At 70.8% G+C, this 115,343-nt stretch carries 99 protein-coding genes (1 of these 99 running past the window's edge); 53 read left to right on the top strand and 46 right to left on the bottom strand.

What is annotated here, in order from left to right:
* Together treY and glgX are read right to left on the bottom strand one after the other, a co-directional pair.
* Nucleotides 1-484, bottom strand: the start of a protein-coding gene (treY, locus tag QSK32_RS32060) for a malto-oligosyltrehalose synthase (RefSeq protein WP_285473972.1). Its footprint begins 1,787 nt before the window's first position; the window shows 484 of its 2,271 coding nt (coding positions 1-484); it begins with the start codon at nt 482-484; its stop codon lies off the left edge, out of view.
* Entirely contained in the window at nt 484-2,595 is a 2,112-nt protein-coding gene (glgX, locus tag QSK32_RS32055; RefSeq protein ID WP_045742073.1) for a glycogen debranching protein GlgX, read from the bottom strand. The genes treY and glgX overlap by 1 nt, the downstream gene beginning before the upstream one ends.
* Before the next feature lie 202 nt (nt 2,596-2,797).
* Here glgX and QSK32_RS32050 point away from each other — a divergent pair, with 202 nt between their 5' ends.
* On the top strand, nt 2,798-4,561 hold the full coding sequence (locus QSK32_RS32050) for a glycogen debranching enzyme N-terminal domain-containing protein (protein ID WP_285473971.1): 1,764 nt from the start codon (nt 2,798-2,800) through the stop codon (nt 4,559-4,561).
* On the top strand, nt 4,561-5,802 hold the full coding sequence (locus tag QSK32_RS32045; protein WP_285473970.1) for a glycosyltransferase family 4 protein: 1,242 nt from the start codon (nt 4,561-4,563) through the stop codon (nt 5,800-5,802). Before QSK32_RS32050 ends, QSK32_RS32045 begins: the two co-directional genes overlap by 1 nt.
* Before the next feature lie 24 nt (nt 5,803-5,826).
* Here QSK32_RS32045 and QSK32_RS32040 read toward each other — a convergent pair whose 3' ends face one another.
* The 4 genes from QSK32_RS32040 to QSK32_RS32025 are packed head-to-tail and all read right to left on the bottom strand — an operon-like array spanning nt 5,827 to nt 9,014.
* Nucleotides 5,827-6,090 carry a UBP-type zinc finger domain-containing protein gene (locus tag QSK32_RS32040; RefSeq protein WP_045742071.1) on the bottom strand — a complete coding sequence of 88 codons (264 nt, stop codon included), beginning with the start codon at nt 6,088-6,090 and terminating at the stop codon, nt 5,827-5,829.
* Entirely contained in the window at nt 6,087-7,661 is a 1,575-nt protein-coding gene (locus QSK32_RS32035; protein ID WP_045742070.1) for a Na+/H+ antiporter, read from the bottom strand. The genes QSK32_RS32040 and QSK32_RS32035 overlap by 4 nt, the downstream gene beginning before the upstream one ends.
* Nucleotides 7,662-7,691: 30 nt before the next feature.
* A complete protein-coding gene (locus QSK32_RS32030; protein WP_285473969.1) occupies nt 7,692-8,297 on the bottom strand; it encodes a fibronectin type III domain-containing protein in 606 nt (201 codons plus the stop codon).
* Between the two features lie 27 nt (nt 8,298-8,324).
* Nucleotides 8,325-9,014: an EcsC family protein gene (locus QSK32_RS32025; protein ID WP_045742068.1), complete on the bottom strand. Its 690-nt coding sequence runs from the start codon at nt 9,012-9,014 to the stop codon at nt 8,325-8,327.
* Nucleotides 9,015-9,265: 251 nt separating this feature from the next.
* Between QSK32_RS32025 and QSK32_RS32020 the strand changes: the two genes are divergently transcribed.
* Nucleotides 9,266-10,168, top strand: a complete 903-nt coding sequence (locus QSK32_RS32020) for a proteasome assembly chaperone family protein (RefSeq protein ID WP_045742067.1) — start codon at nt 9,266-9,268, stop codon at nt 10,166-10,168.
* 87 nt (nt 10,169-10,255) lie between these two features.
* On the opposite strand, the gene QSK32_RS32015 is transcribed toward QSK32_RS32020, so the two are convergent.
* A complete protein-coding gene (locus tag QSK32_RS32015; RefSeq protein ID WP_045742066.1) occupies nt 10,256-11,014 on the bottom strand; it encodes an alpha/beta hydrolase in 759 nt (252 codons plus the stop codon).
* Between the two features lie 530 nt (nt 11,015-11,544).
* On the opposite strand from QSK32_RS32015, the gene QSK32_RS32010 reads away from it, so the two are divergent.
* On the top strand, nt 11,545-12,384 hold the full coding sequence (locus tag QSK32_RS32010; RefSeq protein WP_285473968.1) for a DUF4259 domain-containing protein: 840 nt from the start codon (nt 11,545-11,547) through the stop codon (nt 12,382-12,384).
* Between the two features lie 283 nt (nt 12,385-12,667).
* Here the strand turns inward: QSK32_RS32010 and QSK32_RS32005 are convergent, their stop codons facing one another.
* On the bottom strand, nt 12,668-12,826 hold the full coding sequence (locus QSK32_RS32005; RefSeq protein WP_285473967.1) for a hypothetical protein: 159 nt from the start codon (nt 12,824-12,826) through the stop codon (nt 12,668-12,670).
* Nucleotides 12,827-13,089: 263 nt separating this feature from the next.
* On the opposite strand from QSK32_RS32005, the gene QSK32_RS32000 reads away from it, so the two are divergent.
* From QSK32_RS32000 to QSK32_RS31980, 5 genes are all read left to right on the top strand, one after another.
* A complete protein-coding gene (locus tag QSK32_RS32000) occupies nt 13,090-13,704 on the top strand; it encodes a hypothetical protein (RefSeq protein ID WP_211275356.1) in 615 nt (204 codons plus the stop codon).
* 1,708 nt (nt 13,705-15,412) lie between these two features.
* Nucleotides 15,413-16,384, top strand: coding sequence for a DMT family transporter (locus QSK32_RS31995; protein ID WP_285473966.1), 972 nt, complete (start codon nt 15,413-15,415; stop codon nt 16,382-16,384).
* A gap of 360 nt (nt 16,385-16,744) precedes the next feature.
* Complete coding sequence (locus QSK32_RS31990) at nt 16,745-17,713, top strand: TolB family protein (protein ID WP_245673918.1); 969 nt, start codon at nt 16,745-16,747, stop codon at nt 17,711-17,713.
* A gap of 92 nt (nt 17,714-17,805) precedes the next feature.
* Nucleotides 17,806-18,483, top strand: coding sequence for a tRNA (guanosine(46)-N7)-methyltransferase TrmB (trmB, locus tag QSK32_RS31985; RefSeq protein WP_285473965.1), 678 nt, complete (start codon nt 17,806-17,808; stop codon nt 18,481-18,483).
* Nucleotides 18,484-18,663: 180 nt separating this feature from the next.
* Nucleotides 18,664-20,718 carry a sensor histidine kinase gene (locus QSK32_RS31980; RefSeq protein WP_285473964.1) on the top strand — a complete coding sequence of 685 codons (2,055 nt, stop codon included), beginning with the start codon at nt 18,664-18,666 and terminating at the stop codon, nt 20,716-20,718.
* Here the strand turns inward: QSK32_RS31980 and ggt are convergent.
* Together ggt and QSK32_RS31970 are read right to left on the bottom strand one after the other, a co-directional pair.
* On the bottom strand, nt 20,709-22,508 hold the full coding sequence (gene ggt, locus QSK32_RS31975; RefSeq protein ID WP_285473963.1) for a gamma-glutamyltransferase: 1,800 nt from the start codon (nt 22,506-22,508) through the stop codon (nt 20,709-20,711). The genes QSK32_RS31980 and ggt overlap by 10 nt on opposite strands.
* 80 nt (nt 22,509-22,588) lie before the next feature.
* Nucleotides 22,589-24,091 (bottom strand): alpha/beta hydrolase, encoded by a 1,503-nt coding sequence (locus QSK32_RS31970; protein WP_045742059.1) that lies wholly within the window; start codon nt 24,089-24,091, stop codon nt 22,589-22,591.
* Nucleotides 24,092-24,209: 118 nt separating this feature from the next.
* On the opposite strand from QSK32_RS31970, the gene QSK32_RS31965 reads away from it, so the two are divergent.
* The gene (locus tag QSK32_RS31965; protein WP_285473962.1) at nt 24,210-25,331 is read left to right on the top strand and encodes a PQQ-dependent sugar dehydrogenase; all 1,122 of its coding nucleotides are present in this window, start codon (nt 24,210-24,212) and stop codon (nt 25,329-25,331) included.
* Nucleotide 25,332: 1 nt separating this feature from the next.
* On the opposite strand, the gene QSK32_RS31960 is transcribed toward QSK32_RS31965, so the two are convergent.
* The 4 genes from QSK32_RS31960 to QSK32_RS31945 all read right to left on the bottom strand — a co-directional run bounded on the left by QSK32_RS31960 (nt 25,333) and on the right by QSK32_RS31945 (nt 28,249).
* Nucleotides 25,333-25,593, bottom strand: coding sequence for a hypothetical protein (locus QSK32_RS31960; RefSeq protein WP_045742057.1), 261 nt, complete (start codon nt 25,591-25,593; stop codon nt 25,333-25,335).
* A 40-nt stretch (nt 25,594-25,633) separates the two neighbouring features.
* The gene (locus QSK32_RS31955; RefSeq protein ID WP_045742056.1) at nt 25,634-25,864 is read right to left on the bottom strand and encodes a hypothetical protein; all 231 of its coding nucleotides are present in this window, start codon (nt 25,862-25,864) and stop codon (nt 25,634-25,636) included.
* Between the two features lie 10 nt (nt 25,865-25,874).
* Nucleotides 25,875-27,518 (bottom strand): sodium:solute symporter family protein, encoded by a 1,644-nt coding sequence (locus QSK32_RS31950; RefSeq protein WP_045742055.1) that lies wholly within the window; start codon nt 27,516-27,518, stop codon nt 25,875-25,877.
* A gap of 74 nt (nt 27,519-27,592) precedes the next feature.
* Nucleotides 27,593-28,249: an HAD family hydrolase gene (locus QSK32_RS31945; RefSeq protein WP_045742054.1), complete on the bottom strand. Its 657-nt coding sequence runs from the start codon at nt 28,247-28,249 to the stop codon at nt 27,593-27,595.
* A gap of 252 nt (nt 28,250-28,501) precedes the next feature.
* On the opposite strand from QSK32_RS31945, the gene QSK32_RS31940 reads away from it, so the two are divergent.
* A complete protein-coding gene (locus tag QSK32_RS31940) occupies nt 28,502-29,611 on the top strand; it encodes a glycosyltransferase (protein WP_052720393.1) in 1,110 nt (369 codons plus the stop codon).
* 106 nt (nt 29,612-29,717) lie between these two features.
* On the opposite strand, the gene fgd is transcribed toward QSK32_RS31940, so the two are convergent.
* Nucleotides 29,718-30,713, bottom strand: a complete 996-nt coding sequence (gene fgd, locus QSK32_RS31935) for a glucose-6-phosphate dehydrogenase (coenzyme-F420) (RefSeq protein ID WP_045742053.1) — start codon at nt 30,711-30,713, stop codon at nt 29,718-29,720.
* Between the two features lie 10 nt (nt 30,714-30,723).
* Complete coding sequence (locus tag QSK32_RS31930) at nt 30,724-32,565, bottom strand: sigma-70 family RNA polymerase sigma factor (protein WP_285473961.1); 1,842 nt, start codon at nt 32,563-32,565, stop codon at nt 30,724-30,726.
* A gap of 138 nt (nt 32,566-32,703) precedes the next feature.
* Here QSK32_RS31930 and QSK32_RS31925 point away from each other — a divergent pair, with 138 nt between their 5' ends.
* The 4 genes from QSK32_RS31925 (at nt 32,704) to QSK32_RS31910 (ending at nt 35,802) form a co-directional block, all read left to right on the top strand.
* A complete protein-coding gene (locus QSK32_RS31925; protein ID WP_045742051.1) occupies nt 32,704-33,096 on the top strand; it encodes an ATP-binding protein in 393 nt (130 codons plus the stop codon).
* Nucleotides 33,097-33,188: 92 nt separating this feature from the next.
* Entirely contained in the window at nt 33,189-34,331 is a 1,143-nt protein-coding gene (locus tag QSK32_RS31920) for a PP2C family protein-serine/threonine phosphatase (RefSeq protein ID WP_083448963.1), read from the top strand.
* An 84-nt stretch (nt 34,332-34,415) separates the two neighbouring features.
* On the top strand, nt 34,416-34,880 hold the full coding sequence (locus QSK32_RS31915) for a MarR family transcriptional regulator (protein WP_045742050.1): 465 nt from the start codon (nt 34,416-34,418) through the stop codon (nt 34,878-34,880).
* A gap of 43 nt (nt 34,881-34,923) precedes the next feature.
* Nucleotides 34,924-35,802, top strand: a complete 879-nt coding sequence (locus QSK32_RS31910; RefSeq protein ID WP_045742049.1) for an LLM class flavin-dependent oxidoreductase — start codon at nt 34,924-34,926, stop codon at nt 35,800-35,802.
* A 164-nt stretch (nt 35,803-35,966) separates the two neighbouring features.
* Here QSK32_RS31910 and QSK32_RS31905 read toward each other — a convergent pair whose 3' ends face one another.
* Nucleotides 35,967-36,317: a histone-like nucleoid-structuring protein Lsr2 gene (locus tag QSK32_RS31905; RefSeq protein ID WP_045742048.1), complete on the bottom strand. Its 351-nt coding sequence runs from the start codon at nt 36,315-36,317 to the stop codon at nt 35,967-35,969.
* A 194-nt stretch (nt 36,318-36,511) separates the two neighbouring features.
* Between QSK32_RS31905 and QSK32_RS31900 the strand changes: the two genes are divergently transcribed.
* Both QSK32_RS31900 and QSK32_RS31895 read left to right on the top strand, forming a co-directional pair.
* On the top strand, nt 36,512-36,943 hold the full coding sequence (locus QSK32_RS31900) for a hypothetical protein (protein ID WP_045742047.1): 432 nt from the start codon (nt 36,512-36,514) through the stop codon (nt 36,941-36,943).
* Nucleotides 36,940-38,274, top strand: a complete 1,335-nt coding sequence (locus tag QSK32_RS31895) for a D-alanyl-D-alanine carboxypeptidase family protein (RefSeq protein WP_285473960.1) — start codon at nt 36,940-36,942, stop codon at nt 38,272-38,274. The genes QSK32_RS31900 and QSK32_RS31895 overlap by 4 nt, the downstream gene beginning before the upstream one ends.
* A gap of 6 nt (nt 38,275-38,280) precedes the next feature.
* Here QSK32_RS31895 and QSK32_RS31890 read toward each other — a convergent pair whose 3' ends face one another.
* Nucleotides 38,281-38,781, bottom strand: coding sequence for a DUF456 domain-containing protein (locus QSK32_RS31890; protein WP_045742046.1), 501 nt, complete (start codon nt 38,779-38,781; stop codon nt 38,281-38,283).
* A 201-nt stretch (nt 38,782-38,982) separates the two neighbouring features.
* Between QSK32_RS31890 and QSK32_RS31885 the strand changes: the two genes are divergently transcribed.
* Nucleotides 38,983-39,912 (top strand): sigma-70 family RNA polymerase sigma factor, encoded by a 930-nt coding sequence (locus QSK32_RS31885; RefSeq protein ID WP_045742045.1) that lies wholly within the window; start codon nt 38,983-38,985, stop codon nt 39,910-39,912.
* 82 nt (nt 39,913-39,994) lie between these two features.
* Here QSK32_RS31885 and QSK32_RS31880 read toward each other — a convergent pair whose 3' ends face one another.
* Nucleotides 39,995-42,313, bottom strand: coding sequence for a HelD family protein (locus QSK32_RS31880; protein WP_502872574.1), 2,319 nt, complete (start codon nt 42,311-42,313; stop codon nt 39,995-39,997).
* A 172-nt stretch (nt 42,314-42,485) separates the two neighbouring features.
* Between QSK32_RS31880 and QSK32_RS31875 the strand changes: the two genes are divergently transcribed.
* Nucleotides 42,486-42,992, top strand: coding sequence for a hypothetical protein (locus QSK32_RS31875; RefSeq protein WP_285473958.1), 507 nt, complete (start codon nt 42,486-42,488; stop codon nt 42,990-42,992).
* Nucleotides 42,993-43,055: 63 nt separating this feature from the next.
* On the opposite strand, the gene QSK32_RS31870 is transcribed toward QSK32_RS31875, so the two are convergent.
* A complete protein-coding gene (locus QSK32_RS31870; protein ID WP_045742042.1) occupies nt 43,056-43,907 on the bottom strand; it encodes a sigma-70 family RNA polymerase sigma factor in 852 nt (283 codons plus the stop codon).
* 249 nt (nt 43,908-44,156) lie between these two features.
* Between QSK32_RS31870 and QSK32_RS31865 the strand changes: the two genes are divergently transcribed.
* Nucleotides 44,157-45,749, top strand: coding sequence for a DEAD/DEAH box helicase (locus tag QSK32_RS31865; RefSeq protein WP_285473957.1), 1,593 nt, complete (start codon nt 44,157-44,159; stop codon nt 45,747-45,749).
* 285 nt (nt 45,750-46,034) lie between these two features.
* Here QSK32_RS31865 and QSK32_RS31860 read toward each other — a convergent pair whose 3' ends face one another.
* Nucleotides 46,035-46,685: a hypothetical protein gene (locus tag QSK32_RS31860; protein WP_045742040.1), complete on the bottom strand. Its 651-nt coding sequence runs from the start codon at nt 46,683-46,685 to the stop codon at nt 46,035-46,037.
* A gap of 17 nt (nt 46,686-46,702) precedes the next feature.
* Here QSK32_RS31860 and QSK32_RS31855 point away from each other — a divergent pair, with 17 nt between their 5' ends.
* Nucleotides 46,703-46,882: a hypothetical protein gene (locus QSK32_RS31855; protein ID WP_045742039.1), complete on the top strand. Its 180-nt coding sequence runs from the start codon at nt 46,703-46,705 to the stop codon at nt 46,880-46,882.
* 118 nt (nt 46,883-47,000) lie between these two features.
* Here the strand turns inward: QSK32_RS31855 and QSK32_RS31850 are convergent, their stop codons facing one another.
* The 3 genes from QSK32_RS31850 to QSK32_RS31840 all read right to left on the bottom strand — a co-directional run bounded on the left by QSK32_RS31850 (nt 47,001) and on the right by QSK32_RS31840 (nt 49,316).
* Entirely contained in the window at nt 47,001-48,047 is a 1,047-nt protein-coding gene (locus QSK32_RS31850; RefSeq protein WP_052720407.1) for an App1 family protein phosphatidate phosphatase, read from the bottom strand.
* 165 nt (nt 48,048-48,212) lie between these two features.
* Nucleotides 48,213-48,908, bottom strand: coding sequence for a hypothetical protein (locus QSK32_RS31845; RefSeq protein ID WP_285473956.1), 696 nt, complete (start codon nt 48,906-48,908; stop codon nt 48,213-48,215).
* A 66-nt stretch (nt 48,909-48,974) separates the two neighbouring features.
* The gene (locus tag QSK32_RS31840; RefSeq protein ID WP_285473955.1) at nt 48,975-49,316 is read right to left on the bottom strand and encodes a hypothetical protein; all 342 of its coding nucleotides are present in this window, start codon (nt 49,314-49,316) and stop codon (nt 48,975-48,977) included.
* A 103-nt stretch (nt 49,317-49,419) separates the two neighbouring features.
* On the opposite strand from QSK32_RS31840, the gene QSK32_RS31835 reads away from it, so the two are divergent.
* From QSK32_RS31835 to QSK32_RS31795, 9 genes are all read left to right on the top strand, one after another.
* The gene (locus QSK32_RS31835) at nt 49,420-50,274 is read left to right on the top strand and encodes an NAD-dependent protein deacetylase (RefSeq protein WP_045742036.1); all 855 of its coding nucleotides are present in this window, start codon (nt 49,420-49,422) and stop codon (nt 50,272-50,274) included.
* A gap of 143 nt (nt 50,275-50,417) precedes the next feature.
* A complete protein-coding gene (locus tag QSK32_RS31830; RefSeq protein WP_045742035.1) occupies nt 50,418-51,419 on the top strand; it encodes a LacI family DNA-binding transcriptional regulator in 1,002 nt (333 codons plus the stop codon).
* Nucleotides 51,420-51,537: 118 nt separating this feature from the next.
* On the top strand, nt 51,538-53,223 hold the full coding sequence (locus QSK32_RS31825) for an ABC transporter substrate-binding protein (protein WP_285473954.1): 1,686 nt from the start codon (nt 51,538-51,540) through the stop codon (nt 53,221-53,223).
* A gap of 66 nt (nt 53,224-53,289) precedes the next feature.
* Complete coding sequence (locus tag QSK32_RS31820) at nt 53,290-54,336, top strand: ABC transporter ATP-binding protein (RefSeq protein ID WP_285473953.1); 1,047 nt, start codon at nt 53,290-53,292, stop codon at nt 54,334-54,336.
* Entirely contained in the window at nt 54,333-55,313 is a 981-nt protein-coding gene (locus QSK32_RS31815; RefSeq protein WP_045742032.1) for an ABC transporter permease, read from the top strand. Before QSK32_RS31820 ends, QSK32_RS31815 begins: the two co-directional genes overlap by 4 nt.
* 3 nt (nt 55,314-55,316) lie before the next feature.
* Nucleotides 55,317-56,294, top strand: a complete 978-nt coding sequence (locus QSK32_RS31810; RefSeq protein WP_285473952.1) for an ABC transporter permease — start codon at nt 55,317-55,319, stop codon at nt 56,292-56,294.
* Complete coding sequence (locus QSK32_RS31805; protein WP_045742030.1) at nt 56,291-57,280, top strand: ABC transporter ATP-binding protein; 990 nt, start codon at nt 56,291-56,293, stop codon at nt 57,278-57,280. The genes QSK32_RS31810 and QSK32_RS31805 overlap by 4 nt, the downstream gene beginning before the upstream one ends.
* 112 nt (nt 57,281-57,392) lie before the next feature.
* Nucleotides 57,393-58,214 carry a class I SAM-dependent methyltransferase gene (locus QSK32_RS31800; RefSeq protein ID WP_045742029.1) on the top strand — a complete coding sequence of 274 codons (822 nt, stop codon included), beginning with the start codon at nt 57,393-57,395 and terminating at the stop codon, nt 58,212-58,214.
* A gap of 55 nt (nt 58,215-58,269) precedes the next feature.
* Complete coding sequence (locus QSK32_RS31795; RefSeq protein ID WP_045742028.1) at nt 58,270-58,470, top strand: hypothetical protein; 201 nt, start codon at nt 58,270-58,272, stop codon at nt 58,468-58,470.
* A gap of 88 nt (nt 58,471-58,558) precedes the next feature.
* Here QSK32_RS31795 and QSK32_RS31790 read toward each other — a convergent pair whose 3' ends face one another.
* Nucleotides 58,559-58,921, bottom strand: a complete 363-nt coding sequence (locus QSK32_RS31790; RefSeq protein ID WP_045742027.1) for a cupin domain-containing protein — start codon at nt 58,919-58,921, stop codon at nt 58,559-58,561.
* 72 nt (nt 58,922-58,993) lie between these two features.
* Between QSK32_RS31790 and QSK32_RS31785 the strand changes: the two genes are divergently transcribed.
* Together QSK32_RS31785 and murJ are read left to right on the top strand one after the other, a co-directional pair.
* The gene (locus QSK32_RS31785) at nt 58,994-59,437 is read left to right on the top strand and encodes a MarR family winged helix-turn-helix transcriptional regulator (protein ID WP_285473951.1); all 444 of its coding nucleotides are present in this window, start codon (nt 58,994-58,996) and stop codon (nt 59,435-59,437) included.
* 161 nt (nt 59,438-59,598) lie between these two features.
* Nucleotides 59,599-61,164, top strand: coding sequence for a murein biosynthesis integral membrane protein MurJ (gene murJ, locus QSK32_RS31780; protein WP_285474022.1), 1,566 nt, complete (start codon nt 59,599-59,601; stop codon nt 61,162-61,164).
* A gap of 60 nt (nt 61,165-61,224) precedes the next feature.
* Here murJ and lepB read toward each other — a convergent pair whose 3' ends face one another.
* From lepB to QSK32_RS31755, 5 genes are all read right to left on the bottom strand, one after another.
* A complete protein-coding gene (lepB, locus tag QSK32_RS31775) occupies nt 61,225-62,031 on the bottom strand; it encodes a signal peptidase I (protein ID WP_285473950.1) in 807 nt (268 codons plus the stop codon).
* A complete protein-coding gene (locus QSK32_RS31770) occupies nt 62,028-62,366 on the bottom strand; it encodes a PadR family transcriptional regulator (RefSeq protein ID WP_285473949.1) in 339 nt (112 codons plus the stop codon). Before QSK32_RS31770 ends, lepB begins: the two co-directional genes overlap by 4 nt.
* Before the next feature lie 195 nt (nt 62,367-62,561).
* Entirely contained in the window at nt 62,562-65,081 is a 2,520-nt protein-coding gene (locus tag QSK32_RS31765) for a DNA gyrase/topoisomerase IV subunit A (protein WP_045742023.1), read from the bottom strand.
* A gap of 13 nt (nt 65,082-65,094) precedes the next feature.
* Nucleotides 65,095-67,176, bottom strand: coding sequence for a DNA gyrase/topoisomerase IV subunit B (locus QSK32_RS31760; protein ID WP_211275355.1), 2,082 nt, complete (start codon nt 67,174-67,176; stop codon nt 65,095-65,097).
* A gap of 112 nt (nt 67,177-67,288) precedes the next feature.
* The gene (locus QSK32_RS31755) at nt 67,289-67,897 is read right to left on the bottom strand and encodes an adenylate/guanylate cyclase domain-containing protein (RefSeq protein WP_045742021.1); all 609 of its coding nucleotides are present in this window, start codon (nt 67,895-67,897) and stop codon (nt 67,289-67,291) included.
* A 175-nt stretch (nt 67,898-68,072) separates the two neighbouring features.
* On the opposite strand from QSK32_RS31755, the gene QSK32_RS31750 reads away from it, so the two are divergent.
* The gene (locus tag QSK32_RS31750) at nt 68,073-70,874 is read left to right on the top strand and encodes an ATP-binding protein (RefSeq protein ID WP_045742020.1); all 2,802 of its coding nucleotides are present in this window, start codon (nt 68,073-68,075) and stop codon (nt 70,872-70,874) included.
* 173 nt (nt 70,875-71,047) lie between these two features.
* Nucleotides 71,048-71,818 (top strand): DUF5995 family protein, encoded by a 771-nt coding sequence (locus QSK32_RS31745; RefSeq protein ID WP_045742019.1) that lies wholly within the window; start codon nt 71,048-71,050, stop codon nt 71,816-71,818.
* 5 nt (nt 71,819-71,823) lie between these two features.
* Here the strand turns inward: QSK32_RS31745 and QSK32_RS31740 are convergent, their stop codons facing one another.
* Entirely contained in the window at nt 71,824-73,275 is a 1,452-nt protein-coding gene (locus QSK32_RS31740) for a sensor histidine kinase (protein ID WP_045742018.1), read from the bottom strand.
* Nucleotides 73,268-73,966, bottom strand: coding sequence for a response regulator transcription factor (locus QSK32_RS31735; protein WP_285474021.1), 699 nt, complete (start codon nt 73,964-73,966; stop codon nt 73,268-73,270). Before QSK32_RS31735 ends, QSK32_RS31740 begins: the two co-directional genes overlap by 8 nt.
* Before the next feature lie 76 nt (nt 73,967-74,042).
* Here QSK32_RS31735 and QSK32_RS31730 point away from each other — a divergent pair, with 76 nt between their 5' ends.
* Together QSK32_RS31730 and QSK32_RS31725 are read left to right on the top strand one after the other, a co-directional pair.
* Nucleotides 74,043-74,843 (top strand): endonuclease/exonuclease/phosphatase family protein, encoded by an 801-nt coding sequence (locus tag QSK32_RS31730; protein ID WP_045742016.1) that lies wholly within the window; start codon nt 74,043-74,045, stop codon nt 74,841-74,843.
* Nucleotides 74,844-75,112: 269 nt separating this feature from the next.
* Nucleotides 75,113-76,135: a glutathione S-transferase family protein gene (locus QSK32_RS31725; protein ID WP_285473948.1), complete on the top strand. Its 1,023-nt coding sequence runs from the start codon at nt 75,113-75,115 to the stop codon at nt 76,133-76,135.
* 1,157 nt (nt 76,136-77,292) lie between these two features.
* Here QSK32_RS31725 and QSK32_RS31720 read toward each other — a convergent pair.
* A complete protein-coding gene (locus tag QSK32_RS31720; protein WP_285473947.1) occupies nt 77,293-77,805 on the bottom strand; it encodes a MarR family winged helix-turn-helix transcriptional regulator in 513 nt (170 codons plus the stop codon).
* Nucleotides 77,806-77,894: 89 nt separating this feature from the next.
* Between QSK32_RS31720 and QSK32_RS31715 the strand changes: the two genes are divergently transcribed.
* From QSK32_RS31715 to QSK32_RS31695, 5 genes are all read left to right on the top strand, one after another.
* Nucleotides 77,895-79,199: a DMT family transporter gene (locus tag QSK32_RS31715; RefSeq protein WP_285473946.1), complete on the top strand. Its 1,305-nt coding sequence runs from the start codon at nt 77,895-77,897 to the stop codon at nt 79,197-79,199.
* A 216-nt stretch (nt 79,200-79,415) separates the two neighbouring features.
* Nucleotides 79,416-82,121 (top strand): DUF5691 domain-containing protein, encoded by a 2,706-nt coding sequence (locus tag QSK32_RS31710; RefSeq protein ID WP_285473945.1) that lies wholly within the window; start codon nt 79,416-79,418, stop codon nt 82,119-82,121.
* A 147-nt stretch (nt 82,122-82,268) separates the two neighbouring features.
* Nucleotides 82,269-83,330 (top strand): ATP-binding protein, encoded by a 1,062-nt coding sequence (locus QSK32_RS31705; RefSeq protein WP_285473944.1) that lies wholly within the window; start codon nt 82,269-82,271, stop codon nt 83,328-83,330.
* Nucleotides 83,323-85,716: a DUF5682 family protein gene (locus QSK32_RS31700; RefSeq protein ID WP_285473943.1), complete on the top strand. Its 2,394-nt coding sequence runs from the start codon at nt 83,323-83,325 to the stop codon at nt 85,714-85,716. The genes QSK32_RS31705 and QSK32_RS31700 overlap by 8 nt, the downstream gene beginning before the upstream one ends.
* Nucleotides 85,713-86,864: a VWA domain-containing protein gene (locus tag QSK32_RS31695; protein ID WP_285473942.1), complete on the top strand. Its 1,152-nt coding sequence runs from the start codon at nt 85,713-85,715 to the stop codon at nt 86,862-86,864. The genes QSK32_RS31700 and QSK32_RS31695 overlap by 4 nt, the downstream gene beginning before the upstream one ends.
* On the opposite strand, the gene QSK32_RS31690 is transcribed toward QSK32_RS31695, so the two are convergent.
* From QSK32_RS31690 to QSK32_RS31680, 3 genes are all read right to left on the bottom strand, one after another.
* Nucleotides 86,861-87,169, bottom strand: a complete 309-nt coding sequence (locus tag QSK32_RS31690) for a hypothetical protein (protein WP_045742009.1) — start codon at nt 87,167-87,169, stop codon at nt 86,861-86,863. The two genes, QSK32_RS31695 and QSK32_RS31690, sit on opposite strands and share 4 nt — an antisense overlap.
* Nucleotides 87,166-87,591, bottom strand: coding sequence for an AbrB/MazE/SpoVT family DNA-binding domain-containing protein (locus QSK32_RS31685; RefSeq protein WP_211275354.1), 426 nt, complete (start codon nt 87,589-87,591; stop codon nt 87,166-87,168). The genes QSK32_RS31690 and QSK32_RS31685 overlap by 4 nt, the downstream gene beginning before the upstream one ends.
* 96 nt (nt 87,592-87,687) lie before the next feature.
* Complete coding sequence (locus tag QSK32_RS31680) at nt 87,688-87,930, bottom strand: hypothetical protein (protein WP_045742008.1); 243 nt, start codon at nt 87,928-87,930, stop codon at nt 87,688-87,690.
* A gap of 329 nt (nt 87,931-88,259) precedes the next feature.
* On the opposite strand from QSK32_RS31680, the gene QSK32_RS31675 reads away from it, so the two are divergent.
* A complete protein-coding gene (locus QSK32_RS31675) occupies nt 88,260-88,991 on the top strand; it encodes a hypothetical protein (RefSeq protein WP_285473941.1) in 732 nt (243 codons plus the stop codon).
* A gap of 59 nt (nt 88,992-89,050) precedes the next feature.
* On the opposite strand, the gene QSK32_RS31670 is transcribed toward QSK32_RS31675, so the two are convergent.
* Entirely contained in the window at nt 89,051-91,048 is a 1,998-nt protein-coding gene (locus QSK32_RS31670; RefSeq protein ID WP_285473940.1) for a S8 family peptidase, read from the bottom strand.
* A gap of 229 nt (nt 91,049-91,277) precedes the next feature.
* Between QSK32_RS31670 and QSK32_RS31665 the strand changes: the two genes are divergently transcribed.
* Nucleotides 91,278-91,949, top strand: a complete 672-nt coding sequence (locus QSK32_RS31665) for a hypothetical protein (protein WP_285473939.1) — start codon at nt 91,278-91,280, stop codon at nt 91,947-91,949.
* A 67-nt stretch (nt 91,950-92,016) separates the two neighbouring features.
* On the opposite strand, the gene QSK32_RS31660 is transcribed toward QSK32_RS31665, so the two are convergent.
* Entirely contained in the window at nt 92,017-93,882 is a 1,866-nt protein-coding gene (locus QSK32_RS31660) for a hypothetical protein (RefSeq protein WP_285473938.1), read from the bottom strand.
* Nucleotides 93,883-94,168: 286 nt separating this feature from the next.
* Here QSK32_RS31660 and QSK32_RS31655 point away from each other — a divergent pair, with 286 nt between their 5' ends.
* From QSK32_RS31655 to QSK32_RS31635, 5 genes are all read left to right on the top strand, one after another.
* Nucleotides 94,169-94,918, top strand: coding sequence for an NUDIX hydrolase (locus QSK32_RS31655; protein ID WP_285473937.1), 750 nt, complete (start codon nt 94,169-94,171; stop codon nt 94,916-94,918).
* Complete coding sequence (locus QSK32_RS31650) at nt 94,915-95,868, top strand: hypothetical protein (protein WP_045742002.1); 954 nt, start codon at nt 94,915-94,917, stop codon at nt 95,866-95,868. Before QSK32_RS31655 ends, QSK32_RS31650 begins: the two co-directional genes overlap by 4 nt.
* Before the next feature lie 10 nt (nt 95,869-95,878).
* The gene (locus QSK32_RS31645) at nt 95,879-96,838 is read left to right on the top strand and encodes a hypothetical protein (RefSeq protein ID WP_045742001.1); all 960 of its coding nucleotides are present in this window, start codon (nt 95,879-95,881) and stop codon (nt 96,836-96,838) included.
* Entirely contained in the window at nt 96,835-98,058 is a 1,224-nt protein-coding gene (locus QSK32_RS31640; protein ID WP_285473936.1) for an adenylosuccinate synthetase, read from the top strand. The genes QSK32_RS31645 and QSK32_RS31640 overlap by 4 nt, the downstream gene beginning before the upstream one ends.
* A 121-nt stretch (nt 98,059-98,179) precedes the next feature.
* Nucleotides 98,180-98,560: a DUF1540 domain-containing protein gene (locus QSK32_RS31635; protein ID WP_425394643.1), complete on the top strand. Its 381-nt coding sequence runs from the start codon at nt 98,180-98,182 to the stop codon at nt 98,558-98,560.
* A 49-nt stretch (nt 98,561-98,609) separates the two neighbouring features.
* Here the strand turns inward: QSK32_RS31635 and QSK32_RS31630 are convergent, their stop codons facing one another.
* Nucleotides 98,610-99,044 (bottom strand): nitroreductase family deazaflavin-dependent oxidoreductase, encoded by a 435-nt coding sequence (locus QSK32_RS31630; protein ID WP_045741998.1) that lies wholly within the window; start codon nt 99,042-99,044, stop codon nt 98,610-98,612.
* Between the two features lie 126 nt (nt 99,045-99,170).
* Between QSK32_RS31630 and QSK32_RS31625 the strand changes: the two genes are divergently transcribed.
* The 3 genes from QSK32_RS31625 to QSK32_RS31615 are packed head-to-tail and all read left to right on the top strand — an operon-like array spanning nt 99,171 to nt 102,277.
* On the top strand, nt 99,171-100,799 hold the full coding sequence (locus tag QSK32_RS31625) for a S8 family serine peptidase (RefSeq protein ID WP_045741997.1): 1,629 nt from the start codon (nt 99,171-99,173) through the stop codon (nt 100,797-100,799).
* A 27-nt stretch (nt 100,800-100,826) separates the two neighbouring features.
* Nucleotides 100,827-101,426, top strand: a complete 600-nt coding sequence (locus QSK32_RS31620; RefSeq protein WP_285473935.1) for a sulfite oxidase-like oxidoreductase — start codon at nt 100,827-100,829, stop codon at nt 101,424-101,426.
* Nucleotides 101,396-102,277 (top strand): FAD-binding oxidoreductase, encoded by an 882-nt coding sequence (locus QSK32_RS31615; protein WP_285473934.1) that lies wholly within the window; start codon nt 101,396-101,398, stop codon nt 102,275-102,277. Before QSK32_RS31620 ends, QSK32_RS31615 begins: the two co-directional genes overlap by 31 nt.
* Nucleotides 102,278-102,571: 294 nt before the next feature.
* Here the strand turns inward: QSK32_RS31615 and QSK32_RS31610 are convergent, their stop codons facing one another.
* A complete protein-coding gene (locus QSK32_RS31610; RefSeq protein WP_285473933.1) occupies nt 102,572-103,351 on the bottom strand; it encodes an SGNH/GDSL hydrolase family protein in 780 nt (259 codons plus the stop codon).
* 241 nt (nt 103,352-103,592) lie between these two features.
* Here QSK32_RS31610 and QSK32_RS31605 point away from each other — a divergent pair, with 241 nt between their 5' ends.
* Entirely contained in the window at nt 103,593-103,970 is a 378-nt protein-coding gene (locus QSK32_RS31605) for a hypothetical protein (RefSeq protein ID WP_045748230.1), read from the top strand.
* Nucleotides 103,971-104,063: 93 nt separating this feature from the next.
* Here QSK32_RS31605 and QSK32_RS31600 read toward each other — a convergent pair whose 3' ends face one another.
* From QSK32_RS31600 to QSK32_RS31575, 6 genes are all read right to left on the bottom strand, one after another.
* Entirely contained in the window at nt 104,064-106,136 is a 2,073-nt protein-coding gene (locus QSK32_RS31600; RefSeq protein WP_285473932.1) for a trypsin-like serine protease, read from the bottom strand.
* Nucleotides 106,137-106,442: 306 nt separating this feature from the next.
* Nucleotides 106,443-108,521 (bottom strand): alpha-galactosidase, encoded by a 2,079-nt coding sequence (locus QSK32_RS31595; RefSeq protein ID WP_285473931.1) that lies wholly within the window; start codon nt 108,519-108,521, stop codon nt 106,443-106,445.
* The gene (locus tag QSK32_RS31590) at nt 108,521-109,849 is read right to left on the bottom strand and encodes an ABC transporter substrate-binding protein (RefSeq protein ID WP_245674361.1); all 1,329 of its coding nucleotides are present in this window, start codon (nt 109,847-109,849) and stop codon (nt 108,521-108,523) included. Before QSK32_RS31590 ends, QSK32_RS31595 begins: the two co-directional genes overlap by 1 nt.
* Before the next feature lie 38 nt (nt 109,850-109,887).
* Nucleotides 109,888-110,736, bottom strand: a complete 849-nt coding sequence (locus QSK32_RS31585; RefSeq protein ID WP_342669835.1) for a carbohydrate ABC transporter permease — start codon at nt 110,734-110,736, stop codon at nt 109,888-109,890.
* Entirely contained in the window at nt 110,733-111,602 is an 870-nt protein-coding gene (locus QSK32_RS31580; protein WP_211275637.1) for a carbohydrate ABC transporter permease, read from the bottom strand. The genes QSK32_RS31585 and QSK32_RS31580 overlap by 4 nt, the downstream gene beginning before the upstream one ends.
* On the bottom strand, nt 111,599-113,563 hold the full coding sequence (locus QSK32_RS31575; RefSeq protein WP_285474020.1) for a beta-galactosidase: 1,965 nt from the start codon (nt 113,561-113,563) through the stop codon (nt 111,599-111,601). Before QSK32_RS31575 ends, QSK32_RS31580 begins: the two co-directional genes overlap by 4 nt.
* Before the next feature lie 149 nt (nt 113,564-113,712).
* On the opposite strand from QSK32_RS31575, the gene QSK32_RS31570 reads away from it, so the two are divergent.
* A complete protein-coding gene (locus tag QSK32_RS31570; RefSeq protein WP_045748234.1) occupies nt 113,713-114,732 on the top strand; it encodes a LacI family DNA-binding transcriptional regulator in 1,020 nt (339 codons plus the stop codon).
* Nucleotides 114,733-115,343 lie beyond the last annotated feature (611 nt).

Below are 115,343 nucleotides of genomic sequence, written 5' to 3'. Positions count from 1 at the left end.
CGGCGATCGGGAACCGCTTGTCGTAGTAGCGGAGCTCGCCGTCCTCGATCCTCAGGTGGTCGAGCGCGTCCGGGTCGTCGGCGAGGACCGGGATGAGGATCCGGCCACGTGACCAGTCGATATCGTAAAAATTGGAGAATTCGGATTTGCGGCCGTGGCGAAGGACGTCCCACCACGTGGGGTTGGCGGCCGGAACCGCCACCCCGGCATGGTTGGGCACGATGTCGACCACCAGGCCCAGATCAGCCGCCTTCAGGGCCTGACTGAGCTTCGTGAGCCCCTCGGCGCCGCCCAGCGCCGGATTGACCTGGGAGTGGTCCACCACGTCGTACCCGTGCTCGGAGCCGGGCGTCGCGACGAGCAGGGGCGCGGTGTAGAGGTGGCTCGCTCCGAGGTCGGCCAGGTACTCGGCGAGCTCGGCGGTGGCCTTCAGCGGGAAGTCGGGACGGACCTGGACTCGATAGGTACTGCTGGGGTGGTGCATCAAACCGTCCTGTCCAGCACGATGAGGGAGCGGTCCGGCACCCAGATCGTGTGGCCGGCCTCCACGACCGACGGACGATCCGGGGACGGGTCGGCGGTTTCGATCACTGTCTCCCACTTCTCCCCGTACTCCGCGGGAGGCGTGGCGAACTCGAGCGGCGCGTCGTGCGCGTTGAAGAAGAGCAGGAACGAGCTGTCCACGTGCCGCTGGCCGTACTGACCGCGTTCCCTGATGCCCTCACCGTTGACGAAGAGGGCGACCGCCCGGCCGAAGTCGTTGCCCCAGTCCTCGCCGGCCATCTGCCGCCCGTCCGGGGTGAACCAGGCCAGGTCCGGCAGCGGGTCACCGCCGCCGCGCGCGGTCACCGGCAGGCCGGTGAAGAACCGCCGGCGCTGGAACACCTGGTGCCGGTGGCGGAAGGCGGTCAGCTTGCGGGCGAAGTCGAGCAGGCGCTCGTCGGCGTTCTCCCAGTCGATCCAACTGATCTCGTCGTCCTGGCAGTACGCGTTGTTGTTGCCCTGCTGGGTGCGGCCCAGCTCGTCGCCGTGCGAGATCATCGGCACGCCCTGGCTGAGCATCAGCGTGGCCAGGAAGTTGCGCCGCTGCCGGGCCCGCAGTTCGAGCACCCCGGCGTCCTCGGTCGGCCCCTCGATGCCGCAGTTCCAGGACCGGTTGTGGCTCTCGCCGTCCCGGTTCTCCTCGCCGTTGGCGTCGTTGTGCTTGTCGTTGTACGACACCAGGTCGTTGAGCGTGAACCCGTCGTGCGCCGTCACGAAGTTGATCGAGTGGAACGGCTTGCGGCCGTCGTCCTGGTAGAGGTCGGCCGACCCGGTGATCCGGGACGCGAACTCCGCCAGGGTGGCCGGCTCGCCGCGCCAGAAGTCGCGGACCGTGTCGCGGTATTTTCCGTTCCACTCGGTCCAGTTCGGCGGGAAGTTGCCCACCTGGTAACCGCCGGGGCCGACGTCCCACGGCTCGGCGATCAGCTTGACCTGGCCGACCACCGGGTCCTGCTGGACCACCTCGAAGAACGTGGAGAGCCGGTCGACGTCGTAGAACTCGCGGGCCAGGGTGGACGCCAGGTCGAAGCGGAAGCCGTCGACGTGCATCTCGGTCACCCAGTACCGCAGCGAGTCCATGATCAGCTGCAGGCTCTGCGGGCTGCGGACGTTGAGGCTGTTGCCGGTGCCGGTGTAGTCCATGTAGAACTGCGGCTGGTCGTCGACGAGCCGGTAGTACGTCCGGTTGTCGATGCCCTTGAGCGACAGCGTCGGTCCCAGGTGGTTGCCCTCGGCCGTGTGGTTGTAGACCACGTCGAGGATGACCTCCATGCCGGCCGCGTGCAGGGCCTTGACCATCCCGCGGAACTCCTGGGTCTGCTGTCCCAGCGAGCCCATCGCCGAATACCCGTGGTACGGCGCGAAGAAGCCCAGCGTGTTGTAGCCCCAGTAGTTGCGCAGGCCCAGGTCGTGCAGCCGGTTGTCGTGCACGAACTGGTGCACCGGCATCAGCTCGACAGCGGTCACACCCAGGCTCTTCAGGTGCTCGATGGTCGCCGGGTGGCCGATCGCGGAGTACGTCCCGCGCATGTCCTTCGGGATCTCCGGGTGCCGCTGGGTCAGCCCCTTGACGTGCGTCTCGTAGATCACCGAGTGGTGGTACGGGATGTCCGGACGGCGGTCGTTCCCCCAGTCGAAGTACGGGTTCACCACCACGCCCTTGGCCATGTAGGGCGCCGAGTCCAGATCCGACATCTGATCCGGGTTGGCGAAGTCGTACGCGTACAGCGAAGGATGCCAGTCGATGTCCGCGTCGATCGCCCGGGCGTACGGGTCGAGCAGCAGCTTGTGCGGGTTGCAGCGCAGCCCGCGGTGCGGCTCGTAGGGACCGTAGACGCGATATCCGTACCGCTGGCCCGGCTCCACTCCCGGAAGGTAAGCGTGCCAGACGAACGCGTCCTGCTCGTGCAGCTGGACCTTGCGTTCGTTGCCGGAGGGGTCGAAGAGACAGAGCTCCACCGCCTCGGCCACCTCGGAGAAGATCGCGAAGTTAGTGCCCGTCCCGTCGTACGTGGCCCCCAACGGGTACCGGTGACCAGGCCAGACCTGCATGTCGTGCTCCTACCCCTCAGCCGTCGCTGTGCGCACGCGGCGGGTGAGGCTTTGCCCATCCGGTGGATCGGCAAACCCGGCGTGCCGCGTCTGCGGCCATTCTCTCGGAATTGACTGATAACGTCGGCCCGACTGTCCGGTTAGCCGCCGATATCTCCCCGTCCGGGGGTTTGGCGCGCTCGATATCGAGCATTGAGGCATCGTGGTGCCATGTGATCACTTCAGCTTCGGTCCGCAGGTCTGCGGATCTCTCGACGCCACCGGCGGGGCCGGGCGGGAGTGGCTGGTCACCGACGGTCTGGGCGGGTTCGCCACGGGCACGGCCGGCGGCCTGCGCACCCGTCGACAACACACGCTCCTGACCGTTTCTGATCAGCTGGCGCTGACCGCGCTCGACCTGACTGTGACACTCGCCTCGGGCACCCGGATCCCGCTCTACAGTCACCAGTGGGCCTCCGGCACCGTCGATCCGTGCGGGCACCACCTCCTCGAGTCGTTCACGCTGGACGGCGGCCTGCCGCGCTGGCGCTGGCGGATCGGCGACGTGGTCGTCGAGCGGGAACTGGCGCTGCACCACGGACACCCGTCACTCGCCGTGGTGCACCGGGTGGTCAGCGCACCCGCACCCGTCGGACTGTCGGTCGCGGTGATGCTCGACCGGCCCGCCGAGGCCACCCCCGTCGCCGGCGGCACCGTCCTCGGCGGCGTGTGCCGGCTCCTCGGACCGGGCTGGCAGACGGCCGGGGTGGCGCACCTGAGCGCGTACACCCGCGAGGACGCCGCCGGCGCCGACCTCTGGCTGGCCGGGTCCTTCACCCGCCAGGTCGCGGCCGGCGACACGCTGGAGATCTCCGCCTGGTCCGGCCTCCTCGGTCAACGGCCGCCGGCCGCGTCGGTGGTCACCGCCGCGGAGCGCGAGCGCGCTCATCGTCTGATCACGACCGCCAAATCCGAGGGGTACGCGGCGCAGCTCACGATCGCCGCAGACCGGTTCGTCGTCTGCACCCCGGAGGGCCCCGGCGTCCTCCCCGGCTACCCGTGGGACGACGGATCCCGGCACGAGGTGCTGCCCGCGTACGAGGGCCTGTTCCTGGCGACCGGCCGCGCCGACGAGGGCCGGGAGCTGCTGATCGCCGCGGCGGCCGCGCCGGACGACCCGCTGTGGCTGGTGCACGCGGTCGACCGGCACGTGACCCGGACCGGCGACACCGACCTGGCGGCCCGCCTGGTCGCACCCCTCGGCCGGCACCTGCGACAGCTCCTGGACGGCTCCGGACCGGTCACCCTGGACCCGGCAGACGGCCTGCTCCGGCACGACCCACCGGCCGGCGGGCTCCTCCCGGCCCGGGTCGGCAAACCGGTCGAGCTCAACGCGCTGTGGGTGAACGCGCTGGCCGCCATGGCCGACCTGCTCACCGAGGCCGGACGCGACGACCGCGAACCCCGCGGACTGCACGCCCGGGCCCGTACCGCGTTCCTGGCCCGCTTCCCGGCCCCCGAAGGCTGGCTGTACGACGTGGTCGAAGGTCCCGCCACGACCTACCCGCTCGGGGCCGGCGCCCACCACGACGACCCGTCGCTGCGGCCGCACCAACTGCTCGCCTGGTCGCTGCCGCACGCCCCGATGCGCGGACAGCCCGGCCACCGGCTGCGCGGCCCCGGCGAGGCCCTGCTCACCCCGCTCGGGCTGCGTACCCTGGCGCCCACCGAGTACGGCTACCAGAGCGGGCACCCCGAGCAGGGCGCGGTCCGGCCGTGGTGGATCGGCCCGTACGCGGACGCCTGCGCCGCCACCGGCCACCCGGTCGAGGGTCTCCTCACCGGTTTGCGTGCGCACCTGGCCGAATCCGGTGTCGGATCGGTGGGTGAGGCCGCGGACGGCGAACCGCCGCACCGGGCCACCGGCCGCCCGTTCTCCGCGCTCGCGGTCGCCGAGATGCTGCGGACCGAACGAGGCCACGGGTGATGACCAGAATTCTCATGCTGTCCTGGGAGTACCCGCCGCTGCTGGTCGGCGGCCTCGGACGGCACGTGCACGCACTGTCCGCGGCGCTGGCCGCCGCCGGCCACGACGTCACCGTGGTCACCCGGCACGCGCCCGGCGCCCCGCTCGAGGAGTACACCGAGGGCGTCCGGGTGATCCGCGCGCCGGACGACCCACCGGTGTTCACCGTCGCCGGCGGCGACATGCTGCCCTGGGCGCTGTCCTTCCAGCACACGCTCACCCGGGCCGCGCTGCGGGCCGCCCGCACCGGCCGGTACGACGTGGTGCACGCGCACGACTGGCTGGTCGCCCACACCGCGGTCACCCTGCGCGACCACCTGGACGTGCCGCTGGTCGCCACGGTGCACGCCACCGAGTCCGGCCGGCACCAGGGCTGGCTGCCGCACCCGCACAACCGCACGATCGACGACATCGAACGGTGGCTCACCACCGAGGCGGTCCGGGTGATCGTCTGTTCGGAGTACATGCGCACCGAGGCCGGGAGGCTCTTCGGAGCGGCCCCGGACCGGGTGGACGTGGTCGCCAACGGGGTCGACACGCTGCGCTGGCGGGCCCGGCCCCGGGCGGTCGCCGCCGCCCGGGAACGGTACGCCGGGGACGGCCCACTGATCAGTTTCGCCGGCCGCCTGGTCTACGAGAAGGGCGTCCAGCTGCTCCTGGCGGCACTCCCGGCCCTCACCGGGCGGTTCCCCGGCCTCCGCGTGGTGATCGCGGGCGACGGCCCGTACCGGAAGGAGCTCGAAGATCTCGCCGACGCGCGGGTGACCTTCAGCGGGTTTCTCAGCGGCCACGAGCTGACCGCGCTGATGGGCGCCTCGGACTGCTACGTGGTGCCGAGCATCTACGAGCCGTTCGGGATGGTCGCGCTGGAGGCCGCGGCGGCCGGCACGCCGGTGGCGGTGGCCGACACCGGCGGCCTCGCGGCGATCGTCGAGCACGGGGTGACCGGCGTGAAGTTCACCCCCGGCGACCCGGACGCGCTGGCCGCGGCGGTCGGTGCCGTGCTGGCCGACCGCGGGTACGCCCGCGCCCTGGCCCAGCACGCCCTGCGGCGGGTGCGGGACGCCTTCACCTGGCCGTCGATCGCCGCCGCCACCGCCGCCGTGTACGCCACGACCCTGTCCGACGACGCCGGCCGGGTCGCCCGCGAGGCCGAACACGTCCTCACGCACGTCCCGGCGACCCGCTCCGCCACACTCTGATCAGCCGATCCGGAGGCCGCCTCCTCAGCCGATCTGGTGGTCCTCGAAACACCAGCGCCACGCCTCACCCGGTTCGAACGAGCGCATCACCGGGTGGCGCTCCGCGGCGAAGTGCGCGGACATGTGCTGCCGTGGCGACGAGTCGCAGCAGGCCACCAGGCCGCAGCTCAGGCACAGCCGCAGGTGCACCCAGTCGTCGAAACCGGCGGCCACGCAGGGCGGGCAGCCACCCTCGTAGGCGCTCAGCGGCGCGTGGTCGGTCGCCTCTTTGAGATGCTGACAGCTCAATCGTCACTCCGTTGCAGCTGGGATTCTTCGAGGTCCAGTTCACGTTGAGCCCGGACCAGCACCTCCTCCGGGATCCGCCCCTCATTACGGGCGATCTTGAAGACGTGCCGTTCGGCTCTGATCATCTCGCGGCGCAACCGGCCGTACGCCGCCGACGGGGTTTCCCGCTCCTGGCTGCCCAGACGTTCCCAGGCGTTGTTGGAACGGCTCTCCACCAGACCGCGCAGCCGGTCGACGACCGAGGGTGGGGCGCCGTCCGCGTGCTCCTCCAGGGCCTTCACCGCGGCCTGACCGGCGGCGTGCTGCACCCCGGCCTCGGCCAGCGCGTCCTCGGCACTGGTGTCCTCGCGGACCTTCAGCCGGCGGGCCAGCCCCGGCAGCGTGGTGCCCTGCACCAGCAGGGTCAGCACGATGATCGCGAAGGCGACGAAGACGAACAGCTCCCGCGGGTAGTCCGGCACCCCGTCCACCCCCGGCTCCGGCAGGGTCTGCGCGGCCGCCAGGGTCACCACACCGCGCATGCCCGCCCAGGCGATCACGGTCGGCACCGCGGCCGGTGGGCGCTGCTCGCGGTTACGGATCCGCGGGATGAGCCGGGCCAGGTAGGTCGCCGGGTACATCCAGGCGAACCGGACCACCACCAGGACCAGGAACACCAGTCCGGTGACCAGCACGGTGGTGCCCATCGGCGTCTCGATCTCGGCGACCACCGTCCGCAGCTGCAGGCCGACCAGCAGGAAGACGACACCCTCCAGCAGGAAGATGACCAGTCGCCAGAACGCGTCGGTCTGCAGCCGGGAGGTGGCCGAGAGCAGGTACGGGATCCGGTGCCCGAGGTAGAGCCCGGCGATCACCACGGCCACCACGCTGGACGTGTGCAGCTCCTCCGCGACGATCACCACCACGAACGGGGTGAGCAGCGACACCGCGTCGTCGAGCAGCGGATCCTCGATCCTGCGGTGCAGCCACGCCGCGGCGACCGCGAACACCAGGCCGATCAGCAGACCGCCGCCCGCCTTGAGCGCCACCTCCTGGCCGATCTCGGCGAACCCGACCGTCGCGCCGCCCAGCGCACCGGCCGCCACCCGGACCATGACCAGCGCGGTCGCGTCGTTGAGCAGGCTCTCGCCCTCGAGGATGGTGACCACCCGTCGCGGCAGGCCGACCCGGCGGGCGATGGCGGTCGCGGAGACCGCGTCCGGCGGGGCGACGATCGCCCCCAGCGCCACACACGCGGCCAGCGGCACGTCCGGCAGCAGCAGGTGTACGAGATACCCGACGATCACCGCGGTCAGCGTGACGAGACCCACCGCGAGCAGCAGGATGGGACGCAACGCGAGGCGGAACGCGGGCACCGACGTCTGCAGGGCCGCCACGTACAGCAGCGGCGGCAGGATCCCGATCAGCACCAGCTCCGGTTCCAGGTGGGCTTCCGGGAACCCCGGCACGTACGACAACCCCAGACCCGCGACGAGCAGCACCAACGGGGCCACGAAGCCGAGTCGCCGGGCCAGTGCGGCGCCGACGACCGAGATCGCCACGAGGACGACCGTGTCGATGATGCTCTCCATGCCGGAGAGCTTAGATACTCCCCCCGCTGGTCACGCAGTGGTGGATATGACTCCCGAGCGGGCCACGGTGTGGGCGTAGACACCATCGAGCCCGGTACGCGTGCGGACCACGTCCACCGAGAACTGGTACGGCGTGTCCGGCTGCAGTCCGGTCAGCGTGGCGCTCGTCTCACCGCAGCCCACCGGCGTGGAGGTGACCCAGCCCACCTCGGCCTGCTCGCCGGCGACCAGGTCCTGGCTGATCGCGGTCAGGCGGTACTCCACGATGTCGCTGCCGCCCTGGTTGTACCAGGTCACGACGGCACTGGTCCGGGACGGCACCACGGTCAGCCCGTTGATGCCGTTGCCGACCGCGGGCACCGGCGGACAGGTCACCGAGGTGGACGACCCGCTCGACGCCCGCGACGACGGCAGGGTCGGCAGCAGCAGCGACGGGTCCGCCACGAGCGCACCGGCCTTCGTCGACGGGGACGCGACCACCCTGCCCTGCTGCAGCCGGATCCAGTTGCCGCCGGGACGCGGCGTCGGGCTGGTCTCCGGCTGCGAGGTCCCGGAATCGCAGGCGGCGACCAGCATCACCGGTACGGCGGCAGCCGCCAGCACCGCGACGGCAGCCCGCCTGCGAAATCCCCGCATACCAGGAAGATCGGACTTCCCGGCATATTACTGAGGCGGCCCCGGCCGGTAGTGCTCGCGGGCCCGGCGGGACAGATCCTTGGTGGCCGCCGAATTGGCCCAGGTGCCGAGGATCACGCCGGCGCCCGGCACCACCTTGGCGAACATCCGCTTCGCGGCGCGGACCCCGGCCATCTGCGCCAGCTTGACGCCGAGCTTGAGAAGCACACCGCCGAGCGGACGACTCCCGGAACCGGTGAAGATGCGACTGGCGCGTTCCCGGCCGGCCGCCACACCCAGCGCGATCCGGGCCGACTCGGCGACCTTGTGCACCCGCTGCAGCACCAGCAGGTCGGTGGCCCGCTCCTGCGCGGTGGGATCGACGCCGTACGCCGCCGCGACGTGCAGCACCAGCCGCGCCTGGGTCCAGGCCAGCACGCCGACGTCGAGCACCGCACCGGGCAGGCCGGCCACACCCGAGACCGCGCCGGACACCCGGGCCAGCGTGAGGAAATGTTTGACCGCCTGGTCGGCGAGCTCGTCCGGGCTCGCATCCGGCTGCTCGTCACGCATCCGGTCGTGCCAGCGGGACGCCTCCGGGCCGAGACGGCGGACCGCCTCCAGCGCCAGATGCTCGGGCGCGTACTGCGGATCGGCTCGCATCCGGGCCCACAGGGAACCCGGTGGCGTCGCGGTGTCGGCGGCGGACGAGTCGAGAGGTGCGGAGGCTTGGCTCATAGATCACTCCGTGGGGGCCGAAGGAAGTGGATCTGCCCTCATTGTGGCGGATGCGCGCACGTCCATCGACACGCTCGGTGGTCGCCGTCACAGAGTCGGATTCCCGGCACATGCCCGGGTGACCGTCGGCGTGCTCCGGTGCGTACGCGATGATTTCGAACATGCCCGCGCCGTACCCGGAATGAACCGGGCCGCCGGGCTGTTGGCAGGAGGACCCGCGTCAGCGGGTCTGTGAGAGGGAGGTCCGCAGCGTGCTCGACCCACACGGGCTCTATGAGGTCACCGGTGACCTGCCGGACCTGGACGGCCCGGTGCTCATCCAGGCGCTCACCGGGTTCGTCGACGCCGGCAGCGCCGTCCAGCTCGCCCAGGATCACCTCCTGGAACATCTGGAGAGCGAGGTCGTCGTCACCTTCGACCTGGACCAGATGCTCGACTACCGTTCCCGGCGCCCCCCGATGATCTTCGTGTCCGACCGGTTCGAGAGCTACGAGGAGCCGGTCCTCGCCCTGCACCTGGTGCGCGACCAGCTGGGCACCCCGTTCCTGCTGCTCACCGGCCCCGAACCGGACCTGCAGTGGGAACGTTTCATCGCCGCGATCACCGCGTTGATCGAACGTCTCGGGGTCCGCCTGACCGTCGGACTCAACGCCATCCCGATGGCCGTGCCGCACACCCGCCCGGTCGGCGTCACCGCGCACGCCACCGACAAGGGCCTGCTCGGCGAACACGAGTCCTGGCTGCAACGGGTGCAGGTGCCGGCCAGCGTGGGCAACCTGCTGGAGTTCCGGCTCGGCAACTCCGGCCACGACGCGATCGGTTTCGCCGCGCACGTGCCGCACTACCTCGCCCAGACCGGCTACCCGCAGGCCGCCGAGCTGCTGCTCGACTCGGTCTCCAAGAACACCGGCCTGGCCCTGCCCACCGGCGGCCTGCGCGACTCGGCCAAGCTGGTCCGCGAAGAGGTCGACAAGCAGATCGCCGACGACGAGCAGGCCGGCCGCCTGGTCACCTCACTCGAGGCGCAGTACGACGCGTTCATCCGCGGCCGGCAGGGCAACCTGCTCGCCGACACCGACGCGCCGCTGCCGACCGCCGAGGAGCTCGGCGCGGAACTCGAGCGGTTCCTCGCCGAACAGTCCCGCGACGAATAGGTGTCACCTCGGCGGCCCGCCGTCGTCAGCTCCTGGTGCTGACCCGGGGCCGTACCAGGTACGGGCCCGGGGCCGCCCTGACCGCCGTCAGCTCCTGGTGCGGGCCCGCGCCAGGAGCCGGTCGAGCACACCGGGGATCTGACTGTCCCAGTAGTCCCAGGTGTGCCCGCCCGGGCTGAGTTCGGCGTCCAGCGGCACCCCGGCCGTCGCGCACGCCGCGGTGAACCGCCGGTTCTGCGCCAGCAGGTGATCCTCGCTGCCGCACCGCAGGATCAGCCGCGGCAGCCGGTCCGGATCGGCGACCCGGACCAGGTGCATCAGGTCCTCGTCCCCGCCCGCGACGATCCGGTCGGCGAAGACCCGCGAGGCCAGGGCGCGAATGTGCGGCCTGCGATCATGTTCTTGGATGTACGCGAGATCAAGCGCGCCGGACAGCGTCGCGGCGGCCGCGAACCGCTCCGGCTCGCGCAGCGCCCACTTGATCGCCCCGTAGCCGCCCATCGACAGCCCGGCGACGAAGGTGTCCTCCCGGCGGGCCGACACCCGGAAGAACCGGGCGACGGTGGCCGGCACCTCGACCGACAGGTAGTCCCAGAACCGCATGCCGTACGCCTCGTTGGCGTAGAAGCTGCGATGCACCTGCGGCATGATCACTGCCAGTCCGCGGTCGGCGGCGTACCGCTCGATCGAGGTGAAACGCGTCCACGCGGTGTGGTCGTCGGTCAGCCCGTGCAGCAGGTAGAGGACGGGCGGCGGGTCGGCGGCCGGCCGCTCCGGCAGGAGCACGGTCATCGACGTGCTCAGTTCCAACGCCTCGGACTCGACATCCACCCGGATCAGTGCCATTCGGAGATTGTGGGGCACGCCAGGCGCCGATGTCGATCATCATCCCAGACTTATTCTCCAGCTTCCCGATCCTGTGGTTCCACGGCGACGATCGCCCTGTCCGAGCAGGTGGCGAGGCATCATGTCGGCACGCTGGACGACCTCCACCTGATTCTTGAATGACGCCTGTGACCACGGGGTGGACGGGGGAAGACACGACGGCGCTCCCCGGGCATCCAGCACCTCGCCCGTCCGCTGTGCATCCACGGCTCCGTGCCGGGTGGAGGGCCGGGATTCGCCCCGGAGGTCGACGAACCCCTCCGCGTCCGGCGCGCGGCCGAAGCTCTGCGGCACCTCGCCGGCCTCCCGGGGTGTCCGTTCCCGTTGAAGATCGCGGACGGCAAGCCGCTGACCAGCGATCCGAAAGCAGGTCTGGACGATCGTGGTGTCGATCGTCCAGACCTGCTTTTCGGATTCGGCGGCATGGGCGGACCCGAGCCGAATCCCGGGAGACCGCCAGTCGGTCGTCCTGATCTTGTAGGTTCACGTCGGTGACTGTCTTGCATCAGGAGGTAGCAAGCATGGCCGCGTCCGGAGCTGACGTCTTCTCCAGCGAGGAGGCCATGGAGTTCCTGAAAGAACTCGCCGAGGTGGCTCCTGAGTTGCGCGCCGCAGCGCTGGAACAGCGGTTCCGCTTTGTGGAAGACCAGCCCGAACTGGTCGGACGCGACGTCCACCCGGATCAGGTGGTCGCTGCCGCCGGGATCGTCGCTGCGGCTTCGGTCGGTGGAGAGCAGTTCGGCGAGCGTCTCCGAAGGTTGGCCGCGGATGATCCCGCCCTCGATGCTCGACTGCCCAAGCTCATGAAGGGCCTGACCAGCGCAGCACTCGACGCGCTCACCCCTGTCGTCGACCTGTGGCGTCAGGAACGGCCGAAAGACACTGACACCGTTGAAGTAAGCGAGACGATCGCTGCACTGTCGCAGGTACTTGCGCTTGGCGGCGGCGTGTTGGACGACCTCGACCTGATCTGGAATGAAGCCAATGATTACGGGATCGACGGAGACGCGCCCGAAGGCACGCCTCCGGGCATCGATCAGCTCGCGGGCCTACTGCGTGTTCACAACTCCGTGATGGGCGGCGGCCTGTCCTTCGCCTTGGAGGTCAACGAGCCCTTTCGGATCAGGCGCGCAGTCGAAGCCCTGCACTACTTCGGGTTGACCGCGGCCGCCGATCTTCTGGATGACACCCTGAGGCGCAGCCTGAAGAGCGAGGACTCCGATTCCTGGCCGACCGATGACGACTTCGACGGCCTGATCGACGGCGACGTGCTGGCGAGTGCATTCAGAGCGAAGGCGATCGAGGCTCCGGCCGACTTCGGCCGTGCATGAAAGTCAGTCCGATCAGCGTCGCGGTATGGCCGCGCATGTTCTCTGCGCTCGTGTCCCAGAAATGGCCGGCCGCCGCGATGCTCAGCTGCTGAGCCCTCCCGGATAGGCCATGCTGCCGGGCCGGCGGCGGTGTCACAGTAGGCGGATCCGCCGGTTGTCGGCCGAACATAGTCGAAGGTGTCGCCGGTGGGCGAAAACGGTGGCCGCAGATCAGGAAGCCGGTGAGCACGGCGCCGTAGGCCGCGGCCGGGCCGAGTCGGCGCAGAAGCCGCAGGTGGGCGCGTTACGCGGCGACGACCTCGGGCAGGACATCGAGGGCCGGGTAGAGCTGATCGATGACGTCGGGTGGCCCGATCCAGATGCGGTGGCGGGTGCAGACGTAGCAGTGGCGGGTGCAGACGTACCGGCTGTGGGTGCAGACGTGGCGGCGGTGCGGGAACAATTGCCGGACGCGGCCGCCGGGATGGATGCCGGGCAGTGCAGCGAGGACAGCCGTGTCGCGGCTCGTGACGGAACGCGAGCCAGTCGGGCTCCGGCCCCCGTATCGCGTTGGGAATGTCGTACCCGTCGATTAGAATGTATGTACGAATGAGGGGCCCTGAGCTGCTGATCTTCGGGGGTTCACGCCTTCGCGCAGCGGCGAGTGAGGAGACCGACGTGACCACGTCCACCCTGTCCACCCCCGTCATCCCTCCCTATGCGACGATGCTCGGCTTCACGCGCTACGTCTCCCGGACCGGCCCGGCCAAGGCCACCTTCGTCGGGGGCCTGCGCCGTCAGCGGGAGCGCCGGTCCGGCTTCAACCCGCACGGCCAGATGGTCAAGGCGCTGAAGGCCGACATCGCGTTCCGCACCGGCGGCAGCTACCTCACCGGCGTCGTCGACCTGGTCAAGGACCGGTGGAAGCCGCTCTACGAGTCGGTGACCGCCGGCGCGCAGACCTACCTGGCCTCCCTCGGTGATCCGGCCCAGGTCAGCCTCGCCCAGACCCGCGAGGCGATAGCCACCGTCGGCCCCCTGGCCGTAAAGATCAACCCACACTTCGGACTCCGCTACGAGGACGGCCGCCGCGAAGCCGTCCGCCTGCACTTCGACGAGGAGCCGCCGACCCCGGAGGCGGCGACCGCGATGCTGCACCTGATGTCCCGCCACATGGACCAGATCCTCCCCAACGCCGAGCCGGTCCTGGTCGACGTCCGCCGGGGCGTCACCCTTCGCGCCAACCCGGGCGTCCGCCCCGGCGACGTGGAGAGTTGGCTGGCGGGCGAGGCGGCCGCCTTCACCGCGATGTGGGCCGCGACCGCCACGCCGGCCGCCTGACAGCTTTCCCCTCTCCGGCACTGTTACCGCTCCTCACCGCCAACCTCACTCGGTTGCGACTCACGGCCGCCGCGCGGTCGTGAGTCGCTCCACCCCATCCGCGGCGGCGCCCACGGGCCGGAACCTACGGGCCGGAACCTACGGTCTTGGGTCGCCGCCGCGGTCCGCGGTCGTGAGTCATCTCATAGGACGCGGTCGTGGAACGCGGTCGCAGCCCGCCGGCGTGAGTCATCTCGCGGGCCGTAGTCGCGGACCGGCGGCCGCAGCCTGCCGGCGTAAGTCATCTCGCGGGCCGTAGTCGCGGAACGCGGTCGCAGCCCGCCGGCGTGAGTCATCTCGCGGGCCGCGACTGCGCCCGCCTGCCGACCGCTCGGCCACCGACGCCGCCTACCGGCCCCGACGCCGCCTACCGGCCCCGACGCCGCCTACCGGCCCCGATGCTGCCTACGTGGCCATAGAGCCGCACTCGACCGCCGCTCACGTATGTGCGCTACGCCCAGGCACCTTCCAAAGATCGCCTTCGCCGGTGTGTGCTCCGTCCAGCCGTTACTCACGGCTGACCTCGCAGGTGTGCCGACACCCAGCCCGCTGGACGACGTCCGTTCCCGGTGTTTGCCGTATGCCATGCAGTCGGTCGCCCGCGACTCCACCAGACCGTCGCCGAGATCACGGCACGGCAGGTGATACCCCGTCCAGAAGAGGTCGGGTGATACCCCGCCCAGAAGACGTCGGGTGACACCCCCGTCCAGAAGACGTCGTTGGTCATGCCCCACCGACGATCCGGGGTGAGCAGAGGACAACGACCGGGCTAACCAACCCAGCCGTGACCGCTGCCTCGGGCTACCGCGTACCACCGAGCCGTTGCCGATGGCACTCCCGCCACCGGGGGCGAGCCGTGACCGCCGGCTCGAATCACCCGGCCGTCGCCAGCGGCGGATTCTCCGGTCAGGACCAGCCGTCAGTAACGGCCCGATCCGCTCAGCCGTCACCAACGGCAGATTCGCCGACCTGAACGAGCCATGGGCAACGGCTCGACACGCTCGGCCGTCGTTGGTGGTCACTTCGTCGACCAGAACCAGCCGCAAACGACGGCTCGAAAGGTCCGGCCGTCGCTGACGGTGCTGTCACCGACCATCTCGCAGCCATGAACTACGGCCGGAACTCCCAGCCGTCACCAGGGGTCGCTTCGTTGACTGGGGGCTGACCGCGTACGACGGCTGAGTGGCCACGCAGCGGAGCAACGGAGCAACGGAGCAACGGAGCAACGGAGCAAACCGTATCCGGACCCGTCAGCCGTCAGCCGTCAGCCGTCAGCCGTCAGCCGTCAGCCGTCAGCCGTCAGCCGTCAGCCGTCAGCCGTCAGCCGTCAGCCGTCAGCCGTCAGCCGTCATTGCAACATTCTGGGCAGATCGGGCTGTCGGGGCTGGGCGAATCGGATCGGGCGATCGGACTGAGTGCAACGGGCCGGGCGGATCGGGCCGGGCGGATCGGGGCGGGCGGATCGGGGCGGGCGGATCGGGCCGGGCGGGGTGGCGGGGTAAGGTCGGGGGGTGAGTACGTATTCGGGTCTGCTTTCGCCGCCGCGCTCCTGAGCGGAGCGCTAGGTGCGCCGACCGGGTGAGTCCCGTGCGGCTTCGCAGTGGTGCGCTTCGCAGCCGGCCCTGACCGACTCACTTCTCACGGAGCGCACTCTCTCATGTCATCTTCGTTGTCTCCGGCTGCTGTCGCGCGGCTGAGTCTGCTTCAACTTTCCGTTACCGGGGTGCTCTGGGGCACTACCGGTGTTGTTGTTCAGGTCGTTGCGGAACGGACCGGGCTGGGTGCTCTGGCCATCGGGTTCTACCGGCTTGTGGTGGCCGCCGGGGTTCTGCTCGTCATCGGGTTTCCGGCTCGGCGACGGATCTGGGCGGCGTTCCTCGCCGCACCGGTTGCGACCGCCGCCACCGGGGTGGGGTTGGCCGCCTATCAGGCGTTGTATTTTCTGGCTGTGCGGCTCGGTGGGGTCAGTGTCGCCACGGTGGTGAGTCTGGGGCTGGCACCGGTGCTGCTGAGTGTCTGGGAGACGCTGCGCACCCGGCAGCGGCCCAGCGCCGCGGCGCTCGGGGCGTTGGCGGCGGCGATCCTCGGGCTGGTGTTGATCGGTGGGGACACGGCCGGGTCGCCGGTTGCCACTGCGGGGCTCGGGCTGCTGGCCGCTGTGGGGTCGGGCATCGTCTATGCCGCGTCGACGGCGCTGAGCCGGCACACCGCGCAGGGGGTTCGGCCGCTGCATTTGACCACGTTGTCCTGTGTCATCGGTTCGATGGCGCTGGCCCCGCTGGCCGCCGTGGAGGGGCTGGTGTTCACGCCGGCGGCTACTCCGCTGGCGTTGTTGTTCTATGCGGGGGCGTTCGCGACGGCTCTGGCGTACGCGTTGTTCTATTCCGGTCTGCGGCACACGTCGAGCAGTGTGGCGGCCGTGGTGACGCTGCTGGAGCCGCTCGCCGCGGCCCTGCTGGCGGTGTTGTTGATCGGCGAGCGGTTGTCCGTCCCGGCGGTCGTCGGGGGGATTCTGCTGCTCGGCGCGGTGGTGAGTCTCTACGTCGGGACCGGCGGCACCACAAAAACGACGAAGACAAAAGCCGATAAAGCTGAGCAACCCGTGACACCTGCCGAAACAGTGGGCATCGCGGACCGCTGAATCACACGCGGCCCCGCCATCCGGCGGGGCCGCCTCCGCAACCGGAAAGCAGCAGCCCGGCGGACCGCGCCCGCAATCGGAAAGGCCGGCGACCGGACGGAACCGTGCCCGCACCCGGAAAGCAACGGAGACGTGTGTGGCCGGGTCACACCACTGAGGACGGTGAGGCGCGCCCGGACCCGACGTCCGGGTGGATACCACCGAACAGGGGATATCCCTCAACCGAACCGTCACGGTTTCCACGGATATCGGCGATTCAACCGCTCAGGGACCGCTCCGGCGCGACGATTTCACCAGGCGAAAGGCGAAAGCACAGTCAGGACGAACATCGGGGGGCGTTCGGCCATGAAACTCGGACATGTGGCAGAGACGGTGACGCTGGCGGCGGCGGTGGGCTTCTCGGGCTCCGTCGTGCAGGCCGGTTCGGTGGAGGCGGCGACGCCCGCCCTGCCCAGCATGGTCGCCTACGTGCGGGGTGGTGACATCTTCGCCAGTATGGGCGAGAAAGAGCAGCGTCTCACCACCGGCGGCAACCAGGCCCGTCCGCGCTGGTCGCCGAACGGCAAGCAGCTGGCGTACCTGAAGGACGGCCAGTTGTGGACGATGAACGCGGACGGCAGCGGGCAGCGCCGGCTGACCACCCGTGCGGCGGCGGGTCCGTCCTGGTCGCCGGACGGCAAGTGGATCGCGTTCGCGTCGCTGTCCTGCACCGGGGCGCCGGGGGTGTTCCGGATCTCCACGGCGCAGGAGCGTGCGGCCCCGGAGGTGGTGTTCCCCCAGGACTGCCGCGGTGAGCCGCTACCGTCGGAGGCCGCTGCCAAGGTGTCCGGCAAGGTGTCCGGCAATTCGCTGAACGACCGGCTCCGGGCCGACGACGCGGTGGCCTGGTCGCCGGACGGCAAGCAGGTGGCGTTCCGGGGCGGTGAGTGCGAGTCGACGTACGACGCCTGTCTCAGCATCGGCGACGTGAAGACCGGCAGCGAGAAGACCGTTGCGGCGTACGGCGGCGGTGGTCTCCAGAACAGTGGTTTCGCCGTGGTGCCGAGTTGGCGTGCGGACGGTGCGAAGCTGTCCTGGACGGCGTACGAGGAGGGCGAGACCGACGCCGACAGCAAGCCGGTGCATCTGGTCGAGTACGACACCATGAACGGCGCCAAGCGGACGGTCGGCAGTGAACTGGACCGTGAGCTGGCCTACGTCGACGGTTTCCGCGCCGTGGTGACCAGCCAGAACGCGAACGACTCCTGGGTGACGCTGGTGAACCTGACCAACGGGTCGCGGACCCCGTTCCGTGTGGGTTCGCAGCCGAGTGTCCAGCCCGTGGGCTGACGTCGGCGAGACGGAACGGAACAGGAAGGGCCGGCCCGTGGACGGGCCGGCTTTTCGCGTCGGATGGGTGTCGGCCGTATCGTGGGGCGGCCATGACTGCTGAAGCCGCCGCCGATCGCCCGATCCGCACCTTTCATCCACGCCGGGGCCGGATGAGTGCCCGGCACGCCGACGCGCACGCCGCGCTCTGGCCGCTGTTCGGCCTGACCGTGACCGACGGCGACCGGAGTCCGCTGCGTCTCGCCACGCTCTTCGGGCGCGATGCTCCGCGCGTACTGGAGATCGGTTTCGGCATGGGCGACGCGACCGCGGTGATGGCGGCAGCGGAGCCGGGCCGGGATTTCCTGGGTGTCGAGGTGCACACGCCGGGCATCGGCAACCTGCTGGCGCTGGTCCGGGAGCAGGGCCTGACCAATGTACGGGTGGCGCACGGCGACGCGATGGAGTTGGTGCAGCGGATCGCGCCGGGCGACCTGGACGCGGTGCACGTCTTCTTCCCGGATCCGTGGCCGAAGGCGCGGCACCACAAGCGACGGCTGATCCAGCCGTCGAACGTGGCGGTGCTGCGGGAGCGCCTGCGGCCGGGTGGCGTGCTGCACTGTGCGACCGACTGGCCGGAGTACGCGGAGGCGATGGCGGAGACGCTCGACGCCGATCCGGGCCTGCGCCGGTTGCCGGAGGGCCCGCACGGTCGCCCACTGACCAAGTTCGAGCGACGGGGTGCCGAAGCCGGCCGCCCGATCAGCGATTTTCGGTACACACGGGCGTGAGCCTGCCGACAAGGCAGACGTACGCCCAGTGCACCGGCGCGACCCGAACGCGGCACGAACCGGCAAGATGCCGCTTTTGACACCTTCGCGCCTTTAGGCTTGGAGTGGAGGTCGGCCATGCGGCGAGACGACCCCGGCGGCAACGCCGGACGGTCCCCCAGGACACGTGCGGTGAAAGCCGTGGCACTCGCGCGCACGACCGAGCCTTACGGGGGGACGGCCGCCGGTTCGCACTCGGGCACACCGGCGGCCGTCACCACCAGCGCGGCCACGCCGGAACCGGCCGTCGTCTCGAACACCACCCTGAGCAGCGGATCCGCCGACCAGCTGGCCGCGCTGACCGCCCGCGCCGCCGGGGCGCCGGCGGCCTGCCTGCAACTCGTCGACGGCAACCGGCTCCGCGCGTACGGCGCCTGGGGCTCCCCCGCCTGCGACGACGCCACCGCCGAGATCGGCGGGATCGTCGCCCGCACCGGTGAGGCGCTGGCCGTCCCGGACGCCCGCACCGACGACCGGGTCCCGGACGGGCTGCTCCGCTCCCAGGGCGGCGCCTACCTCGGGCACCCGGTACACGACCGCGACGGCACCGTCCTCGGCGTGTGCTGCGTGCACGACCCGCTCCCCCGGGAGTGGACCCGCGAACAGAGCGCCGCGGTCGCCGAGGCCGCCGGGGTGGCCACCCTGCTGATCGGCGAACAGCTGGCCCGGCACGAGCTGGAACAACAGCACCGCTTCCTGGACGCGGTCCTGGACAGCCTGCACGACGGGGTGACCGCGTGTGACGCGGACGGCAGGATCGTCTTCGTCAACGAGCGGATGCGCCGGATGTGGGGCGACCGGGTCCCGGTCGCCGACGACAACGACGACCCCGGCCTGCTGCGGGCGCTGCGCGGCGAACGGATCCGGGACGAGCCGCTGTCGTTGCAGGGTGCCGGCCGCCGCACCCGGCACTACCTGATGGACGCGCAGCCGATCCACGGGGCGAACGGCCGGGTGGTCGGCGCGGTCCAGGCCGTCCAGGACGTCACCCGCCAGCGGCGGGCCGAACGGTTCCGCAGCTGCGAACTCGCGGTCACCACCGCGCTCGCCGAAGCGCCGAGTATCGAGGCCGCCGGTCCCCGGGTGCTGGAGGCGGTGGTCGCCACCCTGGACTGGGTGCACGCCGAGCTGTGGCTGGTCGAGGACGGCACGATCCGGGCCGCCGCCCGCTGGAGCACGCCGGGCTGGCCGGCCGGGATTCCGGTGCCCGCCCGGCTCGAGTTCGGCCAGGGCCTCGCCGGGCGGGCCTGGCAGGTGGACAAACCGCTGTGGATCCGGGACGTGGGACGCCCGCAGAGCCTGATCTCCCCGGACACCGCCCAGGAACGCCTGCACACCGCGCTGGCCATCCCGGTGCACGACGGCGGTGGGCCGATCGGGGTGCTGACCGTCTTCGCCGACGCGATCGAGGACCCGGAGGACGAACTGGTCGCGCTGATGTCCGGGATCGCCGCGCACCTGGGCCAGTTCGTGGAACGCCGCCGGGTCGAGGATCTGCAACGCCAGCTGGTCCGCAGCAAGAACGAGTACCTGGCGCTGGTCGGCCACGAGCTGCGGACGCCGCTCACGTCGATCAGCGCGTACACCGAACTGCTCGGCGGGGCGGACGAGGCGACCCTGGTCCGCGACGGTCCGCGGCTGATCCGGGTGATCGAACGCAACACCACCCAGCTGCGGGACATCATCAACGAGCTGCTGGAGTTGTCCGCCCTGGACGCCGGGCACGCCGACGTACGCCGGGCGCCGATGGACCTGGCCGAGGTGGTCCGCGACGTGGTGGACCGGACCCGGACCGCGATCGACGGGGCGCCGGTGGAGATCGACGCCGACCTGCCCCGCAAGCTGATCCTGCCGGGTGACAAGGAACGTCTGCGGCACATCGTGGAGAACCTGCTCGGCACCGCGGTCCGGTACAGCCCGGACGGTGGGCGGGTGGGCGTCTCGTTGCGCAGCAGCGGGCGGACGGCCGTGCTGAAGGTCTCCGACGCGGCGACCGACGTGCCCCGGGCCGAGCGGGAGCAGATCTTCACCGGGCACTACCGGACCAGCCGCGGCCACGACCGGGTGCTGCCGGGCAGCGGGCTGGGCCTGATCCTGAGTCGCACGGTGGTCGAGAAGCACCAGGGCAGCGTGGAGCTGACCGGAGGTGACACCGGGACCACCGTGCTCATCAGGTTGCCGATGGATCAGTTCTGAGCGGGCCGGACCACCGCGGCGGTGCCGCCTCCTCGGCGGACCGGTTCGGCGGAGGCGATGAAGCCGCCGCCCCGGGTGAATTCGATGGCGGTGGCCGCACCGAGTTCGGCCACGTCGGCGCCGAACTCGTGGCCGAGGGCGGTCAGCCCCGGGCCGTACTGCGTGCGGAAGGCCGGTTCGGCCTGGATGCCCGCGGTGTTGCGCTGCGAGCCGCGCGGCGCGGCCATCGCCTCCGGCAGGGTCATCCCCCGCACCAGGCGGTTGACCAGGATCTGCAGCACGGTGGTGATGATCGACGCGCCGCCGGGCGTGCCGACCGCGAGGTAGGGCTTACCGTCGCGGAACACGATCGTCGGTGAGATCGAGCTGCGCGGGCGCTTGCCCGCGGCGGGCAGGTTGGGGTCGGGCGCGTCGCCCTGGGTGCCGGTGAAGTTGAAGTCGGTCAGCTCGTTGTTGAGCACGAATCCCCGGCCGGGCACGACCATGGCGTTGCCGCCGGTCTGTTCGAGGGTGAAGGTGTACTCGACGACGTTGCCCCACCGGTCGGCGACGGTCAGGTTGGTGGTGCTCTGGCCCTGCTCGCTGGGGCCGCCGACGGTCGCCGCGGCGCATCCGGACCCGTTCAGGGCGCCCGGCGGGACCGGCTTGGTGAGCGCCTTGCCCGGGTCCACCCGGCAGGCCCGGGTCTTCGCCCAGCGGTCCGAGATCAGTTGCTTCACCAGGGCCGGGTCGGTGTTCGCGCCGACGTAACGGTTGCGGTCGGCGAACGCCAGCGCGGACGCCTCCAGGTAGTAGTGCAGTTTCTCGGTGTCGGTGGCGCCGGACGGCAGCCCCGCCTCGATGATGTTGAGCGCCTCCTCGACGGCGATGCCGCCGCTGGACGGCGTGTTCGCGCTGTACACGGTCAGGCCCCGGAAATCCGACTTCGTCGGCTCGGGGGTGCGCACGCGATAACCGGCCAGGTCACTGCGGGTGAGACCGCCGGGCCGGATCGGGTACGCCCACGGCACAGCCGGATCGTCGGCGACCGGCGGATGCTGCACCGTCGCGATCAGATCGGCCCCGATGTCCCCCCGGTAGAACGCGCCCGTCCCCTTCGCGGCGATCAGCCGGTAGGTGGCCGCCAGGTCCGGGTTGCGTTGCGTGGAGCCGACCGCCGGGGGCGCCCCGCCGGGCAGGTACAGCTCGCGGGTGGCGTCGAACTGGGAGAACGCCGCCACGTTGTCGGTCACGTGCTGGCGGAACGTCGCGTCGACCGGGAAACCCCGTTCGGCGACCCGGGCGGCCGGCTGCAGCAGGCTGCCCAGCGAACGGGTGCCCCAGTTGCGGACCGCGGACTCCCAGGTGGCCAGGGTGCCGGGCGCGCCCACCGAGAGGCCGCTGACCCGGGCCTCCTGGAAGTCGTACGGCAACCCGTCCGCCGGGTCGATGAAGAGGGACTCGGTCGCGCTCGCCGGGGCGGTCTCCCGCCCGTCGATGGTGGAGACCTTCTTGCGTTTCGCGTCGTAGTACACGAAGAATCCGCCGCCGCCGATGCCGGCCGAGAACGGCTCGACGACGCCGAGCGTGGCGGCCGCGGCGACCGCGGCGTCGACCGCGTTGCCGCCGTTCCTCAGCACCTCCAGGCCGACTGCGGTCGCGGTGGCGTCAACGGTGGCGATGGCGCCGCCGGATCCGGTCGCGGTGGGTCCGGAGACCGTGGTGCCGCCGCCGGCGACGGCGGGTGGTGCGACGGCCACGATCCCCAAGGTGGTCAACGATAGAGCTGTCAGCGCGGGCAGGAACCGCATCGGCCCTCCAGGTCGGACAGTTTCGGTTGTCAATCCCTGCCTACCGGTGTTCGGGTCCGGGCACAACCGTCGGTCGACGATCAACCCACGCCGTACGGCGCCGGCTCGACGCCGGGACAACTCGCGCCGATGGCGGGCAGGGCCAGTGTGGTGAGGTAGCGGTCGGCGGCCGCCCGGACACAGGGGCTGTGGCTGTACGCGACGTGCCCCCAGCCGTCGTAGGTCAGCAGCCGGGCCCGCGCCCCGAGCCGGCGGGTCAGCTGGCGGGCCCAGGCGTACGGGGTGGCCGGGTCGTGCCGGGAGTTGACCACCAGCACCGGCCCGGCGGCCGGCGGGACCGGCCGTTGCGGGTTGGCCGGCGTCCCGGTCCAGCCGAGGCAGCCGGTCGCGGCGGTCAGCGCCAGCGGCGAGGCCAGCACCTGCGGCGCTTTGACGGCCAGGGTGTCCAGGCGTTTGCGGTACTCCTCGAACGTCCCGACCGGCAGCGCCCAGTCCTGGCAGATCACCGCCGGGAAGCTGTACGGGGTGAGGTCGAGCAGCCCCGGTCCGCGGCGCGCCACCGCGGCCGGCTCGGGGTTGCTCGCCTCCTTGATGTAGTGCGCGAACGAGTACCACTGCGGGTCGTAGAACGCGCTGAACGCCGCGCCCATCAGCTCCCACACCCCGAGCCTGCTCGGCGGGTCGTACGGGTTGACCAGTTCACCGGCCCGGGCCTGCTGCATCAGCCGGCTCCAGATCGCCCGGATGTCCTGCCCGCGCAGCACGCACCGGGTGTCCCGGGCGCACCAGGCGACGAACTCGTCGAACGCGTCCTGCGCCGCCTCCGCGGTGCGGCCGAGGAAGTCGTCCACGCCCGCGGTGTGGTCCATGACGCTGTCCAGCACCAGGGCCCGCAGCCGGTCCGGGTAGAGCTCGCCGTACTGCTGGCCGATCAGGCTGCCGTAGGAGGCGCCGTAGTAGCTGATCTGCTGTTCGCCGAGGGCGATCCGCGCCTCCTCGGTGTCGCGGACCACGCTGAGCGTGTCGGCGTGCCGGAACACCGCGCCGCTGCGGCTCTCGCAGTCCGCCGCCAGCCTCTGGTTGTACGCGGCCAGCGCGGCGAAGCCGTCCGGGGTCACGACGAGCGGGGACGGTTTGGCGTCGACCACGTTCTGGTCGCAGAGGATCGGGGAGCTCCGGCCGACGCCCCGCGGATCGAGTCCGACGATGTCGAAGCGGGCGCGGACCTCGGCGCTGAAGAACTCGGTGTCCAGGGCCATGGTGACGGCGGAGGCGCCGGGGCCGCCCGGGTTGACCATCAGGACCCCGATGCGGCGGGCCGGGTCGGTGGCCGGGCGGCGGGCCAGGGCGAGGTCGATCGGGGCGCCGAGCGGGGCCGACCAGTCGACCGGGACCCGCATCGTCCCGCACTGGACCTCGTCGTCCTCGGGGCACGGCGTCCAGCGGATCACCGGCGGGACGGGGGCGCGCGGACCGGGCGGGACCGCACTGCCACGGGCTGCCGCGGCCGGCGTCAGGGCGTACCCGATGATGGCAGTGAGGGTGAGGAACGCGGCCGTGACCGACTGTCCTGTAACGCGCAAAACCTCTCTCCGCCCTGCCCGGCCGCCGCACCGCGCCGCATCATCGTCGCCCGGACGGCGCGATCAATCCGGCAAACCGCCGTTTTTACCATAAAAAGGTCATGGGTACCGTGGAGGTATGACCGTCCTCGCCCGGACCTCGCGACTGGCCCTGACCGCGGCCGGGGTCGCCGCCCTGACCGCCTGCTCCGCCACCTCGACCCCGGACTCGTCACCCGGCACGCCGACCGCGGAGGCCACCTCACCGCGGGCGACCACCCCCGCCTCGAACCCGGACGGCACACCCGACCTGAACAGTCCGGAGACCGTGGCGACCGGCATCGACGTGCCGTGGGGCCTGGCATTCCGGTCCGACGGCAGCGCACTGGTCGCCGAACGCGACACCGGACGGGTGCTGAGGGTCCGCGCCGGCGGCGGCGAGCCGGAGGAGATCTACGAGGTGCCCGGCGTCGCCGAGGGCGGCGAGGGCGGACTGCTCGGCCTGGCCGTCGCGGCCGACCACGCGGAGACCGGCTGGGTGTACGCCTACTACACGGCCGACGACGACAACCGCATCGTCCGCTTCCGGCCGGACCGCACCGACGACCCCGAGGTGATCTTCAAGGGCATCGCGAAGGGCCCGCGGCACAACGGCGGGCGGATCGCCTTCGGACCGGACGGCATGCTCTACGCCGGCACCGGCGACGCGAGCGACGAATCCCGGTCACAGGACCGCGACGACCCGAGCGGAAAGATCCTGCGGCTCACCCCCGAGGGTGAGCCCGCGCCGGGGAACCCCTGGAAGAACTCGCCGGTCTGGTCGATGGGACACCGCAACGTCCAGGGCCTGGCCTGGGACTCCCAAGACCGGATGTACGGGATCGAATTCGGTCAGAACGAGTGGGACGAGGTCAACCTGATCGAGGCCGGCAAGAACTACGGCTGGCCGGAGGTCGAGGGCGAGGCCGGCGACGACCGGTACGCGGACCCGCTCGTGCAGTGGACCACCGACGAGGCCTCACCCAGCGGGGCGGCGGTCGCCGGCGACACCCTCTACGTCGCCGGGCTCAAGGGCGAACGGCTCTGGACCGTGCCCCTGAGCGGCGGCGACGCGAAGGCGGAACTGGCCGGGGAGTACGGGCGCCTGCGCACGGTCGCCGTGGCGCCGGACGGTTCGCTGTGGCTCACCACCTCGAACGCCGACGGCCGCGGCGACCCCCGTGACGGCGACGACCGCATCGTCCGCTTCCCCGCGGGCTGACTCAGCCGTTGCTCGGCGGCAGCTGCGGCATCGACGAGATCGCGGCCGCGTACTGGTCCACCTGGCGTTTGTTGGGCACCACACCGAAGCCGCGGAGCCCTTCCTGGATGGCCTGCTTGACCTGGTCCTCGGCCATGCCGCGATGAGTCTCCATCACCCGGTTGACGACATAGTCGACGCGAAGCTGAATCTGCATGCCGACGCCGGAGACACCACTGCCGCCCGACGTGGCGAGGCTGCTGACTGAGGCGAGACGTTCCATGCCAGGGATATCGGCTGAGAAACCCGCCACATGATGCTTTTCACCGCGCCGTCTCGTCGTCCGGCTCCGGTTCCGGCGGCGGGTTCAAGCGCAGCCACAACAGCATCAGCAGCCCCAGGGCCAGCATCCCCAGGCCCATCCACAGGTTGATCCGGATGCCCTCGGCCTTGTCGAGCTCGGACGGGCTGTCGAAGAGACCGATGCCGGTGACGATCAGGCCGTACACGACGAACAGGCCGCCGATGACCCCGCGTACATCGAAGATTCTCATGGTTGTCCCCTCACCACACCGGGATGTAAAGCAGGACGGCCAGCACCACCGCGATCACACCCAGCAGCACCGGGTTGCGCCACCAGACGGCCGGTTCGGAGACCGCACCGCCCTCGCCGGCCATGCCGTAGACCAGGCCCCTCAGTTCGTCCTCCGGCTTGCGCGGGGTGAACTGGGTGACGATCACCGCGACCACCACCGCCGTCACGAACGCCAGCCCCGCACCCCAGAAGCTCTCCTCCAGGTCCGAGTTGAACGGGATCACCTCGGTCAGGTGGCCGATGTACAGCGTCAGCGAGGCCAGGAAGCCGAGCAGCAGCGACCAGAAGCCGGCCCACGGCGTCATCCGCTTCCAGAACATGCCCACGATGAACGTCGCGAACAGCGGTGCGTTGAACAGCGAGAACAGCGCCTGGATGTAGTTCATGATGTTGTCGAAGCCGGCCGCGATGAACGCCGTACCGATGCCGACCAGAATGCCGGCGACCGTCGCGATCCGGCCCACCCGGATGTAGTACTCGTCGCTGCGGTCCTTCCGGACGTACGCCTGCCAGATGTCATAGGTGAAGACCGTGTTGAAACCGCTCACGTTCGCCGCCATGCCGGCCATGAACGACGCCACCAGACCGGTCACCGCCACACCCAGCACACCGTTCGGCAGCAGATCGCGCATCAGCAGCGGGATCGCGTTGTTGTAGACCAGGTCGCCCTCCTCGGCACCCAGGCCCTGCACGGTCACCAGCGCGATCAGCCCCGGGATCACGGTCACCACCGGGATCAGCAACTTCGGGAAGGCACCGATGATCGGGGTACGCCGTGCCGCACTCATGTCCTTGGCACTGAGCGCCCGCTGCACCTCCGCGAAGTTCGTCGTCCAGTACCCGAACGACAGCACGAACCCGAGACCGAAGACGATCCCGATCCAGTTCGCACCCAGCGGGTTCCCGGTGCCGGCGGTGTCCTGGAAGGTGTGCAGGGCGGCGTCGCCCAGCTGCGTCGCCCGCACCTTCTCGAACAGGCCGTCGACGCCGCCGACCTTCACCAGCCCGATGATCGTGATCGGCAGCAGACCGGCCAGGATCACGAAGAACTGCAGCACCTCGTTGTAGATCGCCGACGACAGTCCGCCGAGGGTGATGTACGCGAGCACGATCGCCGCGCCGATCACGATCGACAGCCAGAGCGGCCAGCCGAGCAGCGCCTGCAGGATCAGCGCCAGGGCGTACAGGTTGACGCCGGCGATCAGCACCTGCGCCACCGCGAAACTGACCGCGTTGAACAGGTGGGTCGGCCGGTTGAACCGCAGCCGCAGGAACTCGGGGACGCTGCGGACCTTCGACCCGTAGTAGAACGGCATCATCACGATGCCGAGGAACACCATGGCCGGGACCGCGCCGATCCAGTAGTAGTGGAGTGTCATCAGGCCGTACTCGGCGCCGTTGGCCGCCATGCCGATGATCTCCAGGGCGCCCAGGTTGGCCGAGATGAAGGCCAGACCGGTCACCCAGGCCGGCATCGACCGGCCGGAGAGGAAGAAGTCGGCGCTGGTGCGGATCGCACGCCGGGCGGCGAATCCGACCCCCAGCACCGTGACGAAATAGATCGCCAGAATCAGATAGTCGACCAACCCGACATCAAGTCTCAACCCGGACACGGGCCACCCCCTTCGAGGACGGCCCGCTGACTACCCGAATCGAAGATCTTTCACACGAGAATGTCCGGCATGTTTCAGACCAGCGCGGCGACCGCTTCCGGGGTGACCTCGGTGATGGCCTTGACCACCAGTTTCGCCTGGGCCAACGCGTCCGGAGCCGCCGGGTAGACGCCGTGCGGGACGGCGATCACGGTCAGGCCGGCCGCGCCCGCCGACCGCAGGCCGTTGCTCGAGTCCTCGATCGCCACGCAGTCGGCCGGGGTCAGGCCCAGCTTGGCGACCGCGGCCAGGTAGACGTCCGGCGCCGGCTTGCCGCGCGGCACCTCCTCGGTGGAGAGAGTCACCTCGAACTCGCCGGTCAGCCCGGCGGTCGCCAGCACCTGGTCGATCAGGATCCGCGCCGACGAGCTGGCCAGCGCCAGGCGGTAGTGCCCGCCGAGGGCCCGGACCACGTCGGCCGCGCCGGGGATGAGCGGCAGGGCGGCCCGGTAACGCTCGGCCATCCGGCCCAGCACGTCGGCGGCGACCTGCTCCGCGGTGCGCGGCACGCCCACCTCGTCGGCCAGGTGCGCCGACCACTCGCCGGTGCTCATGCCCATCATCCGGTCCTGGCTGTCCGGCAGGAATTCACGGCCGTGCTCGGCGACGTAGTCGCGACGGACCTCCTCCCAGACCTCCTCGGTGTCGATGATGACGCCGTCCAGGTCGAAAACCACCGCCGCGATACTCACCCGGTCACCCTACCCTCAACACCCCATCGTGTACGCACGGTGACGCGTCCCCGTGCCCGGCGGGCGGTTTGGACCGGCCAGTCGATGATCATCAGCCGTTAGGTCGGGGTGCGGTCCGGTTGCAGGCCGGTAGCGTCGTGGGAGTACCGCAGCCGCAGCAGGGTCGTGGTAAGCACCGCAACCGAAGCCGGGGAGCCACCGCACATGCCAGTCCCGCCGAGTCGCCCCGGACACCGCCCGGCGTCACCCACCGTGAGCGTGGTCATCCCGACGCAGAGTCCTGAGCGGCTGCCGCTGCTTCTCGCCGCGCTGCCCCCGGTGCACGAGCTGATCATCGTGGTGGGCACCGCCGAGGACACCGCGCTCGCGCTCCCCCGGGCCGCCCGGGTGATCCGCCAGACCCGCTCCGGCTCCGGCAACGCCGTCGCCTGCGGGGTCGCCACGGCCACCGGCGACATCATCGTGACCCTGCCCGGCGACGGCTCCTGCGACCCGGCCGAGGTGCCGGCGTTCGTCGCGGCGCTGCGCGGCGGGGCGGACATGGCGTACGGGTCGCGCCGCCGGATCACCCGGCCCACCGACCTGATCCTGCTCTGGTTCATGGGCGTGCTGCTCGGCTGCCGGCCGGCCGACCCCGGTTTCGGATACCGCGCCTTCTGGCGCGACACCACCGACCGGCTGGGGCTGCCCCCGGTCGCCGGGACCGAACCGCTGACCGGTGACGGCGGTGAGGTGGAGCCGCTGATCGCGGTCAGGGCCGCCCGGGCCGGGCTGAAGGTCGCCGACGTCGAGGTCACCGTCTATCCGCACACCGACCGGTCCGGGATGCCCGCCCTGGGCCCGGCGCTGCGCGCGCTGATCGCCGAACGGCGGCCGGCCGCAACCCGGACGGCCACCGGCGAGAGCATCGTCGTGATGACCGGCACCGGGCGGGTCAATCCGCCGTACCCGGACCGCTATCCGCCGAACAGTGTCCGGCAGTGGCCGGCACCGAACCCGCGGCGCGGCGGCACGAGCGGTGACCGGCCGAACAGCGGCCTGCTGCCGGGCGATGCCGGGTTTGTGGACCGCCGGCGCGGCGACCGCCGGGCCACCGACCGCCGGCGTGGCGCGGCCCGCCTGGCCGGGCCGGCGCCGGTGACACCGGGCCGGCAGGACGGCACGGCCGGGATCACCCCGCCGGGACGTGGTGACGGCGACAACCTGATGCGGCGCCGGTGGCGGGACAACCGGCCGGACGCCGAGGCGGTCGTCCGGGAAGCCGGCGCGGGCCGCCGCCGGGTGCAGGGCCGCCCCAACCTCCGCGTGATCAACGGCGAGGGCGCCGGCGGCTCGGGCCGCGGCGACCTCCGCTCTGTCTGACCCCGCAGTGTGTTGACTTCGGGCGCGCAGCGCGCCCCAAATCAACACACCCCAAGCAGCGTGTTGACTTCGGGCGCCATGAGCGCCCCAAATCAACACGCGGGGGTCAGCGGTTGCGCAGCCGCGGCAGGATCTCCTGCGAGTAGAGCCGCAGGAAACGCTCCTGGTCGGGACCCGGCGCGTGGAACACCAGGTGCTTGAAGCCCATGTCGAGGTACTCGGTGACCTTCGCCGCGTGCTCCTCCGGGTCGGACGACACGATCCACCGGGTCGCGGTCCGCTCCACCGACAGCGCGTCGGCCAGCCGCTGCATCTCGATCGGGTCCTCGACGCCGGTCTTCTCCTCCGGCGACAGGGCCAGCGCACCCCAGTAGTGGGTGTCGTTGCGAGCCCGGTCGATGTCGTCGTCGAACGACACCTTGACCTCGATCATCAGGTCCAGGTCGTCGCTCTTGCGGCCGGCCTTCTCCGCGCCCTCGTTCACCGCCGGGAGCAGGGTGTCGGTGTACAGACCGTGGCCCTTGCCGCTGGTGGTGATGAATCCGTCGGCGATCCGCCCGGCCAGCCGGGTCGCCGCCGGGCCGGACGCGCCGATGTAGATCGGGACGGGCGTCGACGGCTTGTCGTAGATGGTGGCGTTCTCGGTGGAGTAGAACTGCCCCTCGTGGGTCACCCGGTCCTCGGTCCAGAGCTGCTGGATCAGGAGGACGGCCTCCTTGAGGCGGGCGAACCGCTCCTTGCCGTCCGGCCACTGCGTGCCGAGCAGCACCTCGTTGAGCGACTCGCCGGAGCCGACGCCGAGGACGACGCGTCCCGGCGCGAGGCAGCCGAGGGTGGCGAAGGCCTGCGCGACGACGGCCGGGTGGTACCGGAACGTCGGCGTGAGCACGCTCGTGCCGATCAGGACCCTTTCGGTACGCGCCGCGAGCGCCCCCAGCCACGGCAGTGCGGCCGGGGCGTGCCCGCCGTCGTGCCGCCACGGCTGGAGGTGGTCGCTGGTGAAGACCGAGTCGAAGCCGAGCTCCTCCGCGAGGATGCCGTACTTGAGCAGTTCCGCCGGCGCGAACTGCTCCGCCGAAGCTTTGTACCCGAACCGAATCATGAATCTCAGCCTAGCCCGCGGATCGGTACGCCTTGCCCGCCTCGGTCGGCGTCTTCCCGTCTTTGTAGAGCCCGAAATCCACGCTGTCGTCGACGGCCGGCAGCCCGAACCAGGCATACCGGGACACGTAGGAGCGCTTCTCCATTCCGGCGGTGGCGCCCTTGATGAAGGTCACCTTCTGCGCGTCGCTCGGGTACCTGGGCGATCCCCCGAAGTTCATCAGGCCGAACTCGGTGATCCAGATCGGTTTGCCGTACCGCTCGTGGACGGCGTCGACGTAGCCGAGGAACTGGTTCACCGCGGCTTTGCTGAAGTCGGAGCCGTACCAGTGCAGGGCGATCGCGTCCACCTGGAGGCCGCGGGCCGCGGCGCCGGTCATGAACCGGTCGAGCCACCCGTTCTCGGTGTCCCCGCCGTAGGCGACGGCCGGGCTGACCAGCCTCATCCCGGTCGCCTCCAGTTTCGGCCAGGCGTCGAGCGCGGCCTCCACGGTCATGTTCGACTGCTCGGCCAGGTCCGGTTCGTTGAAGCCGAGCAGCCACCCGTCGCCCTCGGACTTCGCCTGTTTCAGGGTGGCGTCGGTGACGTTCGCCGCACCCCAGATCATCGGCACGAAGTCGACGCCGGACGGTCCGGGCACCTCGTCGTCGCTGGGCGCCCAGTCGTAGTACCAGGACGCGCCGACGTCCTTGAGCGCGCCCTTCGCGCCGCTGAACTTCCAGACGCCGACGCCCTTCTTGGCCGAGGCGGTCACCACGGCCGCCTTCGAGGTCACCGACGGCGAGGCCGCGGGCGACGACGAGGCCGGGGCCGGGGCGGACGGCGAGGCGCTGCGGGACACCGCCGGGGAGGGCGCGATCGAGGCGGGCGGGGCCGAGGGTGCGGCGACGACGGCCGCGGTCTCGATCGGCTCCGCCGGCCGGGTGTACGCGTAGAAGGCCCCACCGCCTCCCGCCACCACTCCCACCGTCAGCAGCCCGGCGAGCGCCTTCTGTGCGGCGGCCGCGCCCACCTTCGCCGCGAGGCCCGGGGCGGCTGTCGTGGCGGTGGTGGACGGTGCTCCGGTCGTACCCCCGAGGATGTTGAATTTCAGGAGGGTCCCGAGAGCCGGCACCGGGACGACCAGCGGAAGGCCCGCCAGGAGGTGTTCGGCGGCGACCAGGTTGTCCCAGGCCGGCGCGCAGACCCGGCAGTCGCGGGTGTGCCGTGCCACACGCTTGCGCCAGAGCGCGCCGGGGCGGCCGTCCCAGGGGGTGACCAGCACGTCGAGTTCGGGGCAGCGCGGCGCCCGGTTGAGGGCCCGGACCACCACCCGGGCGGTCTCCAGCTGGGCCTTCATCCGTTGGACGCGGACCGCGGCGTGCTGCCGGGTGACCCCGGTGGCCTCGACGATCTCGTCGCGGGTCAGCTCGCCGGAGGCCTCCAGCCACCACAGCGAGAGCAGTTCGCGGTATTCCTCGTCGAGCCACCGGGTCGCCTCGGCGGTCTCCCGGCGCTGGCCGGCGAGTTCGAGCCGGGTGATCGCCAGGTCGGTGAAGTCGGCGCCCGGGTCGCGCAGGTCCGCGTCGATCGGGGCGTCCGGCTGCCGGCGGCGGAACCGTTCGCGCACCTGGCGCACGGTGATGGCCACCAGCCAGGAACGGAACGACTCGGGTTCACGCAGGTCACCGAGGTTGCTCAGGACCCGGATCATGGTCTCCTGGACGACGTCGTCGACGTCGGCGTGACCCTCCAGCGCGCGTCCCACGATGGTGTACACCAGCGGCAGGTAACCCGCCACGAGCCGGTCGATCGCGGCCGCGTCCCCGGCCCGCGCCGCGATCACCGTCGCGGTATCCGGTTGTGGTGCCATAGTCCCGCCTTTCCTGGGCATGCAGTGCTTCTCCAGGAAGGGAGACGTGCATGGTGACCATGGATAACACGTTTCGGCGTGCTGTCCCAGGGGCGACGATTAGCGTGAGCGCGGATCGGGCACAGACATCACATGCGCATGTCGGTACGACTGAACCTGCCCCGCGAGGTGGACAGCGTCCCCGCGGTGCGCAGGCTGTTGCGTTGCGCGCTGACGACCCTGCGGGTCGATCGGCAGGCCGGCGCCGATCTGGAGATCGCCCTCACCGAGGCGTGCGCCAACGTGGTGAAGCACGCGGCGGGGGTGGAGAACTTCGAGGTCCGCCTCGAGGTCGCCGATGACCGTTGCTCGATCGACGTGGTCGATGAGGGCACGGGCTTCGATCTGGGACCGGACGCGGGTGTCTCACCTGCTCCGAGCAGCGAACGGGGACGCGGGTTGTTCCTGATCAGGGCACTGGCCGAGAACGTGCGCATGCACTCCAGCCCGCGCACCGGGAGTCTCATCCACTTCGAGAAGTCCTTCGCCTGAGCGTTTCCGCGCCGGAACAGCCCAGGGTGGGCTGTTCCGGCGCGAAACGTTTGCCGTATAACAAATACCTGCTGTCGGGAGAGGAGTGTGGAGTGTCCGACCAACCGGTACCCCTGGGTTCCCTACTACGTGCTGCGCCTCCGGACCGGCTCCCCGAGGTGGTGGCGGAGCATCTGCGACGCCACTACTCGGCAGACCGGATCGAGGTCTTCATCCCCGATCTGACCCACTCCGCGATGTGCCCGCTGCTCAGCGAGGACAAGACCACAGCCGACCCGTCGGCGCTGCGCTGCTTCGGCAGTCAGCGCACCGGCGCCGAGAGCACGCTCTCCGGAACGTACCGGCTGTATCTGCCGCTGAGCTGCTGGGGTGAACGGATCGGCGTGCTGCGCCTGGACCTGCCCCGCCGTCCCGAGCCGGAGGTCGCCGACCAGCTGGCCACCGGTGCCGACGAGCTGGCGGTGGCCATGCGCGCCGCGGCCCCGGCCACCGACCGCTACCACCGGGCGAGCCGCCGGGAGCGGCTCACGATGGCCGCCGAGCTCCAGTGGGACCTGCTCCCCGGCCGGTCCCTCGGCGACGAACGCTTCCTGCTCGCCGGGCAGCTCGAGCCGGCGTACGACGTCCGCGGCGACCACTTCGACTGGGCGCTCGACGGTGACCGGCTCACCATCACCGTCCTCAACGGCGACGGTGACGGTCTCGAGGCGTCCATGCTGACCGCCACCGCGGTGAACGCCATGCGCAACGCCCGCCGCTGCGGCGCCGACATCGTCGAGCAGGCCGAACTGGCCTCCGACGCGGTGCACTCCCGCTACAGCGGCACGGTGCACGCCGCCACCCTGCTCCTGGAGATCGATCTGGTCAGCGGGGACGTGGCGGCGGTCGACGCCGGCTCACCGCACTGCCTGATCGCCCGGGGCGGTGACGTCCGGCAGGTCGAGCTGGAGCAGCAGTTACCGCTCGGCATGTTCGGCGAGGCCCGTTACGAGATCCAGCGCTTCCGGCTGGATCCCGGCGACCGGATGCTCGTGGTGAGTGACGGGGTACACGCCGCCACCCCCGGAGGCCGATCACCTTACGGTGAATCTGCCCTGCTCAGTGCACTTCGACGGACACGGTTGCAGCCGGCCACAGAAGCGGTGGGTACGGTGATGCGAGGCCTTCGCGACTACCACGCCGGAGCCGACGCGCTCGACGATGCCGTCACGGTCTGCTTGGACTGGCGGCGCTGACCCGTTTCGGACCGGTTGAAAAACCGCCGGACCGGGTAGGGGTAGAGGCTCATGAGTCCGTGACTCTACAAACGGGGTGTCGGCATGGAGCGCGTCACCGAGGTCGCCGCCGCGATCGAGTCGTCGGCGGAGTCGTTCGCGGCTGTCCTCGAACAGGCCAGGCTGGCACAGAGTCCGTCTGTACCGCCGGCCCAGTTGCGCGTGCTCATGATCATCTCAGGTAACCGGCACACCAACATGAGCCGGCTGGCCGAGGCCCTCGACGTGGTGCCGTCCTCCGCCAGCCGACTCTGCGACCGGCTGGAGGCGACCGGGCTGCTGCGCCGGGTCGCCGACCCCCGCGACCGGCGCGAGGTCCGGCTGCTGCTCACCCCGGCCGCCCAGCGGCTGCTCAACGACCTGCGGGACCGTCGCCGGGCGGCGCTCGCCGACGTGCTCGACCGGATGCCGCCGGGCGCCCGCCAGGACCTGCTCCGCGCCCTGCAGGCGTTCGAGGCCGCCGCCGCGCAGGACCACGACACCGCGAGCGGCGATCTCCGGACCGCCTAGGTGATCGACAGGAGCGGTGCTGAGGGGCGATAGGCTGCGTCCCGTGCGCATCGGCATCGTGATCCTTCCGGACCAGCGCTGGGCCGTCGCCCGGCGACGCTGGCAGCTCGCCGAGGAGTTCGGCTTCGACCACGCGTGGACCTACGACCACCTCGGCTGGCGTGACCTGGCGGACGGCCCGTGGTTCGACGCGGTGCCGACCCTCACCGCGGCCGCGATGGTGACCGAGCGGATCCGCCTGGGCACCTACGTCGCCTCACCTAACTTCCGGCATCCGGTGCACTTCGCCCGGGAGGCCCTCGCCCTCGACGACATCTCCGGCGGCCGGCTGCTGCTCGGCCTCGGCGCCGGCGGCATCGGCTTCGACTCCGCCGTGCTCGGACGGCCGGAACTCACGCCGCGCGAGCGCGTCGACCGGTTCACCGAGTTCCTGGAGCTGTTCGGCACGATCCTCAGCACGCCGTCGACCACCTGGTCCGGCGAGTGGTATTCGGCGGTCGAGGCCCGCAGCATCCCCGGCCCGGTGCAGCAGCCGCGCCCACCGTTCGTGATCGCCGCCAACGGTCCCCGGGCGCTGCGGCTGGCCGCCCGCAACGGTGACGGCTGGGTCACCACCGGCCCGCAGGCGGACACCGCCGACCAGTGGTGGCGGGAGGTGACCACCATCCGGGACCGATTCGAGACGGCATTGGCGGACACCGACCGTGCACCGGACACAGTGGATCGTTATCTTAATCTGGATTCGTCGCCGGTCTACTCGCTGAGCAGCGTCAACGCCTTCGAAGACGCTATCGGCCGCGCGGCGGAACTCGGCTTCACCGACGTCATCACCCACTGGCCGCGCCAGTCCAGTTGGTACGCGGGCGACGAGAGCGTGCTGGAGTCGGTCGCCGCCGAACTGCCCCGCCTGCGCCGGGGCTGAGCTTTCCCGACCCGTTTCCCGCGCCATTTCGCCCGGCCCGGCGCGAGCCGTTTCGGGCCGGTCGAAGGGGATTCCGCGCGCCGGTTCCGTTCACGCACCGTCATCGGACTCCGGCGCCGGAGGGCAACCAGCCGCCGGGCACGGCAGCCCGCGACCGGCACGATTCAGCGGTTGTGGGCCGCCCGGTACGCGCTGCTGACCTCCTGCGGAATGCGGCCACGCTCGGAGATTTTGTGCCCGTTGCGAATCGCCCACTCCCGGATCAGCCGGTTCTCGTCACGGGAACCGGCGGTGCGCACCGGAGTGGCCCCCCGCGACGGGATGCGCCCCGTGGTCGTCCGGCCCAGGCGGGTGCCCGCGTTGATGTACGGGTCCAGCGCCTTACGCAACTTTCCGGCATTCGCCTCGGAAAGGTCGATCGTGTAGCTGACACCGTCGAGACTGAACTCGACCGTCCGATCCGCCTTCTTGCCGTCCAGATCGTCGATCAGGGTGGTGATTACCTGGCGCGCCATAAGGACTCCCGAGAGAAATTAATCAACCGCGCCCAGTCTTGCGCGCGACCGGCGGGCCGCGCAACTCCCCACCGCGATCCGGCAATTCTTTCCATCCGCCGCCCGGTCCCTTATCAGAATGGGGCCGGCGCAATAGCGCCGAATCCGCAAAGCCCGGTTGGCCACGGGCCGCGGTGGGCGTTAGGGTCGGCGCCATGCAGGACGAGCAGCTCGCCTGGCGGGAGCAGCAGAAGCGTGCCGCGGCCGGCCGCGCCGCCGCGCTGGAGGCGGACCGTGCCGCCGAGGCGCGCCAGGCCGGTGCGCTGCTCGACGACTTCGTCCGCCGTGCCGCCGAGGCCGGGCTGCCCCCGCACCCGCTCAGCGCCCGCAGCCTGGACGGACGGTCGACATACCGGACGACGGCCCGCGGGTGGTATCTGAAACACGACCGCTCGGTGGCCGTCGGCGAGGACGGCGAATACTACATCCTCACCGTCCCGGCCTCGTTGCGCGCCCGGTTCACCGGAGCCGAACTCAGTCCCAGCAAACCCCGGATGATCGTGGGCGCGGGCGGCGGCGACGGGGATCCGATGCCCCTCGGGCGATTGCTCGACCGGCGGCTGGAGGCGGGAGCCCACTGGCCGTGACCTCAGCCCTCCGGCCCTTCGCGGCCCTCACCGCCGGACTCCTCGCGGTCCCGGTGGCCGCCGTCCCCGCCGCAGCCGCAACCGGCCGCGTTCCCGTCTCCGCCGCATCGACAGCAGCCACATCCGGCCGCGTTCCCGTCTCCGCCGCGGCAGCCGCCCCGGTCGCGTGCCCGAAACCCAGGGTGGCCGCGCCCAGCCGGCCGCCCGCGCCCACCCCGCCGGCCGACGTCGCCGCCGACATGGCCGTCGGGGGTGAGGCTCTCGCCACCCGCGGGCTCACCGTCCCGGCGGGCGTCCCCGCCCCGCCCGCGGTCACCGCGACCACCTGGCTGGTCGCCGACCTGGACACCGGCGAGGTGCTCGGCGGCTGCGGACCGCACGTCCATCAGACCCCGGCCAGCGTGCAGAAGATGTTGCTGGCCGCCACCGCCATGGACCAGCTCGACCCGGCCGAGAAGGTCACCGCCACCGACGGCGACCTGGACATCGAGGTGAACAGTTCGGCGGTCGGCCTGGTCGTCGGCGGCACCTATCCGGTCTCGACCCTCTGGCTGGGGCTGCTCCTCAACTCCGGCAACGACGCGGCGAACGCGCTGGCCCGCACGGCCGGTGGGGGCGGCACCGACGGTGTGGCCAAGACCGTCGGCGCGATGAACGCGCTGGCCGCCTCGCTGGGCGCGCGCCAGACGCACGCGGTCACCCCGTCCGGGCTGGACGGCAAGGGGCAGTTCACCAGTGCGTACGATATGGCGCTCATCGCCCGGGTGTGTTTCGCCAGCGCCGACTTCCGCAAGTACGCGCTGACGAAGACCGCGACGATGCCGGCGCAGCGGAAGCAGAAGGCCGGCGGCTTCCAGTTCCAGAACGAGAACAAGCTGATCTTCAACTATCCGGGTGCGCTGGGCGGCAAGACCGGTTTCACCACGCTGGCCCGGCACAGTTACGTCGGCGGGGCGGAACGCGACGGCCGCCGTCTCGTGGTCACCCTGCTCGGCGCCGAGGCCAGGCCGAAGCGCGGCTGGCAGCAGGGTGCCGCCCTGCTCGACTGGGGGTTCTCCCTGCCGGAGGGTTCCTCGGTCGGCAACCTGGTCACCCCGGAGGAGGTAGCGGCGCAGCAGCGGGCCGAGCAGCAGGCGGAGGCCGCGCCGACCGAGGGCACCCGGGTGGAGCAGTCGCCGCAGGCCGCCCGGCCGGCCTCGGGGAGCCCGGTGTCGGTGGCGGCCGCGGCGTCGATCGCGATCAGCCTGGCCGCGATCCCGCTCCTGCTCCTGGTCCTCCAGCGACGCCGGCGCCGGGCCCACCGCGACGCGACCGCCGCCGCCGACCAGTAGTAGTAGTCAGCCGAGGACCAGGCCGAAGATCCAGACGACCGCGATCCCCAGCGCCGCCGCCAGCTCCACCAGCAGGGAGAGTCCGACCGCGGCCAGCGCCGACCGCGTCGACGGCCAGGCCCGGTCCGCGCCGAGCCGGTTCAGCTCGACCAGCCACACACCCAGCACGAACCCGATCACCAGCCCGGCCACCGGGATCACGAAGAAGCCGACCAGGCCGAGCACCCCGCCGAGCAGCAGCGCCGACGTCGGCACTCCCGAGTTCTGCAGCTTCTTTCCCGGCCAGAGGAACTTGAGGACCATCCCTCCGCCGCCGATCAGCGAGGCCACGATCGCCACCGTCCAGGCGACGCCGGTGGACGCCCCGCCCAGCAGCGCCCACAACAGGACGCCGCCCCAGGTCAGCAGCAATCCCGGCAACACCGGAAGAATCACCCCGATCACGCCGGTGAGGATCAGGATTCCAGAGATGATCGTGATGGCGGTACCGGTGTCGCTCAATTCCATGCGGGACACCCTGCCGCAACCGTCCAGAACCCTCAACCAGCCCCGCCGAGCGCCGATGGCTAACCAACGGCCGCTTCCGCGGACGAATGCAACCGGTACGCAACTGCGTGTGCCCGGCTCAGCACCTTTTGTATTGGACAGTTCTCCCTGTCAGCCAAGGCCCCACGGCCGCGGGCGCCGACATGAACCGGGGGAACAGACATGACCAGCGCCGTGACGACTGCCGACTTCGTCGCCGATCTCGCGCCCGCCGCGACCGTGCTCTCCGTCCGGGAGCAGGAGGAGCTGATCCGCACCCACATGCCGCTCGTCGGGCACCTGGTGCGGGACATGCTCAGCCGCATCCCCAACCACATCCATCGGGACGATCTCACCAGTGCCGGGCTGCACGCCCTGGTCACCGCGACGCGCGGCTGGGACCCGGAGCGCGGTGTGCCGTTCCACCGTTTCGCGAGCACCCGGATCCGGGGCGCGCTCCTCGACGAGCTGCGGGCGCTGGACTGGGCGACCCGGTCGGTGCGGTCGAAGGCGCGCAGCACCGACGCGACGAAGCAGAACCTGACCACCACTCTCGGCCGGACGCCCACGCCGGAGGAGCTGGCCCAGGCGCTCGGCACCACCACCACCGAGCTGAACCAGACGAACAACGACGTGCAGCGGGCGACCGTGCTCTCGCTGCAGGGTTTCACCACCAGCAGCGCCGACGACCTGGTCACCGAGCAGGCGCCGGGCCCGGAGGAGATGCTGCTGCGCCGGGAGCAGATCGGTTATCTGCACCACGCGATCGGTTCGCTGCCGGAGCGCCTGCAGACGGTGGTCACCGAATATTTCCTGCGGGAGCGCCCGATGGCCGACATCGCCTCCGACCTGGGGGTCACCGAGAGCCGGGTGAGCCAGTTGCGCGCCGAGGCGTTGTCACTGCTCAAGGACGGCCTGAACACGCACCTCAACCCGGATCTGGCGCCCGCGCCGGACAACCCGGGAAGCATCACCGCCCGGCGCCGCGCGTCGTATTACGCACAGATCGCCAACAACACCACCATGCACAGCCGGCTGGCGATGACCAACGCGCACGGCCACACCGCGATCGGCCGGGGCCTGCGCCAGCCGCCGAACGGTGGCGGGCACTGATTCGTCCCGCACAGGAGAGACCCGGCGGTGCTTCCGCCGGGTCTCTCCTGTTTCGCCCTTCACGGGGTACGCGGTGAAGCGGTCACGCCAGCGCGGACAACACCTTCGGCAGATCCGTCGTGTGCAGAACGCCCAGTCGACGGGTCGCCCGGGTGATCGCCACGTAGAGGTCGGACAGGCCCCGCGGGCTCTCCTCGATGATCTCGTCCGGGGCGATCACGAGGACCGAGTCGAACTCCAGCCCCTTCGCCTGCCGGACGGTCATCAGGACCACGTGGTTGAGCAGGTCGGGCTGCTCCCCGACGGCCGCGCCGGGTACCGCCGCGATCAGGGCGGCACCCAGGGACTCCTCGAGCCGGTCCGGCACGAGCACCCCGAGACGGCCCTCCTCGATCAGCGCGGACTCCTTACGTACCTCCGCAATCAACTCCTCGGCGAGAGCGCCGGGCCCCACCCGGCGTGCCCACGGCGTCACGCCGGCCGACCGCACCGAATGCGGGGGCCGCAGGGCCGGGTCGACCGCGGCGAGCACGTCCGCGGCGACCGCCATCACCTCGGCCGGGGTGCGGTAGTTGACGCTCAGCTCGACCAGGCGCCAGCGCTGCGCCACGTAGGGTTCGAAGACCTGCTCCCAGGTGGTGGTGCCGGCCAGTTCGGAGGTCTGCGCGACGTCGCCGACCGCGGTCATCGACCGGCTCGGGCAGCGGCGCATCAGCAGCCGCCAGGCCATCGGCGACAGCTCCTGGGCCTCGTCCACGATGATGTGCCCGAACACCCAGGTCCGGTCGGCGGACGCCCGTTCGGCGGCGGTCCGGGTGTCGATGACCTCGTGCCGTTCGACGAAGGCGTCCGCGTCGACCACGTCCAGGGCGGAGAGCACCTCGTCGCGGTCGGTGCCCTCGTCCTCGAAGTCGAGCGACCGGGAACCCTCGACGATCTCGAGAACGCCCTCGACGTAGTCGAGGGCGGCGGCCCGCTGCCGCTTCTGCTCGCGCAGCTTGAGGGTGTCGTCCACACCGAGCAGCTCGGCCAGTTCGTCGAGCAGCGGTACGTCGGCCGGGGTCCAGCCGTCCGAGGGGTCGCGCAGCAGCAGCGCCCGTTCCTCGGCGGTGCACCCGGCCGAGTCCAGCCGGTCGTCGTCGGTGAGCAGGTCCCGCAGCACCTGTCGTGGGGTGAGCACCGGCCAGAACTCGAAGAGCGCCTGCTGCACGTCGACGTCCTCGCGCAGTTCCCGGCGGGTCTCGGCGAGATCGGCCTCGGAGAGCAGGTTGTCGCCGCCGAGCGGGTCGGCGCCGATCCGGTCGGCGATCAGCTGCGACAGCGCGTGGATCGACTCGGTCACGAAGATCTGCCGGGCCACGTTGTGCTGCTTGCCGGAGCGCCGGGCCGCGGACCGGGCCTCCTCGAGCACGGCCCGTTCGATGCGCAGCGGGTAGCCGTCGTGGTCGACCTCGACGAACTCGTCCGGAACGGTCTGCCGGTCGGCGACCGCGTTCTCCAGCACGTCGAGCATGTGCAGGGTGCCCTTGAGCGCGGCGGCGGCCGGGCGCTCGACGGCCCGGGCGCGGACCCCGGGGAACATGTCGCCGAGGGTGGCCAGCAGCACGCCGGTCTCCGCGAGCGACGGCAGCACCTGCGAGATGTAGCGCAGGAAGGTGGTGTTCGGCCCGAGGATCAGCACGCCGGACCGGGTCAGCTGTTCCCGGTACGTGTACAGCAGGTAAGCCGCCCGGTGCAGGGCCACCGCGGTCTTGCCGGTGCCCGGGCCGCCCTGGACGACGAGCACGCCCGGCAGTCCGGATCGGATCACCTCGTCCTGTTCCGCCTGGATGGTCTCGACGATGTCGCGCATCCGGCCGGTCCGGTTCGCGGTCAGCGCGGAGAGCAACGCCGCCTCGCCGGTCACGTCCTCCCGGCCGGTCCCGTCGCCGGCCGAGATGTCGAGCACCTCGTCGTCGATGTCGGTCAGGGTGCGTCCCCGGGACCGCAGGTGCCGGCGCCGGGTGACGCCGTCCGGGCTGACCGCGGTGGCCAGGTAGAACGGCCGGGCGGCGGGTGCGCGCCAGTCCACCAGCAGCGGTTCCTGCGCGCGGTCCTCGGCGAAGAGCCCGAGCCGGCCGATGTAGCGCGGATGATCCGCGGCGAAGTCCAGGCGGCCGAAGCAGAGGCCGTTCTCCACCGAGTTGAACTGCGCGAGCTGCTCGGTGTAGTGGCCCCGGGTGGCTTCCCGCTGGGCCCGTCCCTGCGGGGTGCCGCCGCCTTCGAGCAGGATCGCGCGCAGCCGATTGTCCGCCTGCTCACGCAACTGATCGAGCCGCGTGTAGAGCGTGGTCAAGTACGCCTGCTCGGAATCGATCTCGGCGTTCCAGCTTGACAAAGTCGCCCCTTTTCGTGCTATCATTCCGGCGCTGGCAACCATTCTTATGGTTGCCTTTTTCGTATCTGCCATGGATTCGGCAAACGACCAGAATAGCGGAGCCGCCGCGAGTTACGGCCGACACCGCGAGTGTCCGAAATCCGTCTCGACACGCCCGGGCCGTTACGCGGAGAGCCCACCCGGGATTAACCGGGACATGGACGACAACAACCACCCCATCCGGCGCTTCTCGATCGTTGCCCTCGCCATGATCGCCACCCTCGGCGTGACCTCCGCGTGCTCCGGCGACGAGGACGAGCCCGCGGCCGCCGCAGCCGCCGGCCCGGCGCCGAAGACCATCGAGGGCGCCAAGGACGCGGCCCAGACCGTTTTCGACCGGTTCAGTGGCGGGGACTTCGCCGGAGCGTGGGAGATGTACACCGCTGCCGGCAAGCAGTCGATCAGCAAGGACGACTACGTCAAGCTCAACCAGGCCTGCTCCCGCAAGGGCCTGGCGATCACGCTGACCAGTGCCCGGATGGAGGGCACCGACAAGGCGGTGGTGATCGCGAAGCAACTGGTCGCGGCCCAGTCGTACACCATGGTCTACGAGGCGGACTCCTGGCGGCTGGAGCCGGCCAAGGAGGGTCTGGCGCTGTACAAACTGGGCGCCGACAAGGCCATCGCGGCCCAGAAGAAGGCCGGGACCTGCGCGAACGCCTGAACTCCGACGGGCGTCCCCGGGCCCGCCGCGAACCGCGGCGGGCCCCCGGATCCGGGCCGAGTCTCAGGCCGCCGCCGGCAGACCGTCCGCGCTGGTCAGGGCGAGACGGGTACGCAGATCGCCACGATTGGCGATCTTCTCGTAGTAGGCGGCACGGCGGCGGGCGACACAGCCCTCCTTCGGCGGGTTCTGCGCGGCCATCGCCGGATCGAGGTGCGTGTTCAGACCGTCCCGCAGCAGCACCAGCGCCTCGGCACGCAACTGGGAGACCCGCGACTCGCTGACACCCAGCCGGGAAGCGATGTCGGCCATCGGGCGCTCCTGGAAGAAGTAGCCCTCGACCACCTCCCGCAGACGCTCCGGCAGCGCCTCCACCGCGTGCCGCAGGTACCCGAGACGTTCCCGGCGCAGCAGCATCTCCTCGGGGCCCGCACCCGGCTCGGTCACCATGTCGTCGGCGGTCGCGGTGGCGAAACCCTGCAGGCTGAACACCGTGGCCCGCTGCACGTCGTCGGCGGCCTGCTCCAGGTCCTCGACGCTGCACCCGAGGCGCTCGGCGACCTCCTGCGTCGTCGGGGTACGCCCCAGCTCGGCCATCAGTTCCTCACGCGCCGAGTCGGAACGGCGGGCCCGCTGGCGGACCGAACGGCTGGCCCAGTCCAGCCCGCGGAGCTCGTCGAGGAGGGCGCCGCGAACCCGGGCCGCCGCGAACCGGGGGAACGGGACACCCCGCTCCGGGTCGAAACCACGAGCGGCGGCGACCAGAGCCGCGTACCCTGCGGAGAGCAGGTCGTCGCGGTTCACGTGTGCCGGGACACGGGCCAGCATCTCCCGGACCAGGTGTCCGACGAGAGGCATGTTCGCCCGGACGATGTCCTCGCGACGCCGCTCCACTGCCGGTGTCTCAACGGTCATCAGGGGCCTCCTCAGGTCCTGCCGGGGGCGGGGACGTCCCGGCACTGAGGAGAAAGATGAGCCGCGCTGAGTGCGGACCGGTTCGCCCTCGGGTGCGAACCGGTTGCGGAGCGTGGCCGGTACAATGATCGGTAGCGGTTAACCGCTTCTCTCTTACGGGCGGCCGCCCTCGGGTCGACCACCACGCGTCGCGACCAGTGAGGTCAGCGCCGGGCAGACCGACCCTCGACCACTGGAGTTCCCACCTTCATGACGACCTTCACCGAGCTCGGCGTGCCCGCCGTCCTCACCACGGCACTCACCGGGCTCGGGATCACGGCCCCGTTCCCGATCCAGACGGCCACCCTGCCCGACTCGCTGGCCGGGCGTGACGTCCTCGGACGTGGCCGCACCGGATCCGGCAAGACGTACGCGTTCGTGCTGCCCCTGGTGGCCCGCCTGGCCGCCTCGAAGGCGCCGCGCCGTACCGGCCGCCCCCGCGCGCTGATCCTCGCGCCGACCCGGGAACTGGCCACCCAGATCGAGGCCACCCTGCGCCCGCTCGCCGACGCGGCGAAACTGTCCACCCTCGTGGTGTTCGGCGGCGTCGGGCCCAACCCGCAGATCAAGGCGCTCAAGGACGGCGTCGACGTGCTGGTCGCCTGCCCGGGCCGGCTCGACGACCACATCCGCAACGGTCACGCCTCGCTGGACGCCGTCGAGATCACCGTGCTCGACGAGGCCGACCACATGGCCGACCTGGGCTTCCTCCCGGTGGTGAAGCGTCTGATGGCGCAGACCCCGGCGACCGGTCAGCGCCTGCTCTTCTCGGCCACCCTGGACAACGGCGTCGACGTGCTGGTCCGCCAGTTCATGCGCAAGCCGGTCACCCACCACGTCGACGCGGCCGCCCAGGCGCCCGTCGAGATGGACCACCACGTGCTGCACGTCCGGCACGACGACCGGTTCGGCGTGCTCGTCGACCTGCTCGCCGCGCCCGGCCGTTCGGTCGTCTTCACCCGCACCAAGCGCCGCGCCAAGGTGCTGACCCGCCAGCTCATCGCGTCCGGCATCCCGGCCGTCGAGCTGCACGGCAACCTCGCGCAGAACGCCCGCAACCGCAACCTGTCGGCGTTCTCCGACGGCAGCGCGGGCACACTGGTGGCGACCGACATCGCGGCCCGTGGCATCCACGTCGACGACGTCGCGCTGGTCATCCACGCCGACCCGCCGGTCGAGCACAAGGCCTACCTGCACCGGTCCGGCCGGACCGCCCGGGCCGGCAACCGCGGCACGGTGATCACGCTGATGACCGACGACCAGCAGTCCGACGTCCGTGACCTGGCCCGCAAGGCGGGCATCCGGCCGGTCACCACGAAGGCCCGGCCGGGCGACACGCTGCTCGCCGAGCTGGCGCCGGGCGAGCGGACCTTCGTCTCCCCTGCCGAGGCCGCCGCCGCGTCCGCCCCGGCCCCCACCTCGTCGGCCTCCGGCTCCCGGTCGGCGGACGGTGGCACGGCGCAGGGTGAGGGCACCGGCGGACCGTCGCGGGGTTCGCGCCGCCGCCGGGGACGTGGCCGCTCGACCGGTGCCGGCACCGCGGCCGCGACGTCGTCCGGTTCCCCGGACAAGGGCACCGGTGGCCGCGGTCAGGCCACGTCCGGCGGCCGCGGCAGCCAGGCGTCCGCCGGAGGCCGTGCCACGCAGGCCACCGCCGGTGGTCGCGGCGGTCAGCGCGGGTCCGGCCAGGCCGGCCAGGCACGTTCCACCACCCGTTCGGGTACGCCGCAGCAGCGTTCCACCGCCTCCGGTGGCGCGGCCGCGTTCTCCACCCGCTCCACCGGCCGCCGTTCCGGCCGCTGACTCCCGCGTGGTGATTTGAGGCGCTCTCCACGCCTGAAATCACCACACCCCGTCAGCCGTGTTGAGTTGGGGCGCGCAGCGCACCCCAACTCAACACACCCCGTTCGCCGTGGCGACTTCAGGCGCGCAGCGCACCCCAAATCAACACACCCCGTTCGCTGTGGTGACTTCGGGCGCGCAGCGCACCCCAAATCAACACACCCCGTTCGCTGTGGTGAGTTGGGGCGCGCAGCGCGCCCTAACTCAACACACTCCGTTTGGTGTGGTGAGTTCGGGCGTGTGGTGTCAGGCTTCGGGGACTACCACCGAGAGCTCCTTGCCCAGCGAGTACCCGGGGCACAGCTCCAGCTCGTCGCCGCTCCAGAAACGCCCCGGGTCGTACCAGTTGGCCTTACGACCGCGGGGCAGCAGGCCCATGTCCTCATAGGTCACCGCCACCACCTCGGCGCAGTAGGCCTTCTCCAGGGTCGCCTCGCTGACCCGCCGCTCCTGCCACGGCAGCCGGATCTGCGGCACCCGGCCACGGGCCCAGCGCGCCGCCAGCTGCGACGTGGACGGGAACGGCGTGCCGTCCAGGCGGGCCACCGTCTTGAGGGCCTTGTCCTCGATGGCCCGGGTCACACCCGGTTCCAGCTGGCGCAGGTAACCGCGCTGGCCGTACCGGCGGGCCCACACGGTGACTGCGTCCCTCAGGTCGTGCAGTTGTACGCCGCGCTGGAAGCCGCCGGACCACATGTCGGGCAGCGACCTGCCGAGTTCGGCGTGCCACATCAGTGGTGGCATGTCCTCGATCACCAGGGACATGCCGACGTGGTTCACGGGACTGTTGGTGAGAGTCTGGATCGCCCGGTCCGGACCGGATCGTCCTCGGAAGATCCAGATGTCACCGGTACGAGTCAGGTCAATGGCCTCGTCGAGGCTTAGTTCGGCAACCACGTGTCTATCCTCAACAAATGCGTTGGTGGAAGGTAGTGGGACTGGCAGGACTGGCGGGCGTCGCGGCCACCGGGGCGATCATCGCCCGGCAGGAGCGACAGCGCCGGGCGTACACCCCGGACGAGATCCGGAGCCGATTGCACGAGCGGGTGGCCGAGGCCGCGAAACCGGACGGGCCGGCTCCGCGACCGGAGTGAACGATGCGGCTGGAATGACGATGCGGCTGGATCGACATACGGCTGGAATGACATACGGCTGGATCGACATGCGGCTGGATCGACATGCGGCTGGAGTGACATGCGGCTGGAGTGACGATCACACCATGTCGGTGTCTCTGAGTACGGACCAGAGACCGGCGCCGTCCGGGGCGGAAAACCACGTCTTGCCGCCCGACGGGACCACCTCGGCGTTCTCCGAGGGTCCCGGGATGGCGCCGGCCAGCACCGCCTGAGTGGGCGAGAGCCGCCGGATCGCCACGGCCGCGACGTTGTCCGGGTGTTCCCGGGCGAACTCGGAGTAGATCTCCTGGTCGTGCTGGCCGTCGTCGCCGACCAGCAGCCACCGGATGTCCGGGAACTCCTGGGCGAGCCGGCGCAGCGTCTTGCGCTTGTGCTCCTGGCCGCTGCGGAACCACCGGTCCGGGGTGGGTCCCCAGTCGGTGAGCAGGATCGGGCCGGCCGGATAGAGGTGCCGGCTCAGGAAACGGGTCAGCGCGGGCGCGACGTTCCAGGCACCGGTGGAGAGGTAGACCACCGGGGCGCCGGGGTGCGCGTTGACCAGCCGCTCGTAGAGCACGGCCATCCCGGGGACCGCCATCCGCGCGTGTTCGTCGAGCACGAACGTGTTCCACGCGGCGAGCATCGGGCGCGGCAGCGCGGTCACCATCACCGTGTCGTCGATGTCGGAGATCACACCGAAGGTGGCCTTCGGGTCGATCACCCGGATCGGGGCGTCGACCGGTGTACTCGTCTCGATGCTCAGCCGGGCACTGCCCCAGCCCGGGTCGAGGTCGCCCTTGACCCGGCAGTCGAGGTAGCCGCTGCGGTCGGTGTGCGCCTCGGTGATCGTGCCGCCGAGCTCGATGCGGACCAGCGCGCCGGCCGCCGGGGTGGTGGTGAAACTGCGCCAGCCGCGTACCTTCTCCCGGCGTCTGCCGACCATGCCGGGGCGGGCCAGCAACACCCGGCCCATCACCCGGGCCCAGCCCGGTGCGCCGTACCCGGTGTAGGCCGTGATGTAGGGCTTCCAGCCCCGTCCGCGCAGCCGACGTTCGATGACGTCGTGGACCGCGTCCTCGATCAGGGCGGCCCGGTGCATCCGGGCCGCAGGCGAGCTCGCACCCGCGGGAGTTACCGTCACCATCGCCTCCTTACCCAGTTCCAGCCGCCCGTCCCGCCCGGCCACGTTACCGGGCGGGGACCAGGGACCCGCATCGAAGTGGGGGTGGCTGGACCACGTCACCGTCCGTCTTCCACACAGGTACGGACACGGGATGCCACGGCGCCGTCCGGGACTCCAGGGTGGACATCAGGCGGCCGCCGGAAGCTCGGTGGCGGCCCACTGCTCGGACCACCACTGCTGGTCGATCGGTTCGGCGGCCGGGCCGCGCATCCGGGCCGACGAGGCCTCCGCCCGCAGGCTGCGCACCTCGTCGGCGGCGGCCTCGGCGGCCCGCCACGCGATCCGCTCGGCCTCGACGGCCCGGCGGTACGCGGTCAGCCGGTGATCGCGGGCCGCGTTGCGCAGCAACGGTTCCTGCTGCACCGGGTGCAGGCGGGGGTTCCAGCCGCGGTGCGCGTACACGTCGTTGAGCTGGGCGATCGACAGGTCCTGGGAGCGGCACAGTTCGCCGGCCGCCCGGTGCAGGTAACGCTGCCGGTCGACGTTCTCGCCGGGCTTGCGACGACGGCTGATCAGCGGGTACGCGGTCGCGGCCGACGTCCGCCGGGCGGCCCGGTCCGCCTCCTCGTACGCGGTCCAGGCCCTGTCGACCGTCTCCTGGGCGGCGAGCCACTCGGCCCGTCGCCGGACGGCCGTGGCGGCGGCCCGGGTCGCGGCGTTCTCGATCTCGTCCGCGTACGGGTTCTCCTCGACGGGATGCGCGCCGTGAAATCGGGGCAGCGCCGAGGTGACCACCGCGACCGCGAGGAGCAGCAGGATCGCCACCCAGATGAAGGCGGCCTGCGGCATCGCGGTCAGGAAGTTGTCAAATGCGGAATCCATGAACACCCCTGGGAAGTGGACGACGGCCGGCATCGACGGGCGTCCCGGCGGTGTCCCGCCGGGGCGTCAGGCGGCCGGCGGTCCGCGTGATCCGCGGGTGTCCGGGGTCTCGCCGCCGGGCCGGGTGTCCGGACCGGTGATGATCGCCGCCGGAGCCGGAACGGTCTCCGGGGCCGGCGGTTCCGCAACGGCGGCCGTCGCGACGGACGGCTCCGTGCCGGCGGCCGTCGTGACCGGGCCGGCCGTCGCGACGGACAGCTCGGGGACGGCGGACAACTCCGGGGCGACGGTGGGTGCGCTCGGTGCCCGCAGAGTCACCACCAGGGCGAGCATCGCCAGGACGGTGAGGAAGCGCAGCAGGCGTCGAGCGTCCCACGGACGCCAGAGGAGCCTGCTGACAGCGATCACGGAATCACGCTACTAGTGGAAACGGCAACGCGCAGGGCTCGCGGTGGTGACGCCCACCCTGGGGTGCCCTTGTGCGGTCACCCGTCCGGGGGACGATAGGACCATGGACCTACAGGTGGTGGAGCAGGTGGCCCGGTTGGACGCCTGGATCCGCGAGGGCGGCGTCGTGGTGCTGAGCGGGGCGGGTCTCTCCACCGACTCGGGCATCCCGGATTACCGGGGGCCGTCCGGCTCGGCCCGCCGGAACACTCCGATGACGTACCAGAACTTCACCGGCGATCCGGTGGCCCGGCGGCGCTACTGGGCGCGCAGCCATCTCGGCTGGCGCACGATCGGCGAGGCCGCGCCCAACGACGGCCATCGGGCGGTGGCCCGGCTGCAGAACTCCGGCCTGCTCTCCGGAGTGATCACCCAGAACGTGGACGGCCTGCATCAGGCGGCCGGTGCCCGCGAGGTGGTGGAGTTGCACGGCAACATGGCCCGGATCGTCTGCCTGGCCTGTGGTGAGCTGACCGCCCGCGAGGAGATGGCCGAGCGGCTGACCCTGGCCAATCCGCGGTTCGCCGGGGTGGCCACCGCGGTCAACGCGGACGGCGACGTGGAGATGGACGAGGCCGAGCTGGACGGGTTCACCGTCGTCGACTGTCTGTCCTGCGACGGGATGCTCAAGCCGGACGTGGTCTATTTCGGCGAGACCGTGCCGGCCGACCGGGTGTCCCGGGCGTTCTCGCTGGTCGGGGCGGCCCGCACGCTGCTGGTTCTGGGTTCTTCGCTGACCGTGATGTCGGGTCGGCGGTTCGTGCTGCGGGCGGTGAAGGACGGCATCCGGGTGGCGATCGTGAACCGGGGCGTGACCCGCGGCGAGCCGTACGCGGACCTCTTCATCGATGCGCCGCTCGGCGTGGTCCTACCGAATCTGGCGGTTGATGCCGGTAACTACCGTTTTATTGGAAGGTAACTTAAACGGTTATCGTCTCGAAACCTTTTTTGATCTCCTGGCACATTGACGTGACGGCTCTCACTGATGTTGACTGCCGAAACCGGTACCGAAACCGGTTCCGAAACGCCGGCGCAACGGCCCAGTCACATCGCGGAGGAGCAGTGCCGATCACCATCGCCGATGTGGCAGCCGCGGCCAAGGTCAGCAAAACGACCGTGTCGCGGGTGCTCAACGGCAAGGGCGAGCTCGACCGGAGCACCGCCGACCGGGTCCGCGCGGTCATCGAGGAGCTCGGCTACGTGCCGAGCGCCCGGGCCGTCAACCTCGCCCGCGGCCGCACCCGGGTCGTCGGCATGCTGGTCCCCTCGCTCACCTGGCCCTGGATGGGCGAGGTGCTGCAGGGTGCGGCCGACGTGCTGGAGGCCGAGAACTACGGCATGCTGCTGTTCACCTGCAACCGCGGTGAGGAGTCGATGCGGCAGTTCGCCGCCCAGGTCGCCGCCAAGTCGTTCGACGGCCTGCTGGTCATCGAGCCCGAGGGCACCCTCGACTACATCGCCACCCTGCACTCGCGGGGCCTGCCGATGGTCCTGATCGACGACCGCGACCAGCAGTCCGGCCAGATCCCGAGCATCGGCACCACCAATCACCTCGGCGCCGCCGCGGCGGCGCGCCACCTGCTGGAGATCGGCCGCCGGCAGCCGCTGGTGGTCACCGGGCCGGCCCGGTTCGGGTGCACCCAGCAGCGCACGGCCGGCTTCGCCTCGGTCTATGCCGAGGCCGGGCTGCCGATCGACGACGAGCGCATCATGCTCGGCGACTTCAAGGTCGGCTGTGGCGCCGACTCCGTCCGGCAGGCCATCGACAGCGGGCTCGCGTTCGACGCGGTCTTCTGCCACAACGACCTCTCCGCCTTCGGGGCCGTCCAGGCGATCCAGGACAGCGGCCGGCGCGTGCCGGAGGACGTCGCGGTGGTCGGTTTCGACGACATACCGATGGCCGCGCACAGCCAGCCCCCTCTGACCACGGTCCACCAGCCCATGCGTGAGATGGGCGAGGCCGCGGCCCGCACCCTGCTCGCCCACTTCGAGGGCGCCGCGCTCCCCAACCGGCCGACGATCATCCCGGCCACCTTCACCGTCCGCGCCTCGACAGTCTCTTAACCAGCCTCGAACAGGCCGGCCCCACGACGGCCGGCCCTCTAGCCATACCCAGCGACCGGCGTCCACCGGTCGCGCGATACCCCCTGCCCAGAAAGCGCTCTCCCGAGGAGTATTTGCGATGCAGAGAAGGAAACTGTTCGCGGTCGCCCTGGCCGGCGTCCTCGCCACCGGCGGCCTCGCGGCCTGCGGCGACTCGCCGAACGCCAACAAGAACGCCGCCAACGGCTCGCAGGCCGACTACCTGTCGATCGGCATGCCGAACGGCACCGTGACCGAGAACAACAACCCCTTCGTCGGCACCTCGGCCGGCGCCTCCCTCGGGTACCGGTGGATGCTCTACGAGCCGCTCGGCCAGTGGAACAACACCAAACCGGCCGACTCGCTGAAGCCCTGGCTGGCCAGTGAGATCACCTGGTCCGCGGACTACAAGACGGTCGACCTGGTGATCCGGGACAAGGCCACCTGGTCCGACGGCAAGCCGCTGACCGCCGAGGACGTGGTCTTCACGCTGAACCTGGTCAAGAGCAACGAGGCGCTGAACATCTTCGCGGTCCCGTTCGACCAGATCACCGCGGACGGCGACAAGGTCAAGGTCACCTTCAAGACCTCGCAGTTCACCACCCAGCACAAGGTCATCGGCCAGATCCCGATCGTGCCCAAGCACATCTGGGAGAAGATCGCCGACCCGGCCACCGACCCGATCAAGGAGCCGGTCGGCAGCGGACCGTACACGCTGAAGTCGTTCAGCCAGCAGGGCATCACGCTCGCCGTCCGGGAGAGCGGTTACTGGCAGGACCTCCCGCAGGTCAAGGAGCTGCGCTACACGTCGTACGCGGACAACAACGCGCAGACCACGGCACTGGCCAACGGTCAGTCCGACTGGAGCTTCGTCTTCATCCCGAACTACCAGCAGACGTTCGTCGCCAAGGACCCGGAGAACTACAAGGTCTGGGCGCCCGGCGTGCTCGGCATCCACGGCCTGTACCTCAACACCACCAAGAAGCCGTTCGACGACCCGAAGCTGCGCCAGGCCATGAACATGGTGGTCAACCGGGCGGACATCTTCACCCAGGCCGAGGCCGGTTACTTCCACCCGGAGATCAAGAGCGTCACCGGTCTGCCGGAGGGCGCGGGTGACGCGTACATCTCCGCCGACTTCACCGGCAAGACGTTCGCGGTCGACGTCGAGGGCGCCAAGGCACTGCTGGCCACTGCCGGGTACAAGCTGGAGGGCGACACCCTCAGGACGCCGTCCGGCGAGCCGGTCACGATCAAGCTCAGCGACCCGGCGTCGTGGTCGGACTACCAGACCACGCTGGAGATCCTCAAGAGCAACTTCGCCGAGATCGGCATCAAGGCCACGGTGGAGAAGCCGAACCAGAACGTCTGGGACGCCAACGTCCAGAAGGGCGACTTCGAGGGCACCGTCCGCTGGACCAACGGCGGCTCGACGCCGTTCGACATCTACCAGACGGTGCTGGACGGCGACCTCTACAAGCCGATCGGCACCGCAGCCCAGCAGGGCAACTTCGGCCGCTTCCAGAGCCCGGAGGCGACCGCCGCACTGAAGACGTACTCCAGCGCCACCAGTGACGCGGACCGTGCCGCGGCGCTCGCCACCATCCAGAAGATCTTCGTGGAACAGGCGCCGATGCTGCCGATCGGCTCGGACAACGTCGGTGGCGCGTACAGCACCAAGAACTGGATCGGCTGGCCCTCGGACGCCGACTCGTACGCACCGATGCAGCCCACCCAGGCCGGCGCCCTGGACGTGGTCCTGCACCTGCGCCCGGCCAAGTCCTGATCGCCCCGTGCGCCCCGGTCACCGGCCGGGGCGCACGGCCGTCCCACTCCCCCTAAGGAATCCGGCATGACGTCGATCCCCGACGCGAAAGCGCCGGCCGGCGAGGTGGTGCTCGAGGCGATCGGCCTGACCAAGCACTTCCCCGTCCGCCGGACGATGCGCGACCTCCTCAACCGGCGCAAGGACGCGGTCCACGCCGTCGACGACGTGAACCTCACGCTCCGGCGCGGACAGGTGGTGGCCCTGGTCGGCGAGTCCGGCTCGGGCAAGTCCACCGTGGCCCGGCTGCTCGCCCAGCTCTATCCGCGGACCGGCGGCGACATCCGGCTGCACGGCACGTCGACGACCGCGAAGTCCGGGTCGGCGTTCCGCCGGTACTGCGCGCGCGTCCAGATGATCTTCCAGGACCCGTTCGCCTCGCTGAACCCGGTGCACACCATCCGGTACCACCTGACCCGGTCGCTGATGATCCACGACAACGCCGGGGACGACCTCGACGGTGCACTGCACGAACTCCTGGAGCGGGTGCACCTGACGCCGCCGGAGCGCTACCTCGACAAGTTCCCGCACGAGCTCTCCGGCGGACAGCGCCAGCGGGTGGCGATCGCCCGGGCCCTCGGTGCGAACCCCGAGGCGCTGCTCGCCGACGAGCCGGTGTCCATGCTGGACGTGTCGATCCGGCTCGGCGTGCTGAACCTCCTGCGGGACCTCAAGGAACGCCTGGACCTGGCGATCCTCTACATCACCCACGACATCGCGTCGGCACGGTACTTCGCGGACCAGACGATGGTGATGTACGCCGGCCGGATGGTCGAGGGCGGCGACAGCGAGACGGTGACGCAGAACCCGGCTCACCCGTACACGAAACTGCTGATCGACTCCGCTCCGGACCCGGACCGGCTCACCGGCGCGTCCGATGCCGCAGGCGAGGACCGCGGCAACGGTGAACCGCCGAGCCTGATCCACCCGCCGGCCGGCTGCCGGTTCCATCCGCGCTGCCCGATGGCGATGGCCCGCTGCTCGACCGAGGTGCCGGTACGGCTGGAGATCGGTGACGTCCCCGGCCACTGGGCGGCGTGCTGGCTGTACGACACCGAGGGGGCCGCGAAGTGAAGTACTTCCTGCAGCGCCTGGCCTTCTACGCGTTCACCGCCTGGGCCGCGATCACCCTGAACTTCCTCATCCCCCGGATGGTGCCCGGCGACCCGGTGCAGTCGCTGATCACCAAGTACCAGGGCCAGCTCAGCAGTCAGGCGATCGACTCGCTGTACGTGCTGTTCGGCCTGGACCGGGACATGAGCGTCGGGGAGGAGTACGTCAAGTACTGGCAGCAGCTGTTCCGCGGCGACCTGGGCTTGTCCTTCACGTTCTTCCCGACCCCGGTCTCCGAGATCATCAGTGACAGCCTCCCGTGGACGCTGTGGCTGGTCGGCATCACCACGGTGATCAGCTTCGCGATCGGCACCGGCCTCGGCGTGCTGGCCGGCTGGCGGCGCGGCTCGTGGACCGACGGCCTGCTGCCGGTCACCACGTTCCTCTCCTCGGTGCCGTACTTCTGGCTCGGCATCATCGCGATCTACCTGTTCACCGGCCCGGACAGCTTCCTCCCGTCGTCCGGCGGCGCCGACATCGGCCTGGAACCGGCCTGGGACCAGTGGTTCGTCCCGAGCGCGATCCAGCACGGCCTGCTGCCCGCCCTGACCATCCTGGTCTCCTCGGTCAGCGGCTGGATCCTCAGCATGCGCAACATGATGGTGACGGTGTCCAGTGAGGACTACATCACCGTCGCGCACGCCAAGGGCCTCTCCGACCGGAGAGTGGCACTCGGGTACGCGGCCCGCAACGCCCTGCTGCCGAACGTCTCCGGGTTCGCGCTGTCGCTGGGCTTCATCGTCGGCGGCACGCTGCTCGTGGAGATCGTCTTCTCGTACCCGGGCGTGGGTTTCCAGCTGTTCCAGGCCCTGGGTGCCCAGGACTACCCGCTGATGCAGGGCGTCTTCCTGGTCATCACGATCTCGGTGCTGATCGCGAACCTGCTGGCGGACGTGGCCTACCTGCTCCTCGACCCGCGCACCCGCAAGGAGGGCTGACCGATGTCGTCCATCTCCACCGTCGGCGCGGTGGCCGTCGTCCCGGCCGCCAAGGCCCGCAGACAGCGGTTCCGGTTCGTCGCCAACAAGAAGGCCGCGGCCGGCCTGATCATCCTCGGGATCTACGTCCTGCTGGCGATCGTCGGCCCGTGGATCGCACCGTACGACCCGGGCGCCCGCGGTGACCAGCTGGTGCAACCCCCGTCGGCGGAACACTGGATGGGCACCACCCACCTGGGCCAGGACGTGTTCAGCCAGCTGCTGGCCGGCACCCGCAGCGTGGTGTTCGTCGGGTTCTTCGCCGGCATCGTGGCCACCGTGCTGTCGGTGCTGATCGGGGTGACCGCCGGATACGTCGGCGGCAAGACCGACGAGGGTCTCTCCGCGCTCTCCAACGTGTTCCTGGTGATCCCGGCCCTGCCGCTGATCATCATCATCACCTCCGCCCTGTCCAGCGCCGAGGACTGGCTGATCGCCCTGGTCATCGGCCTGACCTCGTGGTCGTGGAACGCCCGGGTGCTGCGGGCGCAGACGCTCTCGCTGCGCCGGCGGGACTTCGTCGAGGCGGCCCGGGCGACCGGCGAGCGGACCTGGCGGGTCATCGTCTTCGAGCTGCTGCCGAACCTGACCGCGGTGATCGCCTCCGGTTTCGTCGGCACGGTCATCTTAGCGGTGCTCTCCGAGATCACCCTGGCGTTCATCGGCGTCACCTCGAACACCACCTGGAACTGGGGAACCATCCTGTTCTGGGCGCAGGGACAGCAGGCGCTCGCCCAGAACGCCTGGTGGTGGTTCGTACCGGCCGGCCTGGCCATCGCCGTCCTGGGCACCGCGCTCTCGCTGATCAACTTCGGCATCGACGAGTTCGTCAGCCCGCGACTGCGCAGCGCCGGCAAGACCAAGGTGAAGACGACCAGCGGGCAGACGGTGCGGATGCGCATCGGTTTCACCCCGGTGATCCGCAAGGAGGTCTCGAAGTGAGCAGGAAACCGGTCCTCGAGATCCGCGGTCTCAACGTCGACTACGGACTGGGCGACCAGGCCGTGCACGCGATCCGCGACGTCACCCTGACCCTGCACCGCGGTGAGGTGCTCGGTCTGGCCGGCGAGAGCGGATCCGGCAAGTCCACCCTGGCGTACGGGACGACCCGGCTGCTCCCGCCGCCCGGCGTGATCACCGGCGGCGAGGTGATCTACCACCCTTCCGCGGGCGAGCCGTACGACGTACTCGGGCTCACCGACCGGCAGTTGCGGGCGTTCCGCTGGGCCGAGACGGCGATCGTGTTCCAGGGCGCGATGAACTCGCTCAACCCGGTGCACAAGATCTCCACCCAGCTGACCGACGTGCTGCGGGCCCACGATCCGCGGATGGGCGAGAAGCAGCGCACCGAGCGGGCCCGGGAGATGCTCACCCTGGTCGGCATCGCGCCGGACCGGATGGACGCGTACCCGCACCAGCTCTCCGGCGGCATGCGGCAGCGCGTGATGATCGGCATGGCGCTGATCCTGCAGCCCCAGGTCGTGATCATGGACGAGCCGACCACCGCGCTCGACGTGGTGATGCAGCGGCAGATCCTCGGCCAGCTGATCGAGCTGCGCGAGCGGCTCGGCTTCTCGGTCGTCTTCATCACCCACGACCTGTCGCTGCTGGTGGAGTTCTCGGACCGGATCGCGATCATGTACGGCGGGCGGATCGTCGAGGAGGCGCCGGCCGCCGCGATCTACCGGGACGCTCTGCACCCGTACAGCAGAGGTCTTCTGGGGTCCTTCCCGGCCCTGCGCGGCCCGCGCCGTGAACTGACCGGCATTCCCGGCTCCCCGCCCGACCTGAAGGGGATGCCGAGCGGCTGCTCCTTCCACCCGCGGTGCCCGAAGGCCTTCGACCCGTGCGCCGGCAGGATCCCGGTGCTCGCGCCGGGCGGCGACGGACGGACGGTCGCCTGCTGGCTGCACGAGGAGGCACGATGAGCTTCACCCGGGGCGTGGCCGCCTCGGCCTGTGTCCACGTCGACCACGAGACGCAGCGGCGTACGCCGAAACAGAGTGCGCGGTGGTTCACCGGCCGCATACGCTCCGGCGCGTGACCGACTACCTCGCTGTCAACCGCGCGAACTGGGACGAACGTGGCCCGGTGCACGCCGCGTCACCCGACTACCAGGTCGACGCGTTCCGCCGCGATCCGGACCACCTGAGCCAGGTGGTCCGGTTCGACCTGCCGCTGCTCGGTGACATCACCGGGCAGCGGGGCGTGCACCTGCAATGCCACATCGGCACCGACACGCTCTCGCTGTCCCGGCTCGGCGCCACCATGACCGGGCTGGACTTCTCCGGCGCCTCACTCGCCGAGGCCCGGCGCCTGGCCGCGGACACCGGTGCCGCGATCGACTTCGTCGAATCCGACGTGTACGCGGCCCGCGACGTCCTGGACGGCGAATTCGACCTGGTCTTCACCGGGATCGGCGCCCTCGGCTGGCTGCCCGACGTCAACCGCTGGGCGCGGACGGTGGCGTCGCTGCTCGCCCCGGGCGGACGGCTCTTCATCCGGGAAGGACACCCGGTCCTGTGGTCGCTCGACTACGACCGCACCGACGGCCTGGTCGCGCTCTCCGAGCCGTACTTCGAGCAGGCCGAGCCCCAGGTGTACGACGAAGCCGGAACCTATGTGTCGACCGACCACGAGTTCCAGCACACCGTGACCCACGAATGGAACCACGGACTCGGCGAGATCGTCACCGCGGTCCTCGACGCCGGACTCACCCTGACCGGGCTGGTCGAGCACCAGTCGGTGCCGTGGAACGCCCTGCCGGGACGGATGCACGAGATCGGCGGCGGCGAGTACCAGCTCATCGAGAAGCCGGAACGGTTGCCGCACACGTACACGTTGCAGGCCCGTCGCGTTTAGCCGTCGGCTGTTTCCGGGTACCTGCCGCGCATCACCGCGACAGAGGAGGCTCTCGATGCGCATCGGCGCTGTCATCGTCGTCATCTGGCTTCTACTCGGCGTGGTCGCGGCTTTCGAACGCGGCTACTTCAAGGACACCGGCGACGCCAGCTGTGCCGAAGCCGGCACGGTCATCGTCACCACGATCGCCGGCCCGCTCAACTGGCTGGGCGTCAACCCGAAGATCAAGTGTGAGGTGCCGCCGCCCAGCAAGTGAGCTGTCGCAGCCCCTCCGGCCCTCCGGCACGCCGTCCTCCCCTCGGCGCACCGGAGGGCTTCGTACGCTGACCACGAGGTTCGGGTGGTCAGTTCGCCCACGGCGGGCTGATCACGGTGCCGTCGGGCAGGGTGGCCTGCAGGCCGACGCTGGTGGTGACCCACGCCTCGACCGGGTCGGCGGTGTTGTTGTCGGCGCCGAACTCCGCACCGCGCGGGACGCGCAGCACGTCACCGGCGGTCATCTCCGCGGTGACGCCGTCGAGGGTGACGGTGAGCGTCCCGGCGAGCAGGAGCAGCACCTCCTCGCGCCCGACCCGGTGCCGGACGCCCCGGCTGCCGGGGGCCACCTCCAGACGCCAGGCGCAGAGTTCCTCGCTGCCGCTCGCGGGTGACACATAGGACCGGAAGGTCGAGCCGTGCATCCGGTGTTCCACAGCGCTCTCCAACATCGTTCCCCCTCAGGTAGTCAAGCTACTTGACCAAATAGTCAAGCAACTTGACCGTCGTGTCAAACTGCAGCCATGCGACACGATCTACTCGACCTGCCCGTTCTGCTGCTCGGCGCGGCCGGCGCCCTGGTCGAGGGCATCAACGCGGCGGTCGTCGCCCGGGGCTTCACCGACCTCCGGCCGGCACACGGCTTCGCCTTCGTCCGGCTGTCCCACGGCGGCGCCACCGTCGTCGAACTCGCCGAACACCTGGGCGTCACCAAACAGGCCGCCAGCCAGATGGCCGAAGAACTCGTTCGCAAGGGGTACGTGGAACGCCGCCCGCACCCGGTCGACGCGCGGGCCAGACTCCTCGTCCTCACCGACCAGGGGGTCGCCTGCACCCGGGCCGCGGACGAAGCCGCCGAAGAGGTGCTCCGGCCGTGGGCCACGGCGCTCGGCCCGGAACGGCTGGCCGCCCTGCGCGCCGATCTGTCCCGGCTGGCCGTTCCGGGCCGCATCCGCCCGACCTGGTGATTTCACCCCATCCTTGACCGGCCTGGTATCACTGCACCGTGAGCAATGGATCTTCAGCAGCCGCGTCGCCGCCCTCCGGCCCGCCTGCGCCCGACCCGGCCGTCGAGGTCCTCGTACCCGCGCCCGCCGCCTCACCCTCGGTCAGCCGGGCCGGGCAGAGGATGGCGCTGGCCACCCTGGCGTCCCGGGCGGCCGGCTTCCTGCGGATCCTGGTCCTCGCCTCGGCACTCGGGCTGGGCACCCGGATGCTCGACGCGTACAACATCGCCAACACGCTGCCGAACGCCGTCTACGAACTGGTCGTCGGCGGGGCCATGGCCAGCGTGATCGTGCCACTGCTGACCCGGGCGGCGCTGAACGAGTCCGACGGCGGGGTGCTCTACACCCAGAAGCTGCTGTCGCTGATCGTCTACCTGCTCAGCGGCGTGACCCTGGCCGCCGTCCTCGCCGCCCCGCTGCTCATCGACCTGTACACGCCCGCCTTCACCCCCGACCAGCGGGACCTGGCGATCCTGTTCAGTCGCTTCTTCCTGCCACAGATGCTGTTCTACGGGATGAGCGCGGGAGCGGCCGCCGTCCTCAACATCCGGGGACGGTTCGGGGTGCCGGCCTGGGCACCGCTCGTCAACAGCGTCGTGGTGATCGCGGTCGGATTGACGTACCTGGTCGTCGGCGGCACCACCGAAGTGGGCGAACTGACCACCGGAAACCTGCTGCTCCTCGGCGTCGGGACCACCGCCGGCGTCGTCGCCCAGTGCAGCCTGGTGGTGTGGGGGCTGTCCCGCAGCGGCTTCCCGGTGCGCCTGCGCCTCGACCCGCGGGGCATCGCGATCCGGCAGATCGGCAGACTCAGCGCCTGGATGCTGCTTTCCGTCGTCACCGGGCAGATCCTGGTCGCCGCCGCCACCCGTACCGCGTCGTGGAGCGGCACCGGAAGCGTCACGGTCTACCAGAACGCCAGCGCGATCTTCCACGTACCGTTCGCGGTCATCGCGGTGTCGGTGATGACCGCGATGCTGCCCCGGCTGAGCCGGCACGCCGCCCGGAACGACCACCGCCGCGTGATCACCAGCCTGTCCCGGGCGGTCCGTACCGTCATGGTGATCATGGCGCCGATCGCGGCCGCCATGATCGTCCTCGGGCCGCAGATCGCCGTGGTGCTGTTCGCCCACGGCAACAGCGCCACGGCCACGGTCGACACCCTCGGCACGGTGGTCTCCGCCTTCGGGCTCGCCCTGATCCCCTTCACCAACTACATGCTGCTGCAACGGGGCCTGTTCGCCCTCCAGGACACCCGGACCGCCGCCCTGATCGCCGCCGCCGTCGCCACTGTCGGGGTGATCGGCTGCCTCGCGGCCGGGCAGTTCCTGCCTCGCGGCGCGATCGTGATCGGGATTCCGGTGGCGTACGCGGCCGCGTACACCGTCGGCCTGACCGCGACCGCGGTGGTCCTGCGCCGCCGACTGGGACTCATCGACGGCAAGAACCTGATCCGCACCCACGTCAAGGTCCTCGCCGCGGCGACGGTGGGCGCGACCTGCGCCGTCCTGGCCATGCGGGGCGTGGCGATGGTCGCCGGCTCGCAGTCCTGGACGGTCACGCTGGTGACCTGCGTCGTGGCGGGGCTGGTGGGCGGCCTCGCCTACCTGGTCACCGGCTACCTGCTCCGCCTGACCGAGCTGCGCCACCTGCTGCGCATGGCCCTGAACTGGCTGCCGTCCCGCTGACCGCCCTCCCCGGCCGCCGCCCATCCCCGAAGCCCACGGCTCAGGGCACCGTGACACCGATCAGGGGCTGTCGCGGCCGATCGGCCAGATCCGGCCGACGATCCGGCCGGTGATGTCGTCCTCGTCGATCAGGCCGAGTTCGCGGGAGTCCTGGGCCACCGTCCGGTGGTCACCGAGCACGTAGACCTTGCCCTCCGGGATCGCCACCGGGGTGCAGATGGTGTCGGACTCCTCCGGTGCCTCACGCAGCAGGTAGGGCTCGTTCACCATGATCCCGTTGCGCCACACCGCGCCGTCACGGCACTCGATCGCGTCGCCGGGCATGCCGACGATCCGCAGGAATCGCCGGACGTCCCTGTCGCCGTGACGGAACTCGACGACGTCGCCGTTCTCCACGCCGGTCATCCGGTAGGCGATCCGGTCGGTCAGATGACGGTCGAGGATCTGGTACGTCGGTTCCATGCTGCCGGTGACCACCACGTTGACGGTCAGCACCCAGCGGTCGACGGCCAGCCCGCCGAGCACCCCGACCAGCACCGTCCACACCGCCACCCGCCGGATCCGGACCAGCCTCGGCAGTTCCCGACGCTTGGCCTGCCGTTCCATCCGCGCCACCCGCAGTCCACCAGCCGCCCACCGCACCGCTTCCGCGCTCCCCTTCGTCTCCGCGAACTCGGCGAGGGTCGCCTCGCCCCACTCCCCGCCCTGTTCGCGACGTCCGCGGACCGCCGCCACCAGCACCCGGTAGGCGAGTCGGCGGACCCAGCCCCCGGTCACGCCGGCCGCCCGCATCGGGGCGCCCTCGGACCGTTCGTCCGCGGATCCCGCCGAGTTCACCGCCGACACCGGCTCCGGCCCGGCGCTCATGCGGTGCCCGCCGGGAACGTGGCCGCCACGCCGGTGCCGGATCCGGCCTGACGGGTCTTCGCCTCCCGCGCCGTCACCCGCTCCCGGGCCAGGGCCGCACCGTCCGCGCTGAGCCGGTAGAGGTGCCGTGGTGGCCGCCCTGGCTCGTCCGACGGCTCCCACCTGGTCTCCAGCAGCTTCTGGTCGCTGAGACGCATCAGGATCGGGTAGAGCGTCCCCGAGGCCAACGCGGTCTCCTTGCTCAACTCGTAGCCGTAACGCCACTGCTGCGGATCGTTCAGAAGCGCTCCGAACAGCAACAACGTCTGCGGCGAACTATGCGGAACCCTAGGCATGAACGAAACTCTACATAACTAGACTTACAACATCCAGACCTTCCCGTGTACGGGTCGGCCGCCGGAACCTCTTTCGCGGCTGGAGAGCACGTCACGCGTACGAGATGAGGAAGAGGAAGAGGAGGCACCCACCTGGACCCACGAGAGACGGCCCCCACCCGAAGGGCGGAGGCCGTCGCAGAGGACCGAAAGGGATCAGTCGCGTTCGATCAGGTGGCCGATCAGTTCCGGGCCCATGATGACCGCGTTGCCGGAACCGTCGCGGCGGGCGTCCGGCTCCGGGAGCTCGACCGGTTCGCCGGTGGCGCTGGCACCGACCGGGCGCGGGCCGACCCAGGCCACGGTCAGGCGGGACTCGCCCTTGAGGAAGCGCTGCACGCGGACGCCGCCGGTGGCCCGGCCCTTCGCCGGGTACGACGCGAAGGGCGACACCTTGACCTGCGTGCCCGTCGACGTCACCACCATCGGTTCGCCGTGCTCGGGGTCCGACGTGGACACCACGTTGAAGGAGATCACCTCGGCGTCGGCGGCCAGGTTGATGCCGGCCATGCCACCGCCCTTGAGGCCCTGCGGACGGACCAGTTTGGCCGGGAACCGCAGGAGGTTGGCGTCGGAGGTCACGAAGACCAGGGCCTCCGCGCCGTCGGTGAGCCAGGTCGCCTGCAGGACCTCGTCGCCGTCCTTGAGCGTGATGACCTCGAACTCGTCGGAGCGGACCGGCCACTCCGGCGCGCACACCTTGATGATGCCGTGCCGGGTGCCCATCGCGATGCCGGGTGAGTCGCCCGGGGTCAGCGGGGCGAGGCCGACCACCTTCTCGCCCTGCTCCAGCGGGACCAGCTCGGAGGCGGACATGCCGCCGCGCAGCGACACCGTGCCGGACTGGTCGGGCAGCACCGGCAGCGGGAGCACGTCGGTCTTGAAGGCGCGCCCGCGGTTGGTGACCAGCAGGATCCGGCCGCGGGCGGTCGAGTGGATGACCGCGCGGACCGCGTCGTGCTTGGTCCGGCCGCTGCGACTGTGCGCCTCGGCGGACTCCTCGCTCTCGGCGGCGGTCCGGGCGATCAGGCCACTGGCGGAGAGGATCACCTGGCAGGGGTCGTCGGCGACCTCGAGCGGGCCGGCCGGCACCGAGGCGGCGAGGACCTCCTTGAGGTCGCCGTCGATCAGCGTGGTGTGGCGCGGGCGGCCGAACTCCTTGGCGACCTTGGCGAGCTCGTCGGAGACGACCTTCTTGAGCACCTTCTCGTCGTCGAGGATGCGGCTCAGATCGGCGATCTCGCCGCGCAGGCGCTCCTGCTCGGTCTCCAGCTCGATCCGGTCGAAGCGGGTGAGCCGGCGCAGCGGGGTGTCCAGGATGTACGTCGCCTGGATGTCCGAGAGGCCGAACTCGGCCATCAGGCCCGTCTTCGCCGCGGTGGAGTCGTCGCTGGCCCGGATCAGGGCGACCACCCGGTCGATGTCGATCAGGGCGATGAGCAGGCCGTCGACCAGGTGCAGGCGATCCTCGCGCTTGGTCCGCCGGTACGTCGTGCGCCGCGTGACCACCTCGTAGCGGTGCTGCACGAACACCTCGAGCAGCGCCTTGAGCCCGAGGGTCCGCGGCTGCCCCTCGACCAGGACCAGGTTGTTGATGCCGAACGAGCTCTCCAGCGGGGTGAGCCGGTAGAGGTCGGCGAGCAGTGCCTGCGGGTTGACGCCGACCTTGCACTCGATCACGAGGCGGGTGCCGTGCTCGCGGTCGGTGAGGTCCTTGACGTCGGAGATGCCGGCCAGTCGCGGCGCCTGACGCTGACCACGCCGGGGACCGGAAGTGATCAGCTTGCCCTTCACCTCGTCGGTGATCGCCTCGATGATCTTCTCGGCGCCGATGCCGTAGGGCAGCTCGGTGACCGTGATCGCCTGACGGCCGCGGCCGCCCTCGAGCAGACCGGTCTGCGCGCGGGCCCGGACCCGGACCACACCCCGGCCGGTCTCGTAGGCGCGGCGCACCTCGTCGAGGCCCAGCAGCTGACCGCCGGTGGGCAGGTCGGGGCCGGGGACGAAGCGCATCAGCTCGTCGAGGTCGGCCTCCGGCTTCTTGATCAGGTGCCGGGCGGCCGCCACCACCTCACCGAGGTTGTGCGGGATCATGTTGGTCGCCATGCCGACCGCGATGCCGGACGTGCCGTTGACCAGCAGGTTCGGGAACGCCGCCGGCAGCACCCGGGGCTCGGAGTCGGACCCGTCGTAGGTCGGCTTGAAGTCGACCGTGCCCTCGCCCAGCTCGCCGACGAGCAGCATCGCCTCGGGCGACATGCGGGCCTCGGTGTAACGGGCCGCGGCCGGGCCGTCGTCGGGCGAACCGAAGTTGCCGTGGCCGTCGATCAGCGGCGTGTTGAGCGAGAAGTCCTGGGCGAGACGGACCAGGGCGTCGTAGATCGCGACGTCGCCGTGCGGGTGGTACTTACCCATCACGTCGCCGACGACACGGGCGGACTTCACATAGGGCCGGTCGGGGCGGTGGTTCTGCTCCGACATCGACCACAGGATCCGCCGGTGCACCGGTTTCAGCCCGTCGCGGGCGTCCGGCAACGCTCGAGAGTGGATCACCGAGTACGCGTACTCCAGATAGGAGTCCTCGACCTCGGTGGTCAGCGGGTTGTCGATGATGTTGGCGCCGGCCTGGTCGAACGCGGACAGGTCGACGCGATTCTCGTTCTTGCGGCGTGCCATGGTCTGCGGCCTCTCAGGCGTCGATGGTCTCTTGGTCGATCCGGCCGGCAGCCTCGATCAACCAGTTCTTCCGGGGTTCGACACGCTCGCCCATCAGCAGTTCGAGGGTGGCCTCGGCGCGCTCGGCGTCCTCGATGGTGATCCGGCGGACGGTGCGGGCCGCCGGGTTCATCGTGGTGTCCCACAGCTCGTCGGCGTCCATCTCACCGAGACCCTTGAACCGGGGCACCGGCTTCTGCACCTGCCGTCCGGAGCGCTCCAGCTTGGCGACGGTGGTCTCCATCTCCTGCTGGGTGTAGGTGTAGAGCGTGTCGGAGTTGCGGCCCTTGGTGACCACCTTGTGCAGGGGCGGCATGGCGGCGAAGAGCCGGCCGTGCTCGATCACCGGGCGCATGTACTTGGCGAACAACGTGATCAGCAGGGTCCGGATGTGCGAACCGTCGACGTCGGCGTCCGCCATGATCATCACGCGGCCGTACCGCATCTGGCCGATCTCGAAGGTGCGGCCGGAGCCGGCGCCGAGCACCTGCACGATCGCCGAGCACTCGGCGTTGTCGAGCACCTGCTGCAGACTCGCCTTCTGCACGTTGAGGATCTTGCCACGGATCGGCAGCAGCGCCTGGTATTCGGAGCTGCGGGCCATCCGGGCGGTGCCGAGGGCCGAGTCACCCTCCACGATGAACAGTTCGGAACGGTCGATGCCGATCGCCCGGCAGTCCACCAGTTTCGCCGGCATCGACGCGCCCTCGAGCGCGGTCTTGCGGCGGGCGGCGTCCTTCTGCTGCTTCTGGGTGAGGCGGACCCGGGCCGCGTCCACGACCTTCTGTAGGACGGTGCGGGCCTCGGTCTTGGTGCGCCGGCCCTCCACCCACTCCTTCAGATAGGTCTCCACCAGGCTCTGCATCACGCGGGTGATGCCGGCGGTGGACAGCTCGTCCTTGGTCTGGGAGGTGAACTGCGGCTCCGGAACCCGCACGTGGATGACCGCGGTCATGCCCTCGAGCAGGTCGTCCAGAACGGGCGGCTCCTCCTTGGGCTTGAGCAGGCCACGCGTGTTGCGGATGGCGTCGGTCAGCGCCCGGACCAGGGCCCGCTCGAATCCCTTGCGGTGGGTGCCGCCGTGGACGTTGCGGATGGTGTTGGTGAAGCACTCGACGGTGCGTTCGTAGCCGGTGCTCCAGCGGAACGCGACCTCGATCTGGGCGTGCCGCACGACGTTGGACTGCATCACGCCGTTGGCGTCGGCGGCGTTCTCCTTGTAGGTGCCCTCACCGGTCACCACCAGGATCCCGGAGACCGGCTTGTCGGCGGCCGGCGTCTGGAACTCCACCATGTCGGTGAGCCCGTGGGGATAGTGGAACGCCTCGGTCGCCGGCTCCTCGGCGGTGGCGTCGAAGAGCGAGAACTGGACGCCGGCCACCAGGAAGGCGGTGTTGCGCAGCTTGGCGCGGACGGCGTCGACGTCGAGACGGGCACCGGTCTCGAAATACCGGGCGTCGTACCAGTACCGGGTGGACGTGCCGGTGGGCTCGCCCCGCTTCATCCGGCGGGCCACCCGCAGACCCGGCTGTGGGGTGAAGGGCGCATCCGGCCCCGGGCCGTCGAACACCCCGGGAACACCACGCTGGAACGAGATCTCGTGCACCTTGCCGTCGCGCTTGACGGTGACGTCGTAGCGCAACGACAACGCGTTGACGGCGGAGGCGCCGACACCGTGCAGACCGCCGGAGGCCTTGTAGCCGGAACCGCCGAACTTGCCGCCGGCGTGCAGCCGGGTGAGCACGAGTTCGACGCCGCTGAGGCCGGACTTGGCGTGCACGTCGGTCGGGATGCCCCGGCCGTCGTCGTCGACCTGCACCGAGTTGTCACTGTGCAGGGTCACCGCGATGCGGGTGGCGTGACCGCCGACCCCCTCGTCGGTGCAGTTGTCGATGATCTCGTTCGCCAGGTGGTTGATGCCCCGGCTGTCCGTGGACCCGATGTACATGCCAGGGCGTTTACGGACAGCGTCCAGCCCTTCCAGGTGCGTGAGGTCGTCAGCCCCGTACAAGGTTTCTGGCTGTGCGGTCACGAGGCGGCACTCCCGATCGGCCATGGTGGCAAGGACGGCGCGAGCCTACCCGGCGCCCCCGACACTTCTGCCCCAGGCGAGGCAGGTGGAGACCACACCGTGGCCGAATTCGGTACAAAGCGTACGAAAAAGTGTCCTATGACACGCTGGCCAACTGTGCGGTCTGGGGCTGTAGCGCACGCCACAGATCCAACGGGTACGACTTGCCCGGCACCGACACGGGCGGCAACTCCTGATAGGCGATCAGGGCGTCGGTCACCTCGCGCGTCACCGAACAGACCACGACGGTGTCGTGCGGCGCGTACGCCTGCAACCGTGCCGCCGTGTTCACAACGCTCCCACTGATCATGGCGTAGCCCCCGTCGAAGGCCGCCATCGGGTCCACGATCACCTCACCGGTGGCCAGTCCGACCCTGGTCCGCACCGGGAACCTGCCGGCCAGGAGCCGCCCCCTCAACGCCTCCTGGACCGACAGGCCCGCCCGGACCGCCGCCGCGGCCGCCTCCGGACCGAAGCCGCCGTCACCGGCCCCGAAGACCGCCATCACCGCGTCGCCGACGTACTTCTCCACGATCCCGCCGCAGTCGCGGACCACGCGGGCCACCGTCGTGAAGTAGTCGCGCTGCAACGCCCGGATCTCCGCGCAGTCCAGCCGGTCCACCATGGCGGTGAAGCCGACGATGTCGATGAACAGCACGGTGACGTCCTGGCGCCGCTCCTGATCGACCAAGGTGATGGTGGTCATGTCTCACGCTCCCCCGGTTCACTGCGTTGACCGGGAGTACGGTGCCAGCCCGCAACCGGACGCGGATCTGTTGAACGACGTATCTCTGACAGCATCGGCGTCCGTCGTTTTTGTGACGCAGAACAGGCCGAACCGACGACAACGTGATAGGTCGATTCCCACTAGGCTGCCGGTCATGGCCAGCCAGGGGGACGAGGGGCCGCTTGTCGGGCGCACCGGCACGCTGGCCGACATCCAGTCCTACCTGCGCAACGTCGGCCCGGGCGGCACCGCTGCGGTGTTCGTGACCGGGGAGAGCGGTGTCGGCAAGAGCCGGTTGCTGCGGGAGACAGCCGACGCCCTGCGCGGGACGGACTTCGCCGTGCTGTCCGGGACCTGTCTCGACATCGGCGACGCCTCCCCGCTGCATCCGGTGCTGCAGGCGCTGCGCCGGCACGACGGCGGGCACACCGACAACAGCGGTCCCGCCGACGCCGGCGCCCTGCTCGACCGGGTGTCGCACGCCCTGCGCACGATCGCCGGCAACCGGCAGCTCCTGCTGGTCCTGGACGATCTGCAGTGGGCCGACCGGAGCACCCGGCAGCTCCTGCTCTACCTGCTCGCCGGCCTCGGTGACGTCCGCGTCTCGGTGCTGGCCGCGATCCGGGCCGAGGCCCTGCACGGCACCCACCCGCTGCGCCGGGTGCTGGCCGAACTGCGCCGGCTGCGGTCGGTCCGCGTGGTCGACCTGGCCCCGCTGACCCAGGACCAGACCCGCGACCTGGTGACCGGCATCGTCGGCGGGACGGTGGCCGTCGAGGACGCCGACCGGGTGTTCAAGCGCAGCGGCGGCAACCCGTTCGTCGTCGAGGAGTTGGCTCGTGACCTGCGCGACGGGCGGGTCGAGCTGTCCGACACGCTGCGCGAGATCTTCCTGTCCCGGGTGGACGAGTTGCCGCCGAACGCCCATCAGGTGGTGCACGCGATGGCCGCCGGTGTCGAGCCGGTGGAGCACGCGGTGCTGGCCAGGGTGGTTCCGCTCGGCGAGGACCAGCTCATCGAAGCGATTCGAGCAGCGGTGGCGCACCGGTTCGTGGCCAGCGACAGCGACGGTTACCGCCTACGTCACCGGCTGGTCGCCGAGGTGCTGGAGCAGGAGGTGCTGCCGGCCCAGTCGGCCGCCCTGCACCGGCGGTTCGCCGAGTCGCTGGAAGCCGTCGAGGGTGATCCTGATCACGCCCGGCTGGCCTTCCACTGGCAGCGGGCCGGCGTACCCGAACGGGCCCTGCCCGCCGTGCTGGCGGCGGCCCGCGCGGCCGAACGCCTCTACGGTTTCGCCGAGGCCCACCGGTACTGGACGATCGCCCTGCAGCTGACCGGCGACGACTGCGAGGACCGGGCCGACGTGCTCGGCAACGCCGCCGAGTCCGCGCACCAGTGCGGCGAGCACCTGCTGGCACTGTCCCGGGTGGAGGAGCTGGCCGCGCGGACCGACGGTCCCGGGCGTTCGGACGTGCACCTGCGCCGGGCGCGTTACCTGGCCGCGGCGGGCCGCACGGCGACCGCCGAGACCGAATACCTGCGGGCCCTGGACGCCCCGGACTGCACACCCCGCCAGCGCGCCTCGGCCGCGGCGTACCTCGCCGAGCTCCTGGTCCACCTGGGCCGTTACGCCGAGGCGCACCAGCACGCCCGGGACGCCATGGAGCTGGCCGCGATCAACGGATCAACCCCTGATCTGGTACGCGCCAGCGCCGCCCTCGGCTTCAGCGCGGTGTTCCGCGAGGACCCCGCCGCCGGCCTGTCCGTGGTCCGGCAGGCGGTGGAGATCGCCGAACGGTCCGGCCACCCGGACGACCTGGGCGTGGCCTACATGCACCTCGCCGAGCTGCTCACCGGCCCGTTGAACAGCATCGAGGAGGGCGTCCTGGTGGCCCGCCGCGGCGCGGACCGCCCGGTCGGCCGGCACTACCGGACACGGCTGCTGGCGATCGCCGCGAAAGGCCTGTTCCGGGTCGGTCAGTGGGCCGAGGCGAGCGCGGTGCTGGACACCGCGATGAGCTACCGCCCGTCCGGTGCCGACGCGGTCGAGCTGCTGCTCTCCCGCTGCCAGCTGTGGGTCGGTTTCGGCGAGGTCGACAACGCGCGCCGTGACCTGGACGCGGTCGCCACCCTGCTGGCCGGCGGTGGCGCCCGGCACGTGCTGCCGATGCTCACCCTGCGGGCCGGCCTGGCGATGTGGCAGGGCGAGCACGCCGAGGCCCGCGCCGCGGTGCAGCGCGGCCTGACCGAGACCCGCTCCGACGACCTGGTGCTGATCGGGGTGCTGACCTGGCACGGCCTGCGCGCCGAGGCGGAGGCGCACGTCGCCGGGGCCCGCGTCGACCCGGGCGCGCTGCGCCGCCTGAAGACCGCCACGGAACGCCTGGTCACGGCGATGGGTGAGGCAGGTCCGGCGGTGCAGGCCGCGGTCACCGGCTATGTGGACCTGTGCACCGCCGAGATCAGCCGGATCGAGGACCGGCACGATCCGGATCCGTGGGCGCGGGCGGCCACCGTCTGGGACCGCCGGCAGCAGCCCTATCCGGCGGCGTACTCCCGGCTGCGCCAGGCGGAGGCCTCCCTGCACCGCAAGGTCCGTCGCGCTGCCGCGGTCACCGGTCTGCGTCAGGCGTACGCGACGGCGACCGCGATGGGAGCACGCCCGTTCGCCAGCGAGATCCGTGGTGTCGCCCAGCGGTTCCGGGTGGCCCTGGCCGACGACGAGCCCACCGTGCCGATGGCGGCGCCCGCCCTGGTCACCGACGAGTTGGCGGTGCTGACCGTCCGCGAGCGTGAGGTGCTGGCCGCCGTCGCGGAGGGCCTGACGAACCGGGAGATCGGCGAGAAGCTCTTCATCAGCGAGCGGACGGTGGGCGTGCATCTCGGGCACATCTTCGACAAACTGCAGGTACGTACCCGCGTGCAGGCCAGTCGGGTGTATCTGACAGCCGCCTGACCAGGGCATCGTTATCTCGCCGTGACATACGTACGTCAAATACGTCGTTCTACGGATCCCCCTGACGTACCCCTGCTGGAAGTCTGAGGCCACGGGGGAGCACCGCCCGGGGGCCACAGCCTCCGGGCGGTGCTGGGGGCCCTCCGACTTCTGCATCACCCACGGAGGATCCGATGACCCAGCCCATCTGGGGCCCTGTTCAGCAGGAGATGTCCGACCTGCTGCGGCGGCATCCCGACGACGTGCCCGGCGTGGTCGAGCAACTGGCCGGACTGCAGGACGTCCTGTGCCGCGTCCCGCCGCTGCTGCACGGCAACCCGCTTGCCGATTTCAACAAGCTCTACCTGACCATCACCGAGAACGTCCTGGAACGCCTGTACGCCGGGCGCTTCAAGGACCCGGCGTTCCTGTCCCGCCTGGACGTGGAGTTCGCCGCCCGGTACTTCGACGCACTGCGGTACTGGACCGAGGCGAGCCCGTCCTGCCCCGGCGTCTGGGCCGGCCTGTTCTGCCGCGTTCCGGGACCCGACCAGCGCCCGCTGCCGTCCGCGGTCGCCGGCGTCAACGCGCACATCAACTTCGACCTGCCGTTCGCGCTGGTCACCACGTTCGACCACCTGGGCACCGACCCGATCGACGGCAGCGACCAGCACGAGGACTACCTGCAGGTCAACGACATCTTCGCCGAGGAGATCCCCGGTCTGCGCCGCGGTTACCTGGACCGGTGGCAGCTGCTCATCGACACGATGAACGGTGACCTGGACGACTGGTGGCAGGGCGAGATGGTGGAGTACACCCGGAACGTCGCGTGGCGCAACGCCCAGAAGATCTGGTCGATCCGGCACGACCAGCTCGCCCTGGACAAGCAGCGGCGGCGCCTCGACTCGACCGCCACCGGCCTGGGCAAACTCCTGCTCTCACCGTTCGCCGACTTCCTGCAGTAACCCCGTCACCCGGACGCGAGGGGCAGCTCCACGGTGAACATCGCGCCGCCTTCCGGGGCATGGCCCGCCTCGATGACACCACCGAGCCTCGTCACCAACCGGGCCGCCAGCGCCAGGCCGAGCCCGCTGCCGACAGCGCGGACCCCGCGGTACCGCCGGTTCAGCTCACCCCGCTGGAACGCCACCGCCAGATCGTCGTCGGTGAACCCGGGGCCACCGTCCCGGACCTCGAGGATCGCACCGTGTGTACCGGCCCGGACCGCCAGGACCAGCGGCGCACCGGCCGGAACCACCCGCAGCGCGTTCTCGCAGAGACCGTCGAGCACCTGCCGGATCCGGCCGGGATCGGTGTCCACCACGACCGGCCCGGACGGCGTCTCCACGGTCAGCACCGGACCGCCGTCGCCGCACCGTGACCGCCAGGCCCGGCCGGCCTCCCGGACCAGCTCCACCAGGTCGACCGGCAGCACGTCGATCGGCAGGTCGGCCGCCTCCAGCCGGGACAACACCAACAGATCCGAGATCAGCCGGTCCAGCCGCTCCGCCTCGCCGAGCACGGTCCGACCCGCCTCGGTGGTGCCGTCCCCCGCGATCACACCGTCGGCGAGCGCCTCCGCGTAACCACGGATCGTCGCGAGCGGGGTCCGCAACTCGTGCGAGACGGAGAGCAGGAACTCCCGCTCACGACCCTCGCTGGTCTGCAACGCCTCGGTGAGCTGGTCGAACGCGTCGGCAAGACGGACCGCCTCGGTGGGACCGGTGCGGGACAGCCGCACCGAACGGTCCCCGGCGGAGAGCCGGCCGGCGGCGGCCGCGGCCTGCTCGACCGGCCGCACGACCACCCGGGCCAGCAGGGCGCCGGCCGCGATGCCGCCGGCCAGCCCGGCCAGCAGGGCCAGCCAGAGGCCGCCGAGCGCGCGGGCCGCGGTGCCCGAGGAGACCGTCCGGGTGAGAACGATCCCGTCACCGGAATTCCGTGGACCGGCGTTGTCATCGTCGTCGTTCGGCGTATCGCCACCGCCGGAGTTCTGTGGGAAGGGTTGTCCTCCGGTCTCCGGGCTCGGCCCTCCGGCGGCCGTCGGGAAAGGCCGTCCTCCGGCGAACGAGGGACGGCCGTCCACCAGGCCGAAAGCGTCGACGCTCCGGCCCGCCGCCACCTGTTTCACCACCCGGTCGGGAAGCCCGGGACGGTCGGGTTCGCCCCGCCGGATCAGGTAGATCTCGACGCCCTCGGCACGCAGACCCGCGACGACGGCGGCCCGGGACCCGGCCGGTTCGCGCGCCAACAGGGCCGCCACGAACGCCGCACGCTCCTGCAGATCCGTGCGGACCTGCAGGTTCACCGTGCGGACCGCGGTCAGCACGCCGACCGTCCCGGTCATGAGCACCGCGATCACCGTGGTGGCCGCGGTGACCAGCACGGTCCGCCCGGCCAGGCTCCGCGGCCGTCTAGGCATCGGCGGTGTACCCGACGCCGCGGACCGTCCGGATCACCGCGGACGCCTCGCCGAGCTTCGCCCGCACCTGGGCCACGTGCACGTCGACCGTACGGGTTCCGGCATGCGAGGCGTACCCCCAGACCGCGGCCAGCAACTCCTCCCGCGTGAACACCCGCCCGGGCCGCCCCAGCAGGTGGGCGAGCAGGTCGAATTCGGTCGCGGTCAACATCAGCGGGCGGCCCTCGACAGCCGCTGTCCGGCGCTCCGGGTCAAGCGTCAACGGGCCCAGGGTGCGTACCCGCTCGGAGGCCGCCGTCACGGCCGCGCGCCGCAGCAGCGCCTTGACCCGGGTGACCAGCTCGCGCGGGCTGAACGGCTTGGTGACGTAGTCGTCGCCACCCAGCTCCAGCCCGACGATCCGGTCCACCTCGTCGTCCCGCGCGGTCAGGAAGACCACCGGCGTCCAGTCGTCGTCGGCCCGCAACCGGCGGCAGACCTCGGTGCCGTCCATCCCGGGCAGTGCGATGTCGAGGATGCAGACGACCGGCCGGAGCAGGCGGGCGGCGGCCAGCCCGGCTACACCGTCGTGCTCGACCTGTACTCCGAAACCCTCCCGGCTCAGGTACAGCCGGACGAGATCGGCGATCGGCCGCTCGTCCTCGACCACCAGGACCAGTCCCCTGCTCGGCGTATCCGTCACGGAACACATCATGCCGCCGGAACACTGCCGGCGGCGTATGGCGCTCGGCCTCCGAAGGCCGCGTGCGACGACTACCGTCGATGGCATGCGGGTGATGACGTGGAACGTCTGGTGGCGCTTCGGCGGGAACTGGCGGGACCGGCGGCACGGCATCGCGCAGACCGTCGCCGCGTGCCGGCCGGATCTGCTGGGGCTGGTCGAGGCCTGGTCCGGCGCCGGCACCGACCAGGCGCGGGAACTGGCCGCACCGCACCGCATGCACGCCGTCTGGGCGCCCTCCGGGCTGCCGCCGGAACCGGACCCCGCGGAGTACGCCGACCAGGCCGGCATCGCGATCGGAATCGGACTGGTCAGCCGTTGGCCGATCCGGGCCACGGAACTCACCGACCTGCCCAATCCGCAGCGCGGTGGCGTCCCGCCCCGGGCACTGCTGGCCACCGTGGACCATCCGGCCGGACCGCTGCACGTCATCACGGCGTGCACCGAGTGGGAGCCCCGGTACGCCGCCGACCACCGGGCACAGTGCGCAGCCCTCGCGGACCTCGCCACCGACCGGCGCCTGGACGGGGACCTGCCGGTGCTGCTGATCGGGGACCTGAACGTCGCACCGGACCAGCCGGAGTTCGCACCCCTGGCAGCGACCATGACCGACACCTGGGTGGCGGGCGGCGGCGACCCGGCGGCGGTCACCCTGGACTCGGCCGTGCCGTTCGCCCCCGTCGAGGCGGTGAAACAACTCGACCGGCGGATCGACCACATCCTGGCCCGGCCGGGCCGACCTGGGTCGCCGGTACGGGTGGAAAAGGCCTTCCTCGCCGGGCACCACCCCATCGCCGACGTGCTGCCCTCCGACCACTACGCGGTGGTCACCGATATCCCACTCTGAACGGGAACGCTCCCAAAGGCCCGAAAGCGCCCTCTGCCTCGTGCTATAAAAGCGAGCGGGTTCCGGTCCGAACCGGTCACAAGCGGACGTCACCCGACGACGGCCCGTCCTACCGGCGGCCACGCGGGCCGCCCCATGAGCCGGGCGAGGCGTCGAGCACGGGGGGATGCCTCGCCCACCACTTCCTCCGACGGCCGGGCTTTGACGCGTACCCCCAAAGATCTTGGTTTAGGGGTGAGACGACGGCGGACCGTGGGAAGGATGGAGACATGGCCTACGTGAATCCGTCGGGCGAGTTCACCCGCGACCAGCGATACATCGGCACCAGGATCACCGCGGACGGGCGGGACGGCTATCCGGTGGAACCCGGGCGGTACCGGCTGGTGGTGAGCCGGGCCTGCCCGTGGGCCAACCGGTCGATCATCGTGCGGCGGCTGCTCGGCCTCGAGGACGTGCTGTCGATGGGCATCGCCGGGCCCACCCACGACGAGCGGAGCTGGACCTTCGACCTGGATCCGGGCGGACGCGACCCGGTGCTGGGCATCGAACGGCTGCAGGAGGCGTTCTTCGCACGGTTCCCGGACTACGACAAGGGGATCACCGTCCCGGCGATCGTGGACGTGCCCAGCGGACAGGTGGTCACCAACGACTTCGCCCAGATCACCCTGGACCTGTCCCTGGAGTGGACGGCATTCCACCGGGACGGGGCACCGCAGCTGTACCCGCCGCACCTGCGGGACGAGATCGACGAGGTCAACGACGGGGTGTTCCGGGACGTCAACAACGGGGTGTACCGGGCCGGGTTCGCGGGGACGCAGGACGCCTACGAGAAGGCCTACGACCGGTTGTTCGGCCGGCTCGACGCCCTGTCGGCACGACTGTCCTCGCAGCGGTACCTGGTCGGGGACACGATCACCGAGGCGGACGTCCGGCTGTTCACGACGCTGGCCCGGTTCGACGCGGTCTACCACGGACACTTCAAGTGCAACCGGTCCAAGCTGGCCGAGATGCCGACGCTGTGGGCGTACGCACGAGACCTGTTCCAGACGCCCGGCTTCGGCGACACGACCGATTTCGATCACATCAAGCGGCACTACTACGAGGTGCACCGCGACATCAACCCGACCGGGATCGTCCCCAAGGGCCCGGACCTGAGCGGCTGGCTGACCCCGCACGGTCGCGAAAGCCTGGGCGGACGGCCGTTCGGTGACGGCACTCCCCCGCCGCCGCCGAGCCCGGCCGAGACGGTGCCGCCCGCCCACACTCCCTCAATGCCACTCGGCTCAAGTTGACCTCGAGGAATGCCCCGATGCCCCGATGCCGCGACAGGCGGCTGAGCTGCGCCGATGCGGCTGCCACCGTCGACGGCCGCACGAGTCGCCGCAGCGAGGAGGGCCGCAGACTCCTGGTCACCTCTTTGATCAACTTGAGCTGAGTGGCATCGGGCGGTTCCGAGCCGTCGATGGTGGCCGACCGGCGTTAGCGGGTGAGCCGTAGGCGACGGCCGCGCGGCAGCCATGAACGACGGTCGACCGGCTTACGGGACAGCCCCCGGGTCTACTCGTCGCCCACGGAGCAGTGTTGATCAATCGCCCGCCGTGTCTCCGGGGCCACGGGCACCAGAAACAGCAGAGCGGCGGCGGGCGATTGATCGACTACGGCCCATCCGCCCGTCGATCCCCGCAGGACAGCCCTGGACGACGGCTCGGAGCAGTCAGCCGTCCTCCACGGTTCGCTGCCGGCCGCTGAAGAACCCTGGACAACGGCCCGGAACCGACAGCCGTCCTCCACGGTTCGCTGCCAGCCGCTGAAGAACCCTGGACAACGGCTCAGAACCGACAGCCGTCCTCCACGGTTCGCTGCCAGCCGCTGAAGAACCCTGGACAACGGCTCAGAACCGACAGCCGTCCTCCACGGCTCTCTTCGGGACCGCAACCGAGCCGTGGACGACGGCTCGGAGCGCCCAGCCGTTCGACACGGCTCTTTCTCGGCCGGAAACGAGCCGTGGACGACGGCTCGGCCGGCCGGGCCGTCAACCGTGGTCCACAGATGAGCCGACAACAGCCGTGGACGACGGCCGGGCAGCCCGCGATGCCACACCACTTGAGTTGATCTTGAGAGTGATCCGATGCCGCGACAACGACTGAGCTGCGATGACCGCAGGAGTAGCCGCGGTGAGGCGGATCGCATGGACCCTGGCCAGCAGCTTGATCAGCTCAAGCCGAGTGGCATCGCACACCCCTAGACACGTTTCGTGGTCAGGGTGCGAAGCCCATCCGTGTGGTGATTTCGGGCGCGCTGGACGCCCCAATTCACCACACCCCTGGTGGTGTGGTGAATACGGGCGCGCTGGACACCCGAAATCACCACACCCTTGGTGGTGTGGTGAATACGGGCGTGCTGAGCGCCCGAAATCACCACAGAGGCAGACCCTGACTGCAAAAGGTGTCTAGCTCCCGGCCTCGGGGCGCGCCGCCTCGCCCTCCGGAGCGAGGAGCGTGCGGAGCAGCTCGGCGAGCTGGTCGCGCTGGGGCTGCGGCAGGTGGGACAGCAGGCGCTGCTGTTCGGCCAGGCCGGCGGCGACGGCCTCGTCGGCGACCGTGCGGCCCCGGGCGGTCAGGCGGACCAGGACGCCGCGGCGGTCGTGCGGGTCGGGGGAACGGGTCACCAGGGTGGCCTTCTCCAGGCGGTCCAGGCGGGCCGTGGTGCCGCCGGTGCTGAGCATCATGGACGCGGCCAGGGCGCCCGGGGACAGCTCGAAGGGTTCGCCGGCGCGGCGCAGGGTGGCCAGCACGTCGAACTCGGCCCGGCTGATGTGGAAGCGGGCGTATGCCTTCTCGGTGGCGTCGCCGGCCAGCCGGGCCAGGCGGTAGATGCGCCCGAAGACGCCCATCGCCTCGGTGTCCAGGTCGGGGCGTTCGCGGGACCACTGGTCCAGGATGCGGTCGATGTCGTCGGTCACGATCCCACTTTTCTTGATGACGAGCTTCTCGACAAGGTTTATCTTGATGTCGAGATACTTTATGTCGAGACAGTTGAGGGAGTAGAGCCATGCGGATCCTGGCGATCACCGCGCTCACCCCGGCGGTGTGGGGCACCACCTACGCCGTGACCACCGAGCTCCTGCCACCGGGACGGCCCCTGCTGAGTGGACTGCTCCGCGCCCTGCCGGCCGGGCTCGTCCTGCTGGCGGTCACCCGTGAGCTGCCGAAAGGGCACTGGTGGTGGCGGGCGGCAGTCCTCGGAACGCTCAACATCGGGATCTTCTTCGCGCTGCTGTTCGTCAGCGCCTACCGGCTCCCGGGCGGCATGGCGGCGGTGCTCGGAGCGGTGCAGCCACTCATCGTGGCCGGCCTGACCGTGCTGCTGCTGACGGAACGGGTCGCGGTGCGTACCGTGATCGCGGGTCTGATCGGCGCCGCAGGCGTGGCCCTCGCGGTGCTGACCGCGACCGCCCGGCTCGACCCGGTCGGGGTCCTCGCCGGACTCGCCGGAGCCGCCTCGATGGCGCTCGGACTGGTCCTCACCAAACGCTGGGGACGCCCCTCGGTGTCGCTGCTGACCGCCACCGGCTGGCAACTCACCGCCGGCGGACTGGTGCTGCTGCCGGTGACCCTGCCGGTGGAAGGCCTGCCCGGGTCGTTGACGGCCGGCAACGTGGCCGGTTACGCCTACCTGTCGCTGGTCGGGACGGCTCTCGCGTACACCCTCTGGTTCCGGGGTCTGGAAAAGCTCCCGGCCGCGCGGGTGTCCCTGCTCAACCTGCTGTCACCGCTGGTCGCGACCCTGATCGGCTGGGCGGCGCTGGGACAGGCCCTGACCCCGGTGCAGGTCGCCGGGATGGTGGTCGCGTTCGCGGCCGTCGTGTGGGGACAGTCAGCTCAGGTCAGCGTTGGTCACCACACGACGCTCGAACCCGGTCCGCGCGGCCTGCAACATGCCACGCCCGATCGCGTCGGTGGTGGTGACGTGGTTCGGCAGGACACGCCGCAGGAACGGGACCAGCGGGGCGGTGACCGTGTACGCGGTGTTGTACCAGCCGGTCCGCGACCGGACACCGTGGGTCGGCTGGATGAAACCGGGGCGGAAGGCGTACCCGTTGCGGAACATCGCCATCACCTCGTCCTCGGTGCGGGCCTTGACCCGCGCCCACATCAGCCGGCTGCTCGCGCCGGTGCCGCTGCCCGAGACGTAGACGAAGGTCATGTCCGGGGCCAGCGGAGCGAGAACACGGGCCGCGGCCATCGGGAAGTCGTAGGAGACCCGGGTGTAGGCGGCCTCGTCCATGCCCACCGAGGACACCCCCAGACAGTAGAAGCAGGCGTCGTACCCGCCCAGCTCCCTCGCGATCGGTGACAGATCGGCGAAGTCGGCGAGCGTCACCTCCCGCAGCCGCGGATGGCTGACCCCGGTCGGCGTCCGGGTGACCACGAGGACCTCGGTCACGTCCGGTGCGAGCAGACACTCCCGCAACACGCCCTGACCGACCATCCCGGTCGCCCCGAACACGATCACCCGCATGGCCGCCCCCGCCGTAGAGAAAACGTCGCACCCCGCCTCTAGGGTCTCATCGTGCCCCGCGAACGACGGTCGACAACCACGGTCCCGGCGTCGACAAATACGGTCCCGGCATCGACAGACACGGTCCCGGCGGAGAAACGCGCCCGGGACCGCGCCGACCGGGTGGCCCGGGGCATGTCCGAGCTGGGGCGCTGGCTCGACGACCAGGTTCTCGCCGGACTCGCCGGGCTCGCCCGGTCCGGCCGGCAGGCGTTCGAGCCGATGGCGGCCCGGCTGGTCGACGCGCAGGCGCCCGGGGCGGCCGCGATGGTCCGCCGGCTGGGCGACCTCGCGGGCACCGGTCCGCAGTGGGCCGACCGGATGCTGGGCGAGATGGCGTTGCTGCGGCTGCTGGTCTCCGGCCACGAGCGGCTCGCCCTTCTCGACCCGGCCACGGCGGCCACGGTCCGCGCCCGGATCGGTTTCCCGACCACGGCCGAGGAGGTTCTGGCCGGTCCGCACGTCGTCGACCAGTGGCAGGTGCTGGGGCGGGCCGAGAGCGAGGACGGGGTGCTGACCACCCGGCGGACCTGGCTGCACGGGGTGGAGAGCGGCCGGTTCGCGCTGGTCATGGCGTTTGCCGCACCCGGTCGGCCGCTGGTCGACGATCTCGTGCCGGGGACGGGATTCCGAGGTGGGCTGGCCTTCCATCCCGGGTCGGGGTCGCTGCGTGCGCTGGTCGCGGAGCGGTTCTCGGCGGCGGAGCCGTTCGGGGCGCCGGCGGGTGGGGGGTCGATCCGGGCGGGGTTGTCACGGTGGGCGTCGTTTCTCAGCCACCACCCTTGGGGGTACGAGTCAGCGATGCTGCTCGCGGATGTCGCCCCGGGAGCCGGCCGCCCGTCAGTGGGTGACGGTGGTGGACATCTCGTGGATGCCGAGGGTGCCGCTCTTCCGCTCGCGCCGGGGTTCCGGGAGCCGTGGTGGCTGCTCGCCGCGGCGGGTGGGCGGCCGGCGACGGTGGCGGCCGAGTGGTCGCCGGACGGGTTGCGACCGCTCGCGGCCTGGGTGGACGGCGAGTTCGTGTTGGTCGGGGCGCCGGTGCCGGACCCGGGAGCGGTCCGGGAGCCGGAGTTGCCGGCGGCACTGCTGGCGGCGGCCCTGGTGGGGACCGGACGGCGCCCGTGGACGGGCGATCCGGTGCGGAGCGGGTCGTCGACGATCCGCCTCCGCACCGCGGACGAATCACCGGTGGACGGGGCGGGCGGGCTGCTGGCCGCGGCGGCGGTGGCGCTGGTCAGCCGGCGGGCGGGGATCCTGCCCGGGCGGGGTCGGGTGCCGGTTCCGGCCGCGCCGCCGGAGGACACTCCGCTGCTGCCCGCGGCGGCTGGACGGCGGCTTGCGCTGATTCTGAACGGGGCGGCTCCCGGCGGCGGGCACCTGGAGCGCGAACTCCTGGCGCAGTGGCTGGCAGCGGCCGCGGATCGGGGTGGCCGTGTCCCTCCGGTGCTGCTGCCGGCGCTGCTCACGGCGGGCCGCCGGGACACGTCGATCCGCGCCGGCCTGGCCCGGGTCGCCGGGCGCCGGGGCCGGTGGCTCGCCGCGCAGCGCCCGGAATGGCAGTGGCTGCTCGACGAGGCCCAGCCCGGACCGGCCGGCGACTGGCACACCGCCGGCACACCCGAACGACTCGGTCACCTGGTGGCGCTGCGCCACACCGATCCCGGCCGGGCCCGGGAACTCGTCGCCGGCACCTGGGACGCTGATCCTCCGGAGGTCCGTGCCCGTTTCCTCACGGCCTTCGCCACCGGGCTCACCCTCGACGACGAACCGCTGCTGGAGAATGCGCTCGACGACCCGCACACGGAGGTCCGTGACGCCGCACGGGAACTCCTCCGCCGGCTGCCGGGCGCGGCACTCGGCCGCCGGATGGCCGAACGCGCTCATGCCGCGGTACGACTGGCCCCCACCGAACAGACCCGCCTCCGAGGAGGGCCGGCACCGACCGGACGGCCCCACACCCCGGCACGGCCGGTCTCGGACGGGCAGGCCCATAGTCCGGAGCGGCTGGTCCCGGCCGAGCGGACCGAGCCGGTCGAGCGGGCCGGGGTCAACGGCCGGCGGCTCGTCGTCGAACCTCCCCGGGAGGTGGATCGTCAGCTGCGGCGGGACGGGGTGGGTGCGGCGCCGCCCCGGGGGCTCGGGGCCGGGGCCTGGCTGCTCGAGGAAGTGCTCGCCGGGACTCCGCTGGCGTCCTGGGCAGCGCTGACACCGGCCGGGTGGTTGCGGGCCGCGCGTGGCAACGACTGGGCTGCTCCCCTGCTGCACGGCTGGGCCAGGGCCGCGGTGGCGCAACGGGACTCGACCTGGGCGTCCACCCTGCTCACCGATGAAGGCGGGGCCCTGCGGGAGGCCGTGCGCTGGGATCTGCACCTGGTGTTGCCGCCGGGTGATCTGGCCCGGCTTGCCGTGACCGCTCTTCGTGCTGAGGACGGTTCCGCCAACCGGCTGCTCGCTCTGCACCCGGGTCGGTGGCCGGACGGGCTCACTGACGCCGTTCTGGACACGATCACCGCGCGGGCCCGTACCGACCGGCACACCTGGCAACTCGGCGAACTGTGCCGGCTGGCCGCGGTCGCGGCGCCGCCGGAACGTGCCGGCCGGGTCGTGCGGCTCGCCGCCGAACTGGGGCAGACGCTCGACCCGTCGCGGGTCCGGCCGGTCGCCGACCTGGCCCGCGCCCTCACCTTCCGCCACGAGATGTTCGAGGAACTCCGATGACCGTCACCCGCCACGAGATGTTCGAGGGGTTCCGATGACTGCCTTCCACTACGGGACGTCCGAGCAGTTCCGGCGACCGCCGGCCACCACGGCGGCCCGGCCGGCTCCGGACGCCGCCGTCCACCACACCGTCCTCGAGGAGTTCCGGTGACCGCACTGCGACCGCACGCCGAGGACCAGTATGCGGCGGAACTGGCCCGGCTCGCCGCCGCCGACGACCGGCCGCGGCCGCCGGGCTGGCGGCTGTCGCCGCAGGCCGTCGTCACCTATCTGCTGGGGGACGGCCGCGAGGTGACACCGAAGTACGTCGGACCGCGCCGGCTGATCGAGGTGGCCGTCGCGACGCTCGCCACCGACCGTGCGCTGCTGCTGCTCGGCGTGCCCGGCACGGCGAAGACCTGGGTGTCCGAGCATCTGGCGGCGGCGATCTCCGGTGACTCCACGCTGCTGGTGCAGGGCACGGCCGGAACAGCCGAGGAGGCCATCCGGTACGGGTGGAACTATGCCCGGCTGCTCGCCGACGGCCCCAGTGACGCCGCCCTGGTCGCCGGGCCGATCATGCGGGCTATGCGGACCGGGGCGATCGCCCGGCTGGAGGAGCTGACCCGGGTGCCGTCCGACGTGCAGGACGCGCTGATCACCATTCTGTCCGAGAAGACGCTTCCCGTGCCGGAGCTGGGTACCGAGGTGCAGGCGCAACGCGGCTTCAACCTGATCGCCACCGCCAACGATCGGGACCGCGGGGTGAACGAGCTGTCCAGCGCCCTGCGACGGCGGTTCAACACGGTCGTGCTGCCGATGCCGGCGTCCGCCGACGCCGAGGTGGAGATCGTCGTGCGGCGGGTGGCGCAGCTCGGCGCCGCCCTGGAACTACCGGATGTGCCGCCCGCACTGGAGGAGATCCGCCGGGTGGTGACGATCTTCCGGGAGCTGCGTTCCGGGATCACCGAGGATGGGCGTACCCGGCTGAAATCGCCGACCGGAACCCTCTCCACCGCCGAGGTCATCTCCGTGGTGACCGGCGGGATGGCGCTCGCCGCCCATTTCGGCGACGGAACGCTGCGGCCCGGTGACGTGGCGGCCGGCATCGTCGGCGCGGTGGTCCGGGATCCGGTCTCCGACGACGTCGTCTGGCGCGAATACCTGGAGACGGTGGTCCGGGAGCGGTCCGGGTGGCGCGACTTCTACCGGGCCGCCCGCGATGCCTGAACGGTTCTACGGGATCCGCCATCACGGGCCGGGTTCGGCACGGGCGCTGCTGCGGGAACTCGACCGGGAACCGCCCGGAATCCTGCTGATCGAGGGGCCGCCGGAGGCCGGTGATCTGGTGCGCTGGGCGGCGGACGACGGTCTGCGCCCGCCGGTCGCGCTGCTGGGCTACGCGGTGGACGATCCGGGCCGGGCCGCTTTCTGGCCGTTCGCCGTCTTCTCCCCGGAATGGCAGGCCTTGCGGTGGGCGGTCAGGCGCGGCGTTCCGGTGCGTTTCTTCGATCTACCGTACGCGTACCGCATCGTCGCGCAGCCCGAGGCGAATGCACCCGAGCCCGAGCCCGATCAGCCGCCGCAGCCGGTGGATCCGCGCGGGGAGACGGCGGCGTCCGGGACTGATCAGCTTCTCCGGCCGATGGATCCGATCGGGGAGTTGGCCGCGGCGGCCGGGTACGACGATCCGGAACGCTGGTGGGAGGACGTCGTGGAGCATCGCGGCGTGCCGGCCTTCGCGGCGATCACGGAGGCGATGACGGCGATCCGCGAGGTGTCCCCGGAGGCGCCGGACGACCTGCTGCGCGAGGCCCACATGCGGACGGTGCTGCGGGCGGAACGCCGCCGCCACAGTGACATCGCCGTGGTCTGCGGGGCCTGGCACGTGCCGGCTCTCCTGCGCAGGTCGACGGCGAAGGACGACACCGCGCTGCTCAGGGGTCTCCGCAAGGGGAGGGTGGCGTTCACCTGGGTGCCGTGGACGTACGGGCGTCTCGCCTCCTGGTCCGGGTACGGCGCCGGGGTCCGCTCCCCCGGCTGGTACCACCACCTGTTCACCGCGGGCGGTGAAACCACGGACGACGGCTCACCGGGCGACAGCGCCACGAGCACGGATCGAAGCAAGACGGACCAGAGCAGCCCGGACCAGAACAGCCCGGATCGGGACAGCCCGGACCGGGACAACGCGGACCGGAGCAGCGCGGACCTGGTGGTGGCCCGGTGGATGGTGGCGGCTGCGGGAGTACTGCGGGACGAAGGTGTGGCCACGTCCCCGGCGCACGTCATCGAGGCGACCCGGCTCGCCCAGGCGCTGGCCGCGCTCCGCGGGCGGCCCCTCGCCGGACTGGCCGAGGTCACCGAGGCGGCCGAGGCGGTGCTGTGCGACGGCGAACCGCTGCGCTCGGAGCTGATCGCGCGGCGGCTCGTGGTCGGGGAACGCCTCGGCACGGTGCCGGAGACGATGCCGGCCGTCCCGCTCGCCCGGGATCTGGCGGCGCAGCAGCGGAGCGTACGCCTGCGGCCGGATCCCGCCGGGCGTGATCTCGACCTCGACCTGCGGCGGGACACCGACCTACGGCGCAGTCGCCTGCTGCATCGGCTGCGCGTGCTGGACATGCCGTGGGGCGAGCGTTCCCGGAACCGTCGCGGCACCGGCACGTTCCGGGAGGAGTGGCGTCTGTGCTGGCAGCCCGAGTTCGCGGTGCGGCTGGTCGAGGGCAGCATGTGGGGTTCCACGGTGGTGTCCGCCGCCACGGCCGTGGTCGCCCGCCGGGCCCGGGAGGCGGCGTCGCTGGCCGAGGTCACCGCACTGGTCGAGGTGTGCCTGCTGGCCGATCTGGACGAGGCGTACCCGCCGGTGCTCGCCGCCCTGGACGTTCGGGCCGCGCTCGACGCGGATGTGCTGCACCTGATGGCGGCACTGCCCGCCCTGGCGCGGACATTGCGGTACGGCGACGTCAGGCGTACCCGGGAAGCGGGTTTGATCGGGGTGACCGCCGGGCTGGTGAGCCGGATCTGCGCCGGTCTGCCCGCCGCGGCCGGTTCGCTCTCCGACGAGGCCGCGCGGCAGGTGCGCGACGGCACGGACCGGGTGCACCAGGCGGTCGGTCTGCTCGCCGACGGGGGTCTGCGGGAGCGGTGGCTGGACACCGTCGCGGCGCTCGCCGTGCGTCCCGGCCTGCACGGTCTGCTCGCCGGGCGGCTGACGCGGCTGCTGCTGGACGCCGGCCGGCTGGATGCGGCCGAGGTGCGCCGTCGCCTGCGGTTGCCGTTGACCGGTGGGACGCCGCCCGCACACGCGGCCGCCTGGGTGGAGGGTTTCCTGGCCGGCGGCGGTCTGCTGCTGGTCCACGACGAGGCGCTGCTCGCCCTGGTGGACGACTGGCTGGCGGAGATCCCGGCGGCGGCGTTCGACGGGGTGCTGCCCCTGTTGCGGCGCACGTTCGGCGGTTTCGACGCCGCGGAACGGCGGGCCATCGGGGAGCGGATCGCCGGCGGCACGGTCGGCGGAACAGGACGGGTGACCGAGATCGATCATGCACGGGCGGTGTTGCCGATGCCGGTGCTCGGTGCGTTGCTGGGGCTGGAGCCGATCATCGAGGAGTTCGCGTGACCGAACGGCGACGACGCTGGCGGATGGTCCTCGGCGCGCCCGCCGACGAACCGCTCGGCGCGGTGGAGGGCCGGGACCAGGCCATGGACGCGGCGCTGGCGGCGCTCTACGACACGGACCGGGCCGGGGAGCCGTCGCCGCGGTCGGCCGGGCTGGGCGGGTCGGCACCCCGGGTGGCCCGCTGGCTCGGCGACATCCGGGAACATTTTCCCAGCACCGTCGTGCAGGTCATGCAGGCCGACGCGATCGAGCGGCTGGACCTGACCCGGCTGCTGCTCGAACCGGAGATGCTGGCCGCGGTCGAACCGGACGTCCACCTGGTCGGCACGCTGCTCTCCCTCAACCGGGTGATGCCGGCGACCGCCGTCGCGACGGCGCGGCAGGTCGTCCGGACCGTCGTCGAGCAGGTGGAGAGCCGGGTCGCCCAGCGGATGCGGACCGCGGTGACCGGGGCGCTCAACCGGGCGGCCCGGACCGGGCGGCCCCGGAGCGCCGACGTCGACTGGGACCGGACGATCCGCGCCAACCTGCGGCACTACCTGCCCGAGCATCGGACGGTGGTGCCGGAGCGACTGGTCGGGTACGCCCGGCGGACCACCGCCGTCCAGCGTGACGTGGTGCTCTGCGTGGACCAGTCCGGCTCGATGGCGTCGTCGGTGGTGTTCGCCGGTGTCTTCGCGGCGGTGCTGGCGTCGATCCGGTCGCTGCGGACGTCACTGGTCGTCTTCGACACCGCGGTGGTGGACCTGACCGACCAGCTCGGCGACCCGGTGGACGTGCTGTTCGGCACGCAGCTGGGTGGCGGAACGGACATCGGGCGGGCACTCGGGTACGCGCAGCAGCTGATCACCCGGCCCCGGGACAGCATCCTGGTGCTGATCAGCGACCTGTACGAGGGCGGGCCCCGGGAGGAGATGCTGCGGCGGGTGGCCGCGGTGACCGGGGCCGGCGTGCAGGTCGTGGTGTTGCTGGCGCTCTCCGACGAGGGCGCTCCGGCGTACGACCGGGAGAACGCCGCGGCGCTCGCCGCCCTGGGCGTCCCGGCGTTCGCGTGCACCCCGGACGCGTTCCCGGATCTGATGGCCGCCGCCATCGAACGCCGCGACCTGCAAACCTTCGCCGGCACGACGACGTCGGCCACTGCCTAAGGATTCTCGTAGATCCCGTGGCGGCCGATACGCCGCCATCTGACTGCCGTCTCACCGTCCACCTGGAAGAACTCGAAGGTGGCACGGCCGTCGGGACCTGAGAACGACCAGGTCATCTCCCAGATGCCGGTCGTCTTCAGCATCGGTTTGACCCTCAGGTTCGCAGGCCAGGACCGACCGGGGTCGGCCACATACGCCTCACACGCGGCGTTGAACCGAGGCATGAGAGCACGAAAGATACGTCGATGCTCGACCGGCATCGACTTCCAGTCGGTGGCGAATTCGTCGGTCTTGTCGAACTTCACTCTCCGAGATCCAGGCTATCCATGAAGTCGTCGACGTTCTCGTAGGTCGTGGTTCGCCCGGCAGCGATGTCGGCATCCGCCCGGCGCTCGCCCTCCTGCCACCGTTTTTCCCAGAACCACTGCTGGCTGGCTGGTATCGCGATGGTGGGACGAAGTTCCAGGACGCCGTCGCTGCGCTCGGTGATCTCCACCTGAGAGCCGGGCTCGTTGAGGCCGTAGCGCCTGCGAACTTCAGGCGGCAACGCCACGGTGCCACGGGATTGGACGGAGACGAAACCGTGGTAGCGGGTCGCCGCCCCGGGGTCCTGCCCGAACGCGCCACCAGTGAGGTCTTTGACGGTCCGCCGCACCGCCCTGACATTTCTCCTGCCGACGCTGCGTGAGCGCCGGCCGGCTCCCGTATCGCGCGGAGTCTCGTCCATTCATCGAGTATGCAGACCCCGATCCTCGCCGCCAAGCGGCATTGCTGCATTGCAGCAATGCCGCGCGAACCGACGCGGCCTGCGTGGGTCAGTGGGTCAGCTGGTCCAGCGCAGGAAGCGGTCGAAGAGCTCCGACGCCGGGGTGTGCGGCATGTCCCGGGCCGCCTCCTCGAGGTGGTCCCACATCAGGACCGCCAGTTCGATCCGGCCCAGACCGACCGCCAGGCGTTCCCGGGCCGGGTCGCACGGCCATGGCCGGCCGCACGACGTGCAGTCCCATGACGGCCGGGCCGGGACGTGTTCCGCCTGATCCTCGGCATGGCCGGTGGTCGCCGTCATAGGCGGTTCCGGAACGCAGCAGAGCGCACGAGGGCCTCCCCCTTCGGATCCGCCCGCCAGCGGACCCGTGTCCCAACACAGTGCGCGTGCATCGTTTCCGGGTCAACCGTGGGGGACGGTGGCTCCCTGTCCGGGTGACGGCGATCGTGCCATCGTGTCCGGGCCGATCGCCCGGTCTGCAGCCGAATCGGGCGCCGGGGACACCGGTGACCACAATGCGACAGCGCACGCCGGTTCCTTTCGCGTTCTGTCGATTCCCGCCCGATATGTACCAGTCTTTGGGAGCATGGGGTTTCACATATGCCTCACCACACCCGGAGGACGGTGACATGGCCGACGACGAACTCCACGACCCGATATCCCCGAGCGGCCTGTACGCCTCGGCCGCGGCCACCACGCCCGAACGCCGCAACCGGCGCCGCAAGCAGGCCGTGGTCGGCGCGGCCGGAGCGGCAGCCCTGCTCGCCGGGGCGACGTTCGCGGCAAGCCAGTTCCTGAACACCGAACAGCCGGAGATGCCCGCACCCGCGGCCCTGGCGCCGCAGACCACCGTGCCCGTCGACGAACCGGACCCCGAGCCGGTGGACTCCCCCGTCCCCACGCCGACGTCCAAGTCGACGGTTCCGGCGGCACCGGTGGAGGCCAGCCCGGCGCCTCCGAGCCCGTCCCCGTCCGTCACGGCGGAGACGATGGCCGGGACCGAGACACCGGAACAGTCCCGGGGCGACGTCACCGTGCTCAGCAACGGCCCGGTCAACGAACGCACCGAGCTGCTCGGCACCGGGACGATCCGGATCGTGACCGCGCAGCGCGACCTGACCGGCGAGCGGGACATGCTGCTCGCCGCGGACGACGGCCAGGCGGTCGGCGGCGGCGTGCACTGCACCAGCAAGGTGCGGATGAGCACCGGCACGGACACCGGGGAGAAGCCGACGCTGCTGCTCTGCTGGCGCACGTCGAAGGCCCGCAGCGTGGTGACGATGGCGGTGGTGCCGACCGGGAAGCCACCCACCGCGTCGAGCGTGGACATCATCGGCAAGGAGTGGGCGCGGCTCGGTTAGACCCCGCCGCACAGTGAAGGCCGGCGCTCCCCGCGGAGCACCGGCCCTCATCCGCATGGTCAGGTCGTCACGGTCGTGCTGGTCACCCCCAGAACGGCGATCGTGTCGGGTACGACCACGCGGTACTTCTGGTTCGCCGTCAGGCCGTTGACCGTCGTCCTGGCCGCCGCGGGGAACGTTCCGACGGTCGTCCACCTGCCGCCCGCCAGCTGCTGCACCTGCACGGTCTGGCCGGCGACACCGGTCAGTGTCACCGTCATCACGCCCTTGGCGGAGCGGGCCGCGGCCACCTTCGCCCGGACGGTCCAGGTCGCGGTCGGCGACGTGGCGGCCAGTGCGGTCTCCGACTCGGGGACGCTCAGGTAGACCCGGAATCCGGCGGTGCCGGGACGGTTCACGACCACCGTGCCGGCGGTGGTGGTCTGGGCGCTGGTGCAGCGGACCGCGGCACCCGCTTCGGTGACACAGACCGAGACGACCTTGCCCGCGTACGCCTTGCCGGACAGTCTCACGGTGAACGTGGTGGAGGTGGCGGTGCCGTAGGCGACCTCACGGGTGCTGACGTTGCTGGTCACGACGGGCTTGACCTTGGCGACCGTCTTGACCGGGGTGGGCGCGGTCGTCGGAGCCTTGGTGGTCGGAGCGACACTCGTCGGGGCCGTGGTGGGGGCAGCGGTCGTCGGGGCGGTCGTCGGCGCCGCAGTGGTGGGTTCGGTCGTCGGGGCGACGGTCGGCGCCGCCGTGGTCGGTTCGGTGGTCGGGGCCGCAGTGGTGGGTTCGGTCGTCGGAGCCGTTGTCGTAGCAGTAGTGGGAGCTGTCGTCGTGGGAGCTGTCGTCGGGGTGCTGCCGGCCGGCGTCACCGCGGCCAGTGCGGCCGCCGCGTCGATCCGCCCGTACCCGTAGTCGTTGTCCCTGCCGGCCGCCCCCAGGTCCACGGCGGACGACTCCAGCGCACTCTCGATCCCGTCCGGCGTCAGGCTCGGCTGGAACGCCTTGAGCAGCGCCGCCACCGCCGCCACGTGCGGCGTCGCCATCGACGTGCCGTTCATGTAGGCGTACCCGTTGCCCTTGGCCGTCGGGTACGTGCTGAGGATGCCGCTGCCCGGTGCCGCCACGTCCACGTAGTCGCCCGCGTTCGAGTAGCTCGCGACCGTGTCGGTGGAGTCGGTGGCGGCGACCCCGATGACACCCGCGTCCGCCCCCGGATAGTTGACCGGGCTGCCCTGCGCACGGCTGTTGCCGGCCGCCGCCACGACTGTCACACCCTTGCTCCGGGCGTACGCGATGGCATTGGTCACCGCAGTGACCTTGGCCGACGCGCCCAGCGACATGTTGATCACCTGTGCACCGTGGTCGGCGGCCCAGATGATGCCCTCGGCGGTGTCCGACATGTACCCGGTGCCGTCCGTGCCGAGGACCCGCACCGGCAGGATCCGCACGTCCGGGGCGACCGCGGCGACGCCCACCCCGTTGCCGGTGGCGGCGGCGATCGTGCCCGCCACGTGGGTGCCGTGGCCCTGGGTGTCGGTGCCGCCGCCCGCGGAGTCGGTGATCGCGTCGTAGCCGTCCAGCACGTGACCGGCCAGATCCGGGTGCGCCGCGTCCACCCCGGTGTCCAGCACCGCGACGACCACACCCGCGCCGGTGGACTGCTTCCAGGCATCGCCCACCCGGATCTTGCCGAGATCCCACTGCTGGCCGCGGTACGGGTCGTTGTCGGCGGGCACGTCGAGCGCGCTGACCTCGGCGTCGACCTCGACACTGACCGCGTCGTCCGCCCGCTGACCCGCCTCGACCAGCTTCACGGCGGTCTTCTTGTCGGTCGCCTCGGTGACCGTGACGACCGGCCGCCCGTCGTCGCCGACCGTGGTGCTGACCACCCGGGCCGGAGCAGCCACCGACACCACCGCCGGGAGCAGCTGCTCCGGGCTCTGGCTCAGGCCGTAGGTGACGGGCTCCCAGGCGGCGCTCGCGGTGGGCAGGGCGAGGACCCCGACGGCCGCGAGCGCACCCGCGGCAACGGCTCCGGCAGCGTACCGGCGCAGCTGAACCTTCATTCCCCGAGTTCCCTCCGTCGACAACGAAGACGATCATCGGCGGGGCGCGGGGAAGGCCCAGGACTCCTTCGGTTGCACGTGGGTTGCACCGGCCCGGTTCGGCTGCGACCAGCGAACTCTCAGGGACGCACTTGCCGGATTCAACCCGGTATGTCGGTTGCGTTGACAGCATGGGGTTTCCGGGCCCGCCCGACCGCGGGCCGCCCGCCGAGACCAGAGGAACATCCTGATGAGCAGACACCACAACCGGCAGCCCGGCCGCCTTCTGGCGGTCGGCGCCGCGGGCCTGGCCGTGGTCCTGGGCGGAGGCGCCTACCTGATCAGCAGCCAGAGCGACGACGACACCACGGCACAGGACGTGCGGGTCCTCGCCACCAGCGCCGCCGCCGTCCCGTCCGCCTCACCGCCCGAGAGCGCCGGCGCCTCCCCCACGAAGGAACCGAAGGAGACGAGGAAGGCGGAGGAGACGCCGGAGCCCGTCCCCTCCGAGGCCGCCTCGGCGATCGACGAGGCCCGCCGCAAGATGGCCGAGGACGGCGTGAAGGTGGACCGCCCCGTCGCCCCCAAGGTCTCCGCGACCGCCGACGACGTCAAGATGACGACCAAGGGATCCCTCGACGGGGGCGGCATCGTGCGGGTCTACACCGCGCACGGCGACCTCACCGGCCAGAAGGAACTCGCGTACGTGGCCGGCGGGATCAAGGAGCACCGGGACGTCCCGTGTTCGCAGACCTTCAAGTTCGCCACCAACCCGAAGCCCGCCAAGAAGGACAACATGCTGATGTGCTGGCGGACGACGGCGACGAAGAGCGTGGTCGCCATCGTGGTCGACCCCGAGGGCAAGCCGTCCCGGGACAAGGCCGTCGACATCGTCGAGAAGAACTGGCGCAGCATGGACTGAGACGCACGACAGCGGCCCGGAGCCGAAGCCCCGGGCCGCTGCCGTGGTTACGTCAGGAACCGATCGATCAGTACGGGCCGACCGTGAAGGTCGCGGTGGAGGCCACGGTGGAGAAGTTGTAGCTGGTCGCCAGCAGAGCGGTGGTGCCACCATCGTTGACGACGGTCACCGTGTAGGCGCCCTGCGGAACGTTCGCCGCGGTGATCGTCACGTTGTTGGTCGCGGCGGTGAGCGTGTTCGCCAGGTCCAGGGTGCAGATCACCTCGGTGTCGCTGATCGGGAGCGGAGTCTTGCACAGGGCGACCGGGGCCGCCGTGGCGTTGAACGCCGCTGTACCGGTGGCGAACGTCTGGTTGTTCCAGGCGTTGCCGGTCAGGAAGATGTAGGCGCTGCCAGGGGTCAACGGGTTGCCGGTAGTCGGCGTCGCACCCCAGGTCAGCGCACTGAAGCCGGCGCCGGTGATGTCCAGGTAGGTGTTGTTGGTGCCGGCCGGAGCGGTGTTCGGCGTGACCGTGATGCCGTACGTGTAGGTGTACGGCTTGGCCGACGTGGTCTTGGTGCCCGCGGCCGTGGTGATGCTCAGGTTCACCGCACCCGCGGCGTGCGCGCTCGTGGTTCCGGTGAAGGAGCTGCTGCTGTTCACCTTGGTGATGGTGATCGGGCTACTACCCAACGACGCGCTCAGCACGGAACCGACCGTGGTCGGGATGCCGGTGAGGCCGGAGAAGGTGACGCTGGAGTTGCCCTGGGCCGGGCCGGAGCCGGTGGTCGCCGGGTTGCTCGAGCCGACCGCGAACTTGAGGTTGGTCAGGTCGACCGCCGGAGCGACCGAGTAGACGGCCGGCGCGGTGAGGAGCGCGGCACCGGTGCTGTTGGAGGCGTAGATGCAGACGTTCCACGGCGTGGAGGTGTCCATCCCGCCGACCATCACGCTGACCGGGATGGTGATGGCGGCCCGGGTCGTCGAGATCCGGTTCATCGTCGCCGAGTACGGCTCCACGTTGGGCGCCGCGTTCAGGGCCGAGGTGGCCGGGCGGGTCAGCGGGCAGCTCCACCGGCTGACGATGGCGTCCGGGGTTCCGGTGAAGGAGGCCGCCGCCGTCGGCACGGTGGCGATCACCGTGGTGGCGGTGGTCGAGGCGCCGTTGTTCGGGCTCAGCGTGGTCACCGGCAGGGTCTTGTCATACGACGCGAAGGTCGTGCTGCCCCGGACCTGCAGGGTGCTGGTGCCCGCCGTGGTCCCGTTGTAGGAGCAGATCGAGTAGGCCGTGCCGGCGACGACCGTCGTCGGCACGGTGACGGTGAGGACAGAGGTCGACGTCTTCACCGTCACGGCCACGATGTTGGTGGTGCTCGCGGCGGTGTAGGTCGCGGGACAGACCGTCCCGGCCACGAACTGGGTGGCATAGGTGGTGCCGGTGAGGGACGCCGTCGGCGTGGTCAGGGTGACCTTGTCGGCCGGCTGACCGGTGGTCGCGCCGAGCGTGGCGAACGGCACCGCCGTGACCGTGAAGTTGCCGCCGGTGGTGATGAAGGTGTCCGTGGCGAAGGCGGCACCGGTGGTCGCATCGGCGTAGATGCACGGCTTGTAGGTGCCGGCCGGCAGTGCCGGGGTCGAGACGTACGCCAGCGCGGTGCTCGCGGCGGTGATCAGGCCACCGTCGACCGAGTCGGCCTGCGCGGTGTTGTAGTTCGCCGGGCACGAGACGACGGTCGACGGGATGAAGCGAATACCCTGGGTGCTGGCGAGACCGGTACCACCGGAGATGTAGACGATGGTGCCACCGGCAACCGCCACCTGGGACGTGCTGAGTGCCAGCGTCGCGCCGGCGAAGGCGGGGGATGCTCCGGCCAGCGCCGCGGCGGACACGACCGCCATGGCGGCACCGGCTGTGAAGAGCCGGCGGCCGGATCGAGCTTGGGACTTGCGCATGCGGGGTCCTCCAACGGTCTCTACGAACCGCATTTCGTGGATTGGTAGGGCCCGCTCGCGCATCAAAGACGGCGGGCCGTCTCGCCGGAAGCGTAACTATTCGCAGTGGTTCAATGACCAAAAGTCACAAACATCCTCATATATCAGACAGATCGCCCCCAGCGGCCCTAACATCCGCCGCACCAGGCAGAGCGATTGACACCCGCAACGGGCCGCGCTATGTTCTTCTCAGATTGAGTCTTACTCGTACTGAGTATTACTGACACTGAGAAGAACGGACGCGGCGATGGACGAGGCGAGCTACCTGGCGGGTTACGACCCGGGGCGTTATCCGTCCATCGCGGTGACCGTCGACGTGGTGGCGCTGACCATCCGGGACGGGCGGCTCTGTGTGCTGCTCGTCGAGCGTGGCGCCCCGCCGTTCGCCGGACAGCGGGCACTCCCCGGCGGGTTCGTCAAGGCGGAGACGCTCGACGAGGCGGCGCTGCGGGAGCTCGGCGAGGAGACCGGGCTCAAGCCCGGTGAGGGCGAGCTGGCCCGGGTGCATCTGGAGCAGCTGCGCTCTTACGGCGACCCCGGCCGGGACCCGCGCATGCGGATCGTCTCGGTGGCCTACCTCGCATTCGCGCCCAGCCTGCCCGACCCCACCGCCGGCTCGGACGCCGCGGGTGCCTACTGGGTGCCCGTCGACGAGGCCACCGGGCTGGCGTTCGACCATGACGCGGTGCTCGCCGACGGGCTGGAGCGGGCCCGGTCGAAGCTCGAGTACACGCCGCTGGCCACCGCGTTCACCGCGCCCGAGTTCACCATCGGCGATCTGCGTCAGGTCTACGCGGCAGTGTGGGGCGAGGACCTGCACGCCGGCAACTTCCACCGCAAGGTGCTGTCCGTGCCGGGGTTCGTGGAGAGCACCGGCGAGACCTCGGCGCGCGGCGGGGAGCGGGGCGGCCCGAAGGCCAGGCTGTACCGGGCCGGGGACGCGAAGCTGCTGCACCCCGCTCTGCTGCGACCCGACAGAGAGGACCGGGTTCGATGATCACGTTCGACGAGGCGGTCGCCTGCATCCGGACCGCGAACAGTTTCGACGATCTGACGAACGACGCGAGCTCACGTCAGGCGTACCGTCGATGGGCGAGGATCGTGCACCCGGATGCCGTGAGCGCGGCGCAGAGGGTGACCGCGACGGACGCCTTCGCCAAGCTCTCGATCCTCTACGAGAAGCGCGCCGAGCCACCGAACGCGGCGCATCAGCGGGCGCCCGATCCGGTGATCGCCACCCGGCACGGCACCTACCACCTGGGCCGTCTCTTCGCGACCGGTGACGTCGCCGAGTTGCACGCCTCCGGCGACGCCCTGTTGAAGATCCCGCGGGATCCGGCCGACAACGACCTGATGGAGGCCGAGGCGGACGCCCTGCGGCGACTGTGGAACACCGGCGACCCGCGGTTCCGGCCCTACGTGCCGCGGCTGATCGAGAGTTTCGTGCACGAGGACGGGCAGCGCCGGCGGCGGATCGTCAACGTGCTGGAGCGCCGGCGCGGCATGGTGAGCCTGCCACCGGCCGGGCAGGCGGACCTCGGCACGGTGCTCTGGGTGTGGCGGCGCCTGCTGACCGTGCTCGGGTGGGCGCACCGGGCCGGCGTGGTCCACGGGGCGGTCCTGGAGTCGCACATTCTGATCGATCCGGCACGCCGCGGGCTGGTCCTGGTCGACTGGTGCTATGCGGGGGATCGACCGAGAGCGATAGTAAAGGCACGAGAGGCCGCCTACCCGCCGGAGGTGTTGCACGACCGGATCGCCGGTCCCGCCACGGACATCTTCATGGCGGCCGGCCTGATGACCCGCCTGATGGGCCCCAGCGCGCCCGTGGCGCTGCGCCGTTTCGCGGACGGCTGCCGGTACGCCGCCCCGCGGATGCGGCCGCAGGACGCCTGGGCGCTGCTGGCCGAGTTGGACGAGCTCATCCCCCAGCGGTACCGGAACTGAGGAGGAACTCATGGGAAGCGGACACTGGTCCACCGATGTCTACAGCGCTGCGGCCACCTACCGGGCCGCCTCCGGGACCAGCGCTTTCGCGTACAGCGACAGCGGGGCCCGCACGACGCACCCGGACCTGGACCCGCAGGGGGTCTTCATGCGGGAGAGCCGGGACTCCGACGATCACCCGTTCAGTACGCCGATCGCCGTCCTGTTCGACGTGACCGGCTCGATGGGCACCGTGCCCCGGGTGCTGCAGACCAAACTGCCGCAGCTGCTGGGCCTGCTGACCCGCAAGAACTACGCGATCGACCCGCAGATCATGTTCGGTGCGATCGGCGACGCCACCTGTGACCGGGCGCCGCTGCAGGTGGGACAGTTCGAGTCGGACAACCGGATGGACGAGCAACTGGCCCGGATCCTGCTGGAGGGTGGCGGTGGCGGGCAGAAGCGCGAGTCCTACGAGCTGGCGCTCTATTTCATGGCCCGGCACACGATCCTGGACTCGATGATCAATCGCGGCCGGCGGGGTTATCTGTTCATCATCGGCGACGAGCTGCCCTACCCGCAGGTCAAGCCGCGGGAGGTGCGCACGGTCCTCGGCGACGAACTGCGGCAGCCGATCAGGGTCGAGGAGATCCTCGAGGAGCTGCGCCGCAAGTACGACGTCTACTACATCCTGCCGACCGCGGCCGGCTGGGGCGGCGACGCCGAGGTGCTGGCCCGCTGGCGCGAGCTGCTCGGGCAGAACGTGCTGGAACTCGACGACCTGGACGCGGTCTGCGAGACGATCGCGCTGACCGTCGGTCTCGGCGAGGACGCGATCGACCTGCACGAGGGCATCGCCGACCTGGCCGATCTGGGGTCGGCGGCGGGCACGTCGGTGGGCCGGGCGCTCGCCCCGCTGCAGCGCACCGCGGCGGTACGCAGCGCGCCGTTCGAGATCACCGCCGGGCAGAGCGGGAACAAGCGGCTGTGACCGAGCATGTGGCCTTGGTCGATCTGGGCTACGGCGACGCCGGCAAGGGCACGGTGGTGGACGCGCTCTGCGCCGCCGGGCGGGTCCGGGCCGTCCTGCGCTTCAACGGGGGAGCTCAGGCCGCGCACAACGTGGTCACCGAGTCCGGCCGGCATCACACGTTCGCCCAGTTCGGGTCGGGGACGCTGCGGGGCGTGCCGACCCATCTGACCCGGTTCACCGTGGTGGATCCGCTGGCGCTGGCCGGTGAGGCGGCGGCGCTGGGGCACCCGTTCGACCTGCTCACGGTCGACGGTGACGCCCTGCTCGCGACTCCGTGGCATCGGGCGGCGAATCACCGGCGGGAACTCGCGCGGGGTGCGGACCGGCACGGTTCGTGCGGCATGGGCGTCGGCGAGACCATGGCGTACGCGTCGGAGCACGCGAACGCCCCGCGGGTCGCCGACGTGCTCTCCCCCCGGCGGTTGCGCCGTCGCCTGGCGCAGGTCCGGGAGGCACTGGATCCGCACGGTGTCCCGCTCGACGACGTGGTGGACGCCTTCACCGCGTTCGGTTCGGTGGTCCGGATCGTCGGCGCGGAGTTCACCGGCCGGCTGCTGTCCGAGGGGCCGTGCGTGTTCGAGGGCGCGCAGGGGGTGCTGCTCGACGAGTGGCGGGGCTGGCACCCGTACACCACCTGGTCGACGACGACGTTCGGCAACGTGGACGAGTTGTGCCCGTCGTTCCGGCGGCTGGGCGTGGTGCGCACGTACACCACCCGGCACGGGGCCGGCCCGTTCGTGACCGAGGCGCCCGGGTTGGATCTGCCGGAGGCGCACAACGGGCGCGACGAGTGGCAGGGCGCGTTCCGGTCCGGGCATTTCGACGCGGTCGCCCACCGGTACGCCGTCGAGGTGGCCGGCGGGGTCGACGAGTTGGCGGTCACGCACCTGGACGTCCCGCCGCGCTGTCCGGGGCTGCGGGTCTGCACGTCGTACCGGGTGGACGGACGGTCCTGGGACCGGATCGTCCCGGGGGCGTTCCGCGATCTGGATTTCCAGGAGCGTCTGACCGGGCGGCTGAACCGCGCCGTGCCCGATTCCCTGCACCGCCCGGATGACTGGTCGGCCGCTATTTCAGAATTGCTCGGAGCGCCCGTCACCGTGGAATCCCATGGTCCCGGATCCGGCGATAAAATCATGCGTACCCTGGATTCGCCGCTCCAAACCACCAGCCGCTGAATCCGGTCACTTTCGAACAGATGCGCACCTCAGAAGCCTCAGGAATGGCTTACCGCAGCAAAGGATTGCCTTACCTAAATGACATAGGGCCGCCTTACCTAATGAGACGAATCTTTAACGGTTGATCACGCGCACAACTGGAAATCGACTCCATGACGGGGTTATCGTCGGCAGCACCGACAATGACGATTCGCAGGAGTTGGTTACCGTGACGCAGATGATGAACATGCCGCGCGTGCAGACCTGTACGGTCGCCGAGTGCGGTTACAACCACGACGGCTGTACCGCCTTCGCGATCACGATCGGATCGCTGAGCACCGCCGAGTGCGACACCTTCATCGGCTCGGGCGAGCAGGGCGGCATGGGTGTCGCCACCGCCCAGGTCGGGGCCTGCAAGCGGGCCGACTGCACCTACAACCAGAACCTCGAGTGCCGCGCGCCGGCCATCACCGTGGGTGCCTCCGGTGACAAGGCCGACTGCCTGACGTACGCGCAGGGCTGACCGCCCGCGCCGAACCCGCCGCCCCCTCGGACGGCGGGTTCCTCCGCGTCTAGGCCTTGGTCAGCACGAACACCGGGATGACCCGGTCGGTCTTCTGCTGGTATTCCGCATAGTTCGGGAACGCCGCGACCGACCGCTCCCACCAGACGTCCCGCTCGGCACCGGACACCTCGCGCGCCGTGTAATCGTGGCGCTCCTCCCGGTCCTGGAGCTCGACCTGGGGATTCTTCCGCAGGTTGTACACCCACACCGGGTTCTTCGGGCTGCCACCCAGCGAGCCGACCACCGCGTACTCACCGTCGTGCTCGACGCGCATCAGGGCCGTCTTACGCAACAGCCCGGTCTTCGCGCCGACGCTCGTCAATACGATGATCGACATCCCCTGGATGCCACCACCCTCGGCACCTCCGGTCGCCTCGTAGAGTTCTGCCTGCTCACGTGCCCAGTCCGAGGTGCTCGGACCGTACTCCCCTGTCAACGGCATGGGCCGATCGTACGTCCGGTCGCCGCAACCGGATCGCAACCGCACGGGCCCTCCCCCGCACCCGCCACCCGCGATGGTGGTCCGGTCGGGCCGGTACGGCCGGACCGGAGAGCGGAGGACCACTCAGTGCGGCGTTTCCTTACCGGCAGCCTGGCCATGGTCGTCACCACCGCGGGTCTGGCCGCCGCGTCCGTGCCCGCCGCAGCGCAGCCGTCGCCCGGCACCACCCGGGTGGTGAGCACCGTCCTCGACGCCGAGGGCCGCCCGGTCATCTCGGTCCGTGAGGTCAGCGCGATCGGTGTGATCCGGGCGATGGACTCCGGCGCCGAGCTGGACGTCCCGGTGCGCGTCACCGATGTGCCCACCCTCAACGACAAGTTGAGCAGCAAGCAGTGGGACCTCGCCAAGATCAAGGCGCCGACCGCGTGGCAACGGTCCACCGGCGCGGGCGTCACCGTCGCGGTGATCGACACCGGGGTCGACAAATCGCACCCGGACCTGGCCGGCAAGGTGGTCGGCGGCTTCGACGCCATCACCAACACGGCCGGCGGCACCACCGACCAGAACGGTCACGGCACCCACGTGGCCGGCACCATCGCCGCGGTCACCGGCAACGACCTCGGCGTCGCCGGCTTCGCCCCGGACGCCAAGATCCTGGCGGTCCGGGCGCTCGGCGCGGACGGCAGCGGATACATGTCGGACACCGCGCAGGGCGTGGTGTGGGCCGCCGACAACGGCGCCACCGTGATCAACATGTCGCTCGGGGCCACCAAACCGCTCGCCGCCCTGACCAGCGCGATCGCCTACGCTCGGGGCAAGGGCGTGACCGTGATCGCCGCGGCCGGCAACGAGCGGGCCCAGGGCAGCCCGATCAGCTACCCGGCGGCCAACGACGGTGTCATCGCCGTCGCGGCCACCACCGCCGCGGACAAATACGCCACCTTCTCCAACAACGGCAGCTACGTCGACGTGTCCGCGCCGGGCGGCAACATCCTCAGCACCTATCCGGTTGCGCTCACCACCGGCAAGAACAGCGCCAACGCGTACGCGTACATGGACGGCACCTCGATGGCGTCACCGCACGTCGCCGCGGCCGCAGCGATCCTCCGGGCGGCGCACCCGGCCCTCACCCCGGACCAGATCGAGGCGATCCTCGAACAGTCGTCGGTGGACCTGGGCGCCGCCGGCTTCGACAAGGACTACGGGTACGGCCGGATCGACATCGACGCCGCGCTCACCGCCGCGGCCGGCCCGATGATCAGCACCAGTGTCGCCACGAAGACCGTCGTCTACGGCACCAAGACGGTCACCACCTTCAAGGTCACCGACGGCGGCAAGGCGGCCTCCGGCAAGACCGCGTCGTCCTGCCTGCAGGTCAACGGCGGCGCCTGGACATGCGGCACGGTCACCCTCAGCACGACCGGCACGTACGCGGTGACCCGGGTCGCCAACGAGCCCTTCCGGGTACGCGTCGGCATGACCGGCGCCAAGGCGGTCACCTCGGCGTACAGCGTGAAAGCGGCGGTCACCGCGGTCCGCAGCGCCAAGGGCGCGATCACCGTCAAGGTGACCGGCGCGTCCGGACAGCAACTGACCGTCCAGCAGTACGTCAAGAAGACCTGGAAGACCGTGCGGACCGTCAAGGCGGCCGGCAGCCAGAAGATGACCGGCCTGGTCAGCGGGGGAACGTACCGCGTGGTGCTGGCGTCCACCAAGGCCGTGCAGGGCGTCACCAGCGGGACCGTCACGGCCTGAAACGAACATGCGCTTTACTCGTATCCCATGGGCATCATCTCTCGCGGCTTCGGCGGGCGGCGACGTGACTCGCCGCCCGACCTGCCGCCCGGCCAGTACCTGGCACACGACTTCCCGGTCCTCTCCGCCGGTCCGACACCCCGGATCCCGCTGGACCGCTGGCATTTCTCGATCATCACGGAGACCGGCGAGAAGACCTCCTGGAACTGGGCGGAGTTCACCGCCCTGCCGGCCGAGGAGATCACCCGGGACATCCACTGCGTGACCAAGTGGTCGAAGCTCGGCACCAGCTGGAAAGGCGTCTCGCTCGACACCCTCTTCGAGGACGTCGAGACCGCGGCCGACTACGTGATGGCGCACAGCTTCGGCGGCTACACCACGAACGTGCCCCTCGAGGACCTGCTCGACGGGCAGGCCTGGATCGCGTACGAGTACGACGGCGAACCGCTGCACCCGGAACACGGCGGGCCGGCCCGGCTGGTCATCCCGCACCTGTACTTCTGGAAGTCGGCGAAATGGGTCGACGGTCTGCGGATGATGCACGAGGACGAGCCGGGCTTCTGGGAGGCCGCCGGCTACCACATGTACGGGGACCCATGGCGCGAACAGCGGTATCACGGCGACTGACCTGGCGGGCCGCCACCGTGCTGGAGGCCCGCTGGGAGACCACGACAGCCCGGACCCTGGTCCTCGACGTGCCGGACTGGCCCGGCCACCTGCCCGGCCAGCACGTCGACATCCGGCTCACCGCCGAGGACGGGTACCAGGCACAGCGCAGCTACTCGATCGCCTCGGCGTGGACCGGCGAGGCGGGAACCGTTCAGGGCGGGACCGTTGAGGGCGGGACCGTTGAGGGCGGGACCGTTGAGGGCGGGACCGTTGAGGGCGGGACCGTTGAGGGCGGGACCGTTGAGGCGGGAACCCGCGAGGCGGCGACCGTCGGGGGCGGGGCCGTCGAGATCACCGTGCAGCGGCTGGAGGACGGTGAGGTCTCGCCGTATCTGGCGGACGTCGTCGAAGCCGGCGACCGGATCGAGGTGCGCGGGCCGATCGGCGGCTGGTTCGTCTGGCGGGACACCGCCACCGCACCGGTGACGCTGATCGCCGGCGGTTCCGGGGTGGTGCCGCTGATGGCGATGATCCGGGCCCGGGGTGCGGCGCGCGGACGGCAGCCGTTCCGGCTGATCTACTCGGTGCGTACGCCGCAGGACGCCCTCTACGCCGACGAACTGCGCCGCCGGGTCCGCGACGATCCGGGGCTGGACGTGCATTTCGTCTACACCCGGACCGCGCCGGAGGGCTGGCCGGTCCCGCCGCGGCGGATCGACGTCGCGACGGTGAACGACCACGGATGGCCGCCGGACTTCCAGCCGGACTGTTTCGTCTGCGGCCCGGCCGGGTTCGTCGAGACGGTGGCGGACATCCTGGTGGCGCTGGGCCACGACCCGAAACTGATCCGGACCGAGCGATTCGGATGACCGGGCCGGCGGGTCGACCCGCCGGCCCGCTCCTCTCATAGACACGTTCGCCATAGGGGCCCGCGTGGTGACTTCAGGCGCCCAGCGCGGCCAAAGTCACCACACCCACAACTGGTGTGGTGATTTGGGGCGCCCAGCGCGGCCAAAGTCACCACACCCACAACTGGTGTGGTGATTTGGGGCGCCCAGCGCGGCCGAAATCACCACACCCACAACTGGTGTGGTGACTTCAGGCGCCCAGCGCGGCCGAAGTCACCACGCGGACGGGCTTCGCACCCGGACCGCGGAACGTGTTCAGCTCGCGGAACCGCTGAAGGCCGGCAGATAGCCGTTCGTGTAGCCGTTGACGTTCGGGTGGTACGAGTTCTGCGGCGGCAGCAGCGTGAACCCGTTGAGGTACGGCGACGAGGCGCACGCCCCGTGCCCGGCGAACTCGTCGCGGACGTCGGAGTAGACGAACCCGGCCGCCGAGGCCCGGGCCGCGATCACCGAGGCGAGCGCGTCCGCCCCGCCGTTGATCGCCTTCCGCTTGGTCATGCTCATCTCGCAGACCGGGGCCGCGGTGTCGAAGATCTGCGGGTACGACAGCACGACCACGCGCGCCCCCGGTGCCTTCGCCTTGATCGCCGCGTAGGTGGTGTCCAGTTTGCCCGGCAGGGTGTTCTGGATGTACTCCCTGCCGGCGTTCACCTTGGCGACGCAGGCCGCGTCGCTGGAGGTCAGGCAGGTGATCACGGTGGGGGCGAACCCGGCGTCGTTGCCGCCGATGGTGATGCTGATCAGGTCGGCGCCGCTGCTCAGCGTGGGGATCTGGGTGCTGAGCACGTCGTCGGTGGTGGCGCCGCTGCAGGCGAGGAACTGGAACGACGTCGGGCTGTTCTTGGCCGCCCACTGCGCCGCGTAGCTGTAGTTGCTGCGCAGGCAGGAGCCGGACTGGCCGGATGCGCCGACGCCCGAGGAGTACGAGTCGCCGAGGGCGGTGTAGTCGACGCTCGCCGCCCGGGCGGGGGTGCCGAGGGCGAGGCTGAGGATGGACGAGGTGACGAGAGTGGCGAGGACGGGCCCGATTCTCATCGGTGGCCTCCGATATCCGGCGGGGGATGTGGGGGCCGAAGCGCTTCGGTTACCGAACAGTAAGTCAAGATCTCGATGAAAGTAATCCGGTGACATATAAATTACGGCGTAGTAACATGCGTCGATGTGACCTGGGGTTTTGACCGCGGGTCATGTTACATGCGCAGAGTGCAGTTTCCTCTCAACGGCCGCGGAGCCGTTCTTCAGCGTGTTTTCAGATCTTCGCGATACCGTCGCGGGCATGGACGAGAATCGTGCTCGCCGGGTGGTGGCGAGTCTGCGCGACCGCAACGTGTTCGCTCACGTGAAACTCCCCCGGGCCGGCATCACGCAATACGGCGTCCGCGTCGTGCTCGCCGACGGCCGCGAGGCCGAGTGGGACACCGACGGCACCGCCGGTCTCGAGGCGCAGGTGATGCGCGACGGCGTGCTGGTCGGCTTCGTCCCGTCCATCCCCGGCTCGGAGAACTTCGGCGAGGAACAGATCATCGACGCGATCGTCGCCGCCGACTACGACCGTCCGGTGGGCCGGTCCGCCCCGTCGGCCGGCCGCCGGCCGACGCCGCCGCCCCCGCCGCAGAGCCTGGCCCAGCGCCTGCGAGCCGGTTTCCGCGACTAGGACCGTGCTGAGGGCCGGACCAGGAGCCGATCGTCCGGGAGAACAGAAAACGGGGCCGGTCGCCCGGCCCCGTTTCGCTGCGTCTCGGACGGCTCAGGAAGCCGCGGTGAACACCGAGGTCAGAACCGGGGCGGCACCGGCGGCCGCCTCGCCCGGCAGAGCCTCGCCGGCTGCGCCGATGACCGCGTCGGCCTTGCCGTCCTTGGTCAGGTCCGCGAGGAGCACGCCCGTGCCGAAGGCGTCGCCGGCCTCGTCGACGCCGAACGCCTTCGGCTGGTCGATGCGGCCGGCTCCGGCGAACGGGCTGGTGACCGTGGTGCTGCGGGCCTGGCCGCGGTACAGGTAGGCCACGCCGGACTTGGCCGCGCCGTTGTTCGCCTTGCCGGGGGCGCCGACCAGCATCTCGGCCTTGCCGTCGCCGTCGACGTCACCGACGGCGAGGGAGGCGCCGAACCGGTCGCCCGCCACGTAGGCGTCGTTGAACTGCGCGCTGCTGAACGGCAGGCCGGTGGCGACCTCGGTCGCCTGGCCCGGGAAGACCGTGCCGGTGCCGGACTTCGGGAACTCGCCGGGTGCCTCGCCGGGGATGCCGACGATGACGTCCGCGTACGCGTCGCCGTCCAGGTTGCCGACCGCGACGGCCGCACCGAACTCGTCGCCGGCCTCGTTGGCGCCGCCGTTGCCGGACTGGGTACGCCCGAAACCGGTGCCCTTGCCGCTGGCCGCGCCCGGCATGATGTAGACGCCGCCGGACTTCGGGTCGTCGGCGGGTGCCTCGCCGGGGGCGCCGATCACCAGGTCGGTGTGGACCGAGCCGGTCACGTTGCCGGCCGCGAGGGAGTACCCGAACAGGTCGCCCTCCTCGTTGGCGCCGTTGAACATGCTCTGGTCGAGGTACCAGCCCCAGACCAGACCGGTCGCCGAGCCCTTGAGCACATAGATCGTGCCGCTGTGTGCGGTCTCGCCGGCCTGCTGCTCGCCGGGGGCGCCGATGGCCAGGTCCGGGTAGGTGTCGTTGTTGAAGTCGCCGGCGGCGAGGGCCCAGCCGAACAGGTCGCCCTCCTCGTTGGCCAGGCCGCCGCCGATGTTGGTCTGGGTCAGCCCGGCGGGGGCGCCCAGGCCGGTGGCGCTGCCCAGGTACACCATCACCATGCCGGCCTTGACCGTGCCGACGGCCTCGGTCGGCACGCCGATGGCGAGGTCGGCGTAGCCGTCCTTGTTGAAGTCGCCGGCGGCCAGCGAGGTGCCGAACGCGTCGCCGGCCTCGTCGGCGGCGCCCTGGTCGGTCTGGCGCAGGCGCTTGCCGGCGCTCAGCCCGGCCGCCGAGCTGTAGTAGACGGTGACGGAGCCGGAGGCGGCGCCACCGGGGGCGTCCTTGGGGGCGCCGACGGCCACGTCGAGGTAGCCGTTCTTGTCGAAGTCACCGGAGGCGAGGACGCTGCCGAATCCGGCGGCGGCCACCGCGGCGAAGCCGTTGTCGCTGGGGGTCAGCACGCTGCGGCCCAGCGCGTCGCCGGCGAACAGCGAGCTCAGGTCGGTGGTGACGGCGACGGTGCCACCGCCGGACGTCGAGGTGGAGCCGATGCAGCCCTTGCCGCCGGCGTTGCGGGCCAGGCCGACGAGCTCGGTGCCGCGCAGCACCGGGGCACCGGAGTCGCCGGGGCAGAACGAGCCGTCGCCGGTCACGGTCGCGGTGCCGGAGCCGGTCTCCGCGACGGTGAACGACGCCTCGTGCGGGGAGGCCGGCACCCACTCGGTGCCGGTGCGCCCGTATCCGGCCACCTTGACGGTGTCGCCGGTGGCGAGCGCGGTGCTGCTGATCGCGACCGGGGTGATCCCGGCGGGGACCTTGGCGAGGCCGACGAGGGCCAGTCCGCGGGCCTGGTCGTACCGGACACCGGCCACGTTGATCGTCTGTGTGGTGCTGCCGGTGGTGAAGTTGACCTTGAACGGCCGGGCGGTGGTGGGCTGCGCCGCGGCGCCGGTGCCGGTGGTGAAGCAGGCCTCGCCGGTGAGCACCAGACGCGGTGCGACCAGGACGCCGGTGCAGGCGACCGCGCCGGTCGTGCCGGGCGCCAGGATGGTGATCTTGGCCAGGGCGCCCAGTGTGGACACCGCCGGGCTGTCACCGGACACCGCATGTGCGGCCGTGGGTGCCGTCGCCACCACCGCGACGGTCAGGGCTGTGAGGACACCTCCGGTACGGAGGAGCAGAGAAGACAAAGGTAGGCCGGATCGCACAGTGGATCTCCCCGTTGGCGTTTTCAGGGGGCGCCGAAGAGAGATCGACGCCCATACCCCGGGCGTCAGTTGTAATGTGCCCGCATTGATGGGGCAAGAAGCCGTTCGTCCGCGGCACGCGCGACCCCATCGAAGATCAGCTTTGGCCTGGTGCTATTCGCATCGCCGAGCATGGATGCGTGTCGCGGATCACAAACCGAGAGTGGCCGGGCGCGAACGCCCGGCCACCTTTCACACGGCGTCGACGGTGAACAGCGCGGCCTGCTCCGGCGCCAGCAGCGGCACCGTCAGGCCCACCTCGGCGAGCACCCGGCCGGGCAGGGTGATCCCGCCGTCGGCCAGCCACGGCGGCGGGGCGTCCTGCACCGCCTTGTACGGCGCGCCGATCGGCCGGACCGTGTAGGAGCGGACCGGGTCCAGACCCGGGAACCGGACCGGCGGCGGCAGCGCGGACCGGGGCGTTCCGGTGGCGACCAGCGCGTACACGGCCTGCGACCGGTCCTGCGCGACCACACCGTGCAGGCGCAGCGCCGGGTCGGCCGGGTCGGCGCGGACCACCGCACCGGTGTGCAACAGCGGCCGGAGCCGTTTGTACTCACCGATCCAGTCGGCGATCAGTTGCTTCTCGGCGTCGTTCGCGACGGTCAGGTTCCACTCGATGCCGGCGCTGCCGAACAGCGCGGTGGCCAGCCGGAACCCGAGCGCCGAGGTGCGACCGGTGACGTGCGCGGTGGCGTCGCCCAGGTGACCGCCCAGGTACTCCGGCGGGACCAGCACGCTGGTCCAGCGCTGGATGGCCTGCCGGTCCAGCGGGTCGTTGGTGTCCGAGGTCCAGAACCGGTCGACCAGCTCGAGGATGCCCAGGTCGATGCGGGCGCCGCCGGACGCACAGCTCTCGATCTCCACGTGCGGGAACGCCGTCTTCAGCTCGGCGAGCAGCCGGTAGACCGCGGTCGTCTGCCGGTGCGACGAACCGGGGACGAGCAGGTCCCGGTTGTGGTCCCACTTGAGGAAGGCGATGTCGTACTCGGTGAGCAGGTCGGCGAGGCGGTCGCGGATGTACGCGAACGCCCCCGGGTCGCCCAGGTCGAGCACCCGCTGCCAGCGCCAGGTCGGCGCGTCCGGGCCGCCGAGGATCCACTCCGGGTGTGCGGCGGCGAGCGCCGACTCCGGGCTGATCATCTCGGGTTCGACCCAGAGGCCGAACTCCATGCCCGCGCCGCGGACCCGCTGGACCAGCGGGTGCAGGCCGTCCGGCCAGGTCTCGGCGTCCACGTACCAGTCGCCGAGGGCACGCCGGTCGTCGCGGCGGCCGGTGAACCAGCCGTCGTCGAGGACGAAACGCTCCACACCGGCGGCGGCCGCGGCGTCGACGAGCTCGTTGAGGACGGCGTGGTCCTGGTTGAAGTAGACCGCTTCCCAGGTGTTCAGTACGACCGGCCGGGGCAGGCGCAGCGCGTTGCGGGACCGGATCCACGGGTGCAGGCGGTCGGAGAGGCCGTCGATGCCGGTGTCCGAGAAGACCGCGACCAGCCACGGCGTCTCGTAGGAGCCACCCTCGGCCAGGGTGATCTCACCGGGGGCCAGCAGCTCACCGGCACCGAGCGCGCCGTAGCCCAGCGCGGAACGCTCGGCGTGGACCGACTTGTCGCCGCTCCAGGCCAGGTGCACCGCCCAGACCCGGCCGTGCCGGAACCCGAAACCGGGCTCGCCGGCCATCAGCAGGAACGCGTCGTCGTGACCGGGGCGTCCGTGCCGGCTCTCCCGGCTCCACATCCCGTGGCCGAGCGGGGTTCGCTGCGGCTGACGTTCGTGACACCAGAGGCCGGTGAAGTCGAGCAGTTCGGCGGCGTCCTGCGGAATCGGGAGCCGCACGTCGAGGCCCGCGAGGTGGAAGTCGCCGGGACCGGTGTTGGTCAGGCGGTGCCGCACCCGCAGCACACCCTGCGATGACAGGTCCAGCTCGGTGAGAACCTCTAAATCACCCTCGGGAGTTGCGGAGCGTACCGTCAAGAAATCTTGAAGATCGGCACCCACCAGCCGCAACCCTCCGGCGGGTCTGCCCTGCCGGTGGCCGGCCAGCGCGGGCCGGCCACTCCAGCCCTCGGCCAGGCCGGGCAGCAGAGCGAAGCGCAGGGGTACGTCGAGCGAGCTCGGCGGGACCGCCGGAACGACCGCGTCGGCGAGCGCCGCGAGCGCGGTTCCGTCGAGGTCACCGAGATCGCTGCCCCAGTGGACGATGGACGCCGCGACGCCGCGGGCGTCCAGCACGAGGCTGGAGCCCGCGGCGCGCAGGTGGTGGACCGTCACTACTCGGCGACCGGGATCGACTGGGACTTCAGGGTGTCGATGGTGGCCGTCTGCGTCGTCTTGAGCGCGTCGGCCAGGGTGCCGCTGCCGGAGACCGCGGCCTTGAAGCCGTCGGACGCCGTGGCGTAGGTGGAGGTCATGGTCGGGCCCCAGACGAAGTCGGCGGCCACCTGGGTGGAAGCCGTGGCGAAGACATCGTAGATCTTCTGGCCGCCGTAGAACTCGACTCCCTCGGAGAGGGCCGGCAGGGTCGCGCCGGACTTCGTCGCCGGGTAGAGGTTGGCCTCCTTGTTCAGCAGCGTCAGCGCCTCCTGGTCGGTGTTCAGCCAGAGAGCGAACTTGGCCGCCTCGTAGGGGTGCTTCGAGCCCTTGAAGACCGCGGTGGACGAGCCACCCCAGTTACCGGCGCTGGTGCCACCGGCGGTCCACTGCGGCATCGGGGCGACCGCCCACTTGCCGGAGGTGTCCGGCGCGCCCGACGAGATCGAGTTGGCGCCCCACACCGCGGAGACCCAGGTCCACGCGTTGCCCTTGTTGTACGCGTTGTCCCACTCGGTGGTCCACGGCGGCACGGTCGAGACGAGCTTCTTGTCGAGCAGGCCCTGCCAGTAGTTCGCCACCTTGGTGGTGCCCTCGTCCTGCAGGTTCACGGTCCACTGGGAGCCGTCGTTGGCGAACCAGCGGCCCCCGGCCTGCCAGGCCAGACCGGCGAACTGGTTGATGTCGCTCTGCGAGAAGTTGGTGATGTAGCCGCCGGCGGCCTTCACCTTCTCGGCGGCCGCCGCGTACTCGTCCCAGGTGGTGGGGATGGCGATGCCGTTCTTCTCGAACAGGTCCTTGCGGTAGAACAGCGCCATGGGGCCGGCGTCCTGCGGGATGCCGTAGACCGAGTTCTCCTCACCGAAGGTGACCTGGCCCCAGGTCCAGTCGACGAACTGGTCCTTGGCCGCGGTGACCTCGGTGCAGTCGGCCAGGTTGGTCAGGCCGTCCTGGACGCGGAAACTGGGCAGCGCGTCGTACTCGATCTGGCCGAGGTCGGGGGCGTTGCCGGCCTTCAGCTGGTTGAAGAAGTTCTGGTACGTGCCGCCGTTGCCGTTCGGGCCGGTCTGCACGGTGACCTGGATGTCCGGGTTCTTGTCGTTCCAGGCCTTCACCACGGTCTCGATGCCGGGGATCCAGGACGTGAAGTTCAGGGTGACCGGGCCGGAGGACGGGGCGCAGCTCGCCGCGCCGCTGCTCTCGGTCGAGTCGTCGCTGGTCGACGAGCAGGCGGTCAGGGCAAGCGCCGAGGTCAGCACAATGCCGAGGGAGCGCATCGGAAAACGCACGGTTTCCTCGTTTCGTTTATATAAGGACGGTTTTGTTGCTACTTGACCGAGCCGGCACCGAGGCCGCTGCGCCAGAAGCGCTGCAGGAACAGGAACGCGACGATCAGCGGCAGGATGGAGATCAGTGCGCCGACGATCACCAGCATGCGCAGCTCGGGGATCTGGTTGACCTGGGTGTTCCAGGAGTAGAGGCCCAGGGTCACGGGGAAGAGACGCTCGTTGCCGAGCATGATCAGCGGGAGCAGGAAGTTGTTCCAGACCGCGACGAAGTGGAACAGGAAGATCGTCACGAGGGCCGGGAACATCAACTTCGCCGAGATCGTGAAGAAGGTGCGGACCTCACCGGAACCGTCCAGACGGGCGGCCTCCAGCAGCTCGTCCGGAACACTCGCGGTGGCGTAGATCCGGGCGAGATAGACACCGAACGGGTTGACCAGGCTCGGCAGGAACACCGACCAGAAGGTGTTCGTCGCGTTCAGCTGGCTGAAGATCAGGAACAGCGGGAGTGCCAGCGCGGTGGCCGGGACGAGCACGCCGCCGAGCACCAGGTTGAAGAGCGCCTCCCGGCCGGGGAAACGGTACTTGGCCAGGGCGTACCCGCACATCGCGGCCAGGATCGTGCCGAGCAGGGCCGCCCCGCCGGTGTACAGGATGCTGTTGCCCATCCAGCGCAGGAAGACCCCGTCGCGGTACGCGAAGAGCTCACTCAGGTTGTCGCCGAGGTGGAAGTCCGCGAACCAGAGCGGCTCGGTGCTGGAGAACTGGGACCGTGACTTGGACGCCCCGACCAGCAGCCACCAGATCGGCACCAGGAAGTACAGGGTGCACAGCAGCATGACGGCGGTGGCGCCGGCCCGGGAGAAGAGGGACTCGCGGATGCCCTTCACTTGTCACCTCCACGCTGGGTGGCCTTGAGGAACGTGAACGACAGCGCGCACGTGGCCAGGGCCAGGACGACCGAGAACGCCGCGGCCAGATTGAAGTTCGGGATCGACGAGGTGGAGTAGACGGTCAGGTTCGGGGTGTACGTGCTGGACACCGCGGAACTGAACGTCCGGAACACCTGCGGCTCGGCGAGCAGCTGCAACGTGCCGATGATCGAGAAGACGGTGGTCAGGATGATCGCCGGCATCACCAGCGGCACCTTGATCGACCAGGCGGTACGCCACGGGCCGGCGCCGTCGATCTTCGCCGCCTCGTAGACCTCCTGCGGGATGGCCAGCAGGGCGGAATAGATGATCAGCATGTTGTAGCCGACGTAGACCCAGGTCACCACGTTCGCCATCGACCACAGCACGAAGTCCGCGGAGAGGAAGTCGACGCTGCTGGTCAACGACGTGAACGGGGACAGGTTCGGGGAGTAGAGGAAACCCCACATGATCGCCGCGACGACACCGGGCACGGCGTACGGGACGAAGAACGCCAGCCGGAAGAAGCCGCGCCCCTTCACCAGTCCGGAGTCGAGCAGCAGGGCCAGCAGCAGGGCCAGTCCCAGCATCACCGGGACCTGCACCACGCCGAAGAGCAGCACGCGGCCGACCGACGACCAGAACGGGCCGTTCTCGAACACCCGCTGGTACTGCTCGAACCCGCCGAAGACCTCGGTGGCCGGGCCGAAGGTGCCGGTGCGCTGCACCTTGTACAGCGACTGCTTGATCGCGTACCCGATCGGCAGTAGATAGAAGGCCGCGAACAGCAGGCCGAACGGCAGGATGAAGAACAGCAGAGCGCGTACCGGGGATTTGCTTCTCACGCCTTCTCCTCTCGGATCACGGCGATCCCGCCGCCCACGACAGTGGTGATGTGCTCGGCGGTGACCAGGTCGTATCCGGCGACCGGGCACACCACGGGGGTGGTCCCGTGGTTGATCACGAACAGATAGGAGCGGCCTTCGCCGGTACGCCGGATCACCTCGACCGATCCGTCGGTCTCCGGTCCGACGGCTTTCACGCCGGCCGCCGTGATCACGTTGCGCACCAGGTCACGCATGCCGCGCGGGTCCAGTTCGGTGGCCACGTACCAGGCCGTCCCGTCGCCGTGCTCGTTACGGGTGATCGCCGGGGTCCCGTCCGGACCGCTCGCCACCGATGCGGCGCCGGCCAGGCGCAGCCGTTCGGTCCAGAGCGTCGCGGTCGCCCCGTTGCTCAGCCGCACCTCGTCACCCGGCGGCATCGGCGCGAACTCCTCGGACAGCACGCCCAGCACCTCGCGGAAAGCCCCCGGGTATCCGCCCAGGCGGACCCGGTCCCGCTCGTCGACGATCCCGCTGAAGTACGTGACCAGCAGGTGCCCGCCGTCGCGGGTGTACTCGGTGATCCGCTCGGCGGCGGCGTCACCGACCATGTACAGCCCCGGGACGACCACCAGCCGGTACCCGCTCAGGTCGGCGTCCGGGGACACCACGTCCACGGTCACGCCGAGCTCTCGCAACGCCCGGTGGGCGGCGTGCACCTGGCCGAGGTAGGTCACCGCCTGCGACGGCCGGGCCTCACCCTCCGACGACCACCACGACTCCCAGGAGAAGAGCAGCGCCACGTCCGACACCACCGCGGTGCCGGCCACCTCGCCGATCCGCTGCAGCGTCTCGGACAGGCGCAGCACCTCACGCCAGGCGGTGGTGTCGGTGCCGGCGTGCGGCAGCAGCGCGGAGTGGAACTTCTCGGCGCCCTGGGCGGAGGCCCGCCACTGGAAGAAGCAGACCGAGTCGGCGCCGCGGGCCACGTGCGTCAGCGAGTTGCGGATCATCTCGCCGGGCGCCTTGGCCAGGTTGTGCGGCTGCCAGTTGACCGCGCCGGCCGCCTGTTCCATCAGCATCCACGGGCGGCCGCCGGCCAGACCGCGGGTCAGGTCGGCGGCGAAGGACAGTTCGGCGGTCGGGTTCCCCAGACGGTGGTCCAGGTAGTGGTCGTTGGCGACGATGTCCATCTCCGGCGCCCAGGACCAGTAGTCCAGGTTCCGGATGTGTGCGGTGACCATGAAGTTCGTGGTGACCGGAGCGCTGGAGTTGCGGCGCAGGATCGCGGTCTCGGCCCGGTAGTGGCCGAGCAGTTCGTCCGAGCTGAACCGCTGGAAGTCGACGAGCTGCCCCGGGTTGCGCAGGGACAGCGCCAGCCGCGGCGTCTGGATCTCGTCCCAGTCGCCGTACCGCTGGCTCCAGAACGAGGTGCCCCAGGCGTCGTTCAGCGCTTCGATGCTCTGGTACCGGTCCCGCAGCCAGGTACGGAACGCGACAGCGCTGTTCTCGCAGTAGCAGAGCGCGTTGTGGCAGCCCAGCTCGTTGGAGACGTGCCAGAGGGCGAGCGCGGGGTGGTTGCCGTACCGCTGCGCGACCCGCTCGACCAGGTCGAGGGCCCGCTCGCGGAACACCGGGGAGCTGGGGCACCAGGCCTGCCGGCCGCCGGGGAACCGGGTGGTCCCGTCGATCGCGACGGGCAGGATCTCCGGGTGCCGGGCGCTCAGCCACGGCGGCGGCGAGGAGGTGCCGGTGCCCAGGTTGACCCGGATCCCGCCGGCGTGCAGCAGGTCGAGCACCTCGTCGAGGTCGTCGAAGTGGTGCTTGCCGGGACTCGGTTCGAGGTTGGACCAGCCGAAGATGTTGACGGCCACCAGGCCGACTCCGGCCTGTTGCATCAACGCGACGTCCTCGCGCCACACGTCGGGCGACCACTGCTCGGGGTTGTAATCACACCCCAGGCTGACGCCCGGCACAGGCATGCGCACGGTTCTCATAAAACTCCTGGTCAACAGATGTGTGCACGTGCACACATTTCCGCAGACCTATCGGCCGGTTACGGATGTGTGAACGTGCACACGCTAAGACTGGGTTGACGCGAGGTCAATACCGCGCGGCGTACTGTGATCGCATGTCGCGGCCGAAACCCCGGAAACGTGCCACGGTGCACGACATCGCGGCGGCGGCCGGCGTCTCGCGGGGCACCGTGAGCCGTGTGCTGAACGGCGGTTACGTCTCGGCCGAGGCCCGCGCCGCGATCGAGGCGGCCATCACCGAGGTCGGCTACGTGCCGAACAACGCGGCACGCGCCCTGAAGATGCGCCGCTCGCAAGCGGTCGCCTTCGTCGCCCTGGAACCGCATTCGCTCTTCCTCGACGATCCGAACATCGGGTCGATCATGCTGGGCGCCAATGCCGCGCTCTCCCTGGCGGACCACCAGATGGTCAGCCTGGTGGTCGAGTCAGCCCGCGACACCGACCGCGTGGCGCGCTATCTCAGCGGCGGTTTCGTCGACGGCGCCATCGTCGTGTCGGCACGCGCCCGGGATCCGATCATCAGGGTAATCAGCGATCTGGCCCTTCCGGCGGCTTTCGTCGGTCATCCGCCGGATCTCAGCCAGAACATCCCGTTCGTCGGAATAGACAACGCCGGCTCCGCACGGGCGATCACGAAACGCCTGCTCGCCGGAGGACGCCGCCGGGTCGGCATGATCGCGGCAGCACTGGACCGGGACTCCGGCATCGACCGGCTCAACGGGTTCCGCGATGCGCTCGGCCCGGCCTTCGACGAGGAACTCGTGGCCGACGTGCCGCTCTACGACTACGCGTCCGGCGTCAAGGGGATGCGGGCCCTGCTCGAACGCGAGCCCGCCATCGACGGCGTGTTCGCAGCCTCGGACGCGGTCGCCGCCGGCGCGCTGGAGGCGTTGCGGGACGCGGGACGCAGCGTCCCCGGCGACGTGGGGATCGTCGGGTTCGACGACAGCACGTGGGCGGTGCGCTGCCAGCCGCAGCTGTCGACGGTGCACCAGCCGGCTTCGGAGCTCGGCTCGTGGGCGGCCCAGCTCGTGTTGCAGCAGCTCCGGGGCGAGCCGGCCCCGGTCGAGAACAAGCTGCTCGACACCCCGATCGTCTGGCGCGACTCCGCCTGACCGGGGCACTCTTGACCGGCAGTTCCAGGTCCAGGTCGCGACTGCGCGCGATCTCGGCTACCTCTTCCTGCCACAGACGTGGGGACGGGGGTACGCGTCAGTGGCCGGACGCCGTCGACACCCCGGGCTCGCCGCGCCGATCCGCACCCCTCGAGCCCGACAGGAGCAGCTAGACACGTTTCGTGGTCAGGGCGCGAAGCCCGTCCGCGTGTTGACTTCGGGCGCGCTGGACGCCCGAAGTCAACACACCCGTGGCGGTGTGGTGATTACAGGCGCGCAGGACGCCCCAAATCAACACACCCCTGACGGCGTGGTGAATACAGGCGCGCAGGACGCCCCAAATCAACACACCCCTGACGGCGTGGTGAATACGGGCGCGCAGGACGCCCCAAATCAACACACCCCTGGTGGTGTGGTGAATACGGGCGTGCTGAGCGCCCGAAATCACCACAGAGGCAGACCCTGACTGCGGAAGGTGTCTAGCCGCAACGCCGTTCAGTTAGGCGTTGGTGTGGCTGGTCAAGGGGTGTGTTGATCGGGGAGTAAGAAGCGGAGTTCAGGTATCAAGGTTTGTCACTCCAAGACAACCCAGAACCAGGAACTCCGCTTGA

It is taken from the genome of Actinoplanes sp. NBRC 101535 (genome assembly GCF_030269225.1).
GTDB classification, from domain to species: Bacteria; Actinomycetota; Actinomycetes; order Mycobacteriales; family Micromonosporaceae; genus Actinoplanes; species Actinoplanes rectilineatus.
Note: the sequence above shows the minus strand (reverse complement) of the source record. Positions and strands in the feature narration are given on the sequence as shown.

Bases quoted from the DNA above. Each gene is read 5' to 3' on its own strand.
- glgX (WP_045742073.1), bottom strand. From the start codon at position 2,595: ATGCAGGTCTGGCCTGGTCACCGGTACCCGTTGGGGGCCACGTACGAC.
- QSK32_RS32045 (WP_285473970.1), top strand. From the start codon at position 4,561: ATGACCAGAATTCTCATGCTGTCCTGGGAGTACCCGCCGCTGCTGGTC.
- QSK32_RS32035 (WP_045742070.1), bottom strand. From the start codon at position 7,661: ATGGAGAGCATCATCGACACGGTCGTCCTCGTGGCGATCTCGGTCGTC.
- QSK32_RS32030 (WP_285473969.1), bottom strand. From the start codon at position 8,297: ATGCGGGGATTTCGCAGGCGGGCTGCCGTCGCGGTGCTGGCGGCTGCC.
- QSK32_RS32025 (WP_045742068.1), bottom strand. From the start codon at position 9,014: ATGAGCCAAGCCTCCGCACCTCTCGACTCGTCCGCCGCCGACACCGCG.
- QSK32_RS32015 (WP_045742066.1), bottom strand. From the start codon at position 11,014: ATGGCACTGATCCGGGTGGATGTCGAGTCCGAGGCGTTGGAACTGAGC.
- QSK32_RS32000 (WP_211275356.1), top strand. From the start codon at position 13,090: ATGCTCGGCTTCACGCGCTACGTCTCCCGGACCGGCCCGGCCAAGGCC.
- trmB (WP_285473965.1), top strand. From the start codon at position 17,806: ATGACTGCTGAAGCCGCCGCCGATCGCCCGATCCGCACCTTTCATCCA.
- ggt (WP_285473963.1), bottom strand. From the start codon at position 22,508: ATGCGGTTCCTGCCCGCGCTGACAGCTCTATCGTTGACCACCTTGGGG.
- QSK32_RS31965 (WP_285473962.1), top strand. From the start codon at position 24,210: ATGACCGTCCTCGCCCGGACCTCGCGACTGGCCCTGACCGCGGCCGGG.
- QSK32_RS31960 (WP_045742057.1), bottom strand. From the start codon at position 25,593: ATGGAACGTCTCGCCTCAGTCAGCAGCCTCGCCACGTCGGGCGGCAGT.
- QSK32_RS31955 (WP_045742056.1), bottom strand. From the start codon at position 25,864: ATGAGAATCTTCGATGTACGCGGGGTCATCGGCGGCCTGTTCGTCGTG.
- fgd (WP_045742053.1), bottom strand. From the start codon at position 30,713: ATGATTCGGTTCGGGTACAAAGCTTCGGCGGAGCAGTTCGCGCCGGCG.
- QSK32_RS31930 (WP_285473961.1), bottom strand. From the start codon at position 32,565: ATGGCACCACAACCGGATACCGCGACGGTGATCGCGGCGCGGGCCGGG.
- QSK32_RS31925 (WP_045742051.1), top strand. From the start codon at position 32,704: ATGTCGGTACGACTGAACCTGCCCCGCGAGGTGGACAGCGTCCCCGCG.
- QSK32_RS31915 (WP_045742050.1), top strand. From the start codon at position 34,416: ATGGAGCGCGTCACCGAGGTCGCCGCCGCGATCGAGTCGTCGGCGGAG.
- QSK32_RS31905 (WP_045742048.1), bottom strand. From the start codon at position 36,317: ATGGCGCGCCAGGTAATCACCACCCTGATCGACGATCTGGACGGCAAG.
- QSK32_RS31900 (WP_045742047.1), top strand. From the start codon at position 36,512: ATGCAGGACGAGCAGCTCGCCTGGCGGGAGCAGCAGAAGCGTGCCGCG.
- QSK32_RS31890 (WP_045742046.1), bottom strand. From the start codon at position 38,781: ATGGAATTGAGCGACACCGGTACCGCCATCACGATCATCTCTGGAATC.
- QSK32_RS31885 (WP_045742045.1), top strand. From the start codon at position 38,983: ATGACCAGCGCCGTGACGACTGCCGACTTCGTCGCCGATCTCGCGCCC.
- QSK32_RS31880 (WP_502872574.1), bottom strand. From the start codon at position 42,313: ATGATAGCACGAAAAGGGGCGACTTTGTCAAGCTGGAACGCCGAGATC.
- QSK32_RS31875 (WP_285473958.1), top strand. From the start codon at position 42,486: ATGGACGACAACAACCACCCCATCCGGCGCTTCTCGATCGTTGCCCTC.
- QSK32_RS31870 (WP_045742042.1), bottom strand. From the start codon at position 43,907: ATGACCGTTGAGACACCGGCAGTGGAGCGGCGTCGCGAGGACATCGTC.
- QSK32_RS31865 (WP_285473957.1), top strand. From the start codon at position 44,157: ATGACGACCTTCACCGAGCTCGGCGTGCCCGCCGTCCTCACCACGGCA.
- QSK32_RS31855 (WP_045742039.1), top strand. From the start codon at position 46,703: ATGCGTTGGTGGAAGGTAGTGGGACTGGCAGGACTGGCGGGCGTCGCG.
- QSK32_RS31850 (WP_052720407.1), bottom strand. From the start codon at position 48,047: ATGGTGACGGTAACTCCCGCGGGTGCGAGCTCGCCTGCGGCCCGGATG.
- QSK32_RS31845 (WP_285473956.1), bottom strand. From the start codon at position 48,908: ATGGATTCCGCATTTGACAACTTCCTGACCGCGATGCCGCAGGCCGCC.
- QSK32_RS31835 (WP_045742036.1), top strand. From the start codon at position 49,420: ATGGACCTACAGGTGGTGGAGCAGGTGGCCCGGTTGGACGCCTGGATC.
- QSK32_RS31825 (WP_285473954.1), top strand. From the start codon at position 51,538: ATGCAGAGAAGGAAACTGTTCGCGGTCGCCCTGGCCGGCGTCCTCGCC.
- QSK32_RS31820 (WP_285473953.1), top strand. From the start codon at position 53,290: ATGACGTCGATCCCCGACGCGAAAGCGCCGGCCGGCGAGGTGGTGCTC.
- QSK32_RS31810 (WP_285473952.1), top strand. From the start codon at position 55,317: ATGTCGTCCATCTCCACCGTCGGCGCGGTGGCCGTCGTCCCGGCCGCC.
- QSK32_RS31795 (WP_045742028.1), top strand. From the start codon at position 58,270: ATGCGCATCGGCGCTGTCATCGTCGTCATCTGGCTTCTACTCGGCGTG.
- QSK32_RS31790 (WP_045742027.1), bottom strand. From the start codon at position 58,921: ATGTTGGAGAGCGCTGTGGAACACCGGATGCACGGCTCGACCTTCCGG.
- QSK32_RS31785 (WP_285473951.1), top strand. From the start codon at position 58,994: ATGCGACACGATCTACTCGACCTGCCCGTTCTGCTGCTCGGCGCGGCC.
- murJ (WP_285474022.1), top strand. From the start codon at position 59,599: ATGGCGCTGGCCACCCTGGCGTCCCGGGCGGCCGGCTTCCTGCGGATC.
- lepB (WP_285473950.1), bottom strand. From the start codon at position 62,031: ATGAGCGCCGGGCCGGAGCCGGTGTCGGCGGTGAACTCGGCGGGATCC.
- QSK32_RS31770 (WP_285473949.1), bottom strand. From the start codon at position 62,366: ATGCCTAGGGTTCCGCATAGTTCGCCGCAGACGTTGTTGCTGTTCGGA.
- QSK32_RS31765 (WP_045742023.1), bottom strand. From the start codon at position 65,081: ATGGCACGCCGCAAGAACGAGAATCGCGTCGACCTGTCCGCGTTCGAC.
- QSK32_RS31760 (WP_211275355.1), bottom strand. From the start codon at position 67,176: ATGGCCGATCGGGAGTGCCGCCTCGTGACCGCACAGCCAGAAACCTTG.
- QSK32_RS31755 (WP_045742021.1), bottom strand. From the start codon at position 67,897: ATGACCACCATCACCTTGGTCGATCAGGAGCGGCGCCAGGACGTCACC.
- QSK32_RS31750 (WP_045742020.1), top strand. From the start codon at position 68,073: ATGGCCAGCCAGGGGGACGAGGGGCCGCTTGTCGGGCGCACCGGCACG.
- QSK32_RS31745 (WP_045742019.1), top strand. From the start codon at position 71,048: ATGACCCAGCCCATCTGGGGCCCTGTTCAGCAGGAGATGTCCGACCTG.
- QSK32_RS31740 (WP_045742018.1), bottom strand. From the start codon at position 73,275: ATGCCTAGACGGCCGCGGAGCCTGGCCGGGCGGACCGTGCTGGTCACC.
- QSK32_RS31735 (WP_285474021.1), bottom strand. From the start codon at position 73,966: ATGTGTTCCGTGACGGATACGCCGAGCAGGGGACTGGTCCTGGTGGTC.
- QSK32_RS31730 (WP_045742016.1), top strand. From the start codon at position 74,043: ATGCGGGTGATGACGTGGAACGTCTGGTGGCGCTTCGGCGGGAACTGG.
- QSK32_RS31725 (WP_285473948.1), top strand. From the start codon at position 75,113: ATGGCCTACGTGAATCCGTCGGGCGAGTTCACCCGCGACCAGCGATAC.
- QSK32_RS31715 (WP_285473946.1), top strand. From the start codon at position 77,895: ATGCGGATCCTGGCGATCACCGCGCTCACCCCGGCGGTGTGGGGCACC.
- QSK32_RS31700 (WP_285473943.1), top strand. From the start codon at position 83,323: ATGCCTGAACGGTTCTACGGGATCCGCCATCACGGGCCGGGTTCGGCA.
- QSK32_RS31685 (WP_211275354.1), bottom strand. From the start codon at position 87,591: ATGGACGAGACTCCGCGCGATACGGGAGCCGGCCGGCGCTCACGCAGC.
- QSK32_RS31680 (WP_045742008.1), bottom strand. From the start codon at position 87,930: ATGACGGCGACCACCGGCCATGCCGAGGATCAGGCGGAACACGTCCCG.
- QSK32_RS31675 (WP_285473941.1), top strand. From the start codon at position 88,260: ATGGCCGACGACGAACTCCACGACCCGATATCCCCGAGCGGCCTGTAC.
- QSK32_RS31670 (WP_285473940.1), bottom strand. From the start codon at position 91,048: ATGAAGGTTCAGCTGCGCCGGTACGCTGCCGGAGCCGTTGCCGCGGGT.
- QSK32_RS31665 (WP_285473939.1), top strand. From the start codon at position 91,278: ATGAGCAGACACCACAACCGGCAGCCCGGCCGCCTTCTGGCGGTCGGC.
- QSK32_RS31660 (WP_285473938.1), bottom strand. From the start codon at position 93,882: ATGCGCAAGTCCCAAGCTCGATCCGGCCGCCGGCTCTTCACAGCCGGT.
- QSK32_RS31655 (WP_285473937.1), top strand. From the start codon at position 94,169: ATGGACGAGGCGAGCTACCTGGCGGGTTACGACCCGGGGCGTTATCCG.
- QSK32_RS31650 (WP_045742002.1), top strand. From the start codon at position 94,915: ATGATCACGTTCGACGAGGCGGTCGCCTGCATCCGGACCGCGAACAGT.
- QSK32_RS31645 (WP_045742001.1), top strand. From the start codon at position 95,879: ATGGGAAGCGGACACTGGTCCACCGATGTCTACAGCGCTGCGGCCACC.
- QSK32_RS31630 (WP_045741998.1), bottom strand. From the start codon at position 99,044: ATGCCGTTGACAGGGGAGTACGGTCCGAGCACCTCGGACTGGGCACGT.
- QSK32_RS31620 (WP_285473935.1), top strand. From the start codon at position 100,827: ATGGGCATCATCTCTCGCGGCTTCGGCGGGCGGCGACGTGACTCGCCG.
- QSK32_RS31615 (WP_285473934.1), top strand. From the start codon at position 101,396: ATGGCGCGAACAGCGGTATCACGGCGACTGACCTGGCGGGCCGCCACC.
- QSK32_RS31610 (WP_285473933.1), bottom strand. From the start codon at position 103,351: ATGAGAATCGGGCCCGTCCTCGCCACTCTCGTCACCTCGTCCATCCTC.
- QSK32_RS31605 (WP_045748230.1), top strand. From the start codon at position 103,593: ATGGACGAGAATCGTGCTCGCCGGGTGGTGGCGAGTCTGCGCGACCGC.
- QSK32_RS31575 (WP_285474020.1), bottom strand. From the start codon at position 113,563: ATGCCTGTGCCGGGCGTCAGCCTGGGGTGTGATTACAACCCCGAGCAG.
- QSK32_RS31570 (WP_045748234.1), top strand. From the start codon at position 113,713: ATGTCGCGGCCGAAACCCCGGAAACGTGCCACGGTGCACGACATCGCG.